The following is a 115343-nucleotide window of genomic DNA, read 5'->3' on the forward strand; positions in this document are numbered from 1 at the left end:
GGTCCGGCTCGTCCCGGGCGACTGCCGCAACGAGATCCCCGTCCAGGCGGACCTGTACATCATCAAGAACATCCTGGAGTGGGACGACGCCAGCACCCGCGCCACCCTGGCCAACATCGTCAAGGCCGCGCGCCCCGGCGCCCGGGTGCTGGTCGTCGAGAACCTGGTCGACGACAGCCCGTCGATGCGGTTCACCACCGCCATGGACCTGCTGCTGCTCCTGAACGTCGGGGGCGCGAAGCACTCCAAGGTCAGCATGGCCGCCCTGATGGAGGAGGCCGGGCTCGCTGTCGGCCAGATCCGCCCGGTCAACCCCTACCTGCACGCGTTCGAGGCCGTCGTCCCCGTCTAGGGGTCGTCACCGTCACCACGCACTGTGCGCCACGCCCCTCAGGGAGCGTGGCGCACAGTGCGTCGTACGGTCCGGTCAGCCGACCGGTGCGGATTCCTTGCTCGTGTCGCCGTCCCGGTCGGACTCCTCGGCGGTCATCGCGCCGACCAGCCCGGTGGTGTGCAGCGCCGCCTGGAACAGCGGGTGCGCCAGCGTCCTGCGCAGGAAGCCGAGCGTGGTGTGCACACCGGGTCCGCTCACCCGGAACTCGCTGAGCGCGCGGTCCATCCTGGCCAGTGCCTGTTCGCGGTCCGGCGCCCACACGGCCGCCTTCGCCAGCAGCGAGTCGTAGTCGGGCCCGACCGGCCAGCCCGGGTAGGCGTGCGTGTCGACCCGTACGAACGGGCCGCCGGGCGGCACGAACTCGGACAGCAGCCCGGGAGTGGGCGAGAACTCGTTGTCGGGGTTCTCGGCGTTGACGCGGCACTCGACGGCCACGCCGCGCAGGGTGATGTCGCTCTGCCGGAACGACAGCGGCAGCCCGGCGGCCACCGTGATCTGTTCGCGGACGATGTCGATTCCGGTGACCAGTTCGGTGACCGGGTGCTCCACCTGGAGACGGCAGTTGATCTCCATCAGATAGAATCGGTCGTCCGGCGTCACGACGAACTCGAACGTGCCGGCCCCGACGAAGCCCACCGCCGTGGCTCCGTGGACGGCGGCCGTCAGCATCGCCTCGCGCAGCTCCTGCGGCAGCCCGGTGGCCGGCGCCTCCTCGATGAGCTTCTGGTGCCGGCGCTGCACCGAGCAGTCGCGCTCGCCCAGGTGGACGGCGTTGCCGTGCCGGTCGCACAGCACCTGCACCTCGATGTGGCGGGCGTCGTCGACGAACCGTTCGAGGTAGAGCCGGTCGTCGCCGAACACCGCCCGGGCGTGGGCGCGGGTCTCGTTGTAGGCGAGGCGGAGGTCGTCGGCGGACCGGACCACGGCCATGCCGCGGCCGCCACCGCCCGCGACGGCCTTGAGGATCACCGGGTAGCCGACCTGCCGGGCGAGCTCCTTCGCCTCGGCCGGCGAGGTCAGCGCGTCCATGCTGCCGGGCAGTACCGGCAGCCCGGCCTGCGCCATCAGGGAGCGGGCCGCCGCCTTGTCGCCGAGCTGCTGCATGACCTGCGGGGGCGGCCCGATGAAGACGATGTCGTGCGCTTCGCAGATCTCGGCGAAGTCGGGGTCCTCCGAGAGGAAGCCGTACCCGGGGTGGATGGCCTGCGCGCCGGTCTGCAGCGCCGCCTCGATGACGGCGGGGACGTTGAGGTAGCTGCCCTTGGCGGGCGGCGCGCCGATGTGCACGGCCTGGTCCGCGAACCGCACGACCGCGGAGTCGCGGTCCGCGGTGGAGTACACCGCGACCGTACGGATGCCCATTTCACGGCAGGTGCGGGCCACCCGCAGGGCGATCTCCCCGCGGTTGGCGATCAGCACGGTGGAGAACACGGGCATCACCTCGACGGCCCGGAGACGGCCGCCGGCTCACGGACCGCGACCGGGTCCGCACCCGCACCCGCTTCGGCGTCCACCGGCTCCAGCGCGATCAGTTGCTGGTCGAACTCAACCGGCTGCCCGTTCGGCGCGAGCACCTCGGTCACCCGGCCCCCGACCTCCGCCGTGATGGTGCTCATCAGCTTCATGGCCTCCAGAACACCTACCGGCTGACCCGGTGCGACCACATCGCCGACGCACACGTACGGCGGCGCGTCCGGGGAGCTCGCGTGGTAGAACGTGCCGACCATGGGCGCCCGGACGTAGTCCAGCGCCTCGCCGTCCCCGGCGGGCGCGGCGTCGGATTCCGGGGCGGCGACCGGAGCGCCGGCGGCCGGCGCGGGACGGCTCAGGGCCGCCGGGTCCGGCCACTCGACCTCGACGGTGATCTGGCCGTCCTGCATCCGGATGCGGGACGGCGGATGGGCGGTGGTCCCGCTCAGCCGCACGACACTGCGGCACACGGCGTCGAGCACCGCTCCGGCCGGCATCGCGGCGTCCGGCATCACGGCGTCGCGCGTCACCGCGTCCGGTACCGGCGGTGCGCCCGGCACCTGGCCGTCCGCCGGCGGGTTTCCGTCACTGCTGTTCCGCTGCTCGTGGTCCGGCTTCACAGCGCACCTCTTTCCACGCTCAGGTTGTGTGCGGTCCCGAAGCGCTGGAATCGGCTGCTGCGGTCGCGCAGCAGCCGCTCCGGCTCCCAGGGGTCCAGTTCGTTCAGCGCCGCGGTCAGCGCGGCGCCCAGCAGGGCGGCGGACTGCGGGTGGTCGGTGTGCGCACCGCCCGGCGGTTCCGGCACGACACCGTCGACGATGCCGAGTTCGAGCAGCTGCCGGGCATCGACGCGCAGGGCCTCGGCGGCGGTCGGCGCCGCCGACGCGTCCTTCCAGAGGATGGCGGCGCAGCCCTCCGGGCTGATCACCGAGTAGATGCCGTTGGCGCTGATGAGCACCCGGTCCGCGACGGCCAGCGCCAGCGCGCCGCCACTGCCGCCCTCGCCGGTGACGACGGCCACGATCGGCACCGGCAGCCGGGCCATCAGCCGCAGGTTCGCCGCGATGGCACCGGCCTGGCCGGTGCGTTCCGCGTCGGGACCCGGGTTGGCGCCGGGGGTGTCGATCAGCGTGATGACGGGCAGTCCGAGCTTCGCGGCCATCCGCATCAGCCGGGCCGCCTTGCGGTATCCGCCCGGATTCGGCATCCCGAACTTGCGGCGCTTGCGCTCCACGAGTCCGGTGCCGCCCTTCTGATGGCCGATCAGCATGACGGGCCGGCCGTTCAGCAGCCCCGGGCCGCCGACCACCGCCGCGCAGTCCTCCGCGATCCGGTCACCGTGCAGCTCGTGGAAGCCGTCCAGCAGGTGCGCGGCGTAGTCCAGCGTCGTGGGGCGGTCCGGGTGGCGGGCGAGTTGCACCGTCGCCCATGGGTCGGCGCCGGCCAGTTCTTCCGGCCGGCGCAGGATGGCTCCGCTGTCAGTGGCCGTCGCGGCGGGAGCCGCGGTCGCCGCCGCATCCGGTTCCGGGTCCGCGGCCGGTTGCAGCGCGAGGAGCTGGCCGAGCGTCGCCCGCAGTGCGGCCCGCGGCACGACGTCGTCGACCAGTCCGTGGCTCAGCAGGAACTCCGCGGTCTGGAAGCCCTCCGGGAGCGTCTCGCCGGTGGTGTGTTCGATCACCCGCGGCCCGGCGAAGCCCAGCCGCGCACCGGGTTCGGCGATGATCACATCCGCGAGCGTCGCGAACGAGGCGGCCACGCCGCCGTAGGTCGGGTCGGTGATGAGCGAGATCACCAGGATCCCGGCCTCGTCCAGCTCGGCCAGGGCGTTGGTGGTCTTCGCCATCTGCATCAACGACAGCACGCCCTCCTGCATCCGCGCGCCGCCGGAGGCGGTGACGAGCAGCAGGGGGACGCGCATCCGCAGACTGGTGTGCGCCGCCGCCGTGATCAGCGCGCCCTCACCGCAGCCGAGGCTGCCGCCGAGAAACCCGAAGTCCATCGCGGCGACCACCACCGGCCGGCCCTCGATGGTGCCGCGGGCGCAGAGCACCGCCGTCCGCTGTCCGGTCGCCGCCCGCGCGTCCACCAGCCGGTCGACGTACGGGCGGGTGTCGGAGAAGCCCAGCGGGTCGGGTACGCACTCGACCGGGTCCAGCGGTACCGCGGTTCCGGGGTCGAGCAGGTGCTCCAGCCGTTGACGGGCGGTGAGCCGGGTATGGGAACCGCAGTCGGGGCACACCTTGAGTGCCCGGGTGAAGCGTTTGGCGTAGATGAGCGTGACGCAGCTGTCGCACCGCACCCACGCCGGGGGCTCGGCGTTGTGGGGAATCTCGACCTCGACCATGGGAGGTGGTGTCCTTCCAGCCTGCCGTGCAGGGCTCGAACGTGCGGGCATCGCAAGTTGCCTGGGGCCGGAGATCCGGCCCCAGGCTGCTCCGAACTAGTCGGCGTCGCTGCGCTCCCAGCGGTAGAACTCGCGGGCCATCGCGTCCTTGGGCTCGCGCCAGGTGGCCGGGTCGTACGCCTGGACGTGCGCGGCGAGCCGGTCGCTGACGTCCCGGAACTCCGGATGGCCCTTGAACCGGGCCACTTCGGGGCCGGGCGGCCGGTCCGCCTCGATCAGGTGCAGGTACAGGTCGCCGAACTGGAACAGACTGCGCCCGGTCACACCGATGAGGCGCGGCAGTTCCCCGCGGTCGGAGGCGGCGAAGGCCTCGGCGATGTCGGGGGCGGCGTCGGTCCGCATACGGGCGACGATGAGCGAACGGTGCATCGGGGTGGTCCCTTCGGGGTCGGAGCGGGGTCGGTCAGACGACCCGGGCGTGCTGCTCGACCTGCTCGCGGATGCGTTCCATCTGGATCAGCGAGTTGCGGTTGATGTGGTCGGTCATGCCCGCGTCGTCGACCGGCGCGGTGGGCTTCATCGCGAAGTCCTGCAGCCAGCGCATGGACGTGCCGTCCGGCACCTCCCGGTACTCCCAGCGGATGTTCATGTGCTCGAAGGGACCGGTCTCCACGCGGCGGGCCTTTACGGTGAACGTCTTCGGGTCGGCCTCCCGCTCCGAGACCCAGCTCCAGACCGTGCCGTTCTCGTCGGGGTGCATCGTCAGCCGGAAGGTGACGGTGTCGCCCTGGCGCTCGAGCACGTCGACGGACGCGTACTCGCTGAACAGCGTCGGCCAGCGTTCGAGGTCGTTGGTGAGCTCCCAGGTGAGGTCCAGGGGCGCGTTGATGACGATCTCGTTGTCGGTGTGTCCGGTCATGTCAGGCTCCGAGGGTGAGTTGGGCGTTGACGCTCTGCAGGAAGGAGTGCGGGGTCTTGCACGAGTCCGCTTCGTCGCCGATCTGCCGGCCGTAGCGGTTCTCCAGCTCGGAGACGATGCCGAGCAGGCCGAGGGAGTCGAGGTTGAACTCCTCGAACGTCGCCTCGGGCCTCTTCTCCATCTCGCCCGGGTCGACGGACAGGCCGGCGCGGCCCTTCATCAGGGACGCGAGCTCATCGAACGTGACAGGTCCGTTCATCACTGGTTTCTCCTTGGCTCGGGGGAACAGCTCCGGGGAACAGCGGTCGGGGGACGCGGGAACGGCGCCCGGTGGGCGCGCCGTTCCCGTCAGCGCCGGTCGTCGGGAACGCGGCGCAGCACCAGGGCCGAGTTGCAGCCCATCAGACCGCGGCTCAGGACGAGGGCCGTGCGCAGTTCGGTGGCGCGGGCCTCGCCGGTGACGAGGTCGAGGTCGTGGCGGACCTCGGTGATGTTGGGGGTGGGGGGCACCACGCCGTGTTCCAGGGCGAGTACCGCGGTGGCGACGTCCAGTGCCGAGGCCGCGGAGTACGCCCGGCCGAAGCCGGTCTTCGGCGCGGTGACGGGGACGTTCGCGGCGTGCGGGCCGAGGGCGTCGGCGATCGCCAGTGCCTCGGCCTGGTCGGCCGCGGGTACGCCGAGGGCGTCGGCGAAGACCACGTCGATGTCCTCGGCGGAGCAGCCCGCCTCGTCCAGCGCGCCCTGGATCGCCCGCGCCAGACCCGGCCGGGAGTGCTCCCAGCCCGCGGTGCCGGTGAACGTGGCGGCATGTCCCGCGACCACGGCCCGGACCGGGGCGCCGCGGCGGCGCGCCGCGGACTCCTCCTCGACCACGAACATCGCGCCGCCTTCGGCGGGCGAGAATCCGCAGGCGTCGTCGGTGAACGGCAGATAGGCCCGGTGCGGGTCCGTGGCGAGACTGAGCTCGGGGTAGCCGAGCTGGCAGACGACCGAGTAGGGGGCCAGCGGCGCCTCGGTGGCGCCGACGACGACCGCGTCGGTGCCCCGCCGGATCGTGCGGCAGGCGTGTCCGAACGCGTCGAGGCCACCGGCCTCGTCGTTGGCGAGCACTCCGCAGGGGCCCTGGAAGCCGCCCCGGATGGAGATCTGGCCGGTGCTCGCGGCGTAGAACCAGGCGATGGACTGGTACGGCCCGACGAAGTGCGGGCCCTGGCCCCACAACTGCTGCAGTTCGCCCTGGCCGAACTCGCCGCCGCCGGAGCCGGCCGCGGTCACCACGCCGATGGCGAAGGGCGACTGCGGGTCGTGCTCCAGCTGGGCGTCGCCGAGGGCGAGATCGGCCGCTGCCATCGCGAAGTGCGTGAAGCGATCGGTCTGGACCAGATAGCGGCCTTCGACCAGGAGGGCCGGGTCGAACCCGGCGACCTCTCCGGCGACCCGCAGCGGCAGCTCGGTGCAGCCCTCGCGGGTGACCGGGCCGAGCACGGACACGCCCTGCTGGACGGCCTTCCAGAAGGCGTCGGTCCCGACGCCGTTCGGCGCGATGACGCCGAGGCCGGTCACCACGGTCTGCCGGCCGGTGGTGCTCCGATCCGGTGACGTTCGCTTCATGACGGGCTCCTCTCCGCGTGCCCGAGCACCACGGCGGACTGGAAGCCGCCGAAGCCGCTGCCGACCGACAGCACGGACCGCAGCGGGGCGGTGCGCGCGGTCCTCGGCACGTAGTCGAGATCGCAGTCGGGGTCGGGGGTGTCGTAGTTCGCGGTCGGCGGCACCACGCCGTGGGTCAGCGCCAGGGCGCAGGCGGCGAGTTCGATCGCCCCGATGGCGCCGAGCGAGTGCCCGACCATCGACTTGATCGAGCTCATCGGTACGGTGTGCGCGTGCGCGCCCAGGGAGCGCTTCACGGCCGCCGTCTCGTGCCGGTCGTTCTGCACGGTGCCGGAGCCGTGCGCGTTCACGTAGTCGATCTCGGTCCGGTCGATACGGGCCTGGTCCAGCGCCTGGTCGATGGCGTGGGACATCTCCAGGCCCTCGGTGGTGAGACCGGTCATGTGGTACGCGTTGCCGAACGTGGCGAAGCCGCGCAGCTCGCAGTAGATCCGGGCGCCGCGCTTCTGCGCGTGCTCCCATTCCTCCAGGAGCAGCACGGCGGCGCCCTCGCCCAGGACGAACCCGTCGCGTTCGGCGTCGAAGGGACGGGAGGCGTGGGCGGGGTCGTCGTTGCGTGTGGAGGTCGCCTTGATCGCGTCGAAGCAGGCCACCGTGATCGGGGAGATCGGTGAGTCCGCGGCTCCGGCGACGATCACGTCGGCCTTGCCGTCCTGGATGGCGTGGAAGGCGTGGCCCACCGCGTCCAGCCCTGACGTGCAGCCCGTCGAGATCGTCTGGACCGGGCCCTTGGCGCCGAGGTCCTCGGCCACTTCGGAGGCGAGCGCGCTGGGCGAGAAGGCCCGGTGCAGATGCGGTCCGGCACCTTCCGGCCGTACGTCCCAGCGCCCACCCGAGTCGCTGACCTTCACGTAGTCGTGTTCGAGCCGGGTGGTACCGCCGACGGCCGACCCGAGGGAGGCCCCGACCCGCCAGGGGTCCTGGGCCTCCATGTCGAGCCCCGAGTCCCGGACCGCTTCGCGGGCGGCGACCAGCGCGAACTGGACGTACCGGTCGGCGCGCTTCTCGAGGTCCGGGCCGAGACCGCAGGCGGCGGCATCGAAGTCGACCTCCGCGGCGATCCTGGAGCGGAAGCCCTCGGGGTCGAACAGCGTGATGCCCCGGGTCGCGGTACGCCCGGCGGTGAGCAGGTCCCAGAAGGCAGGAACCCCCACGCCGCCGGGGGCGACCACGCCCAGTCCGGTGACCGCCACCCGCCGGGTCACGTCCTCGCCCCCGCGGGGTCGGGGGGAGCCATCGTTCCGGCTTGGACGTGCTCGGTCTCCTCGGTGTCCACATGGCCCAGTTCCGGCCGGGGCGCGAGCGGCCCCAGATGGAAGACCATCCGGGCCTCTTCGGTGCCCACGTTGCGGAAGCGGTGCCGGACGTCGAGGGGAACCAGCAGCCCCTGGTCCGGGCGGAGCGAGTGGCTGACGCCGTCCAGGTCCACTTCGAGCGCGCCCGAGACGACGTAGACGAACTCCTCGGAATACGGGTGGTAGTGCTCCGCGATCTGCTCACCGGGCTGGATGATCGCCAGCCCCATGAAGCCGCTCGTGGAGCCCACGGACGTCGGGGTGAGGACGGCGCGGATGTCTCCGCCACGCCGGGTGTTGGGGCTGGTGTCGTCGAGGTGGACGATACGTGCCTGCTGAGGTGTCATGGCCGCTCCTTGGTCGGTGCCGTCCGGTTGCGGAGCCGGACGCGCTGGGGGTTTCAGGCGGCCTGCGCCCGGCGGTCGGTGATGAGGTCCATCGCCGCGACTCCGTACGAGAGTTCACCGGCGGCGGACGGGTCGTGGTGCTTGCCGAGGTCGAGCAGCCGGTTCAGCTCCTCGGGCACGACATCGGCGAGCTCGCCGGCCGGCGAGCGCCGCTGCGGGTCCGCCAGGTCGACGACACGGACGAGGACGTCGTCACGGTGGAAGACCGTGCTGCCCACGAGCCGCTGCCCGGGGTCCGCGGCGGCGGCCGCGTCCAGCTCGGCGAGCAGGCGGGCCGCCTCCTCGCCGCGGCCGGGCTTGACCGGGTAGAAGTACGCCCGGCGGGTGACGCCGTCGTCCGGGGCGGTCGCGGAGCCGGTGACGTGCTCGACGGCGGGGAGCGCCGCGCGGGCGAAGAAGGCGCGGGCGGACGACCCGTCGGTGAGGTCCCGGGCCTCCTCCAGATACGGGTTGATCGCTTCCTCGACGGCCCTGACCTCGGGCTGGGCGGCGACGTGCCGCAGCGCGTTGCCCAGGTCACCCGTCACCTCGACGGCCCGCACGACGCGGTTGCCGTGCATGAAGAGCGACGTGCGGCGCAGCTGCGTGGTGTCGTCGACGCGGGCCTGCGGCGAGCGGTAGCCGGCCAGGATCTTGGCCACGGCCGGTTCGCTGCTGGGCTTGACGGTGAAGGTGATCGCGTGGCGCACGACGCCGCCGGAGCACAGCGGCGGTGCCGGCAGCGGGTCGGTACCGGCGGCGCGCTTGGCGGCGGCCTTCCCCTTGGCGGGGCCCGGCCGGGCCGCACGCCGCTCCGGGCGGGCCGGGGGGTCCAGCGGGTCGGGGGTCTCCCGGGCGATCACGAAGCGCAGGGACGTGGTGTCCCGGACGCAGCCGTGCAGCGGTTCGACCATCTTGCGGTGGGCCGCGCTCTCCACCCAGGCCAGGAAGGGCTCGCTGCCCTCCCATTCGCTGGTGATGAGCCATTGGGACGAATTTCCGAGCGACTGGCAGAGCTGGTCGCTGACGTGGCCCGGTACTCCGGCCACCTGGTGCCTGATCTCCTCGTACGCCTCCAGGAAGCGCTCCTGTCGGCCGTCGAGGACGTCCAGCAGGAGCACGACGCGCAGTCGCGTCGTCTCCAGGGTGGGGTCCGCTATGCGCCGGTCGTCCAGAGTCGTCACCGTGATCGTTCCTCTCTGTCGGGGGACGGGCGTACCGCCCGCCACGGAATGCGGCTTCGATGACGGGTCGGGAAACTCCGACACCCCTGCCGACTGCCGCAGGCCTTGCCCTCTGCATATGCACCAGGCGTGCTCGGCTACGGCCGATGCTCACATAACGGCATGAATCGCGCACGGTACGTGAGGCGGGCGAGTGACTTCCCGGTCAACAGGCTTGCGACAGGGAAAGGAGGAACGCAGCCGAACGGCCGTCACGAATCCGTGGCGGACCCGCTCCCGCACAACCCTCTCTGGAGACCTCATGACGTCGAAGATCGACGATCGCGTGCCCGTCCTGATCGTTGGTGGCTCCCTGGTGGGGCTGTCCGCCTCGCTGTTCCTGGGCCGGCTCGGCATCGAGCACCTGCTCGTGGAACGGCACGCCCAGACCTCGCACCACCCCCGCGGCCGGGGCAACAACGTCCGCACGATGGAACTGTTCCGGACCGCGGGGGTGGAACCGCTGATCCGCGAGGCCGCCTCCGTCCTGGCGGAGAACCACGGCATCCTGCAGGCCGACACACTGACCGGCTCGGAGCAGGAGTGGCTGTTCAAGCAGATCGACCCCGGCGGGGCGCTGGCCAAGTTCAGCCCGTCGGGCTGGTGCCTGTGCAGCCAGAACGACCTGGAGCCGGTGCTGCTGCGCAGCGCCCGCGAGCTCGGCGGCGACATCCGCTTCGGCACCGAGCTGATTTCCGCCGAGCAGGACGCCGAAGGAGTGACGGCGGTGGTCCGGTCCCGTGAGACGGGTGAGGACCGGACGATCCGGGCGGACTACCTCGTCGCCGCGGACGGGCCGCGCAGCCCGGTGCGCGAGCGGCTCGGCATCGGGATGACCGGGGCCGGCGACCTGTTCCACAACGTGAGCATCACGTTCAAGGCCAAGCGGCTGGCCGACGCGGTCGGCGACCGGCGCTTCATCGTCTGCTACCTGACGAACCCCGAGAGCCCCGGCGCGCTGCTGCCCGTCGACAACGACGAGAACTGGGTGTTCCACGCACCCTGGCGCCCGGACGACGGCGAGACCCTGGAGGACTTCACCGACCAGCGGTGCGAGGCACTGATCCGCACCGCGGTCGGGGTGCCCGACCTCGAGGTGGAGGTCACCGGGAAGGCGCCGTGGCATGCCGCCGAGCGGGTGGCCGAGCGCTACGGCACCGGCCGGATCTTCCTGGCCGGGGACTCGGCGCACGAGATGTCCCCGACCGGGGCGTTCGGCTCCAACACCGGCATCCAGGACGCACACAACCTCGCCTGGAAGCTCGCCGCGGTGCTGCGCGGCTGGGCGGGCCCCGGGCTGCTGGAGACGTACGACGCCGAGCGGCGGCCGGTGGCGCTGGCCACCGGCGCCCGCGCCTCGACCCGTTCCGCGGAACACCGTCACCCGGGTTACGACGTCAGCCCCGGCGCCGGCCGGAAGCCCGGGATGCTCGCGGTGGTGCTGGGCTACCGCTACCTCGACGGCGCGGTGGTGGGCGCCCCGCAGGACCAGCCGGCCGTCCCGGAGGAGTTCCGTCCGCTGGCCCAGCCGGGCGGCCGGGCCCCGCACATGTGGCTCAGCCAGGAGGGCCGCCGGCTCTCCACCCTCGACCTGTACGAGCGGACCCCGGTGCTGCTCAGCGGTCCCGACGGCGGCGCCTGGCACCAGGCCGGTCTGAGCGTCGCCGGGCGCACCGGCATCCCGCTGGCCTGCTTCCGGGTGGGCCCGGACGAGAATCACGACCTCGTCCCCGAAGAGGGCGCCGACTGGGCGCAGTTGCACGGGGCGGAGAACGACGGGGCGGTCCTGATCCGCCCCGACGGATTCATCGCCTGGCGGTCGCGGACCGCGGACGCGAACGCGGAGCGGACGCTGACGGACGTGCTGGAGAAGGTACTGGGCGGCGTTCCCGGCAACGGGTGACGGCTGCCACCGGGAGCGGGCCGCGCCGACGCCGCGCGGCCCGCTCCGCCGTGTCACGCCGGGTGACGCCGCATTTCCCCGTGGTCCGGCCCGCGGGCCGGGGGTGCTGATGCCCCGTCGGGGTGAGGCACCGTCAGCCCGGTGCCGCCCCACTCCCCCACGGCCGGCACCACCCGAAGAGAGCACTCCGTCACCCATTGTGCTCTCTCCGGTGGCACAACCTCGGTATATGACTGACGGTGATGACGTCGCTACTGCGCTTCCTATGGCTGATGCCCTGTCAGCCAGCGCACGTCGCGGCGGAAGGAACCTTCCCATGCGCACTGCTCGCACCCTGCTGGCCGGAGCAACCCTCTCCGCTGTCCTCGCCATCGCCGCTCCCGCCGCCCATGCCGCCACGGGTGCCCACAACGCATACGACCCGAGCGGCTCCTCCAGCTCCAGCTCCAGCGACAGCTGGTCGCCGTCCGAGCAGGGCGCCAAGTCCGAGAACGGCTGGAAGGGCGAGGAGTCCAAGAAGGGCGCCAAGTCCGAGGAAGGGTGGAAGGGCCAGGAGGCCAAGAAGCCGCACGGTGGCATGCACACCGGCGGTGGCGGCATGGCCCTCTCGGGCGGTGGCCTGGCCGCCGGTTCCGTTCTGCTGCTCGGTGGCCTCGGCGCCGGCGCCTTCGTCCTGCGCCGCCGCAACACCTCGGCCGGCGCCGGCCTCGCGGCCTGATCCGACGCACGTTCCGCACCACGCGTTCCGTCGTTGCCACCGTCGTCCCACGATGACGGTGGCAGCGCCGGTTCCGGGCCCGGCCCGCCGCCCCGCTCGCGGGCAGCAGAACCACGAACCGCAGAGCTGATGAAAGGCATCACCGAATGGCCCAGCAGTCCGCACAGCACAGCGCCCGAGCGGCGGAGAACGCACCGGGCGGTGACGGCTCGTCCCGAGTCCTGGGCTGGGCCACCGGCGCGGCTCTGCTCGGCGCGTTCCTGATCTACAACTCCGTCGACGCCTCCGAGGCCGCGCCGCCCCCGGCCGCCGTCGTGGCGCAGGCCACAGCGCACGCGGCGGCCCCGCCGCCGGTCAGCGCCGCCCCCGGACTGCCCGCCTCGCGCCCGACCCTGCTGACGATTCCCGACATCGGCGTGAGCGCACCCTTCACCCCGCTGCACATCGGCACGTCGGGCAAACTGGATCCCCCGCCGTCGGACAACAACAACCTCGCCGGCTGGTACGCGGAAGGCCCCACCCCCGGCGAACGCGGCAACTCCATCGTCGCCGGCCATGTCGACACCAAGACCGGCCCCGCGGTGTTCTTCCTGCTCAGCATGGTCAAGCCGGGCGCCACCGCCGAGATCACCCGCGCCGACGGCGTCATCGCGAAGTTCAAGGTCGATTCCGTCGAGACCTTCTCCAAGAACAACTTCCCCGACCAGCGCGTCTACGCCGACACCCCCAACGCCCAGCTGCGCATCATCACCTGCGGCGGCGCGTACGACCACTCGAAGAAGGACTACACGGACAACGTCGTCGTCTTCGCCCATCTGGAATCCTCCCGCCAGGGCTGACCACCCGGCGGCACACACCCGGGGCAGGGCCGGGGGCGGTCACGGTATCGTCCCCCTGCGGGTCCATGAACCGGACACCGGCCCCGCGGTGTTGCCGCTGGTCCTTCACACCCGGTGGTTCCGTCGCGTCGAAACCACCGGAAGAGGGACGAGGTTCCAGAGATGACCGTCTACGAATCGGTCACGGACGCGATCGGCGGGACGCCGCTGTTCCGGCTGGCGCGGCTGGGCGCGGGAATCGTGACTCCGGTCTACGCGAAGGCGGAGTTCCTCAGCATCGGCGGCAGCGTCAAGGACCGTGCCGCGCTGTCGATGGTGCGGGAGGCCGAGCGTACGGGTGAGCTCCGGCCGGGCGGCACCATCATCGAGGCGACGTCGGGGAACACCGGCATCGGGCTGGCCATCGTCGGACGGCAGCGCGGCTACCGGGTCGTGATCGGGGTGTCCGAGCGGGCCGCCCCGGAGAAGAGCGACATCCTGCGGGCCTACGGCGCCGAGGTCGTGCTTGCCCCGACCGCGCTCTCCAAGGACCATCCGGACCACCTCTTCCATGTCGTGCGCCGGCTCGCGGAGGAGATCCCCGGCGCCTGGCTGGCGAACCAGTACGACAACCCGGCCAACCCGGACGCCCATGTGGTGACCACCGGGCCGGAGATCTGGGAGCAGACCGGCGGGCGGGTCACGCACTTCGTGGCGGGCGTCGGCACCGGCGGCACCATCAGCGGCACCGGCGCCTTCCTGAAGAAGGCATCCGACGGACGGGTCACCGTCGTCGGCGCGGACCCGGAGGCGTCGGTGTACGCCGGCGGCGACGGCAGCTCCTACTTCGTGGAGAGCATCGGCCACTTCGTCCATCCGGAGACCTCGGAGGACGTGTGGCCCGAGTCGTACCACCGGAGCGTGGTCGACGTGTTCGAACGGGTGCCGGACCGGGAGTCGTTGCTGACGGCGCGGCGGATGGCCCGTGAGGAAGGACTGCTGGTGGGCCCCTCCTCGGGGACGGCGGTGGCCGCGGCGCTACGGGTGGCACGGCGGCTGGGCCCCGACGACCTGGTCGTCGTCCTGCTGCCCGACTCGGGCCGCTCCTATCTGTCCTCGGCGCTCAGCGACGACTGGCTGCGGCAGCGCGGCTTCCTGGAGGAGCCCCGGCACCGCGATGACACCGAACCGACGGTGCGCACGGTCCTGGGCGACGCCCGGGGCCACGGCGAAAACTTCGTCACCGTCGCTTCCACCGCCTCGCTGGGCGAGGCACTGGCCGTGCTGCGCGCCGCGCGGACCGATGTCGCGCCCGTGGTGCTCGCCCGCGCCGAGCGGCCGTTCGGTATCGCCGCCTCCGAGATCACCGGCTCGGCCGAGGCCGCCGGACTCCAGCGGGCACTCGACTCGGGTGCGGGTCCTGAGGAGCCGCTGCGCGACCACCTCGCCCCGGCGCTGCCCGTCGTCGGCCTCGGCCAGCCGCTCTCCAGTGCGCTCGCCTGCCTCGACACTCCTCAACGCTGCCACGAGGCCGCCGTCGTCCTGCTCGACGGGCGCGCGGTCGGCGTGGTCGACCGGAAGGCGCTGGAGGGCTGAGCGGTCGCCCGGCCGCGGCGTGGCGAACCGGCGGAATCGGGCAGTTGTGGGGGATGTGCCAGGCCGTTCCCGCCACTGGCATGGCGTTTGCGACGCGTGCCGGAACGGGTGCGCGGAGTGTGGCTACGGTGAAGGGACACGACGGGCCAAGCCCGACATTCCACTCACTTTGCGAGGCGCACCTTCATGAGTCTGAGCATCCGCAACCAGATTCCCGGCACCGTCACCGACGTCACCGCCGGCGAGGTCATGGCGACCGTCAAGGTCCGGCTGGACGGCGGCCAGGACATCACCGCGGCCATCACGCTGGAAGCCGTCAAGGAGCTCGGGATCGCCGAGGGTACGGCCGTCCGCACCCTGGTGAAGTCGACGGAGGTCTCCCTGGCCACCGGCCCGGTCGAAGGCCTGAGCATCCGCAACCAGCTCGCCGGCACCATCTCCGAGGTCGCCACCGGCGGCGCGATGGCCAGCGTCAAGGTCACCGTCCCGGGCGGCGAACTGACCGCGGCCATCACCAAGGACGCCGTCACCGACCTCGGCCTGACCGCCGGCACCTCCGTGGTCGCGCTCATCAAGTCGACCGAGATCTCCCTCGCCACCGTCTGATCCGGGCGACAGCCCGCCGCGCGGAGTCCGCGCCGGCGGGCTATTTACCGTTGTCCTCGGCGAGGGTGTGCGCGACCAGGGCGTTCGCATGGCCATGGCCCATGCCGTGCTCGGCCTTGAGCCACCCGACCAGTTCCATGTGCCTGGTCAGCGGCGAGGACCGGATGAGGTCCTTCCATTCGGCGATCGGGCGGCCGTACTTCTGCTCGATCGAGGGGAAATAGGCGGCGGGGCCCTTCACAGTCTCAGTCATGGGAAAAGTGTGGCATCCGGTTCTGACAACTCACCTGGGCCGTAGCGTCTGCGGGGTGGTTGCCGACCAGGTCACCAGGGGCGGCCGCACCCGCCCGCACAGCGGCCGGCCCTCGGCGGTCGTCAGCCGCAGCCGCGCGGTCAGCCGGCCACCGCGCACCGCCTCGTCGAACGTCTCCGACGGGACGTCGGCGAACATCAGCTTCGCCCGGCGCAGCATGTCGGTCACACCCGCCGCGTCCACCGTGACCCAGGACAGGAAGACGAACTGCCCGCCCAGCCGGTTCTGGATGTAAGGGCCTTCGAGTTCCGTCCCGGTGGCGGTCGCCACGGCGACGGCCTCCAGGGTCCAGCTCGCCGACGCGGCGTCACCCGGGTGGAGGCCCGTCCACTCGCCCGGCCGGTCCTTGCGCTGCACGCCGATGTGAACGTTGCCCGCGGCGGGGAAGTCCGGGCCGAGGACGAAGGCACGGCCGGGCAGGTCTGAGGCCTCGATACGGATCTCCACCCGGTCATCATCCCCCGCCGGCCCGGCCATGGGCGTGTCCCGGCACCATGACTCTGCGTCAGGTGCCCCATGGAGACATGACGTCCGGTGGAGCTCCCGCCCTCCCGCGGCGGCCTGCCGTGCCGTGGCCCGGTGCTCGCTGCTCGTTGGTCACGTGTTCACCGATTGCCCCCTTCGCCTCCCTCCCGGTCCCCGCAAAGGTGTTGATGGGTCCACGACCAGGGCTCGCACCGACAGGTCGAGAAGGGATGTTCATGGCCGAGTTGACGCGACGCAGACTCCTCGGATCGGCGGCGGGGGCGATGGGAGGCGCGGCGGCGCTCTCCCTGCTGCCGCCCAGCGTGCAGAAGGCCGTCGCGGCGGGACCACCGCGGCACGGTTCGCTGAACGACATCGAGCATGTCGTCATGCTGATGCAGGAGAACCGCTCCTTCGACCACTACTTCGGCACCCTCTCCGGCGTCCGCGGCTTCAACGATCCGCACGCGCTGAAGCTGGACAACAGGCGCTCGGTCTTCTACCAGCCCGACACCGTCAACCCGGACGGCTATCTGCTGCCGTTCCATCTGGACACCCACAAGTCCAGCGCCCAGGCCATCCCGTCCACCAGCCACGCCTGGGCCGTGCAGCACGCCGCCTGGAACGGCGGCAGGATGGACCAGTGGCTGCCCGCACACCGCAAGGCCGACGGGGTCAACGGCCCGTACGTGATGGGCTACTACACGCGGAAGGACATCCCCTTCCAGTTCGCCCTCGCGGAGACCTTCACCATCTGCGACAACTACTTCTGCTCGGTCTTCGGCCCGACCTGGCCGAACCGCCTGTACTGGATGACCGGCACCATCGACCCCGGCGGCACGATGGGCGGCCCGGTGCTCACCAACAAGGCGCCCACGCCGTACCGGTGGCCGACCTACGCGGAGCGCCTGCAGGCCGCCGGCATCAGCTGGAAGGTGTACCAGCAGGACGACGACTACGGCTGCAACATGCTGGAGCAGTTCAAGACGTTCCGGGACTCCAAGCCGGGCGAGGACCTCTACGAGCGCGGCATGCGCCCGCAGCCCGAGGGCACCTTCGAGGACGACGCGCGCAACGACCGGCTGCCGACGGTCTCCTGGATCATGCCGACGAGCTTCCAGTCCGAGCACCCGGACTACCTGCCGGCGGCCGGCGCCGACTTCGTGGCGCAGAAGATCGAGGCCATCGCGTCCAATCCGAAGGTGTGGGCGAAGACCGCGTTCATCCTCAACTACGACGAGAACGACGGCCTGTTCGACCATGTGGCCCCGCCCACGCCGAAGGCAGGCACGGTCGACGAGTTCGTCCAGGGGCTGCCGATCGGCGGTGGCTTCCGGGTCCCGGCGATCATCGTCTCGCCCTGGACCGTGGGCGGCTGGGTGGCGAGCGAGGCCTTCGACCACACCTCGGCACTGCAGTTCCTGGAGCGGTTCACCGGCGTCGAGGCACCGAACGTCACACAGTGGCGGCGGCGCACCTTCGGCGATCTGACCTCGGCGTTCCGCTTCTCCCACGCCACCGTGCGGCCGCCGCGGCTGCCGCACGACACGGCGAAGCAGCTGGAGGAGGCCAAGAAGGAAGTGGCCACCCTCCCCAAGCCGGTTCTCCCCGGCGCCGACCAGACGTTCCCGAAGCAGGAGAAGGGCCGGCGGCCGCACACCTGAGCCGGCCCCGCACAGCGATCCGTGCCGAGCGCGGGGAACCCGGCCTGTCAGGTTCCCCGCGCTCGGCGCGTGTTCAACCCTCGTTGTCAGCAGGTGGGTTGGGGCGATTATGGAGCTACTTCTTGACGCCGAGGAAACGCGGTTGTAAACATCACCCCACCGGGAGAGCGCTCTCTCGACGTTTCCGGCTCCATCACGGACCCCCACCCGTTCAGGAGATGCCATGTCAGGCGATCGTTCCTTGCTGGTGCGCCATCGGTTGAGCCGCGACAAGCGCCGACCGTATGTCCTCATCGCCCTGCTCACCGCGTTACTTGCGAGCCTGCTCTTCGTCGTGACGCAGCCGCCGGCCCACGCGGCGGGCGCGCTGCTCTCGCAGGGGAAGCCGGCCACCGCGTCCTCCGCCGAGAACGCCGGAACCCTCGCCGGCGCCGCCGTCGACGGCAACACCGGCACCCGCTGGTCCAGCGCCTTCAGCGACCCGCAGTGGATCCAGGTCGACCTCGGGGCCACCGCCTCGGTCAGCCAGATCGGGCTGACCTGGGAGGCGGCGTACGCGAGCGGCTTCCAGATCCAGGTCTCCGACACCGGAACCGGCAACTGGACCACCGTCTACTCCACCACCACCGGAACCGGCGGCACCCAGACCCTCGACGTCAACGGCACCGGCCGTTACGTCCGCATGAACGGCACCACGCGCGCCACCGCCTACGGCTACTCCCTGTGGGAGTTCCAGGTCTACGGCGTCCTCACCCCCGGCGGCTGCGGCTCCGCCAACGCGGCGCTGAACCGTCCGGCCACCGCGTCGTCCACGGAGAACGCCGCGAGTCCGGCGAGCGCCGCGTTCGACGGCAACACCGGCACCCGCTGGTCCAGCGCGTTCAGCGATCCGCAGTGGGTCCAGGTCGACCTCGGCGCGTCGCAGCAGATCTGCCAGGTCGTCCTGCAGTGGGAGGCGGCGTACGCGAAGGGCTTCCAGATCCAGGTCTCCGACAGCGGAACGGGCAACTGGACCACGGTCTACTCCGCCACCACCGGAACCGGTGGCACCCAGACCCTCGACGTCAACGGCACCGGCCGCTACGTCCGCATGAACGGCACCACGCGCGCCACCGCCTACGGCTACTCCCTGTGGGAGTTCCAGGTGCGCTCCGGTTCACCGGGCACCCCGCCCACCACTCCCCCGACGGACCCCGGTTCGTTCTGGGGCGACACCAGCACCATCCCGCCCGCGCAGAACGTCGTCATGCTCAAGATCCTCAACCGGACCAACGGCAAGTACCCGGACAGCCAGGTCTACTGGAGCTACAACGGGCAGGTCCACTCGATCGCCGATCAGCCGTACTTCGACATGCCCGTCAACTCCGCCGGGCGGATGTACTTCTACGTCGGCACGCCGAACGGCCAGTACTTCGACTTCATCGAGTTCACCGTCGGAGCGAACGTCTTCAACGGCAACACCACACGGGTCGACGCGTTCGGCCTGAAGCTCGCGATGCGGCTGCACACCCGCGACGGTTACGACGTGTCCGTGGGTGAGGACCAGGCCACCTTCGCCGAGGACCGGTCGGTCACCTTCCAGAAGTTCATCAACGAGGTGCCGGCGCAGTTCAAGGTGCTGGCGCAGTCCCAGGCCCCGTACCGGATCATCGCGCCGGGCAGCGACCCGACGTTCCGGGCCGGCGGGGTGAACGCCAACTACTACACCGCCTACGCGAACTCGGTCGGTGTCAACGCTCCCACGTCCGATGTCTTCGGCTGCGCGGGCACCCTGTCCGAGAGCCCGGGGATGTGCTCGGCGCTCAACCGGCATGTCGCCACGCTGCCGCAGTCGCAGTGGTCGGACCCCAGCCTGTACTACCAGGCGGGCCCGGCGAACTACTACGCGAAGTTCTGGCACGACCACGGCATCAGCAAGCTGGCGTACGGGTTCCCGTACGACGACTACGCCGGCCAGTCCTCGTTCGTCTCCCACGCGAATCCGCAGTACCTGCTGGTCGCGGTGGGCTGGTAAGCACGCTCCGTGTCCGGGTGCGGTGGTCACCGCACCCGGAGGACGAGGTGGGACCTACAGTCCTTCCTCGGCGGCCAGCGCCCGCACGGTGGACACCGTGTCCGCCTCGGCCGCGGTCTTGTCGTCGCGGTAGCGCAGCACGCGCGCGAAGCGCAGGGCGAGGCCCGCCGGGTAGCGGGGGCTGCGCTGGAGGCCGTCGAAGGCGACCTCGACGACCAACTCCGGCCGGACGTGGACGACATACCGGTCGCGGGTCTCCTCCCGCTCCAGCAGTTCGGTGGTCTGCCAGGTCAGCAGCTCGTCGGTGAGCCCCTTGAAGGTCTTGCCGAGCATCACCCAGGGGGCGGGGTCGGATTCCTCGCCGCGTGCCGCGAGATGCAGATTGCTCAGCCACCCCTGGCGCCTGCCATGACCCCATTCGGCGGCCGTCACCACCAGGTCCAGGGTGTGCCGCGGCTTCACCTTGATCCACCCGGCGCCGCGGCGGCCCGCCGCGTACGGCGCGGCCGGGTCCTTGGCCACCACGCCTTCGTGGCCGCGGGCGAGTGCCTCCTGGAAGAAGCGCGCGGCGTCGTCGGCGTCCGCGGTGACGGTGCGCGGCACGCGCAGTTCCGCCGGCACCACGTCGTCGAGTTCCGCCCAGCGGCGTTCCGCGGGCAGGTCGAGCAGATCGGCGCCGTCGCGGTGCAGCAGGTCGAAGAAGAAGACGCTCAGCGGCACCTCGGCCCGCAGCTGTTCCGGGTCCTGCCGCGAGGCGGTGCGGGCGGCGGTCACCTGGAACGGGCGGGGCCGGCCGTCCGGGCCGAGGGTGATGGCCTCGCCGTCGAGCACGGCCGTCCGCACGGGCAGTGAGCGTACGGCTTCCACCACTTCCGGTACGCGGGAGGTGATGTCGTCCAGGCTCCGGGTGAACACGGAGACGTCGTCCCCGTCCCGGTGCGCCTGGACCCGGATCCCGTCGAGTTTCCACTCCAGCGCGGCGGGGCTCACCCGCTCCAGGGCGGCGGCGACGTCCGGGGCCGCCGCGGCGAGCATCGGCCGTACCGGGCGCCCGACCTCCAGCCCGAACGCGCGCAGCGCCTCCTTCCCGCCCGACATGGCGGCCGCCGCGACGGCGCGGGCGGAGCCGCGGAACATCAGCGCCCGGCGGACGTCCGCCGCCGGCACACCGGCCGCCTTGGCGACGGCGTCCGCCACCACCGCGTCCAGTGCGCCCTGCCGCAGTTCGCCGACCAGCACCGCGCTCAGGAACGTCTGCTCCTGCGCGGTGGCCCTGGCGAACAGCTCCTCCAGCAGCCGGCGCCGTTCGCCCTGCGCGCCGGATCCGTGCACGGCGGCGAGCGCGGCCAGTACGTCCTGGGTCTCCCGCACGCCGAGCTCCGGTTCGCCGGCGGGTGGCGGCAGTTCGCGCAGGCCGGCGGGGCCGACCCCGATCCGCATCCGCCGGGACTCACCGGACAGCAGGGCCACGGCCGCGGGCAGCTCGTCGGGCCCCAGGCTCCGGAGGTATCCGGCCAGCAGGGCGATCTTCGCGTTGCGGGCCGGCTCGGCGCCGACGGCCTGGGAGGTGACGGCCAGTTCGTGAAGCAGCATGGGCGGGGAACTCCAGGGCTGGGGCGGTGAAGGCTGCGCGTGGCCCATGCGTACCCGCTTTCCCGTTCCGTCTCCCGGGGCGAAGCGGCCCGGCCCCCGCCCGGACCCGACCCGATCCCGTCCGCTACCGGTTCAGCGCACCCCGCGCGGCCGGAACTGCACACTGATCCGGGGTCCCACCGGCCGCGCCGTCTTGGGAATCGCGTGTTCCCAGGAGCGCTGGCAGCTGCCGCCCATGACGATGAGGTCACCGTGTCCGAGCGGCATGCGCACGGCGGCCGGACCGCCGGAGCGCGGCCGCAGCACCAGGTTCCGCGGCGCCCCCAGGGAGACGATCGCGACCATGGTGTCCTCGGTGCCGCCGCGGCCGATGGTGTCGCCGTGCCAGGCGACACCATCGCGTCCGTCGCGGTAGAAGCAGAGCCCGGCCGTGGTGAACGGCTCACCGAGCTCGGCGGCGTAGTGCCCGCTCAGCGCCGAGCGGGCCGTGTCGAGCGCCGGGTGCGGCAGGGCGTCGCGGTCGCCGAAGAACGACAGCAGCCGCGGCACGTCCACCGTGCGCTCGTACATGACGCGCTGCTCGGCACGCCACTCGACGTCCCGCGCCAGCGCCTCGAAGAGCGCGTCCGCCCCGACGAGCCACTGCGGCAGCACGTCGATCCAGGCGCCGAGCCCGATGTCGGTACGGCGCAGCCCGTCGAGCGGGCGCGGTGCGATCTCGTCCTCCTGGTCGAAGAGCGAGTTCTGCAGATGTACGGCCATGGGACCAGCCTATACGCATTCGTACATCTGTGCGATTAACGTGGCGGGCATGATGGCGGTGGCCTGGTACTGGAGATCCACGTACCGGCGCGGGACGAGGCCGGGCGTCTGATGGACCATGCGGCCGATGCTGACAGAGCGGTTTCCGGGCACCCCGCTGGGCACCGCCCGCGGGAGACCGGTCAGACGACGCCCTGGGAGAGCATCGCGGAGGCCACGCGCTCGAAGCCGGCGATGTTGGCGCCGGTGACGTAGTCGCCCGGGGCACCGAAGCGCTCGGCGGTGTCGTAGCAGGTGTCGTGGATGCCGCGCATGATGGTCGCGAGCTCCTCCGCCGTGCGCTCGAAGGACCACGACTCACGGCTGGAGTTCTGCCGCATCTCCAGTGCGCTGGTGGCGACACCGCCCGCGTTGGCCGCCTTGCCGGGCCCGAAGGAGACCCCGGCGGTTTGCAGCAGCTTGACCGCGTCCGGGGTGGTGGGCATGTTGGCGCCCTCGGAAACGGCCTTCACACCGTTGCGGACGAGAACGGCGGCGGCGTCCGCGTCGAGCTCGTTCTGGGTCGCCGACGGCAGGGCGACGTCGGCGGGCACGTCCCACACCCGGCCGCCTGCCACGTACCGGGCCGAGGCGCCGCGCCGCTCCGCGTAGTCACTGACCCGGCCGCGCTCGACCTCCTTGATCTGCTGCAGCAGTTCGAGGTCGATGCCCTTCTCGTCGACGACATAGCCGCCGGAGTCGGAGCAGGTCAGGACGTTGGCGCCGAGGGACTGGGCCTTCTCGATGGTGTAGATCGCGACATTGCCCGATCCGGAGACCGTGACCTGCTGGCCGTCGAAGTCCTCGCCGCGCTTCTTCAGCATCTCGGCGGTGAACAGGACGTTGCCGTAGCCGGTGGCCTGCGTACGCGCCTGGGAGCCGCCCCATTCCAGGCCCTTGCCGGTGAGGACGCCCGCTTCCCACCGGTTGGTGATGCGCTTGTACTGGCCGAAGAGGTAGCCGATCTCGCGGCCGCCGACGCCGATGTCGCCCGCCGGGACGTCCGTGTGCTCGCCGAGGTGGCGGTGGAGTTCGGTCATGAACGACTGACAGAAGCGCATCACTTCGGAGTCCGACCTGCCGTGCGGGTCGAAGTCGCTGCCGCCCTTGCCGCCACCGATGTTCAGTCCGGTGAGGGCGTTCTTGAAGATCTGCTCGAACCCGAGGAACTTCACGATGCCCAGGTTCACCGACGGGTGGAAGCGCAGACCGCCCTTGAACGGACCCAGCGCGCTGTTGAACTCCACCCGGAATCCCCGGTTGACGTGGATCTCGCCCGAGTCGTCCTGCCACGGGACCCGGAACATCAGCTGGCGCTCCGGTTCACAGATGCGCTCGACCAGCTTCGCCTCGGCGAACTCGGGACGCGCCGCGAGCAGCGGCGCGAGGGTCTCCAGCACCTCCTGTGTCGCCTGGTGGAACTCGGGCTCGCCCGGGTTCCGCTCTATCAGCTGGGCACGGAAGGAAGGCTTCATATCGAGTCCATTCAGGAGCGGCTGCCGGGCGGAAAACACTGTGCGGTGTTCTACGGGCGCGGCGGGCCCGGCGTTCAGGGCGGTCCCGCCGGCTCCGTAGCGGTCGATGTTCACACCGAGCCCCGGACGTCCACAAGTACCGCAGAACAGATCAGGGGTTACCTCCTGGTAAGTGTGGAGGGGGCATCAACGACGGCCGCTCGAGACCGCGTCGAGCGGCCCGGAAACCGCCGCAGCGGTGCCGCACCGGGTGCGTCCCCCATCCCGCAGCCGCCTCCCCCTACCGCCGGGTAGCACCGCGGCGAATACTGACTGCCATGACGACGGTGGCCCACTGGGGCGGAACCAGCCGCTACGCGGACCTCGGCGGGCGCGTCCACTGGGTCGACTTCGGGGGGCCGCCCGGCGCACCCCGGGTGGTCCTGGTGCACGGGCTCGGCGGGTCCCACCTCAACTGGTGTCTGCTCGCCCCGCTGCTGACCGCCCGGCTGCGGGTGACCGCCGTGGACCTGGCCGGATTCGGGCTGACGGAGCCGGCGGGCCGGGGCACGGCGGTACGGGACAACGTCGCGCTGCTCGACCGCTTCCTGCGGGAGGTCGTCGGGGAGCCGGCGCTGCTGGTGGGCAACTCGATGGGCGGGATGATCTCGATCCTGCAGGCGGCGGCCCGTCCGGGGACGGCCACCGGACTCGTGCTGGTGGACCCCGCCCTTCCACTGCCGTTCGGGGCCCGGCCCGATCCGCTGGTCCTGTCGGCGTTCCTGCTCTACGCCGTGCCGGGGGTGGGGGAACGGGTGCTCGCGCGGTCGCGGGCCGGGAGCACGGCCCGGCAGCAGGTACGGCGGCTGCTCAGTCTCGTGTGCGCCGACCCGTCGGCGGTTCCCGAGGAGCTGGTCAGCGCCTCGGTCGAGCTGGCGGAACGGCGGGCGGGGGTGCCGGGGCTCGACGCGGCCTTCCTGGCCGCAGCGCGCTCACTGGTGCTGGTGAACGCGCGGCGGACCACGTACTGGTCCGCCATGCGGTCGCTGCGGGTGCCGGTCTTCCTCATGAGCGGGGAGCGGGACCGGCTGGTGCCGGTGCGGTCGGCCCGCGCGGCGGCGGCGCGCAATCCCGGCTGGCGCTTCGAGACCTTCCCCGGCGTCGGCCATGTGCCGCAGCTGGAGATACCGGACGTCGTCGCCGCGCGGATGCTGGACTGGCTGGACGACGTCCGGCTCGCCGGCTAGCCCTGGAGCGGCTGCTCGCTCCAGATGACCTTGCCGTCGGCGGTGTAGCGGGTGCCCCAGCGCTCGGCGAACTGGGCGACGAGGAAGAGTCCCCGGCCGCCTTCGTCCATCGTGGCGGCGTAGCGCAGGTGCGGTGAGGTGTCGCTGGTGTCGGACACCTCGCAGATCAGGGTGCGGTCGAGCAGCAGCCGGACCTTGATCGGCTCCGCCCCGTAGCGGATGGCGTTGGTGACGAGCTCGCTGAGGATCAGCTCGGTCACGAAGGCCGTCTCGTCCAGGCCCCAGCTCGCCAGCTTCCGGCTGACCGCGGCACGGACCTCGGACACGGCCGCGGGGTCGGACGGTACCTCCCACTCCGCCATCCGGTCGGCCGGCAGCACGTGGGTGCGGGCGACGAGCAGGGCGATGTCGTCCTTCGGGTGGGCGGGGAGGAGGGCCTCCAGGACCGCCTCACACGTCTCCTCCGGGGTCCGGTCGGTGTCCTTGAGGGCACTGCGCAGCCGTTCGAGGCCGTCGTCGATGTCCCGCTCACGGTCCTCGACGAGCCCGTCGGTGTAGAGCACCAGCCGGCTGCCCTCGGGCAGCCTGATCTCCGCCGTCGCGAACGGCAGACCGCCGACGCCGAGCGGCGGGCCGGCGGGCAGGTCGGGGAATTCCACCGTCCCGTCCGGGTGGACCAGCGCGGGCGGCGGATGGCCCGCCCTGGCCATGGTGCACAGCCGCGAGACCGGGTCGTAGATCGCGTACAGGCAGGTCGCGCCCGTGACGTCGTCGCCGGAGCCGGCGGCCGTCTGGTCCTGGTCGATCCGGCCGACCAGCTCGTCGAGATGCCCGAGGACCTCGTCCGGCGGCAGGTCCAGCGTGGAGAAGTTGTGGACCGCGGTGCGCAGCCGCCCCATGGTGGCGGCGGCGTGCAGGCCGTGGCCGACGACATCACCCACCACCAGCGCGACCCGGGCGCCCGGCAGGGGGATGACGTCGAACCAGTCCCCGCCGACGCCGGCCTGCGCGGGCAGATAGCGGTAGGCGGCCTCGACGGCGTTCTGCTCGGGCAGGCCGTGCGGCAGCAGGCTGTGCTGGAGGGTGACGGCCATGGCGTGCTCGCGTGTGTAGCGGCGGGCGTTGTCGATGCACACCGCCGCGCGGGTGACCAGTTCCTCGGCGAAGGAGAGATCGTCCTCGTCGAAGCGCTCCGGCCGCTCGGAGCGCCAGAACTTGGCGATGCCCAGCAGCACGCCACGGGCCAGCAGCGGGACCCTGACGACCGAGTGGACCCCGTACGCGAGCATCGCGTCGGCGCGCTCGGGATCCTGCACCTTCCAGTCGGTGGACGACGCGAGGTCGGGGTCGAACACGCCCTGTCCGGTGTCGAGACTCCAGGCCTGCGGAGTGGACGGGATGATGGTGATCGGCTCGCCCACCGGATACAGCGGGGCATCGTCCCTGATGGCGCTGACGGCCACCCGCTGCATCTGGGTGCCGGAGCTCCCCGAGGGCTCCTCACCGCGCAGCACGGGCACCGCGAGGTCGACGGAGACGAAGTCGGCGAACCGGGGGACGGCCACCCGGGCGAGTTCCTGGGCGGTCTGCACCACGTCCAGGGTGGTGCCGATGGCCACGCTGGCCTCGTAGAGCAGTCGCAGGCGTCTGCGGCCCGCCTCGGCCTTGTCCGACAGCGCGTGCAGCTCCGTGGAGTCCCGCAGGGTCGCGACCATGCCAGGGGGCCCGCCGTTACGGTCCGTGGGCCGGACGTTCACCACCAGCAACCGGTCACCGGCCGGCAGGACTTCGTCGCTCATGGCCTGTTCCGAGGCCAGCAGCTCGACTGCCCGGCTGCTGAGTCCCAGGCCGGCCACGGGGCGCCCCTCGGCGTCCGCCGGCAGTCCGAGGAGCCGGCGCGCCTCATCGTTGGCGAGCAGCAGCCTGCCGTCCCCGCCAACGATGACCACGCCCTCCCGGACCGCGTGCAGCACCGCGTCGTGGTGCTCGTACATCCGGGTCATCTCGGTCGGCCCCAGACCGTGGGTCTGGCGCAGTAGCCGTTTGCTGGTGAGTGCCGCCCCGACCGTGGCCAGCGAGAGCGCGACGGTCGCGGCGCCGAGGATGAGCGGCAGCTGTCGGTCGACGACCCCGCTGACCTTGGTGATCGTGATCCCGGCGGAGACCACGCCGACGACCTTGCCGTTGGTGTCGTAGACGGGGACCGTGGCCTGGACGAGCGGCCCGATGGTTCCGACGATCTTCTCGGTGATCACCTGGCCCTGCAGGGCCGACTCGTAGTTGCCGACGAACTTCTTGCCGATGCGGTCCGGCTTGGGGTGCGTGTAGCGGATGCCGTCGGTGTTGAGCACGACGATGAAGTCCACCCCGGACGCCATCCGGGCGGCCTCGGCCTTCGGCTGGAGGATCGCGGTCGGGTGCGGGGCCTTCAGCGCCGCCACGATTCCCGGCGAGTTCGCGAAGGTCTGCGCGACGGCGACCGAGCGGTTGCGGGCCTCCTGGGTGCTGTCGTGCTCCGATTCCAGGACGAGCGCCAACACCGCCGCCAGGACGAGCAGCAGCACCACGACCACCTGCAGCGCGAAGACCTGGCCGGCGACGCTGCGTATCCCCCTGATCCACCTGCGTCGGCCGGCCGGCAGGGCGCCCGAGGATCGGACCGTCAACCGGGCCATGGCCTATGTGTACCCCGGTTGACCCCGGTAAGCGAGTGGTCGGAGTGCACGAGCCCGGCGCTCAGCCGGGCGGAGGGGGAACATCGCGCGGGTCCGGCACTCGCGGCGACGCCTCGGAAGCCGTCTCGCCCACCTCTGCGGGCACGAGCGGAACAGCGCCGCCACCCTGGAGACGCTCCAGGTCGGAGGGGCGTACCTGGATGACCAGCAGGGCGATCAGTGCGCCGACGACAGCGAAGACGGCGGCGGCGACGAATGCGGTCGAGATGCCCGAAGTCAGCACCTGGTCGCCCCAGGGCGACGGGAGCTGTCCGGTCCTGCGGAACTCCAGTTGCTGGGCCGGGGTCGCCTGCGCCAGGAACCGGGGGACCTGGTCGGTGGCCTCGTTGCGACTGGCCGTGCCGAAGACGGTGACCAGCACGGACAGGCCGAGCGACCCGCCCACCTGCTGGGTGGCGTTGAGGATCCCGGAGGCCGCACCCGTCTCCTTCGCCTCGACGCCCGATACCGCCATCAGCGTCAGGGACACGAACTGCAGACCCATGCCGGTGCCGAAGACCAGGATGGGGCCGAGGATGCTGCCCAGGTACGAACTGTCGACATCGGTCATCGTCAGCCAGCCGAGTCCCACCGCGGCCAGCACCGCCCCCACCACCATGAAGGGCTTGGGTCCCCACTTGGGCAGCAGTTGCGAGGTGAACCCCGCGGCCACCGCGATGATCGCGCTCACCGGCAGGAAGGCGAGACCGGCCCGCAGCGGACTGAATCCCAGAATGTTCTGCACGAAGAGCGTCAGGAAGAAGAACATCCCGAAAATCGCGGCGGACAGACTCAGCATCATTCCGTACACACCGGCGCGATTGCGGTCACGGAACATCCACAGTGGGGTGATGGGCTGCCGCGACCGGCGCTCGATGGTGATGAACAGGTACAGGAACACCACGGCCGCCACGAAGGCCCCGATGGTGACGCTGTCGCTCCAGCCGTCCTTGGAGGCCCGGATGAATCCGTAGACGAGCAGCACCATGCCCAGCGTGGACGTGAGCGCGCCCATGATGTCGAAGTGGCCGGCATGGCGCTCGGACTCCCGGATGAACCGGGGGGTCGCGAGCACGATCAGCAGGCCGATGGGCACGTTCACGAAGAAGACCCAGCGCCAGTCGAGCCACTCCACGAGCAGTCCGCCGGCGAGCAGTCCGATCGCGCTGCCGCCCGCCGAGACGGCGGCGAACACACCGAACGCCCTGTTCCGCTCGGGTCCTTCGCGGAAGGTCGTGGTGATGAGCGCGAGGGCGGTGGGAGAGGCGACGGCGCCGCCGACGCCCTGCAGCGAGCGGGCCGCGAGCAACTGCCAGGATTCCTGGGAGAGTCCGCCGAGCAGCGAGGCGAGCACGAAGAGCAGCACGCCGAAGATGAAGACCCGGCGACGGCCGAGGATGTCGCCCAGCCGCCCGCCGAGCAGCAGCAGTCCGCCGAAGGTCAGCGTGTAGGCGTTGATGACCCAGGACAGGTTCTCGGTCGAGAAACCGAGCGAGGTCTGGATGTGCGGAAGGGCGATGTTCACGATGGTGATGTCGAGGACCACCATCAGCTGGCACGAACAGATGACGAGGAGTGCGATACCGCTGCCGTGGCCCCGCTCCGGGGATGCGGCAGACTCCGGGGATGCCGTCTGAGAGTCCGTCATGGGAGTGCCTGCGCGATTGCCTGCGCCTCAGGTCGGAAGTGAACGAATTCGGTCACTCCTTCGAGGCTAAGCCTGCCCGCACGGCCCCGCCAATCGATCACCGGGGCCGCGACGGAGCGCGTGTCAGGTCAGCGCGAGCAGTTCGTCGAAGCCCTCGCGGATGCCGTCCGCGAGCACCTGGATGTCGGGTACGCCGTCGAAGTCGGCGTTGATGCCGAAGGTGATCTGGCCCAGGTAGGAGAAGATCCCGACGCTGATCCGCATGGTGCTGGCGATCGGCACGTACGGGTAGATCTCGGCCAGCCGCCGGCCCAGCATGTACAGCGGCACCCGCGGGCCCGGCACGTTGGTGGTGACGGTCTGCAGGAACTGCTGCGGGAAGCGCATGGCGGTGCGCGAGCCCAGCGCGAGCAGGGTGGGCGCCGCGAAGTTCGCCATACCCGTGATCGCGTCGGCGCCCGCCGCCTGGCGGCTGCTCTTGAGGTCGTCCATCTGCTCGCGCACCGCGGCCAGCCGCGCCTGCGGATCCGGCTCGCTCACCGGCAGGTTCAGCAGGACGGCGCTCACCCGGTTGTCCAGCTTGTTGCGCTGGTCCCGCGAGCGCACGGAGACCGGCACCATCGTGCGGACCACCATGCCCTCGGACAGCTCACCGCGGCTCTCCAGCAGATCGCGGAAACCGCGGGTGATCGCGGCGAGGATGACGTCGTTGACCGTTCCGCCGGTCACCTTGCGGATCTGCTTGGTCTCCGTCAGATCCGCCTTCGCCCACACCCAGCGGCGGTGCGGACCGAGGGACCCGTTGAGGGAGCCGGCCGCGCGGGTGGTGAGCCGGCGGGCCGTGTTCGGCAGGCTGCCGGCCAGGGCGCGGGCGATGCCGAGCAGTTCGGAACCGCTGCGCAACCGCCGGGCGAGCGCGGGGACGGCGGACAGGTGTTCCAGCGGCGTCAGGACCGCGTCGCGCACTCCGTCGGCGACGAGGTCGAGCGTGGACGGGCTCGGCTCCGGCGTCCAGGGCCGGGGTTCCGACAGCTCGCTGTCCTTACGCCAGTCCAGCACCAGCTGCATCATGTCGGTGCCGGCTATTCCGTCGATCATGCAGTGGTGGACCTTGGAGATGAGCGCCCAACGGCCGCCCTCCAGCCCTTCCACGAGCCAGATCTCCCACAGCGGCTTCGTGAGGTCCAGACGCTGGGCGAAGAGCCGGCCGGCGAGGTTGCGCAGCTGGTCGTCGCCGCCCGGTGCGGGCACCGCGGTGTGGCGTACGTGGTAGAGGATCTGGAAGTGCTCGTCGTCGACCCAGACGGGACGGCCCAGATGCATCGGCAGGCTCTTGACCCGCTGCCGGTACCGGGGCACGTCGGGGAGCTTGGACACCAGAAGTCTGATGACATCGCCGTACGACGGCACCGGCCCCTCGAACACCAGGACCGATCCCACGTGCATCGGCACGTTCTCGTCCTCGATGAAGTAGAAACCCGCATCCAAGGCGCTCATCCGGTCCACGGACGCAACCGTAGAGGGGAGCACCGGCTCCGTCCAGGGCGCCTGGGATCGGATACCGGCCGCCGGCCGAACGTATCCGGCCTCCTGACCGGCGAAGGCGCGCCAATTCTTGACGGGCCCCTGCCAAGGATCCTGTCCGTACCGTCATGCTTCGTCCCGGCGCCCACCCGGCGCCCCAAGAGCGAGGCGCCACCGCGCCCGCGCCGGCGACAGGAAGGCAGTCAGATGCGACGGAGACTCACCGCCGGGGCCGTTCTCGCGGCCGCGGCGCTGCTGGCGTCGGTCATGGGTGCGGGCACCGGGACGGCCGCCGCCGACTCCCCCGCCCTCGGTACGGGCTACGGGGTGCATGACGGCCAGGTGCCGCTGACCACCACGAAGACGATCTCGTCCTATCTGCTCCAGGACCCGACGCGTGGCAACACCGTCACCGTCGACGGCCGTACCAACACCATCCTCACGGACGCGGACAACATCTGGGGCAACGGGCTGCCGACCAATCTCCAGTCCGCGGGCGTCGACGCCCAGTTCGCCGCCGTCTCCGTGTGGGACTACTTCAAGTACTCGTTCAACCGGCTCGGGGTCAGGAACGACGGCAAGGGCGTCCGCAGCGTCGTCCACTACGGCAGCCACTACACCAACGTCTTCTGGAGCGATGCCTGCGGCTGTGTCAACTACGGCGACGGATCGGACAACGCCCATCCGCTGACCACCATCGACATCGGCGCGCACGAGATCACCCACGGCATCACCTCCGCCACCGCCGGGCTCACCTACAGCGGCGAGGCGGGCGCGCTCAACGAGAGCACCTCCGACATCTTCGCCACCATGGTGGAGTTCTCCGCGAACATCCCGGCCGACGTGCCGGACTACCTCATCGGCGAGAAGGCGAACCTCAACGGGAACGGCACCCCGCTGCGCTACATGGACCGGCCGTCCAGGGACGGTGTCTCACCCGACTACTGGTCGACGTCGGTCCCGAACCTCGACCCGCACGTGGCCTCGGGGATCGGCAACCACTTCTTCTTCCTGCTCGCCGAGGGCAGCGGCCCGCGGGTCATCAACGGGATCTCCTACAACAGCCCGACCGTCAACGGCTCGGTGCTGACCGGGATCGGGCAGAACACCGCGGCGGCGATCTGGTACCGGGCGCTGACCGTGTACATGACGTCCACCACCAACTACCACGCCGCGCGGACCGCGACCCTCGCGGCGGCGCGCGACCTCTACGGGGCAGCCAGCAGCCAGTACGCCGCGGTCGGCGCCGCGTGGACCGCCGTCAACGTGGTCGGCCGCGCCGTGCCGTCGCCGGCTCACGACGGCACGGCACGGACCGGCCACGTCGGCGAGGTCAGGACCGGCTGACGGTCCACACGAAGCCGGCCGTGTCGGTCGCGCCGGTGGGGCCGGTCGCGGTGACCGAGACCGTGCTGGTGCCCGGGGCCGTCGCGGTACCGGAGATCAGCCCGGCCGGGCTGATCGACAGACCCTCGGGCAGCCCGGTCGCGGTGAACACCGGGCCGGTCCCGGCGGATCCGGTGGTGCGGGCCGCGATGGCCAGCCGCACCGGGGTGCCGGCACGGCTGCTCATACCGTGCGGGTTGGTCACGGTGACGCTGCCCGTGCTGGTAACGGTGCTGGTCACCGTCCTGGCCGAGAGCGGTGTGCCGACCGTCAGGGTCCCGGTCAACGGCAGCTCACGGGACGAGTCGCCGACCTGGATCCGGTAGTCGCCCGGGGTGGTCGTCCAGCCGGCCGTGGTGTCCGACCAGTGCGCCAGATCGTGCGCGGTGACGGTGAACTGCACCCGCCGGCTCGCCCCCGGCTGCAGTTCCACCCGCTGGAACCCCTTGAGCTGCCGGGCCGGTTCACCCGTCGCGGCGGGAGCGCCGACGTAGAGCTGGGCGATCTCCGCGCCGGCGCGGCTGCCGGTGTTGGTGACGGTCGCGGAGACGGTGGTGTTGCCGCTCGCGTCCGGCGTCCCGACCTGGAGTCCGGAGAAGGCGAACGTCGTGTACGACAGCCCGAACCCGAACGGGAAGAGCGGGGTGACGTCGCCGGCGTCGTACCACCGGTAGCCGACCTTCAGGCCCTCCGAGTACTGCACCTTGCCGTCGGTGCCCGGCCACTGGGCCGCGGTGTGCGCGGGCACGTCGGCCAGGCTCGCCGGGAAGGTGACGGGCAGCTTCCCCGACGGGTTGGCGTCGCCGAACAGCAGCCGGGCGACGGAGTTGCCGACCTCCTGCCCGGCGTACCACTCCTCCAGCACGCCCTGCACCTGGCCCAGCCACGGCATGGTGACCGCGGAGCCGGTGTTGAGCACCACCACAGTCCTCGGGTTGGCGGCCGCGACCTGCGCCACCAGCTCGTTCTGCTGGGCGGGCAGATCGATGCCCGTCAGGTCGGTGCCCTCCTTCTCCCCGTACCCGACGAAGACGACCGCCACCTCGGAGGCGCGGGCCAGGGCGACCGCGGCGGCGATGTCCGTGCCGTCGTTGTACTGGACGGTGGTGCCGGTGCCCGCGACCCGGTTCTGGATCCCGGCCAGCGGCGAGACGGTGCCGGAGCTGGTGACGACGGCACTGCCGCCGCCCACGCTGCGCACGCCCGCGCCGGCGTCGGGGCCGAGCAGCGCGATCGAGTGCGTCGACGCCGTCGACAGCGGCAGCACACCGGTGTTCTTCAGCAGGACGCTGCCCTGTTCGGCGATCCGACGGGCGGTCGCCTGATGGGCGGCGGAGGTCACCAGGGCCGTGGTCGACCCGGTGTGCTTCCGGTCGAAGAGGCCGAAGGCGAACATCTGCGTGAGTACCCGGCTCACCATGGTGTCCAGCGTGGCCTGGCTCACCTGGCCGTTGGCGACCGCCTGGGCGAGGTAGTTGGAGTAGTAGTACCCGCCGGGCATCTCCATCGTCATCCCGCTGTTCGCGGACTCCACGGTGGAGTGGGTCGCGCCCCAGTCGCTGGTGACGAACCCGCCGAAGTCCGCCTGCTGGTAGAGGGCGGTGTTCAGCAGGTACGGGTGCTGGCAGTCGTAGGCGCCGTTGACGGTGCTGTAGCCGCACATCACCGACGCCGCCGCGCCCTTGCTGACCGCGGTCTGGAACCCGGGCAGATAGATCTCCTGCAGGGTGCGGGTGTCGATGACCGCGTTGTCCTTCGGCCCGTTGCGGTTGGTCTCCTGGTTGTAGACCGCCACATGCTTGGCCTGAGCCATGACGCCCTGGCTCTGGATGCCCTGGATGTTGGCGACGGCCATCTCGCCGGACAGGTACGGGTCCTCGCTGTAGCTCTCGAAGGCCCGGCCCCAGCGCGGGTCCCGCACGATGTTGAGCGTCGGGCCGAGTGCCACATCGGCGCCCTTGCCCGCGAACTCGTTCCCGGCGACGGCGCCGTACTGGTGCTGCAGTGCCGTGTCCCAGCTGGCCGCGGCCGACACGGGCGCGGGCAGCTGGGTCACACCGGAGAAAGCGTCGCCCACCCCGCCGGGGCCGTCGTGGAAGCCCACCGAGGGGATGCACAGGGACGGGATCGCGGCGAGGTTCCCGACGTACGGCGAGGTGTTGCCGGTGCCGTGCACCATCTGGATCTTCTGGGCCTGCGTCATCTGCGCCATGACCTGCGTGACACGCTCGGCCACGGGCGCGCTGGACCCCGACCAGGGGCAGCTGCCGTCGCCGCCGCCGGGCGGGCTGCTGGTGCCGCCGGGGGTGAGGACGCTGAACTCCCAGAGCGAATAGCCCCACGAGGTGGCTCGCTGGATGCCGGCCAGCCGCACATAGCGGCCGGTTCCGTTCAGCGCCACCGTCTCGATGCCGCCCTGGCCCGCGGTGGTGGAGTAGACGGTGGTCCAGTCGGTGCCGTCGTCGGAGACCTGGATCCGGTACGCCCTCGCGTACGCGTTCTCCCAGGCCAGTTGCACTCCGCAGACCGGCCGGCTGGATCCGAGGTCGACCTGCAGCCACTGCGGATCGGCGGCGGCGCTGGACCAGCGGGTGCCCGCGTTGCCGTCGAACGCCGCTTCCGCCGGGGTGTCGGACTTCTCGGTCGACGAGGCGGTGGCTGGCCGGTTCAGCGCAGCCGTCGTGATGCCGCAGGGGACGACGGGGTCGGAGCCCGGCGCCGCCTGCGCCGCCGATCCCGCCACCGCGGGCGTCAGACTCGCCGACAGGGCCGCCACGAGCAGGACGGCGAGGTGCCTCGGGCGTCCGCGACGGGTTCGGGGACGGTTTCCGCGGCGAGGAGCGCCGCGCCGTAGGGAGAAGTGGGGAGTGCCTGGCACGGGCGTCTCCTAGTCGGTGATCACCGCAGCTGTGAGAGGGCGAACCGATGACGGACCTTCACTTCTCGGCCTGCAGAGCCTCGATGATGATAGGAGTTGACCGATTTAGCCCATATTGCGACGCCGAGCCTATACATCTTGTATGACATATCCCGGCATCCAGGGCTGTTCCGGGTGTGTCGGCATGCCGGAACGCCGGATGTCGTGATGCGGGAGTGCGGGATGTCGTGGTGCCGGACTGCCGTGGTGCCGGATGCCGAGTGCGGTCAGTCGCCGGCCCGCGGCAGTGCCGGGAGCCGGGGCTCGCGCAGCCACGCCGTGAACAGGGCGTCCAGCGGGCGCGGGGTGTACTGCTGCGCGAGGGCGGTGAACTGCTCGGTGGTGACGGTGCGGTGGCGGTGCTGCGACGTCCAGGTGCGCAGCAGCGCGAAGAAGGCCGTGTCGCCCATCGTCGTCCGCAGCGCGTGCAGCGTGAGCGCGCCGCGCTTGTAGAGCCGGTCGTCGAACATTCGCCGTACGCCCGGGTCGGCGAGCCGCAGATCCTGCGGCAGTCCGGCGAGCCGGGTGTGCGCACGGGTGGCCAGGACGGTGGCGGGGGCGCCGCCCGCGGCCTCCGACCACAGCCACTCGGCGTAGCAGGCGAAGCCCTCGTTCAGCCATATGTGGCGCCAGTCGGCGAGGGTGAGGCTGTTGCCGAACCACTGGTGGGCCAGTTCATGGGCTACCAGGCGCTCGAAGCCGCGCCGTCCGTCGATGTGGTTGGCACCGAAGACCGACAGGGCCTGCGCCTCGACCGGAACCTCCAGCTCCTCGTCGACCACGACCACCGCGTAGTCGTCGAAGGGGTACGGGCCGAAGAGCTCCTGGAACAGCTCCATCATCTCCGGCTGGCGGCCGAAGTCATGGGCGAACGGGGCGAGCAGGGCGGCCGGGACGGCCGCGGGCTGCGCGATCGGGCCGCCGAGGTGCTCCACCAGCTCGTAGGGGCCGATCTGGACGCTGGCCAGATAGCTGGCCATCGGCGCCCGCTGCTCGTAGACCCAGGTCGTGGTGGAACCGCCGATGGTGCACGACTCCAGGGTGCCGTTGGCGAGCACCGTGCACACCGACGGCGCCGTCACCGCGATGCGGTAGACGGCCTTGTCCGACGGATGGTCGTTGCAGGGGAACCAGGAGGGCGCGCCGATCGGCTGGGCGGCCACCAGCGCGCCGTACTCCAGCGGCTCCCAGCCCAGGTCACCCCAGTAGCGGCTGCGGATCGGCCGCGGGGTGCCGACGTAGCGCACCTCGACGGCGAAGGGCGTTCCCGCGGGCAGTTCACGGGCGGGGCGCACCCGCAGCTTCCCGGCGCGGTGGGTGTAGCGGGCGGGCCGTTTGCCGTCCACCAGGACCCGGTCGATCCGGAACGCTCCGAGGTCGAGGCTGAACTCGGAGAGCGCGTGCTCGGTGACCGCGGAGATCCGGGCCCGGCCGGACAGCCGGTCGGCGCTCGGCCGGAAGTCCAGTTCCAGGTCGTAGCGCACCGTACGGTAGCCGCCGTTGCCGTGCTCGGGCAGGTACGAATCGGTGGAGACGGCCGCCCCGGGCCTGGCCGGGGCGGCCGCACGGCCGCCCCCCGGTGCCTTGTTCACTAACTGCGGGTCCCCTCTGCGTGCCGGTCGGTGTGCCAGGCGGCGATCGGGTTGCCGAGCCAGCGGGTGCCCTCGGGCACCGATTCGCCGCGCATGACGAGCGAGGCGGGACCGATGGTGGTGCGCGGCCCGACGGTCGCGCCGGGGAGCACGATGCCATGCGGACCCAGGGTTGATCCATCCCCCAGCGTCACCGTGTCCATGCGCATGATCCGGTCGTGGAACAGATGGGTCTGCACCACGCAGCCCCGGTTGACGGTGGCCCCGGCGCCGACCCGCACGAGGTCGGCCTCCGGCAGCCAGTACGTCTCGCACCAGGCGCCGCGGCCGATCCGCGCGCCCAGCGTCCGCAGCCACAGGTTCATCAGCGGGGTGCCGGGGACCGATCCCACCAGCCACGGCACGGCGAGCACCTCGACGAAGGTGTCCGCGAGCTCGTTGCGCCACACGAACGAGCTCCACAGCGGATGCTCGACCGTCCGGAACCTGCCGACCAGCAGCCACTTGGCCGCGGCGGCGACCACGCACGCCAGCAGACCCGCGGCCGCCATCAACAGGCCGCCGCACAGGGCGGCGACGGCGAGTCCCGCCGTGCTCACCAGGGCCTCGAACGCGCCCACGAACAGGACCGCGAGGGCGACGGTGCACATGACCGGGACGACCCGGCACACCTCGACGGCGGCGCGCGCCACCATCAGGGCGCGGGGCGGGTCGTAGGTGCGGCTCTGGTCGCCGGCCTCGGCGGCCCGGGGCAGTTTCATCGGCGGCATGCCCAGCCAGGAGCTGCCCGCCTTGGCGCCCTTCGGCGTCGAGGACAGGACACCGACCAGGCCGTTCTTCGGTACCGAGCGGCCGGGCGCGGTCATCCCGGAGTTGCCCAGGAACGCCCGCTTGCCGACCCGGGCGGCGGCGATACGCATCCACCCGCCGCCCAGTTCGTAGGTGGCGACCATCGTGTCGTCGGCGAGGAAGGCGCCGTCGCCGACCGTGGTCATCGCGGGCAGCGCCAGGACGGTCGACGCCTCGACGCGCCGCCCGACCTTCATGCCGAGGGCGCGCAGCCATACCGGGGTGAAGAGGCTCGCGTACAGCGGGAAGAGCACGACGCGGGCGGTGTTCATCAGCCGCTCGGTGGCCCAGGCCCGCCAGGCGACGCCGCTGTGCACGGCGTGATACCCCTCGCGCAGTCCGGTGCCCAGCGCCCTGACCAGGACCAGGACGAGCAGCGCGTAAGTGGCCAGCGACACCACCGTGGCGAGCGGTACGGCGATCAGCGCGGCGGCGAGCGCGGCGCCGGGCGCGGACTCGCCGCGGACGAAGAACAGCAGCGTCAGCAGTCCGGGCAGCGCCGCCAGCGCGGGCAGCAGGCCCAGCGCGGTGGAGGTGAGGCCGTAGACCAGGGACCACCCACGGGTGCGCGGCGGGCGGCTGCCGGGCCAGCGGTGGGCGGCCTTGCCGGAGCGGGCCGCCGGAACGCCCGACCAGCGCTGGCCGGCCGGCACCGCCCCGGTCACACCGGAGCCCGGCGCGATCTCGGCGCGCTTGCCGACGCGGGCGCCGGGGAAAAGGGTGCTGCGCGCGCCGACCGTGGCCGCCGCGCCGATCCGGATCTTGCCGATGTGCAGCAGGTCCCCGTCGAGCCAGTGGCCCGACAGGTCCACCTCGGGTTCGACGGCGCAGCCCTTGCCGAGCCGCAGCATCCCGGTGACGGGCGGCAGCGAGTGCAGATCGGCGTCCGCGCCGATCCGCGCGCCGAGCGCACGGGCGTAGTGGGTGATCCAGGTGCCGGTCAGCCGGTTCGCGCCGACGCGCTCGGCGAGGCGTTCCGCGGTCCACAGCCGCAGGTGGACGCTGCCACCGCGCGGATAGGTACCAGGGCGGACGCCGCGCAGCAGCAGCCGCGCGCCGCCGGCCGCGACGGCGACCCGGCCGGCCGAGCTGACGCACAGCACCCAGCCCAGTGCCACCCACCACCAGGACACGGCGGGCGCCCACGGGAAGTCCCCGTACCGGGCGAGCACGTTGTTCAGCGCGGCGACGCCCACGGCCCAGCGCAGCCCCGAGATCGTCAGCAGCGGAAGCATCAGCGCCACCTGTACGGCACCGGCGCGGCGCGGGGTGGGCTGTACGGTCCGCACGGCGCTCTCACGGGCGTCCGACGCCTCCAGGACGCGGGCCAGCGCGCCCAGCGACGGGTTCTGGTAGATGTCGCTGACGGAGACGTTGGGGAAGCGCGCCCGGATGAGGGCGACCAGGCGGGCGGCGCCGAGGCTGCTGCCGCCGATCGCGAAGAACTCGGCGTCGGCGGTGCCGACGGAGGTGCCGAGGATCTCGGCCCACTGTTCCGCGAGCCACCCCTCGGTGCCTTCCAGCGGGCCCTCCTGCCCGGAGGTGTCCACGGTGGGCAGCGGCCAGGGCAGCGCGGCCCGGTCGACCTTGCCGGAGGTCCGGGTGGGCAGGGTGTCGACCACCGCGATGAGCGGCACGAGCGAGGCGGGCAGCGCCTCGCGCAGCCGGCGCAGCGCGTCGACGGGGTCGAACACCCCGCTGACGGCGCCCACTTCAGCCTCACCGGCCTGGGCCTCGTCGGTCTGGGCCTGGTCTGTCTGGGTTTCGTCGGCTCGGGTTTCGTCGGTTTCGGACGGCTCGCCGGCCTGCGCCGCGCCGTCGGGGGCCTTGTCGTCGCCGACCGGGGTGTCACCGGCCGTGTCCTGCGCCGCGCTCACCACATAACCGACGAGGATCTGGTTGCCGCCCCGGGTGGTGCGGACGGCGGCCGCGGCACCGGCGACGTTCGGCAGCGCCTGCAGCGCCGCGTCGACCTCGCCGAGTTCGATCCGGCGGCCGCCCAGTTTGATCTGCTCGTCCGCCCTGCCGACGAACAGCAGCCCTTCGGCGTCGGCACGGACCAGGTCACCGCTGCGGTAGGCGCGCTCCCAGCCCAGCGAGGGCAGCGGCGCGTACTTCTCGGCGTCCTTGTCCGCGTCGAGGTAACGGGCCAGCCCGACCCCGCCGATGACGAGTTCGCCGACCTCGCCCATGGGCACGAGCTCGCCCCGCGCGTCCACGACCGCCAGGTCCCAGCCATCGAGCGGCAGCCCGATCCTGACCGGGCCCTCGCCGGTGAGCTGAGCGGCGCAGGCGACCACGGTGGCCTCGGTGGGCCCGTAGGTGTTCCACACCTCGCGGCCCTCGACGGCCATCCGCTCGGCGAGTTCGGGCGGGCACGCCTCGCCGCCGAAGATCAGCAGCCGGACGTCGTCGAGCGCTTCCGACGGCCACAGCGCCGCCAGGGTGGGCACCGTCGACACGACGGTGATGCGCTGTTCGACCAGCCACGGGCCCAGGTCGAGCCCGGTGCGGACCAGTGACCGCGGCGCGGCGACGAGGCAGGCGCCGTACCGCCAGGCCAGCCACATCTCCTCGCAGGAGGCGTCGAAGGCGACCGACAGCCCGGCCAGCACCCGGTCGCCGGGGCCGATGGGCTCCTCGGTGAGGAAGAGCCCGGCCTCGGCGTCGACGAACGCCGCGGCGCTGCGGTGGGTGACGGCAACGCCCTTGGGCTTGCCGGTCGACCCTGAGGTGAAGATGATCCAGGCGTCGTCGTCGGGTCCGGGCCGCCGGCCCACGACGCCGTGCGGGGTACCGCAGGGACGGAACTCGCGGTGCGCGCCGATGACGGCGCTCACTCCCGCTTCGGAGAAGACCAACTCGGCGCGTTCGTCGGGGTCTTCGGCGTCCACCGGCACATAGGCGGCGCCTGCCGCCAGCACCGCGAGGATCGAGACGTACAGGTCGTTGGTGCCGGACGGCACCCGGATGCCGACCCGGTCGCCGGCGCCGATGCCGGCCGCCGCGAGCCGCAGCCGCATCGCCTCGGTCTCGGCCGCCAGGGCGCGGTAGTTCAGCGCCGTGGAACCGTCGTCGACGGCTGGGCCATTCGGGTGTCTTCGGGTGGTCTCCGCGAGGATGTCGAGCAGGGTCCGCTCGGGCGCGGGACCCTTCCCGGAGAAGACCGCGCGCGGTGGTGCCAGCAGCTCGGCCGGGTCGATCAGGGTGTCGAGCGTCAGCTCGGGTGCCTCTGCCAGCGTCATACAGCGCTCCCGTTCCCGGCCGGGGTGAAGGACGGCGGCGCACAGCGCGCGTCGATCCGATCAGTGCCGGCCAGGAACGGACGCATGTCTTACCCTCCGAGGTACGTGGACTGCTTGCCGGGTGCCGCGGGCGCGCTCCGAGGACGGACCGTCCCGGCCCTCCGGGTGAGCGCCGTATCCGGGTTTTCCACCGGGGCCGCGCTGCGCTCGGGCTCCGCGGCAACCGCGCCGTGGCAAGGGGGTCGAAGGGCACGTTACCGGTGCAAGGTGAACACGGCCTGTCGGGTTTGACCCGAGTGGCCGGTATCACAACAGCCGTGACCCGCCTCGGTGCAGTCGTTCAGCTCCGGCTCAGAAGCCGAAAACCGCCCCGGTACCCCCTGCCTTGATGCAGGAGTTCGCGTAGGTGTGGGAGTACGAGACGCGTTGCCCCTGCCACACTCCGTCCGCGGTGACCACCACCGGATCCCAGATCTTGGGGCAGATCCGGTTGGGGTCGGAGGCTAACAGCGCGTCGAAGTTCCCGCCCGCCAGGGTCAGTTCCGTGCATGCGGCCTGTGCGTCCGGGTGGTCGCCTCCGGCGGTGGGGCGACAGCGCAGCAGCACGGCCCGCTGGACAGCGGCGGTCGCGGCGTCCTCGCCCTTGCCGATGGTCAGCACCATCGACGAGGGCGCGTACAGACTGTGCGGCTGGGCGGATTCGGCTCGGGCGGTCCCACTGGTGCCCGCCACGCAGCTGAGAGCCAGGGCGGCCCCCACTCCGATCGCACCTAGGGTGTATCGCATTCCGAACACTCCTTCTCCGTTGGTTGCAGATAACGGACAGGAGTATTACGGAGGTGTTTCGTGGCCGCACTTCGAACGACCACTTCCGGTCGCGTTGTGTGATCGGACGATGGCTCATTGTTCGATACGGGCAGCTCAGTGGCCGCCCCGAACGCACTCGGCGAACCGTCCAGCATGCGGACACCCGCGCGTGGCGCGGCCACTGAGATGTCCGTGAGCTGGGAGAACGTCGGGCCCTGAGTGTTCCCGGCCCACCGCTCTCGACCTGAAACCACCGCTTTTCGCGTTCGAAAGGGGGGTCGGCGGTACGCCAGGCGTCGCAGACAGGGACGGGTCAGGTGGCCGAGCCGGCGGCGGCACCGGTCTTCAGGTCCGGACCCCAGCGGTCGAGCGACTCCTGGAGATCCAGCGCCCGCAGCTTCGGCTCGTCCCCGGCCGGCCAGTCCTCGCGCGGCACCCGCCACATGATCTCGAACTCGTTGCCGTCGGGGTCCTTGGCGTACAGGGACTTCGACACTCCGTGGTTGGTCGCGCCGACCAGCGAACCGCGCTCCGTCAGCTTGGCGGCGGTGTCGGCGAGTTCGCCGAGCGTGCCGACCTCCCAGGCCAGGTGGTAGAGGCCGACCCGGCCCTGCTCGGGGCCGGGGGCGTCCGCACCGATCGCGAAGAGGCCGAGGTCGTGGTCGTTGAGGGTGTCCTGGGCGCTGAGGAAGGCGGCCCGTCCGGGGATCTCCACATCGATCTTGAAGCCGAAGACATCGGTGTAGAACTCGACGGCGCGCGCGACATCGCGGATGTAGAGCACGGCGTGGTTGAGGCGGCGTACAGGCATGGTGGCGCTCCTGGTCGGACATCGGTCGGCCCCGTGGTCGGCGGGCCTGTTCCGACGGTACGCCGACTCAGTTGAAACTTCAAGCAATCTGCACTTGAAGGTTCAAGTACTCAGTGATGAGCTTACCGGGTGCGCCGTCCGCGACGCCTCAGTGCACGGCGTCGGAGAGCCGGACGAACCGGTGGCCGGCCGCGAGCAGCGCGGGCAGGGCACGGGCCATGCCCTCGGCCGTACCGCCCGCGGGGTGGTTCATATGGCCGATGACGACCGATCCGGCGGTGGCCGTGAGGGCGGCGCGGCGCACCTGGGCAGGGGTGAACGTGGCCCCCGCGTCGGCGTTGACGCTGAATCCGGCGAACCGCTCCCCCAGTTCGGCGACGATGCGCGCCGCGATGTCGTCGCAGTACGCGGTGCCGGAGCGGAAGAAGCGCGGCGGATGTCCGAGCAGGGCGGTGAGCTTGTCCTGGTTCCCCGCGACCTCGTCGAAGACCTCCCCGGCGTCGCGTGTCCCGGCGATGCCGTACGCGGAGCGGCCCGATACCGACAGCGGCCGGTGACGCGTCCCGTGGTTGGCGATCTCGAACAGCGGATCGCTCGCGAGCTGCTCGAAGTGCGCGCGGTTGGCGTCGATCCAGCGCGCGTTGAGGAAGAGCGTCGCGGGCACCTTGCGGGCTCGCAGCAGGTCGATCAGCTCCCGGTCGTAGCCGCCGCCACCCGGTCCCCCGCAGGCGTCGAAGGTCAGCGCTATCGCCCGTCCCGCGGCGGGCGGCAGCTTGGTGACCACCCCGGGAGCGGTGAAACCCCAGCCGGTGGGGGTCATCCGGCCGTAGCGGGCGACGGTCGCGGCCCGGGTCACCCGGGGAGCCGGCTTGGGCGACGGGGTTGCGGGGGACGGTGGCGCGACGGACGGCGTGGGGACCGTGCCGGGGCCGGATCCGGGCGGGGACGACGGGTCCTGCGACCGCTCGGCGGGGCCGGGAGCCGACGTGCATCCCGTCAGGAATCCGCCCGCCACGGCTGTGAGTACCCATCGGCGACCCAGCGACATCCGTTCCCCCGTACATGATCCACAACGCACTCGCCCGGCCGCTACCAGCCAATTCCGATGACCATACGATATGACCGGTCGAGTGACGGCAGAAGATCGCGGAGCCGGAGTGTCGGCACGGCCTCCGGACACCCGGCGCCCGGTTTACGGAACTTTCGTCCCCGGCAGCGCGTCCAGTAGACCGGAGGAGACGATCTCCGCGGCAGGACACAGTGGTACGGGAACGGAGCTCTTGGTGTACATCGGCCTTCTGACAGCCGTCGCGGCATCGGCCTGCTACGGCACGGGGTCGGTCCTACAGGCCGTGGGATCACGTAAGTCGGCCCGACGCGAAGCGGCCGCCGCCTCCACCACCGGCACCACCGAGCACGGCGGCCCGAGCCTCTCCTCCACCGCCAAAGCCGCCGTGACCTGGGAATTCATGCTCGGCACGGTGCTGGACTTCATCGGCTTCGGGCTCGGGGCGCTGGCCGCCCGGCTGCTGCCGCTGTTCCTCTCCCAGACGGTGATCAGCGCCAACCTGGTGATCACCGCGGTGCTGAGCATCAGGATGCTCGGCATCCGGCTGAGCAGGCCCGAGTGGATCTCCATCGGCGTCGTCTGCTCCGCCCTGGTGCTGCTGGCCACGGCGGCGGGTCCCGAGGGCAGCGGTCACACCGCACGCGCCACCCACTGGTGGCTGCTCGTCGCCGCCGTGACGATCATCGGGGCCGGCAGCCTGCTGGTGCGACGCCTCGGCGCACGCGGCGCGATCCTGGCCGGTCTGCTGTCCGGGCTGGGCTTCGGCGCCCTGGGCGTCGGCGTGCGAGTGCTGGACGGCGTGGACCCGTTCGACCTCCCGACGCTGCTGGCGGACCCCGCCCTGTACGCGATCCTGGTCGCCGGCATCGGCGGCATGTACCTGCACACGGTGGCCCTGCAGATCGGTTCGATCAACGGCGCCACGGCCGCCCTGGTGGTCGGCGAGACCGTGGTCCCGGGCATCCTCGGGGTCCTCTGGCTCGGTGACACCTCCCGCGACGGCTTCGGCTGGGTGGCGATCGCCGGCTTCGTCCTGGCCGTGACGGGCGCGGTGGCCGTCGCCTGGTACGGGCAGCCGGAGAGCGCCGACGCCGCGGAACCGGCGGCCGAGCTCGCCCCCGCCGGAAGCTGACACGGCCGCGGAGGGGGGTGCGCGGTCGCGCGCGGCCACTGGGCGTAGCGTCGCGGGGGTTGAGCACGAAAGAGAAGAGGGACCCGCCATGGGTGAACTGATCCTGGTCCGGCACGGCGAGACCGAGTGGAGCGCGTCGGGGCAGCACACCAGCTACACCGACCTCCCGCTCACTCCCCGGGGCGAGGAGCAGGCCCGCGGTCTGGCACCCCTGCTGGCGGAATTCCGCATCGCGCTCGTCCTGACCAGCCCGTTCGGACGCGCGGTGCACACGGCCGAGCTGGCGGGCCTCGGGCACACCACCGTGGATCCCGATATGCACGAGTGGGACTACGGCGGCTACGAGGGCATCACCACGAACGAGATCCACCGGACGCGGCCGGACTGGGACCTGTGGACCGACGGTGTACCCCCCGGTATCCCGGGACACCCCGGTGAGCTGCCGGCGGAGGTCGGCGCGCGCGCCGACCGGGTCCTCGCCCGGGTGGACGCCGCGTTCCGCGACCTCGGGGACGACGGGGACATCGTCCTGGTGGCCCACGCCCACTTCCTGCGGGTGCTGACCGCCCGCCGGCTGGGACTCCCGCCGGCGGACGGCGCCCTGTTCCAGCTGGCCACCGGGACCGTCAGCCGGATCGGCACCGAGCACGGCCGTCCGGTCCTCGTGTCCTGGAACCGCATGCCCTGAGCCGCACCGGGCAGTCGCACCGTGCGGGCCGGACGATTCGGGGACACGCCGGGTCACCCGGAATGTCGCCCTCTGTGCACGAGGCGTCCGCACCCCCGACACTGAGGCGAAACACCCACTAGGGAGCGGGTATGACGGTGACAGCCGACCGGCAGGTATCCCGCCTCACCTCGCCCTGGACGCGCGGCCTCGCCGCGGCCGCTGCGGGCGCGCTGCCGGCGCTGGCCTTCCCCGCGATGTCGCTGTGGTGGCTGGCCTACGTGGCGCTGGTGCCGTGGATCCTGCTCGCGCGCTCCGCGCCGACGGGCCGCCGCGCCGCGCTCGACGGCTGGCTGGGCGGGGCCGGCTTCATGCTGGCCGTGCACCACTGGCTGTTCCCGAGCCTCAACGTCTTCATCGTCGTGCTGGCCCTGCTGCTGGGGACCCTGTGGGCGCCGTGGGGCTGGCTGCTGCGGCGGACGCTGGGCGGGCATCCCGGACCGCGGCGGGTGGCCGCCGCCCTGGTGCTGGCGCCGTGCGGATGGCTGATGGTCGAGCTGGTGCGCTCCTGGCAGTACCTGGGCGGACCGTGGGGGCTGCTGGGGGCCAGCCAGTGGCAGGTCGCCCCCGCGCTGCGGCTGGCGTCGGTCGGCGGGGTCTGGCTGATCAGCGCGCTGGTCGTGACGGTGAACACGGCGGTGGCGGCGCTCATCGCGGCGCCCTCCGTCCGCGCCCCGGCCGGCGCCGCGCTGGCCGCGGTGGCGGTCGGCACGACCGCCGTGTGGCTGGGCGCGCCGGTGCCCGACCGGACCAGGACGGTACGGATCGCGGTGGTGCAGCCGGGCGTGATCGAGGGGGCGGAGGCCCGGTTCGACCGCGAGGAGCAGCTGACCCGCACACTGGCCGGGCAGCGGGTGGACCTGGTGGTGTGGGGCGAGAGCAGCGTCGGCTTCGACCTGTCGTCCCGGCCGGACCTCGCCGACCGGCTCGCCGCGCTCGCCCGGGAGGCCGACGCGGACGTCCTGGTGAACGTGGACGCCCAGCGGGCGGACGGGCGCGGGATCTCCAAGACGTCGGTGCTGGTGGGAGCGGACGGCATCACCGGCCCGAGCTACGACAAGATGCGTCTGGTGCCGTTCGGCGAGTACATCCCGTTCCGCTCGGTGCTGGGCTGGGCCACGTCGGTCGGCAAGGCGGCCGGCGAGGACCGCAGGCGCGGCGACCGCCAGGTGGTCATGACCGCGGGGAACCTGCGCTTCGGGCCGCTGGTGTGCTTCGAGGCCGCCTTCCCCGACATGAGCCGGAAGCTGGCCGACGACGGGGCGCAGCTGCTGGTGGCGCAGTCGTCCACCTCGTCGTTCCAGGGCAGTTGGGCGCCGCCCCAGCACGCCTCGCTCGCCGCGCTGCGGGCCGCGGAGACCTGGCGTCCGATGGTGCACGCCACCCTGACCGGGGTGAGCGCGGTCTACGACGGTCAGGGGCGCCAGGTGGGCTCGTGGCTGGGCACCAGCGCGAGCACGGCGGCGGTCTACCAGGTGCCGCTGTCGGAGGGCCGCAGCCCGTACGTCCGGTTCGGCGACTGGGTGCCGCACCTCGCGCTGCTGGTCGTCCTGCTGGCCGCGGGGTACGAGGTCTCGCTGCGGGTCAGGCGGACTGCTCGCGAATCGCGGTGACGATCCGCTCGCACAGCTCATGGGTGCGCAGCGCGTCCTGGGCATCGAGCAGCTTGCCGCTGCGCACCGCGTCCAGGAAGACCAGGATGATCTGCTCGATGCCGCGCTGGCGGGCGACCGGAACCCAGTCGCCGCGGCGGCGCAGGGTCGGCTGGCCCTTGTGGTCGATGACGTCGGCGAGGTTGACGACCTGGCGCTTGGTGTCGTCGCCGCTCACCTCGAGGATCTCCTCGGTGGAGCCGCTCATCCGGTTCATCGTGCCGATGGCGGTGAACCCGTCACCGGACAGCTGCAGGACGACATGGTGCAGCAGACCGTCGCGGACCTTGGCGCGGACATCGGTGTGCTCGATGGGCCCGGGCGCGAGATAGCGCAGCGTGTCGACGACATGGATGAAGTCGTCGAACACCACGGAGCGGGGCTCCTCGGCGAGCCCGACCCGGTTCTTCTGCATCAGGATCAGATCGCGCGGGTGGTCCGCGCACTGGGTGTAGCCCGGCGCGTAGCGGCGGTTGAAGCCTGCCATCAGGCTGACCCGGCGCTGCTCGGCGAGGTTCACCAGGTGCCGCGCCCCGTCGAGGTCGGGCGCGAACGGCTTGTCGACGTAGGCCGGGACGCCGGCTTCGATCAGTGCCTCGGTGATCTCGACGTGCCGGTCGGTGGGCGCGTGCACGAAGGCGGCGTCGAGCCCCTGCCCGATCAGCGCCTCCAGGCTGGTGTGCCGGTGCGGCAGCCGCAGGGCGTCACCGACCCGGTCCAGGGTGGCGGGGGTACGGGTGTGCAGATGCACTTCGATCCCCGGCTGGGCGGCGAGCACCGGCAGATATGCCTTCTGGGCGATGTCACCGAGGCCGATCACCCCGATTTTCAGGGGGGCGTTGCCGGATCCCATGTGCCTCTCCCGTTCTGCCGCTACCGCTTCGACCGCGCCCGCCGCCGCTGCCGCGCGCGTCTCCGCCCGCGTCACCGTGGCAACAGGTCTGATGTGTTCTGGCAGCATACGGGGCCTGCCGGAGCCGTCCTCCGGCGGTGTCACTCCGCGTCACTCCTGCGGGGAATACCCAACGGTGCCGCCGACCGGCAGAGTTGTCCGAATGCGTCATTTAGCAGCAGTAGTGCTCATTGCGGCGGCCTCGGCCGTCACCGGGTGTACGACGGTGCCCTCGCAGCCCGCCCCCGGCCCCTCGTCGGCGCCGGCGCTGCCCGTCCTCCCGCTCCCCCAGGACCGGACGGTCGTCCGGCAGCCCGACCAGCAGTCGCTCGCGACCGTTCCGGTGGAACCGGAGCCCGGTCCGCGGACCTCCGCCGCGGCCCCAGCACCGCCGCGGCACGTGCGGCGCCATCACCGGGCGCGGACCCCGGTGGAGCCCGCCGAACGGGATCCGGTGCCCGCCGCCAAGGCCGCTCCGCACCCCCGCCCGGCGGCGTCACTGCCCGGCGGGGCGGGGGTCTGCGCGCTGGGCGAGACCTACGGCGGCTGGGCCAAGGACAGCGACGCGGCGCGGATCTGCCACGAGTCCTACGGACGGTGACCGGAGCCGTCCAGCCTCAGCTCCATCCGCCCGATCGCGGCCCGCAGGCCGTCGCCGTAGTCGTCGTCACCGAGCGCGCCCGCAGCGCTCCTCGCCCGGACGAGGTGGTTGCGCGCCAGCTCCCGCTCGCCGACCTTCAGGTAGTCGGCGGCGAGGTTCAGGTGCAGTGACGGATAGAAGCCCCGCACGGCGAGCGACTCGTGGTGCCGGCCGGTGCGTTCGTCGGAGAGACCGTCGGCCGCCCGCAGGGCTCTGAGGTCCCACTCCAGTTCGTCCTCGGGATCGTCCTGGGTGTCGGCCATGAAGTGCGCCAGCGTGCAGCGGTGGAGGGGATCGCCGTCCTCGCCGATCTCCTCCCACAGACGGCCGAACCGGGTCCTGGCCTCTTCACGGTCGCCGCCGTGCAGCAGCATCATGACCTGGCCGATCCGCGTCATGACCGTGTCCTGGCCGACACCCCAGCTCTGTTCCTGATCCGTCACTGCCGCCTCCTGCGCCCCGCGGGCGTCCCGTTCCCGCTGATCCTGCTGACGCTAGCCGCAGGGTCCGGAAAACCCGGTCAGGCGCGGACACCGAGGTCGGGCACCCGCCAGTCGATCGGGTCGTGGCCCTGGGCCTTGACCGCGTCGTCGATCTGCGTGAAGGGGCGGCTGCCGAGGAAGAGCTTCGCGGACAGCGGTGAGGGGTGCGCGCCCTGGATCACCGTGTGCCGCTCCGTGTCGATCAGCGGGAGCTTCTTCTTGGCGTAGTTCCCCCACAGCACGAACACCGCCGGGTCCGAGCGGTCGGAGACGGCCTTGATCACCGCGTCAGTGACCTTCTCCCAGCCCTTGCTCTTGTGCGAGTTCGCCTCGCCCTCCCGCACCGTCAGCACCGCGTTGAGCAGCAGGACGCCCTGCTCGGCCCACGGCATCAAGTAGCCGTTGTCCGGCACCGGGTGGCCGAGCTCCTCCTTCATCTCCTTGAAGATGTTGCGCAGCGACGGCGGGGTCCTGACGCCAGGGCGCACCGAGAAGCACAGCCCGTGCCCCTGTCCCTCACCGTGGTACGGGTCCTGGCCGAGGATCAGCACCTTCACCCGGTCGAAAGGCGTGGCCTCCAGAGCCGCGAAGACCTCGTCCCGGGGCGGGAAGATCTTGTGCGTGGCCCGCTCGGTCTCCACGAACTCGGTGAGCTGCTGGAAGTACGGCTTGTCCAACTCCTCGCCGAGGACGTCCTGCCAGGAGTCGGGCAGCATGCTGGGCACGTCAGGAACCTCCGGTACACGATCCGTTGCTGGTACTCAGAACGTACCGGGAGGCACTGACAACGCGCTCCGCGGGTGCGTACGCGACGCCCGGCGGCACACGGGGAAACAGCTGAGCCGGGCCCGGGCCGAAGCCCGGACCCGGCCCGGACAGCGGACTCAGGCGACGCCCGCGTGCAGGAACAACCCGCCGTCGACGACGAGGGTCTGGCCGGTGATCCACCCGGCCTGCTCGGAGAGCAGGAAGGCGGCGGCGCCGCCGATGTCCTCCGGGACGCCCAGCCGCTTGAGCGGGTAGCCCGCGGCGGCCTCCTCCTCGCGGCCCTCGTACAGCGCCGCGGCGAACTTCGTCTTGACCACCGCCGGGGCGATGGCGTTCACCCGCACGCCCGGCGCCATTTCGGCGGCGAGCTGGATCGTCAGGTTGACCATGGCGGCCTTGCTGATGCCGTAGGCGCCGATGAAGGGCGACGGGGCGAGACCGGCGACCGAGGCGATGTTGACGATCGCCCCGCCGTTCTCCTTCTGCCAGGCCTTCCAGGTCTGCTGCGCGAAGCCGAGCGCCGAGATCACATTGGTCTCGAAGACCTTGCGCGCGACGTTCAGGTCGAGTTCGGCGATCGGGCCGAAGACCGGGTTGGTGCCCGCGTTGTTCGCCAGGAAGTCGACGCGGCCGAACGCCTCCATGGTGCGTTCGACGGCGACGGCCTGGTGAGCCTCGTCGTGCGCCTTGCCGGCCACGCCGATCACCCGGTCGGCGCCGAGCTTCTCGACGGCCTCCTTGAGCGCGTCCTCGTTCCGGCCGGTGATGCAGACGCGGTCGCCACGGGCCACCAGGGCCTCGGCGATGCCGTAGCCGATACCGCGGCTGGCGCCGGTGACGAGCGCGACCTTGCCGCTGTCGGTGGGAATCTCACGTGTCATGGTGCTCAGATCTCCGATGCGCGTCAGTTGAGCGGGCCGCCGGCCACGTACAGGACCTGGCCGGAGACGAAGCCGGCCTGCTCACCGGTGAAGAAGGCGATCGCGTTGGCGATGTCGTCCGGGTTGCCGACCCGCTGGACGGGGATCTGGGTCGCGGCGGCGGCCTGGAACTCCTCGAAGCCCATACCGATCCGGGCGGCCGTGGCGGCGGTCATGTCGGTGACGATGAAGCCGGGCGCCACGGCGTTGGCGGTGACGCCGAACTTGCCGAGCTCGAAGGCCAGCGTCTTGGTGAAGCCCTGCAGACCCGCCTTGGCGGCCGAGTAGTTGACCTGGCCGCGGTTGCCGAGCGCGGAGCTCGACGACAGGTTGACGATCCGGCCGAAATTGGCCGCCACCATGTGCTTCTGCACCGCGCGGGACATCAGGAAGGCACCCCGGAGGTGCACGTTCATGACGGTGTCCCAGTCGGTCGCGCTCATCTTGAACAGCAGGTTGTCGCGGAGCACACCCGCGTTGTTCACCAGGATGGTCGGCGCGCCCAGCTCCTCCGCGACCCGGGCCACCGCCGCCTCGACCTGCGCCTCGTCCGATACGTCACAGCCGACCGCGAGCGCCCTGCCGCCGTCCGCCGTGATCTGCTCGACGGTCTCCTTGCAGGCACCCTCGTCGAGGTCGAGTACGGCGACGGCGCGGCCCTCGGCCGCCAGCCGCTTGGCGGTGGCGGCGCCGATGCCGCGCGCGGCCCCGGTCACGATCGCGACGCGCTGCTCGGTCGTGGACATGCAGTCTCCTTGCCCTCAGATACGGCGCCGCGCGGAATCCCGCACGGACTCCGCACATGAGCAACCGCTTAGTAGGTTAGTTGTCGAAACCGTAGGAGCCCTGTGACCCGCTGTCAACGGAACCCCTCGCGAGTGTGTTTCAGCGCACCAGGAGACCGAGCAGCCGGTCCACCTCGGCCTCCGGGTCCGCGGTCAGCCCGGTGTGGATCGGACCCGGCTGCACCACCGTGCTGCGCGGCGCCGTGAGCCAGCGGAAACGCCGTCCCGGGTCGTCGCCGGCCGCCTGCCCGGCCCGTTCCCCGCCCTCGCACACACCCTCGTACCCGCGCAGCGCGGCGCGCACCCCCTCGACGTCCACCCGCTCGTCCAGACAGCGCAGCCGCGCCTCGTCCAGATGGATCCGCGCGCCGACGAACGACCGCGCGCGGCAGTAGACCAGCACCCCCGCGTTGATCATCTCGCCGCGCTCGATCCGCGGGACGACGCGCACCAGCGCGTACTCGAACACATCCCGGCCACTGCCCCGGTACCCGCTCACTTCGCGGCCTTCCCGTCCACCCAGGTGCGCAGCCAGTCCGGCGCGTCCTGCTTCGGCTTCTGCCCCGCCACGAGGACGATCCGCTCGTGCACGGAACCCGCGCGGGCGAGCAGCACCCGCTCGTACGCCCTGCGCACCTCGTCGGGACCGTCGAAACCGGGCTCCCCGTCCAGCCACTCGTCGGGCACCAGCGCGGTGACCTCGCGCAGCAGCTCCTCGGTGACCTTGGGCGCGAGCTCGGCCGCGGCGGCGGCCGGGTCGGGCGAGAACCGGGACAGCGCGTGGTCGGCGGCGTCGAAGGGCTTCGCCGACGCCTGCTCGGCCGTCTTCCAGTTGTGGTGCCAGATCAGTGAGGCGCCGTGGTCGATGAGCCAGAGGTCCTTGTGCCAGATCAGCAGATTGGGGTTGCGCCAGGACCGGTCCACATTGCCGATCAGGGCGTCGAACCAGACGATGCGGCCGGCTTCGGCCGGCTCGATCTCGAAGACCAGCGGATCGAACCCGAGCGAGCCCGGCAGGAAGTCCATCCCCAGATTGAGGCCACCGCTGGACTTGAGCAGATCCTGGATCTCGGCGTCGGGCTCGCCGAGCCCGATCACCGGGTCGAACTGGAACCGGACGAGTTCGGGGACGCGCAGTCCCAGCCGGCGGGCCAGCTCGCCCGCCACGATCTCGGCGACCAGCGCCTTGCGGCCCTGCGCGGCGCCGGTGAACTTCACGACGTACGTGCCGAGGTCGTCGGCCTCGACCACCCCCGGCACCGAGCCGCCCTCGCGCAGGGGGGTCACATAACGGATTCCCGTTACCTCATTCAGCATATTCCCAGGCCGCCAGACTCGTTTGCCTTACAATCCATGCCAAGCTCTCACCGCTCATACCTGGGGGTTTTCTCCGCAATCAGCCTTGGGGAGAATCTGGGGAGTTTCGGCTGCCAGGCCGCTCCCCCGCCCCTCAAGCAGTTCGTCGATCGCTGTGCGCCCCTTGCTCCCGGCCTCTGGCATGAAGTGAGCATAGTAACCAAGCGTGACAGCTGGCGAGGAGTGCCCGAGCCACCGTGCCAACGTCACGACGGACTCTCCTGCTTCCAACATGATCGAGGCGTACGTGTGACGTAGCACATGGAAGCCGTCCTTCGGCGCCGCCTCCCACTGCCACGGCTTCGCGCCCTGGGGCCGCGGAGGAATGATTCCGGCCCTGGCCAGCGCGGGCTTCCAGCTGTAGGTGTTCCAGGTGTTCACCGCCACGGCGTTGCCGAATCGCGTGGTGAGCAGAAGGGAGAACTTCCTCATGGTTCGGTCCGCCCCCGGCTTCTCCCACGGAAGCTCCACCTCCGCCGGCGGGAACGACGCAACGTGAACCCTCAGTTCCTCGGCCACCGAGGAGGGCAGGTCGACGGTGCGCGTCTTCTTACCCTTTGGCAGGGCGAAGTACAACTTCCCGTTGATCGCCTGGACTTGGCGGCGGACATGAACTACACCTCGCGCGTAATCAATGTCCTCCGGGCTCAACCCGAATACCTCACCCTGACGTAGTCCGCACCCCAAACCGAGTACGACGGATATCCTGTTTCGCTGGCTAATCCCGTCCCGAACGCGGCGCGCCGTCTCCAGCGACCAAACCTCGCGTCGCTCCCTCGGCGCCTTGGGCCACCGCACAGACTTCGCATGCATGGGGTTTCTAGCAAGCCGCTTGTCATCGACGGCCGCCTCCAGAACACTGGACAGCTCGGACAAGATGCCACGTCGGTAGTCGACTGAGGCGACGGTGGCCTCCAACTTTGCGATGTAGGCGCGCAGCTCTGTCGCCGTGATGTTTTTCAGCGGTAGCTGGCCGAGATGCGGGACGATGTGAAGCCGCGCTCTCCGCTCTTGGTTCTGCTGGGTCTTCGGGGCTCCTCCTCTGCCCGGTGCCCAGTGCATCGCGATGTAGTCGACCAGGGTGATGGATCCGTCGCGCGGGTCCACGAACTCCCCGCGTTCCTCATCGGTAGCTGACCGGCGGAGCCACGCCTTGGCGTCCTCCAGGGTGTCGAAGGATCTATCCCGGATCCCAGCAATGCCAGCGACCTTGTATCGCTTGCCCTTGCCGTAGCGAGCGGTTCTTTCCCTTCTACCGCTTATCGGGTCCTTCTTCTTCTTGATCCAACGGTCCTCTACATAGCCGGCCAGGAGAGTCTCCTTGTTGAGGCGGGTGGAAGCGGCGCTCTACGATGTGCGCGCGTCAGGCATTGCAGGTGTGACTGAACCGATGCTGCGGAGCAGCGATCAGGGGGTTCAGGGATGTGTTGGAGCGGGAGTCCGCCTGCTCCTGTTCGCAGATCCAGGCGTTGAGGGACTCCCGCCGATACATGACGCGGCCTCGCGGCCCCATGCGGAAGCTCGGCGGTCCCTGCCGCCGATGACGCCAGACATAGAGGGTGTGCGGTGAGAGGCCGAGATACTCCGCGGCCTCCTTCACGCTCAGGAAGGCCGCGTGTGCTGCGGCCTGGGGAGTGGGGGCAGCAAATGTCGTGGGCAACGATCGCGCAGGCATCGGTGGTTTTCTGTGAGGTACGGAACGGCAGGGGGCGGTGGGCAGCCCCGAATATCTCCAATGGTCTGCGGGAACGCCGGTTTGGCTAACCGGCGATCGTCGGCTATGTTGCGCGCCACATCCCCGGGTTCTGACGCCCTTCGGACTCCTGGGTCAGGAAGCCAGCCGGTACGAACGCAAGGCCGGAGTCACGCCGTCCGTGACGAGCACCAGAAACCCGTCGTGAATGAGGCGGTCAAGATTTCGCTCCACCACGCGCACAGGAGCACCAACAGCGTCGGCCACATGCGGAGTTGAAGTTCCGGGATGGACAGCGATGTGCGCCAGCGCTGCTCGGTCACGGCGATACTCGCGTTGTAGGAGATCTTCCCCGAGCAAGCCGGCCGCGCAGACGCACAGGCACAGCGCGGTGGACACGGCGCCGTAGTCCCCCACCTTCGGGCCGCTCCAGGCATTCAGCACGCCGAGCGCGAAGAGGATGGGGGAGGTGAAACGAGCGGATCGAAGGATGGGGTCCGACAGTGGTGCTTCCTTGAGCAGGGAGCACGCCCGCGCGGTAAGCCCGGTGGGACATCTGGGTCCCGCCGTAGGAGCCCGCCTGGCCTGGCTGCCCTTGTATTTTCGGTACGTTGGATGTTGACATGCCACTGGCGGGAGGTTCCAGTCCTTTGGAGTTGTTTCTTGTCTGCCGTGGGCGAATCTCTCAGCCCCCTGCCCCGATTTCACATACCGCGGGCCTACGAAGTCACGCGAATCGTCGAAAGCTCTACCAGAAACCCCTTAGCAGCCTTATCGAAAAGGGCTGGTATTTGCAACCGGGCGGATGAATACAGGACCCGTCCGCAATCTGATGCCGACGGCGATTGAGCAGCGGAGAGCCGCGCCGGGACGCGAAGGTCGAGATACTTGTCCTACACCGGGCAGGGTGTGGCTGTCTGAGGTCGAGACCTGGCACAAGGACCGGCCACGGTGTCGGGTGAGCCGTATGATTTCAGGCCATGGCGCCGACGGTGGTACGTCGATTGGCAGGCCCTGGCATTGCGACCTCTGGGAACCCAGCGCCATTTGTTGCGGCATTGGGGGAACACTCGCCTCGGCTGCGGTCGCCGTCCGCGGTTGGTGACCGTCGTAGCGAGCCAACAGGCGACGGCCCGAGGGCCAAGACAGTCACACGCCGGTGCACGCCAGCGGTGCAGCAAGGTTCGACGACCTCAGTGGGCGTTTACAGAGGGTTATTCCGATGTAAGTCTTTTGCGTGTGTCATGGTTTGACGCTGTTCATAGCTGTAAGAGATGAACAGCCTCGCCCGAGCCGTGGAGGTAGGGCGCCCGTATCGCTCGCTTCCGTGCCCGGAAGTCCGTCTGGTTTGAAGATGCCACAGAATCGCCTGATCACCAGCGGAACTAAGCTCTCCGCGTCGCACATGATCACGCTACGCCGTGAGCGAGCGCAAGCCGTACCCCAGCGACCTGTCCGAAGCCCGATGGGCCTTGATCGGGCCGACGTTGACGGCCTGGAGAAAAGCCAGGCTCGACCGGAGGCCCACCGGACAGCCGGCCAAAGTCGAACTGCGTGACGTCTTCAATGCGATCCTCTACGTCAATCGAACGGGAATCCCCTGGAAATACCTCCCGCACGACTTCCCGAACCACGGCACCGTCTACTCCTACTACGCCGCCTGGCGCGACGAGGGAATCCTCGCCCAGCTCAACTACGACCTCACCGGCCTGGCCCGCGTGAAGGAGGGGAGCAAGCCCGAGCCGACCGCCTCCGTGATCGACACCCAAAGCGTGAAGACCTCCCACAACGTGCCCCTGACCAGCCAGGGAATGGACGCCGCGAAGAAGATCGTCGGCCGGAAGCGAGGCATCCTCACCGACACGATCGGACTGATCCTCGCCGTGACCGTCACCGCCGCCAGCCTGTCGGAAAACGCCGTGGGATTACGCCTGCTCGACCAGGCCAAGAAGACATACCCGACCATCTCCAAGAGCTGGGTCGACACCGGCTTCAAGAACGCCGTCGTCGAACACGGCGCCAACCTTGGAATCGACGTCGAAGTCGTCAACAGAAAATCCGGAGTTCGAGGTTTCCACGTCGTCAAAAGGCGCTGGGTGGTTGAACGAAGTTTGGGTTGGATCATGATGCACCGACGTCTCGCCCGCGACTACGAGACCCTCACCTCCAGCTCAGAAGCCATGATCCACATCGCCTCGATCGACAACCTCGCCAAGCGCATAACGGACGAGACCACACCAACCTGGCGAGGTACCTACTAGGACATAAACGGCAATCTTCCTAGATCAAATGCCCTCTGAGATCGGGGCGCCTGCGATGCCCCGCAGAAGGTCCGGCATCGGACTGCCCGGGAGGTCACGTTATCGGCTGCCTCTGGCACCGATCCTGCACACATGCGTGTTGATGAAGGGGCCGGCGGCCTACGGTCGGCAAGGATCCGCAGGTGCGCGGGGCCCTGCACTGTGCCCGGTCCGGGCACAGTGCAGGGCGTGTGGCACGGCTCGCTATGGGTTCCTCAGAGTTCGCGCCTCGGTCGGAAGGAGGCGCGGCTCAGCAGGTGCAGTTGCGGATGTTGTGGGAGCCGGCGATGCCGTCGGCACCTGTGGGTGACGTCCGCGACGTCTGGTGTGCTGTTAGCAGGGCAGGGTGGTGTGTCCGGCGGCGCCGGTGGCGCCCGTGATGCCGTCCGCGGTCAACGTGGCAGCGGTGCCGTTGCCACCGTCGTTGCCGGGACACACCGGGCTTGCGGCGCCGCCGGCGCCACCGGTCCCGCCCTTGTGGGTACCGCCGGCTGTGGACGCGCCGCCCTTGCCGCCCTTGCCGCCTCCGATGCCGGTGCCGGCGTCGCCTACACCGCCCACACCGCCTTTGCCGCCGGTGCCGCCCTGGTTGGCAGCGCCCCCCGCGCCACCTGTGCCGCCGTTGCCGTTGGCACCGCCGGCTCCGCCCGCTCCACCGGCGCCACCGGTGCTTCCGAGGCCGTCGCCGTTTCCGCCGCCGCCGCCGTTACCGCCGTTGCCGTTCGCACCGGCCGCTCCACCAGTGCCACCCAGACCGCCGAGACCGCCGTTGCTCCCCACTCCGTTGGCGCCGTTAGCACCGGGGACGCCCTGGGCGCCCAGGTTGCTGTGGGTCCGGGAACCGTTCGCGTCGGAGTGGGCCGACGCGGACGCCAGGGTGGGGGTGGCGAGGCCGGCCACGGCGATCGCACTGATCAGGAGCGTCCGGGCAAGAGCGTTGGTGCGCAAGATGCGCATGAGGTACGCCTTTCGGTTTGTGCGCTCGGAGATACTCCCCGACCGGCACACCCACAACGTAGGCGGCAATGGCCCCACCTGCGCAGCACTAGATGATCAAATGTCTTGAAATAGAGAGATTCAGTGATGTCTGGCTGTAATTGCCCGCACCGAGAGGGTCGCCGCTGGGCCGATGGAGCACGCTCCGCTACCGGCAAGCGGTTGTCGGCTGGACTCTGGCCGCTGCTCTGCAGGGGAGGACTGCCGGGAGATGCCGACCGATGCGTCGTCGTGCGGCCGCATCTGCGACCTGGGAAGAGAAACGTGCCCAGCGCCGAGGCCGGTCGGTCGAACGTGTGTAGGCTGTTCGCTTTTTGAGTCCTCGTCATAAGGCCGAAACTCATTCGGCCTGCTTGAGAGTGCGGAGGGGGTGGGAGCGTGGTCGGCTCTGGTGGGGCCGCCCGTGGCCTGCCGTAGGACAAGTAGCCATCGCCTGCCGCGTGGTGGTGGGCCCGCCCTACGAGGCTCTGATCCGGCTCTGGTTCTGCCCTGTGTGGGTGCGTCCCCTTATGTGTGAGGAGTTCATTGCATGAAGCTTCGTCGTTCAGTCGCTACGTCCCTGGCCGCTTCGTTCCTGGTGGTCAGCGGTGGGTTGTTGACCGCGCCGTCAGCCGCCGCCGCTCCCGTTCCCCCCGATGCCGCAGCCTGCGTGGGTCTGCTCCAGGACGCGGCCACCAAGGCCGCATCCTTCGCGGCCGCCAACGTCACGGCGGCGGCCAGCATGGCCGCCGCCCTGGTCATCGCTGCCAACCCGGCCGCCGCCCAAGCCACGGCAGCGGAAGCCCTCAAGGCCCAGGAGACGGCAAACGCCGCAGCGGCGGAGGCCCTCAAGACCGCAGCCGCCGCAGCCGGCTGCGTAGTGCCAGCTCCTGTCCCGCCGCTCCCCACCCCCTGACGCTCCCCCCCAGGAGCACCACGCCGCCCATCAGGCGACGCTCCGTAGGAGACCGGCCTTGCGCGTGCGCTCGGATGCGCTGCGAGGTGGCTCTCGACGCTCATGCGTTCCCGCAGCCGGCAACGCATCGCCCCTCGCTGTGCCGCGGATGCCGGCCGGGGCACACCGCCGCCATGAGAGTCGGCTCGGTGAGCCGACTCTCATGGCGGGAAGCTGGGCGGTTTCGTCACGCCCCGGAGTGTGAGTGCACCAGGTGTCCTTGCGGCGCGATGTCGGGGGGCACCTGGGTGTGGCAGGTCACGGTGTGCCGTTGGCCCCGTTCGCGCAGGGGCTGCCGCCGCCGAAGGTTCCGCCGGTGCCGCCGGTGCCGCCGTGGAAGAGCAGGCCCCCGGTGGCGTTGCCGCCGGCGCCGCCGATACCGCAGGCGCCATCTGCGCTGGCACCGGACTTGGCGCCGCCGTTGCCTCCGTTGCCTCCGTTGCCGCCGGAGTTGAGGAGGCCTCCGGAGCTCAGGCCCCCGGCCCCGCCGATGCCTGCGGCGCCGCCCGGGTAAGCGCCGCCGGTGCTGCCGTTGCCGCCGTTTCCGGCCTTTCCGCCCTTGCCTCCGTTGCCGGAGCTGTTGATCCCGCCGGCGCCGCCGTTGCCGCCCGCGCCGCCGCCGTGGCCGATGCCACCGTTGCCGGCGTTACCGCCCGCACCACCTGTCGATCCCCCGGCGCCACCGATGCCACCGCGTCCACCTGCGCCGGCGTTGGCGCCGGAGTTACCGCCCGAACCACCCGTGCCGCCCGCACCACCCTTGGTGCCCGCGCCGCCTGCTCCACCCGCGCCGCCCGCGCAGTCCCCGGTTCCGGTCGCGGGACCGCCCGCGGTGCCGGGATAGCCGGCGGGGTGGGCGGCGTTGCCGTTGGCGCCGGCGACACCCGCGGTGCCGGCGGTGCAGGCCAGCGCGGACGCTTCGGCGGGAGTGCCGAGGAAGAGCGCTGCGCCGGCGAAGAAGGTGGGGAGGGCAAGGAGAGCGGCGGTCTGTTTCCTGTTCACAGGGTTCCTCTAGGTCAGGGGGTGGAGCCGAGGCGCGACATCAGGCCGACACGGCACCGAGAAGGGAATAGATGTTCCCCAAATGGTTTTCCGTGCCGCATGCCGCCGGGGCAGTGCGCAAATTCCAGGCTCTTCCCATAAGACACGCATGACCAAATATTTGTAATGGTATGAGGAGTGCGATCTCCATCGATATTTGCCCGGTGGGGCAGCACTTCATCTGCGGTAGAAGAACTCCCCCGAATCACATGTTTTCCCTAGGCTCGTTGGTTTGACTGCCAAACGCCGATGAGCGGTTACGACGTCCCAAATTTTGAGACTTGCAGCACGCTGAACTGCGGTTTCCGTCAGGTTGCGGCAGCCGAAAGGCGATCCTGGCCACCCGGCGCCCGGCGCCCCATGAGCGCGCCGGCGCAGCGCCAGGGCAGGTAGAGCCGGGCCGCGCTGACACCCTGCGCCGACCGCTCACCTTTTCTTTGTTTGAGCCGAGATGGCCGAATACACGGCATCGCCAAACTGACAGCACCCAGGCCGGAATGTCACAGGACAGAACGGCTAGAACCCTCCGGCTCGACGCCGAACCGAGGGCGCTGGAGGCCTACGAACGGGCCGTCATCAGCGTCAAACTGACCGAAATCCGGTAGCTGATCATCGGAACGGTCGCCGCCCCGCCGCCAGGTGCGGGTGATCTACGCACCGGAGTCAGCACCGGAACCAGTCGAGTGGACGATCCCAGCGAAGTAGACCAAGCACACCGACGCACCGACGAGGACCTCGGAGGATGGAGGCTGCGAGCGGGGCGGCGGGATGCCGGGGGGAAGGCCGGCACCGCGCCCGTGACTACAGGCCCAGGTGGGGCACCGCGGTAACCAGATCGGCCCACTCACGGTCGTGCTGACCCGGAATCGACCGCCCGCTCTGCCGCCACCGGGCAGCCAGCTCCGCATAGATCGGCGGTTCGTCCACGCGCAGGACCGTTTCCCCGCCGTCGCCGGTTGTCCTGCGCCGCCGACCGGTCGGGATCACGGGCCCCTGCATGACTGTCACTCCCAGCCAACGACCGCGCGCCCGAACAGCAACCCTCTCCGGCCGCCCACCACCCCACTGGGGGCCCACGACGTCACGACGTTCACGCGCGTCACCGCAGCAGTCCCACCAGCCCCGAGCCGCCGGAAGTCAGATCATCGTGGAGCCGGCTGCGAAGCAAGAGCAGAGCGGCGTGGTCGGCGACCTGGGCAAGGTCATCAAGCAGGGCCCGCAGCCGAGGGTGGCCTTCGGCCCGGACAGCCTCGACAATGTCGTCGATGATCTCGCGGACAACGGCGGGAACATGCTCAGGATCAGTGCGCATACCTCGGCCTATCAGACAGCACAACAGGTGCGGGATCGCCTGATGGGGTGACGCATCCCCCCTCCGGCCCAGGCCCGCCGACCATCCCCGCGTTCTTGCGCACCCGCCTGTACCAGCCGGAATCGCCGGCCTGGCGGGAGGGCTACCACGGTGCGGCATGACCTGTGGGTGATCCTCACGCAAGCCGGCCACGCGGTGCAGGCTGATCGCGCGCGTGGCGACGTCCCCGTGCGGCGGCCCGAACAGCGCACGTGAGCACGAGTGCGGCCACCGGCCAGGCGGGGCGCGGGACACTGTGCACACGGCGGCGCCAACCGGGCACCAGGACCGGGCCGGGCTGCACCAGGTCGGCCCACACCTGCTTACCGACGCCCCGCCAGGTCACACCCCAGCCCCCGGCCAGTTCCGCCACGATCCGCAGCCCATGACCACCGACCCTGCCGGCCTCGGCGGGCTGCTGAACCGGCACACGCAGAGACCCGTCACGCACCATGATCCGCAACCGGCCCGCGTCCAATTCCAGGGACAGGCCGATCCGACCGCCCACATGCCGCTGCGCATTGGTCACCAGTTCCGAGACCACCAACGCCACCGCCGCCGGATCCGGGCGCCAGGAGGGATCCCAGCCGAAGCTCTCCACCTGCTCCAGCGCCCAACGACGCGCCGCGCCGACATCGCCGGCCACCCTCAACGCCCGGTACCGCTCACCCATCACCGATCACTGCCTCAGCCGTTCCGTTCCTTCAGGGCCGATCCTCACCACACCAGGTCGGCGTAGCCGGCACGCGCCCTACACCGTGCCTGCCCACTCCTCCACATCCATAAATCGAACCAGAATCGAAAAATGCGGGCAGGGTAAAGCACCGCGGCGCCTCGGACACAGCCGTCGGCGGCCATCCAGCCCGCGTAGACCCACGCACCGGGTGCCACCTGACGCGCCGCCCATCCGCGGTCAGATCGCCGGGATTCCCCGGCCCGGTGTGTCGGCGTCCGCATCACCCGCGGCGCGCAGGGCCTCGTCGACGGTGTCGGCGAGGCCGAAGACCGGCAGGGCTCCGGTGAGTTCCAGGACATGCCGCACCGGTGTGCTGATCGCGGCCAGGACCAGTGCGGCACCGCCGCGCTCGGCTTCCCTGCGCAGTTTCAGGAAGCGGTTGAGGCCCTGGGAGTCGCAGAACGTCACCCCGGCGCACTCCAGGACCAGCCGCCGGCACCCGCCGGCCAACGCCCGGCTCCCCGCATCGCCCAGGAGCTGCTCGGTGCCGAAGTCCAGTGCGCCGGACACCGCCAGGACAACCACGCCCGGCCGGGCAGGGCCGATCGCCCGCACCTGAAACTGCTCCACCGTGACCACCCCAGATCCTTCTCTTCGTCGCCCCGCTTGCCAGGACCACGCCCACCTCAACGATCGGCGTGCACAAGGCGGATTCAATCGGTCGTCGCAACACCGGCTTGCGCTGATCGTAGATGATCGTTGAGGGCTTCCGCTGGTGTCTTCCAGCCGAGAGTCTTGCGGGGGCGGGAGTTGAGGACCGTGGCGATGGCGGCCAGTTCGTTGCCGCTCCATCGGGACAGGTCAGTGCCCTTGGGAAAATACTGGCGCAACAACCCGTTGGTGTTCTCGTTCGTGGCCCGCTGCCACGGGGCGTGCGGGTCCGCGAAGTAGACCGGCAGCCCGGTTCTCAACCGTGAGCTGGGCGTGAGCGGACAGCTCCTTGCCGCGGTCCCAGGTCAGTGAGCGGCGAAGCTGGTCGGGCATGGTGGCCATCGTGGTGGCCAGTGCATCCTTCATGGCCACGGCCCCGTAGCCGCCCAGCGCGGGGCCGTTCTTGGTCGGTGGGACGGTGCCGTAGCCCTCGGCCCGCGGCAGGTGAACGAGCAGTGTGTAGCGGGTTGTTCGTTCCACGACAGTTCCGATCGCCGATCGGTTCAGCCCGATGATCAGTCGGGTAGCGGGGACGCATTACTGCGTCCCCGCCCCCTCAGAACCGTGCAAGCAGCTTTCACCGCACACGGCTCAAGCAAGCCCCGAAGGCTCGCCGGCAGGTACAAATGCTGGGCTTGTCATCGCGGCGGCTTCATTCCGCCGTTGACAATGGGCGTGGAGGAGACGGAGTCGTTGACCGTCCGGTGTGCCCCCACCTGGGAACGCGATGTATTGCTTGGAGATCGCCTTCCGTATGACGACCCGCCACGCTTCCCATTCTTGTGGGCTTCGTGGCGGGTGGTCGGCGTGCAGCAAGAGCCCTCCGCAAATCGAGCAACGGCCGTGCTGTTCCCGTAGAAGGCGCACGGTCATAGCGTCAACTGGCAAAGGAGTTCCCTTGCGGCGCCGCTGAGCCCAATAGGATTCCAGGGCAGGGTCGTCCGGAGACGCCTTCCCCTTGACCAACTGGTGCCGGACTATCTTCGTCCAGGAGAACTTGAGCAGGTAGGCGCCGCTGTCGCGGTCACCGAAAACCCACCGGTCCATCCTGGCTTTGTTGAACCGGCCGAAGTACTTGGCGGATATCCAGTGCTTCGGCTTGTTCGGGTGGCTGTGCTTGGCCCACTTGTAAGCGAGCTTCCACATGTGATTGTCCAGCGCCGTGAAGATCTCACTGGACACCACCGTCCGGTAGTAGGCCGACCAACCCCGAACGACCGGGTTGATCTTCTTAAGTACCGCACCGGCGTTGGCCCCTCGCAAAGCCACCATTTCGGTGCTGAGCCGTTCCTGGATCCGTCGTTGAGCCGCTGTGCTCGGCTTGATCAGCAACTTGCCGTGATAGCGGCGGACATTGAACCCCAGGAAGTCGAATCCGCTCTCCGCGTGGACGATGCGTGTCTTGTCCTCGTGAAAAGCGAGCCCCCTGGGCGTCAGCCATGCAACCAGCCGCTCTTTGACCTGCTCGGCCTGTTCACGACTGGTGCACATCGCGACAAAATCATCTGCATATCGCACCAGCACGGGGCTGCCGCTTTGCGCACTCCCTGCATCTCTGCCGGTGGTGTAATAGCGGACCCCTGCGGCTTCCTCCATCCCGTGCAGAGCCACGTTGAAAAGCAACGGACTGATCACCCCACCCTGCGGAGTTCCCTCCTCGGTCGGGCGAACCGACCGCGATCCACGACCCCGGCCTTCAGCCACTGCCGGACCAGTCCCCGGGCGGGGAAGGTACCGAGTGCGGCCATGAGCCGGGCGTGGTCGATGCGGTCGAACGCCGCCGTCAGGTCTGCGTCGAGCACCCACGCACGCTGCGGGTTCTTCCCGTTGAGCGTGGAGTAGATGGCCCCGATCGCGTCGTGACAGCCGCGGCCGGGCCGAAAGCCGTACGACTTCGGCTCGAACCGCGCTTCCCACGCGGGTTCCAGTGCTCCCAGTGCCACAGCTTGCAGGCACCGGTCAACAATCACGGGAATCCCGAGTCCGCGCTTCTTCGTGGTCCCCGGTTTGGGGATGAACACCCGCTTGACGGGCTTGGGAATCCACGGTCGGGCGCGATGCTGGACCTAGTCAGCCAACGCGGCCTTGGACTGGGACAACAGCACGACCTTTCCGTCGACTCCCGCCGTCGCGCGTCCAGCATTGATCTCCGTGACCCGCCGCACGCTCAGGAGCGTGTTTGAGCGGGAACGGAGCATCAGCTTCTGTAAATTGCGGACCTTCTTGCGATCCCCTGCCTGCGATGCCGTGAAGATTCTCTGCCGCAGACGCCGTACGTCTTCCTCGACCCGACGCCAGTCAATCGACGCCCAGTCCAAGTCTTCGCCCTCGGGTTCGTTCACCGGCGCGGAAGCAGCCGGAAGGGCCGAGGCCGGTCCGTCCGCCATCAACATGGTGTCCAACTTGCCCCTCGGTTCCGTCATCTTTATCCAGTGATTCTGTACAGGCTCACTCGGCCCACGTCAGCACCCTTTCGGGTCCGGGCAGTGCACCCGTATCCGGACGGTTATGTGAGGCGGCCGGCGGAGGGGCCGATCATGATGTATCACTTTCCCGTTTCCTTTCGGCTTCCGGCGTTGGCTTGTTGGGCCGTCCTGTTCCCGCTGGGGAGTTGAGCCTTCCTTGCGGTCGGCTGACCGGGCCAGAGCCGCCCGGACCCCAACGGGGTTTCCACGTTCCACACGAATGAGATACGACCGGGGTGGGTTCTCCCTTTACCCCGAGGCGGCGGTGTCCACCTGACCGGAGTGACCTCTACCGGCCAGCGCCTGCCGCTTCTCAACGGCTAGCCATACACCCCACTCACGCATTCCATCGGCGGGGCTTGGGACAATGCCACGAAGCTTAAGTTGATCTTGATCTTGATCTGGTGGGAGGTGAGCCGAGCAGGGCGAACCTGAGGATGGGTGGGCCCGCATGGTGGGTGCCGGCGTCTGTTGCCCTCTTCACCGGATAGGAGTTGTGGCGGGCGCGTTTGACGACCCGTGGGTAACTGCGTTGGCGCCGTTCGGGGTTGCAGTTTCGGCGTGCTGCGAGCGCTGTAAGGATCTCGGCTGCCACGGCGTCCCACCGCTCAGGGGGGAAAGGCCGCCGTCCCCGTGGCGGTGCGGCGGACGATATTGACGGTCCTCAGGAAGCTGATCCGGTCCGGGTCGATGTCGGCGCCGGTTGCGGCTTGGCAGATCAGGGAGTTGATCGCGTAGTGGACCAGCAGGTAGGCCCAAATCTCCTGGTGGACCAGGTCCGGACTCTTGGACCGCAACACCTTCCCCGGCCCGCGCAGGATGCTCTTGAGCTGCCCGTTTGCGGTCTCCTCCTCCCATCTTTGCTGGTAGGCGCCGGCGAGTTCTCCGGCCGTCAAGGCGTCGTGGTCAGTGATATTGGTGATCAGGCAGATCAGTTCCTGCCCGTCGCGGTCGGGAACGTCGTACTCCACGACCCGCACCACGTGGGCCGCGGCAGGGTCCGGCTTCGCCCCCGACCTCGCTTCGTCCAGCAGTTCCTCACGCTCACGGCCGCGGATCGCTGGGTCGACCAGCGCCGAGAGATATGAGCCGTCGGACAGGACCTCCAGGACCGGCAGCCGCAGCTGCGTCGGCGCCCGCCAGCACAACGCCGCCCCGGTCTGTGTGGCGGCACTGAACGCGGCGAAACTGTAGAAGCCGCGATCGGCCAACAGCAGCCAGTCGCTGGAGATCGAGATCAACAGCGAGGCGGCCATCGCCTTCTCGCTGCGGTTCCACGGGCCGACCTCGGCGTCCATGAACGCGTGAGACCCGCACTCGACCACAGCCACCACCCGGGCCTTGGGGAACGCCGAGCGGGACTGATCGTTGCCCGCGTAGCCGAACTCGGCTGCGTTCTCGGCCGTGTCGGGCAGGTCCAGGTCGAAACCGTCGATGGCCATCAGCCGCCACTGCCGCAGCCAAGCGCCCCGGCTCTCACCGGCAGCCACCGGCTCGGCGACCCGGTAGAACGTCTCACGCAACACATCACGGCCCAGCCGCTTGCGGGCCTGGGTGATCCCCGAAGACGTCGGCGGCTCCCACGCTGCGTCCCAGACGCCGAACTCCGACAGCGACCCGGTGACCTTCTGCGCGACCTCCTCAGCGCCGTCATCGGCGAACAGGCACAGTGCCATCGTCAGGTACGCGGTCACATGTGGAGGAAGCTTCCCACCACGACGTTGCTCAGCCACCCCACACACTGCAGCGGCCTCGTCGACCTTGAACCGCGGTACCGCAGCGACCAAGACCCCCAGCGACACCTGGTCCGGTCGCGCAACCGGCCTACCCGCTTCAACTGCCCCCTGATCCATGCGACAACCGTAGCCGTCCGCCCGAAACGAGCTTCAACGACGCACGAGTCCACCCAACGGCGAGCCGCCATTGAAACCTTGATCAACTTAAGCTTCGTGGCATTGCGCCCTGCCCGACCGTTGAAAGGAGCCACCCGACTAAGGCTTGTCCCGTAAATGATCTTGGGGTGGCTGTGGGCGTGGTCGGTGGTCGGTCTGGCTGTTCGCCTATCCGGCGAGGTTGAGGTTGTGCAGGCGGGCGATGCCGAGCATGGCGTGGTGGACTCCGTCGCCTTTGAGGCGGCAGTCGCGGAGGATCTTCCAGGTCTTCATGCGGGCGAAGGCGTGCTCGACGCGGGCGCGGACTTGTTTGTGGGACGTGTTGTGGGCCTTTTTCCAGTCCGGTAGTTCTTCGCCTTTGCGGCGGCGGTGGGGCATCACGAGCCCGGTGCCCGGGTAGCCGCCGTCGGCGATCGTCATGGTCCTGCCGACGGCGGCCTTCGCGCCGGATTCCTCCCACGCCTTGCAGTCGTTGCGGTTGCCGGGCAGCGGCCGGCCGACCGCTACGACAAGACGGGTGTCGGCGTCGATGACGACCTGGTGGTTGGTGGAGTACCGGTAGTTCTTGGACTGCGCGGCGATGGTGTGGTCGCGGGTCGGAACCAGGGTGCCGTCCACGATGAGCACGGTGTCCTTGCGGAACCGCTTGCGTGGCTGGAGCGCGAGCGAGGGGCCGAGATGGTCGATGATCCGGTCGGCCGCGGACTTCGAGATACCGAAGAGCGGAGCGAGCTGGCGCATGGTCAAGTTTGTTCGCCAGTACGCCGCCACCAGCAGAACGCGGTCTTCCAGCGGGAGGCCCCACGGTCGGCCCTTACGGACCGGATCCGCCCCTTCGCGGCGCAGTGCCGTCACCAACTTGCCGAAGGAACGCGGACTCAGCCCGGTGAACGGGGCTATCCAAGACGGCTCCGACGCCGTGATCACAGCAGACACCGCAAGATCATCTCACCCATGACCGGCAGTTACGGGACAGGTCTTAGGGCTTGCAGATCATTAACACGTCGTCTTGATCTTGGTTGCGGGCTCGCCGGTCAGGGTGAGGACGCGGGCTTGGAGAACGGCGAGGGTCGCGGGTGGGGCTGCTGCGGGCGGGATGGTGATCCTGTGCGCCTTGATCAGTTTCCTGTTCTTGAGGAGGGTGCGGTGCATGGCCGTGCGGCTGCTGCCGAACAGTACGGCCAGGGGTTCCGCGGCTAGCGCGACCCGCAGGTGAAGCACGGTGGCCAGGACTTGTTCGGGGAAGGTGAGCCGGGGTGGACGGCCGGTTTGGGTATCACCGTCAGGAGCCAACGTTGTGGTGAGTTCGTCCAGTTGGGGGCGGGTCATCCCGGTCAGGGCGGGATCAGAGAGCAGGGCCTGGTCCCACTTCGAGGCGGGTTCTTGCGGGGTTCGCGCCGCTGGGACGGTGGGGGCAGGGCTGGGGGTGGAGGTCATAGTTCCAGTCACCGTGGAACGTGTGCCGGACCAGCGGCAGGGCGGCCATCTCCGCGTCGCCGATCTTCACGCCGGTGGGGTAGCTGTTGGTGTCGAGGGCGGCCTTCACGCGTAACCCGGTGGGGGTGGTGGTCGCCGCGATGCTGTTCACGATGACTTCGTGGCTGGTCAGCGGGCGGCCACGCCAGTTCATGGTGATGTGCGAGAAGAGTCGGTGCTCGATCTTGTTCCACTTCGATGTGCCGGGACAATGCCGTTGCTTGAACTCGTTAAGCAGTTCGCAGTGACGCTGCAGGGGCGGGGTCGTTGGACCAAGCATGCATCCTTGGGTGGGGTTGTCAGATCATGTGCGGCTGGGGGTGGTGACGCGGTGGGTGACGCCGGAACTGGTTGCCGGGGTGCTGGAGAAGTGCCGGGTCCGGGACAAGAAGCCCGGCGCGCTGCCCGCTGGGTTCATGGTCTATTTCACCCTTGCGCTGGCACTGTTCCAGCAGGACTCATACGACGATGTAGCTGAACAACTGGTCGGCAGTGTGCCAGAGTTGAGTGCGTGCATTCCGAACAAGTCGTCGTCGTTTACCCGGGCGCGCGGGCGTCTGGGGCCCCTGGTGCTGGAGGCCGTGTTCCAGGAGCTGGTAAGCCCGTTGGCGCCGGTCGGGCTGGAGGGCTCCTTCTACCACGGTATGCGGCTGGCGGCGGTGGACGGGTTTGTGCTGGACGCGCCGGACACAAAGGTGAATCGGGCTGCGTTCGGCGGACCGACCAAGAACGGCCAGTCGGCGGGGTTTCCCCAGGTGAGGGTGGTGACACTGACCGAGTGTGGCACCCACGCGCAGATCGACGCGGCGGTGGGCGGCTTCAACGGCGGCGAGCGGGAACTCGCGATCACTCTGGTAGGCTCGGCAGCCGGGATGCTCGTGGTCATGGACCGCAACTTTCCCGGAGTCGCCTTGTGGAAGGCGTATCTGGAAGCCGGGTCACATCTCCTGCTCCGGGCCCGTTCACCAGTGGCCCACCGTCCGGTCGAGCATCTGGCTGACGGCACCTACTTGGCGAGGATGAACCTGGCCGGGCAGAAGGGCGCGCACCCCGGCGGTGTACTGGTCCGGGTGATCGAGTACCGCATCGACGGCGGTGAGATGGTCAGGCTACTGACCGACCTGCTGGACCCGGTGGAGTACCCGGCGGCGGAGCTGGCAGCTCTGTACCGGGAAAGATGGGAGGCGGAGTCGGCATTTCGGCAGATCAAGACGTTCCAGCGCGGACCGGCCGAAGTTCTGCGCTCTGGCGACCCCGCCCTTGTCCGGCAGGAGGTCTGGGCTCATCTGACGGTGCACCACTGCCTGACCCGGGTCGTCATGCAGCTGGCTGACGACAACGGTATCGACCCGGACCGGGTGTCGTTCGTCAAAGTCCTCAAGCACACACGCCGTAGCGTGGTCCGCCAGTGCGCGGACACGCCGACGAAGATCAAGAAGTTCCTGGCCGTGATGGCGGCAAAGGTCCACCGCAAGCTTGACAACGGCACCCGGCGTCTACGGGAGGCGGACCGGCACCTGAAGCGCCCGGACTCGAAGTACTCCTCCAAGCTTTCCTACCGAATCAACACCCGGGACCGGCAACCCACACGGAGGGTCGAGCCCAAGGTCATCACTCTGCATCCCGGGATAGTTCACTAATCAAGCAACGGCATTGTGTGCCGGGAGGCAGGTGGCAGACGGTGATGGTGAGGCCGGTTTCGTTTGCGAGGCGGGCTAGTTCGAGTTTGAAGGCCCGGGTGCGGTAGCCGTTGGAGCCGCCCGCGTCGGCGGTGATCAGAAGTCGTGTTGCCCGCGGATAGGCGGGTCGGCCTTGCCCGTGCCACCAGCGGCGGATCGACTCCACGGCGAACGCGGCGGTGTCATGGTCAGTGCCGACGTTGACCCAGCCGGTGTTGGCCGCCAGGTCGTAGATCCCGTAGGGGACGGCTTTGCCCAGTTGCGGGTCGGCGAAGTCGTGAACACCCACCAGCACCGGGTCGCCTGCCGGCCGCCACTGGCGGCCGCTGTTCTTGAACTCTCCGACGAGTTCCTTCTTCTTGGTGTCCACGCTGATCACCGGCTGGCCGGTATCCCGGTGTTCACGGGCCTGCTCGTTGAGATAGCGGAACTGGGCATCCCGGTCGATGTGCTGGCCTCCCTCCAGGGTCTTGACGCCCGCCTGCAGGCTGAAGCCTTCCTCCCGCAGCAGGTCGGCGACGGTGTCGGCACTGATCTGGTGCCCGGCTCGGGTGAGCTCCCGGGCCAGGGTTCGAGTGGACTTCACCGTCCATCGCAGGGGCGACATCGGATCTCCCCGCTCGTCCGGCTCGACCAGCGCCAGCAGGGCCGGACGCAGCCCCGGGTCGAGATCCGCGACCCGCTTGCGTCCCCCGCCTGGCCGCCGCACCCGGTCCAGGGGCCTCTCGCCGGCCTCAAGCTCGAAGACGCCCTTGCGGACCGTCGTCTCACTCACCACCGCGGCCTGCGCAACGGCCCGGACGCCCCCATGCCCCAGCATCCTGGCCTCCGCAGCCAACAGCAGCCGCCGCTGCCGTTCGTCCAGGTGCGGAAGCAACACCGCAAACTTCACGGCAAGTTGGGCACGAGTCTCATCGGGGATGCGCATACCACAACAACGATCCCCGATACGAGAAGCAACACCTTGATTGCCTGCAAGCCCTTAGCAGAGACCGACCGCGAAGCACTCAAGGCTAAATTACCGGCACGCGATCAAGCCGCTGCGTAGCTCGCCCGGAAAAGACCCTGCGCTCGCTCCACGTCTCGCAGCGTACGAAGCTGCACCTCCAAATCGCCCGTCCCGTGATGCCCGAGCCCGGACACGTCCCGGGTGAACCCAGGAACGGAGTCAATATCCCTGGGGTCGACCTTCAGGTACACCAGGAGCTTGCTCCGCTGGGGCGGACAGACGCAGGCGAAGTTCCGCAGGCGCTGATACGCCCGGTACTGCTTACGCTCTACGCGGTTCACGCCGTCCCCGAGACCGAGCAACGCCTCGTCGACCGCGCTCGCCAGCTCGACCATCGACGCACCTTGGACATCGGCCGCCGTCCGTGCGACCGCATGCCGACGCACACGCCGGTGTGCCTGGGTCCCACCGCTCACCGACGCCACGGTCTCCAGCCCGATCAGGTCGCTGCCGAAGAGCCGGTAGCGAACCGATCGACCTGCGGTGCTCGCGTACGGCGTGCACGTCGTAGCGCGTGAAGTCGCCGGCGATGCAGATCAGCCTTGGCGCGCTCCAGAGCACCTGGGCTGCGGCCGTTGCCCCGAGCTGGTCGCGGACCAGGTGCTCGAACTCGCGGCGGTGGTCCATCAACCAGGCCATGTAGAAGAGCCCTTGATGGATCGCCCCTGCGTCGACCCCGCGCTTGAATTCCACTTTACCGACCGCAGGAGCTCGGATACCGGCTCTGAACTGCGACGATTTATAGACTACATGTCCGTGACGATGCATCACTACTTTCTGAGGTCGCCCGATGGGGTGGTGCTCGGCTTGGTCGTCTGAGATGACTCTGAAGCCTGTGCTGTTCCAAGCTGCTGACAGATTTCGGGCAGGTCACGGGCTTGGCGACAGGTCAACGGCTCCGGCTGAGCGGAGCGCGTGTCCGAGGTCGCCGACGAGAATCCGCGGGTAGCGCCGCCACCACCACATAGCGTCGGGATCGAACCGACCGATCCGATGAAACTGGGACAGTGCCTGGCCGTCGTCGAAGGCGGTTGCGTCCCGGAAGCAGTCGTCGAGTTCCTGGATCCGCTGGTTCCAGGTCACGAGCACGTGCCCGGGCAGGAGAACCCACGCCTCGTGGAGCCAGTTCCGGCTGTAGAGGTCGTTGGTGTACTCGTCAATGAGGTCCTCGTAGCCGTTCTCAACGGTCCTGACGAGCGAGGCCCACTGGTCGACCATCTCGGTAACGGTGAATGCCTTGCGCCAGCCGCGCCCGTGCAGCACCTCGCCTGCCGCTTGGTCGTCCTGGGGCTCCATGCTGGGGATGTTCGCATGACCCCGGCTGGTGCGGCTACTGGCTTTCCCCGGCTTCGAGACCGAGGGGCGTTCAGGTATCGCGCCCGATTCGACGTGTCCAGACCGGGAACGGCGGCGGCATGACGTCTGCCCGGTCCTGGCCGTCGGACTCGATTGGTGTGAGGTCGGTCCACGGCACCGAGCCGGGATCACTGTCGTCGAGGAAGCTAGTGATGATCGGCTCGAGCGTCTCGGTCAGCACGTAGTGACCACCGAACGGGAGCGATTCCGGAGGCTGTGAGGAGGTCGAACAGCGAAGTTGTCCGGCTTGCTCGTCGTGCCAGACGTAGAACGTGGCGGTTCCATCCAGACCGAGGGTCCGGATGCGGTCACGCAATGCCCTCGCGGTGCTCTCGAAGGCGGCAGCCACCTCCTTCACGGACAGCGTCGCCCGCTCATCGGCGTCGGTGCCGAGATGCCAGGTGTTGGTCTGCGACTCGGTCGCCTGGCTGCCCGGGTCCAGGACCAGGGGCTCGTCCGCGACTTCTGCGATGAACGTCAACAGCATCGGCCAAGTGTGCACTACGGCCGGTGGCCGCCCCACCAGGGATGCGGCGGTCACCGGTCACGTCGGATCAGCCCGCTGGAGCCGCGAGCTGGGCTTGGAGGTCGGCGACGCGGCGGTCCTGGAAGCGGAGGTTGGAGCGGGCGGCCTGGAGGCGTTCGTCGAAGGATCGGTTGTCGGCGGTGAGCTGGCGGACGCGCTGCTTGAGGGCGGTGTTCTCGGTGGCAATCCGCTGGATGGCCTCTTGGTGTCAGCGGTCACGCAATTCCCCAACGAAGGTGCCTTCCGCGTCACGTAATTCGGCTCTGTCGCTGATCTTGTGATCGGTAGGTGTTGACGGCTGGCATCCTGTCCCGCGTGTTCTTCGCCGAGTTTCGAGGCGCTTCTGCCTCATCTGTCCGGTGTCGTGGTGGAGTTGGTCGAGCGGTCGGCTGGCGGGATCACGATGCATGCCCGTGTCCGTGCGGTCGAGGCGCCGTGTCCGCACTGTCGGAGCCCATCGGGACGTGTGCACGGGCGTTACTTGCGACGCCTGTCCGACGCGGCGATCAGCGGCACCCGGGTAGTCATCGAGCTGCTGATACGCCGGTTCCGGTGCCTCAATGCCGCCTGCGCGGCCGTGACGTTCGCCGAGCAGGTCACCGGTTTGACCAGCCCGCATGCCCGCTACACTCCGCTGATGCGCGGGACGCTGACCTCGATCGCGCTGGCGTTGGCCGGGCGGGGTAGGCGGCCGACTCGCGGTCGCGCTGGGGGTCCCGGTGGCGAAGGACACCCTGTTACGCCTGCTCAGGGCCTTCCCCGAGGAGCCTGTCGGGCAGGTCAGGGTGCTGGGCGTCGACGATTTCGCGCTACGGAGGGCGACTCGTACGCGACCGTCCTGGTCGACCTGGAGCGGCGACGCCCCGTCGACGTGCTGCCGGGACGCGAGGCAGAACCGCTGGCAGCCTGGCTCCGTGACCACCCCCGAGGTGGAGGTGATCTGCCGGGACCGGGTGGCTCCTACGCGGAAGGTGCCCGCGCAAACGCCCTCAAGCGGTGCAGGTAGCCGACGCGTGGCACTTGTGGAAGAACGTCGGCGAGGCGGTGGAGAAGACGGTCGGTGCCCATTTCGTCTGCGTGCGGGCCGTGTTCGAGGAGATGCCGCGCGCACCCACCGACGCGCCCGCTGATGACGAAGGCCCGGTGGCGGCACCGGTGGGGGACCCTGGACGTCTGCGGGCGCGAGCGCCGCCTGGTGGTCCGGACCCGGGAACGCTTCACCCTGGTCCAGGACCTGCTGGGCCAGGGGCGCCTCGCTGGAGTCGATCTGCCACCGGCTCCAGCTGGACCGTTCCACCGTCCGCCGCTTCGCCCGCGCGACCAGCATCGACGAGCTCCTGGTCAAGGCGGTCAACCGGTCGACGATCCTGGACAAGTACCGGCCCTACCTCCACCAGCGGTGGAACGAGGGGCTGCCACGACCCCGCCCAACTGCACCGCGACATTACCGCCCTCGGTTTCACCGGCAGCATCCAGGCCGTCCGCCGCTACCTGCGAACCTTCACGCCCTCAGCTCCCGCACCGGCGCCCAGGCCCGCGCCACGGCCCCGCCGCGTCGTCCGGTGGATCATGACCAACCCGGGCAACCTCACCGACGAGGACGCCCCAACCCTCAAGGAAATCCGCGCCGGCTGCCCCGAACTCGACGCCGTCACCGACCACGTCCGCGACTTCGCCGAGATGATGCGCGACCTGCGCGGCGACCAGCTGCCCGACTGGATGGAGCGCGTCGAGCAAGACCCCCTGCCCGCGCTGCACTCCCTGATCACCGGGCTCCGCCGGGACCAGGACGCCGTCATCGCCGGACTGTCCACTCCCTGGAGCTCCGGCCAGGTCGAGGGACAGAACACGAGAGTCAAGCTCATCAAGCGGGCCGGATACGGGCGTGCGAACTTCGACCTTCTACGCAAGCGGATCTTGCACCGGACCTGACCACCAAGCACAAGATCAGCGACAGAGCCGAAATCAGTGACCGTCCACACTTGGGTCCATTCGGCTTCCAAGTCGCGGACCTGTCCCAGGAGTTCACCGATGCGGGTGCGTTGGGCGAGGATCTCGGCGTGGGCGGCTTTGAGGGCATTCTCGGCGTTCAGGGCCCGCTCGCGCCAGGTCGCCTCGCGTGCCTCGTCCTGGTCGGTGACCATCTGGGTCCGTCGTTCGCCCGCTTCGGCCATCGCGGCGGCGACCGCGGCCCTGGCGTCGGGGTGGCCGTAGAGGAAGGTGCGGGAAACGTTCGCGCGGCGGGCGACCGCGGAGACGCTGACCTGGGTCTTCTCGCGGCGGAGCCGGGCGATGGCGTCGCGGACCCGTCCGAGGGCGGCGTCGGTGCTGCGGCGACGGGCGGTCAGGGCGGCGGCCGTGCGTGGATCGGGGACGGTGGTGGTCACGCGCATTGCTCCTGTTCGTCACCGGCGGCCTCGGCGAGGTCGGCGGCGCGGAAGGCGGTGGACCAAACGCGGTGGAAGTAGTCCTGGGGTTTGCGCAGGTCCAGGGCGAGGGCGTCGTCAAGGAGGCCAAGGCCGGCCAGGGCGCTCTCCAGGCCGTCGATGGCGCGGGCGGTGGGTTCGAAGTAGCGGTGGAGGTAGTCGGCGGTGGCGTCGTCGGGGGCGCCCTCGGCCAGCAGCCGCCACTGCTCGCGCTTGCGCCGCCAATAGAGGAGGTCGGCGCCGGACAGGACGAACTTGTCGCAGTTGTGGCAGTTCAGGTTCCAGGGGCAGGCGCCGCCCTCGACGACGGGCTGGAAGGTGCAGAACCCGCCCTCGGCCGGGGTGCTGCGGCGCGACAGGTCGATCGCCAGGGCCTGGGCCTGCTCGCGGGTGAGTGGAGCGGCGCCCTCGGTGATGAGTTCACCGGGGTTGGCGGTGCCGGGGCCGGCGACCCAGACACGTTGGAGGACGTCGTCGAGGTCGGACTGGGTCAGGTGGACATAATGCTCCGCCATTCGGTCACTGACCTGCCCCATATACCGGCGGATGTGCGTCAGGCTCGCCCCGGCCCGCAGCAGCCGGGTTGCCAGGGTATGCCGGGCTTGGTGGGCGACGTAGTGACCGCCCAGGTCGAGGTCGGTGATCCAGTTGCGCAGGCCGGTATGGAACCAGGTGTAGGACAGGGCGCGACGGCCGTCCGAGTTGAGCATGTCGGTGGGGAACAGGGCCAGGTGGACGCGCTCGGCGGGGGTGGGCGCGCGGCCGGCGTGGCGGTCGGCGAAGTGGGCCAGGGTCTTGCGGCGGCGTTCCTCAAGCCGGTCCATGAGCCGGTCGGGGATGCGGATGGCCGCGTTCAGGTTGCCGACCTTGGTCTGGTCGTGCCAGAGCACGGGCAGCCCGCCGTAGCGGCCGATGCAGTCCAGGTGGAGCTGGATGACCTCGTTGGCGCGTCGGCCGGTGATGATGATGGCCTCCCACATATCCCGCAGGCCGCGGTCGTGCGGGTCGTGGTCTTCGGCGAGTTGCAGCAGGTTGCTCTCGTCCGCGAGAGCGCGGGCGACCTCGTCGGGGAAGGGGTTGCGGCGGCGGGGCGTGCCCGGGCCGCCGACCGGCACGGCGGTAATGAAGGCGCGGTTCAATCCGATCTGCTCGGCGCTGCCGTTGTCCAGGGCGCCGCGCAGCACGGCCCGGCCGTAGTTGAGCATCATCCGGCGCATGTTCTCGGTGACCCTCGACTTCTTGCCGTCCAGGCGGGCCTGGCCGCGGAAGGCAAGGCCGAGACGTTCACGGTTGCGCAGGTCCGCGACGAAGCGGTGGGCATGCTCTTCGCGCAGCGCCCTCGGATCGTGGCCGCCGTCTGGGGCTTCGGCCTCCAGGAACGCGCTCAGCTCAGCGCCCGCGCGGCGTTGGTAGTCCACCGGCTGGGCGCTGCGCGGGCATGACGGCGAGCGCAGCACATCGGCGATGTGGTCCCACAGCAGGTCGCGCAGCCACCGCTGGGAGACGCAGGTCAGGTCGACGTAGCTGGAGCGGTGGGGGAAGCGCACTCCGAAGTGCTCGGTCTCGATGTAGCCGGCATCCCGGGTGTCGCCCGGGCTGAAGTAGACCTTCCGCAGGGCTTCTTGCATCTCACTGACCATGCGCTGGTGGTAGTCGCGGTGGAAGACGGACGGGTCCAGGCCGGCCAGGGACGCCACGTCGCGACGCTGGCACTCGTCCGCGAGCGACTGCACCCACGTCAAGTTCCACACGGCGGTGGGCTGCAGGCCGTGGACATACATGCCCCACTGGAACTCGGCCCGCAGCAAGGGCCGCAGGCCGCGCAGGTAGATCTGCCCCGTGCGGTGCACCGGCAACTGCGCGCGGCACCAGGCGCGGAAGGCGATCTGGTCATCGCAGGAGATGGGGACGGGTAGCTCGTGCCGCTCGAAGGTGGCGAAGAAGTTCTTCGGCAGCCGGGCCCCGCCCGGGCGCCCGGCCCGGATGTAGCCGCGCTCGTGCGCGCCGCACAACCCCAGCGGCGAGGCGGCCAGTTCGTCGCACACCTCCGCGCGGCACTCGCCGTAGCCCGGGCAGGGCTGCTGATCGGCCAGCCACCTCTCGAACTCCCCGTTGTCGGGGTACACGTGAACGTCCCCAGCCTCGTACGGATGAAAAGGGACAGTTGCTGATGCGGTGAGACATGCTGCTCGGCACTCTGATGCTTGGTCGATTCGGGCGGCGGAGGGGGCTGGCAGTGGTCTTGGATCCGCAGCGTTGGCTGGAGCTCCGGCGCTTTCGGGGCCTGCTGGAGTCCGGGGCGATGAGCCTGTCGGAGATCGCCAGGGAGACCGGGCTGGACCGCAAAACGGTCCGTAAGTACCTGTCGGCGCCGGGTCCGGCGACGCCTCCGCGGCGGTCGCCGAGTGGGCGGTCGCGGGCGAGGGTGATCGACGAGTTCGGGCCATTGATCGACTCGATGCTTCGGGCCGAGGTCCTGATGAAGGCCGCGGTCATTCATGAGCGGTTGGCCCAGGAGTACGGCTTCACTGGCAACTACCAGCGAGTCAAGCTCTACGTCCAGACCTCCCGGCCCAGAATCGCCGAGGAACTCGGCATCACGCCCAAGGAACTGGCGGGGATGCACCGCCGGTTCGAGGTGATTCCGGGGGCCCAGGCCCAGGTTGACTGGGGTGATGAGGGCAAGATCCTCGCTCACATGGGCATCGCGAAGGTCTACTCCTTCCATATGACGTTGTCGTATTCGCGGGACCCGTTCTGCTGCTTCACCACGAGCCAGGACCTGCAGACCTTCTTCGACTGCCACCGCCGGGCCTTCGCCCACTTCGGCGGGGCTCCGATGACGATCGTCTACGACCGGACCAAGACCGTCGTCCGCCGCCACGTTGCTCCTGGTGAGGCGGTCCCGCTGCATCCGGAAGCGGTCGGCTTCGCCGGCCACTACGACTTCGACATCGACGTGCTGGCCGCCTACCGGCCGCAGGGCAAGGGCCGGGTCGAGCGGCAAGTTCTGATCGTCCGCGATCACGTTCTGTCCGGCCGGTCGTTCTCCTCCGTCGAGGAGATGGACGCCGCGTTCACCGCGTGGGTGCCGCTGCGGCGGGCCCAGATCCACAAGACGCACCGGGAGGTCATCGCGGAGCGGGCGGCGAGAGATCACGCGGCGCTCAAGCCGCTGCCGTCGGTTCCGTACTTGGTGGCCGAGCGGCAGCTGCGGCACGTCGGCAAGGACTGCCTGGTCGCCTTCGACGGGAACCTCTACTCCGTGCCGGCCCGGCGAGTCCGTGCTCGTCAGCTGGTCGAGGTCCGAGCCACGAAGTCCCAGGTCATGCTGCATGGCACCCTTGCTGACATCCATGGCAGCACGCTGCTTGCCGCCCACCCCCGGGCGATCGGCCGCGGTGCCCGTGTCGTCGATGAGTCGCACTGGGACGGTCTGCCCACCGGTAAGAACCGTCGGACCACCACCGGCGACATCCCCATCCAGCCTCGGCAAGAGCGGCCGCGGGGCGAGGAGACCGGCCCGCTGCAGGCCCTGCTGAACCGGGCCGCGGCCACCCGGATCGAGGTCGGGCGCCGACCGTTGTCGGTCTATGACGAGCTGACTGGCACCCGTCCCTTCACCACCCATCGAGCGACGAAGGAATCCTCTTGAGCGAGCTGACCGGCAACCGTATCCGCACCACGGCCGGCAAGCTCGGCCTGCCCCACCTCGCGGAAACCATCAACGAGTTCACCCGCCGGGCGGACGAGGCGAAGATGGGCTATCTCGACTTCCTCGACCTGGTCCTCTCCGAGGAGCTGGCTGTCCGCGACGACCGCCGGTTCCGGCAGGGTCTGCGACTCTCCCGGCTGCCGCACCACAAGACGCTCGATGAGTACGACTTCTCGTTCCAGCCCGACCTCGACCCGCGCAAGGTCAAGGACCTCGCCACGCTCTCGTTCGTCGAGGCCAAGGCCAACGCGGCTCTCCTGGGCCCGCCGGGGGTGGGTAAAACACACATCGCCGTCGCTCTCGCGGTCGCGGCTTGCCGGGCCGGCTACTCGGTCTACTTCACCAGCCTCGACGACATGGTCCGCAACCTCAAAGCCGCCGAAGCCGCCGGCCGCCTGGCCAACAAGCTCGGCACCTACCTACGGCCGGGTGTCCTCGTAGTCGACGAGGTGGGCTACGAGATCCTCGAACGCGGAGAAGCCAACCTGGTCTTCCAGGTCATCTCCAAGCGGTATGAAAAGGGCTCGATCATCCTGACCTCGAACAAGACCTTCAGCGAATGGGGACAGGTGTTCGGTGACGAGGTCCTGGCCACCGCCATCCTCGACCGCCTCCTGCACCATTGCGACGTGATCTCCATCAACGGCCCCAGCTACCGGCTCAAGAACCGACTCAAGGCCATCGAGCGGGACACAGACGTGGCCTGACAGGCCACGTCGCGAACCGGCCGGCGGGGCGGCCCCTTTTAGGGTGGCATCAGGAAAGTCTGCTGATCAGCTCGGAGATGCCATGCCCTTGAAGATGAAGTTGAGCGCGATAACACTAGATTGCCCTGATCCACTGGCTCTGGCGGTGTTCTATCAACAGGCCACCGGCCTTGAGCCGCACCCGAAGTCGGACGCTGACTTTGCCGGTCTCAACCGTGAGGATGGACTCCTCATAGGCTTTCAACGGGTCGACGACTACCGGGCGCCGAGCTGGCCTGATCAGGCCGTTCCCCAACAATTTCACCTTTGCTTCGACGTCGCGGACCTGGACGAGGCGGAGGCTCGGTTGCTGGAGCTGGGAGCAGGCAAGGCTCATCACCAGCCGCATGAGGACAGGTGGCGGGTCCTCACTGATCCGGCCGGGCATCCCTTCTGCATCGTCAGGGGCTGACGCAGCCGTGCTCCCGCACACGACATAGCTGGGGACGTTCATCCGTACGCGGTTGGGGAGGTTAGGTAGTACGCCGACACCCGTCGTCCTCGTCGGCGCCGGGGTGCCGCTTCAGGTGGCTCAGCCACCGGTTGCGGTGCCGGAAGCACACTGCCAGGCGCAGGCTGAAGGCCGGTCGCTGCGGGCAGATCCGGCACATCATCTCCTCCGGGGCCTCCCACGCCGCCAATGGCTCCGCCCCGCGCAGGAACTGGGTCCGGGTCATCCCGCCGGCCTCTGCCTCCTGCCACTGATCGGCGTGCACCGAGCACATCGCGTACCGCCGCCAGCGCGACCGCGCGCAGTCGGGGACCGTGCAGTTCCACGGATAGACCGGGTGAGACGGCGGGATCTTCAGTACCCCGCCACGCAGCACCGGGTCGAACTCGGGTCCGTTGATCAGCACGGTGAGCACCTCCAGCCGGTCCCGTTGCGTGCGGGCGTCCTGCCGCGGCAGCAGGGAGGGCACGGTCACTGGGCCCCACCCCAGACCGTACGCAGGGCGGTGTCGAAGGCCAGGTCGTGGATGTCGACGTGCCCGTAGACCTCGTCGACCATCGCGGCTGAGGCCCAGCCTCCGGCGTCCCGGGCGATCAGCAGGTTGCCCCCGGCCGCGTCGAGTACCGCGGAGGTGAAGTTGTGGCTTGTCTCCGCAGAGGCCGTGTGCAGAGATGTCGGTGTCGCTATTCGCTGGGTGGGCTCGCGGGTGCGTTTGCGACCCGGGTGTTGAGCCTGTGTAGCGATTCGATGGCCATGGAGTGACTGGCATCACATTCAAGCGGTGGGTGGGCCAGCCGTCTCGGATGGCGAGGAAGACGCCAGGATCGAGACGGCTGACCCGACATCAGTCGGTCGGCTTCCATGCGGTGAGCTGGAAGATCCGGGCGGTGTGCATGTAGGGATGCCGTGCGGTGGTGGCGAGTTCGAGGCGTTCGAGGTCGGCGTAGAAGGCAGGGTCGTGCTTGCGTGCGTCGTCGGTGATGTAGTCACAGAAGCTGCGGATGCCGTAGTGGCTGACGTCTCGGCAGCCCAGGTTCTGCAGGATGGGGATGATCTCTTCGGCTGCGTGAAGTGTCAGTGCGGAGTTGAACATCTCGGTTCGGGCTTGGTCGGTTTCGAGCGCGGCGTGTGCGGCCATGGGGTCCATCTGCCGGATGGCGATGTTCAAGGGCGCCGAATGCCGGTTGATCGCCATCACGGAGACCAGGCCCCCGGGCTTGAGCGGGGCGAGAACTGCGGCGAGGACTCCGGGGATGTCGTCCATGTATTGGAGGAGGTTGTGGCAGAGCACGATGTCGAACTCCCCGCCGGCGAGATCCGCGGGGAGATCGGTCACGTCGGCCTCGACACAGGTGATCAGCTCTGTTAGGCCGCTTGCGGCGGCCCGCTCGGTTGCCGAGGCGAGCATGGCGGGAGCGTAGTCGGCGATGGTGACGTGGTGCCCGCGGGCGGCCAGGCGGATGGCGTCGCCGCCGTCGCCGCCGGCGAGGTCGAGTATTCGCAGCGGCCCGCCGTCCAGGCTGTCGAGATGGCGGAGAAGGTTCGCCTCGGCGATCGAGTAGCGCAGTCGGCCCCATGGGGCGTCCTGCCATTCCTGCCAGGTGGTCATCGCGGTGTCGAACTTCTCGGGGGCTTCAGGCATCTGGCGACGATAGCGGCCTGGCTGTGGCGGTGGCGCGGGTGGGTGATCGCCGTGGTCAACTGCAGGATCCGATGATGGTTGTCCGCGCTCCAGGGAGGCGGGTCACGCGGCTGGCTGTGGTGGCGGTTGCCCGCAGATGGACGATCTCTTCATGCTGGGCGGCGAGGCGGGCGAGGGCCTGGGCCCGGAAGTCGGTGAGGTTGTTGGCGATGCTCTCCGACTGGGTGAGTCGCTCCTTCAGCTTGGTGATCTCTGCTTTGAGCCGGGCGATCCGGGCGTCTCGCGGGTCGGGGGTCTCGCCGGCCTGTTGCAGTGAGGCAAGGCGGTGTTCGAACTCTTCGCGCAGGTGGGCATAGGGGCGGGTGCCGTAGAAGGCGGTGCGGTCGACGGCCGCTTCGCGGGCGAGGGTCTTGATGTCGCAGGTGCCGCCGGGTGGGATTTCGCCGCGCAGGAGGCGGTCCATGGCGGCTCGGATACGGTTCTCGTTCTCGGTCCGTTGTGCTGCGGTGATCCTCATGCGGAGTCCTTGTCGGATGGGTCGGTGGAGGCTGCGTCGATCTCGGCGACGACCCGAAGGGCCCGGGTGTAGTCGTGCTGCAGGCGGGCGTGTTCGGTCCGGCGGGTCTTGCCCAGGTCGCCGAGGAACGTCTTCGTCCGTTCGGCGTGGTCGGCCCAGACGGGCCGGTGGCAGGGGTGGTGGGTGGCCTGCGGGCAGCGGGCGGAGTCACACATCCCGATCAGTGGCCGGTCGGCGGTGGGGGTGCCGGCGAGTTTGAGGCAGAGCGCGCGGGAGGGGTCGGTGAACCAGCAGAAGTTCGCCGGTCCGATGTGCAGGGTCATGGCGCGCTTGGTCAGCAGGTTCAGCACGTCCCGGTCACTGCGCTGGGTCCGGGGTGCCGACGCTGCTGCGGGTTCGAGTTTCTCGTCGACGCTGGCGAAGAACTCGGTGAGGCTTCGGGCTCCGGGACCGGCGGGCAGGATGCCCTGCTGGTAGTTGCGGAACTCGGCCAGGACCAGGTCCAGGTTGCGGTCGCTCTCGTGCTTGTTGACCTCGGCCAGGAGTTCGGCCTGGGCCCCGCCGGGGCGCGAGGCATATCCTTCCGTTGTGGCGACAGCAATATGCTTCATGTGGATCTTGGAGGCCAGTACTCCGCCGGGCCGGTAAGCCATTTCCAGGGCCAAAGTCCGCCTGAGCATCCGCAAGTTGACCTGTCCTTCGGGGATCGCGGTCAGGCCCAGTCGCTGTCCTGCTGGGGAGTTCACCCAGTTCCTGAACCACCGGTATCGGATCGTGAAGGCGAACCGGCCGAAGAGCAGTGCCCCGTCGTCCGGTCCGTCGTGGAGGCTCTCGGCGAGTTCGACAGCGCGATAGACCGGCTCGATGACGACCCATTCGTCGGCGGTGCCGCCGAGCGGCTGGCCTTTGACCACCTTGCTGGCGAGCCGGTAGCGGTGCAGGCCAGAAGCCGGTTCCTCGGACATTCGTCGGCACCCGATCCGCAGCTCCATCAGCTCGCTTGCTCGCATTCCTGAGACCGTGGCCAGGACGATGACCGTGGCGGTGCGGACGATCCCGACCAGGGCCACGGCCTGAAGCCGGTGCAGCGGCATGGTCCAGGCCAGCGTGGACGAGGCGTTCGCTGTGGTGATCTCGGCGGCGTCCCGGCCGAAGACCTCTTTCACCCCGACCTCAGCGACCGCGTCCTCCAGCACCCCGCGCAGGGAGCGCATCCACTGTGGCCAGAACTGTCGGGCTCCGGCCTGGCGGGCAAGCACTCCGGTGGCCACCGGTAGGAGCGGATCATCAGCAGACCAGCCGTTGGCGAGGCGGTCGGCGACGTGGTGTTCGGCCAGCATCGGCAGGGGTCTGCACGTTCTCCTGTACTCGGCCAGCAACTCGGTGAACTCGGCCAAGGGGATGAGTGTGTCGTGCCGCAGTCCTCCCGCCTTGTTGGACGTGGTTCGGTCCGCCTCGCGCACCTGTCCGGCGAGTTCGACGGCATGCGGGCCGAGCGTGGAGACCAGGTAGAGCGCCGCGGCGAGCATCGGTTGCAGGATGGTGTCCTCGACGGGCCGGGTCTTGTTCTCCGTCCGGCCGCTGGGCATCTCAGCGACCGCGGTGGCGGTGGCTCCACCCCACGGCCGCAGATCTGCGGGAACGCGGTCGGCGGTGAACAGCTCGCGGTAGCTGACCAGGTCGACGACGGCCTGCGCGGCCCGGCGCCGGGTTCCTGGGCTCTGCTCGCCGATCACGGCTCCGCGCTCATCCGTCACGTAGCGGCGATGGCTGAGGTATGCCTCGCAGATCCGGGTGTCGATCACGGCGAGGCTGGTCACGCCTTGGCCGCCCAACCAGGCCAGGAACTTGATGAGTTCGTCTAGCCGGCCTGCGCAACTGGTGAGATGCAGCGCGGTCCGGTAGGCGCGGGGCAGCAGGGCGACCGCCGGCTGCCGAGGGGCAAGCAGGGCCAGGATCAACTCCTTGGCGACCATCCGCCAGTGGATGTTGGTGATGGTCGCGAAGTCGAAGCGTCGCAGGGACAGGGTCATGTGGACCGGCAGGCCGACGACCTCGGTGAAATCCCACACGTCGTCCTCGAAGAGCGGGCGGCGAACGGTATCGGGCAGGCAGAGACCGGCCTCCCGGCAGACGTCGGCGCCGGCGAAGACGGCGGACCGTCCGTCGAAGGCATAGGAAACGGCGGTGGTCACGCGGTCATCTCCTCAGGCCGCAAGGGAAGTTCGTCATCGCGGTCAGCGACGTGAACGGTCGCCGCCGCCAGGACGGCCGGATCGAAGCGGTCCAGGATCTGCTGGATCCGGGCCGTATAAGGGCCGAAGACGGCCATGAACTGGGCAGCGGGCATCTGCTGCCACTGCCGGGAGAAGAACGCCTTGAGCCGCAGGAGGTTCGCCGCGTGCCGCGGGGCGAACACCGCGAGCGGGCAGAGCAGGCAGACCCAGGGACGGGCCGGGCAAGGCCTGCCCTTCGGGCCATGCAGTCCGGACAGCTGGTCCCCGCAGGCGGCGGTGAACACGTCCCGTTGTCCGCCGACGAGTTCGGCGATCGCCGCGTCGTCCAGGTCCAGGGCCGCCATCAGTTGCGGGTAGCCGCAGGCCAGCGCGACCGCGTCCTCCTGTGTGATTACCGCCGGTGGATGGGACCGCCGCAGCATGTCGTGCTGTGCGTCTTCGATGACCGCCTCGACGGCGCGCTGCTGGGCCGGTGTCACGGAGGTCAGGTAGTGGTCGCCTTCGACCGCCGGGGTGTGGTTGGGGTCGATGGTGGCCCGCCCGCTGCCCGTCCAGGTGTTCTTGTCGCGCATCGCATGGTGCGTGGTGCGGATCCGGGATCGGTGGATCTTCAACGGGCTGCCGTCCTGCGCGAGTATCTGGTGGCGAACCACCCACCGCTGGATGGCCGCCCGTGCACCGGAGCCCGTGACGACGGTGAACTGCCCCGGGCGGCTGAGAGCCACCCACAGCTGTCGCCGGTCCCGAGGACCGGTGAAACTCCGCAGCAGAGCCGAGTGCGCCAGCCACTGCTCCAGCAGGCGCACGGCCCGGCGAGGCAGGGTCAGGCTCTCCGTCGCCGTGCGGCCCTTGATATAAGAGAGAAGGACTGTCGAGTCCCCTGCCCAGTCGATGTCGTCGGTGACCAGGTCGTCAATGCCGTCGGGGACGATGCCGGAGTAGATGCCGAACAGCAGCCGGTAGGCGATCAGAGCGTCATGGGTGGGGAAGAGACCGGCGTTGGCCTGCAGGAATCCTCCCCGCTGCCAGATCGCTCCCTCGGTGCAGCCGAGTTCCTTGCCGAACCGCGCGGTGGTCACCGGGCCGAGGCGGGCCAGCAGCCACCGCACATTCTCGGCTGTCCAGCCGCCCGAGCCCGGGTGCTTGCCGCGAGCGGCCGCGGCAAGGGCCTGCCGGTGGACAGCGTACGACTCGTCGACCAGCGTGCGGCAGACCTCGGCCAGCCGCTGCCATTCTTCCTCCGGATAGGGAGGCAAGGCATGACGGTAGGGCTGGATGTTGAAGTGCCGGCCGGATGCGAGGTCCAGTACCCCCTCGCCGAGCGTGCCACCTGTCTGGGCGAAGCCCTCCAGCATGCCGCGGGTCAGGGCTTCCAGCCTGGTCGGGCTGGTCATCCAGAACTCGGCCAGTTGGCCCCGCCGCAGCTGTGCGGCGCCACCGGTGAAGCCTTGCGCGGCAAGGGTGCGGACCATGTTCCGCAGGGCCTGGACGTAGAAGTTGACCGTGCCGTCCGAGTCGGCAGTGCCGTGTGGGTGGATCAGGTCCACGAGACCGGTCGCCAGGTCACGGGCCAGGAGCGGGTTGGGGAGCCCGTCCAGACAGTAGTCGGACCGGCGGCCGTTGCTGAACACGCAGGTGATGCTGAGCGGTTCCTCGATAAGCTGAGTCGGCATCAGACGTCCTTCTCGCTGAGATCACCGTTGAACTCGGCGGCGGCTTCCTGCTCGGCCTCCGCATTGTTGGTCAGCCCGGCTGCTGTCCCAGCGCCCTCGTATGCCTCCCGGTAGATGCGGGTGGTGTCCAGGCGGCGGAGGTACTTTTCCGTGACGAGTACGGTGCTATGCCCCAAAAGGTCCCGCAGGATCAGCAGCGGGTCTGCCTTGGAGAGGTAGAAGACCAGCGCCGCATCCGCGTCGGTGTCTCTCACAAGCTTTGCTGCTTGCCGGTAGTGGCCGGTGACCAGGTATTCGAGCGTCCTGATCGAGAACGAGTGGCGGAGTCGGTTGGCGTGAACGTGCGGGAACCGGGGCTCGAATCGGGCCCGGATCCGGTCCGATGTGCGCTCGAAGACCGCGGCCCAGGCAGTGAACGGACCGCCGCCGTTCTTCACCGCCAGCAGGCACGATCCTCCCTCGGGGGCGACCAGGCGGCGGCGTTCGGCCGGGATCAGGGAGTCCCACGAGCGGCGCACCCCGTTGACCCGCCCGCCGCGGGGACTGGGCTCGGCGACCACGAGTGGTTCTCCCCACCGGCGCGGCGGGCGCCACGCAGAGTCCTCGGTGGTGGCCGCGCGGTCCAGCTCCATGTAGTCGTGCACTGCGGCGAGGGCCTGGTAGGAGATCCAGGTAGTGCGAAACTTCTTCCCCTTGGTGATCCCGGCCGGAACCGGGAACGGGATCGGCGCTGTCGTCGGCGCCAGCGGCAGCGGGGGGATCTCCCACGGCAGGAGATGGGTGAACTCCTGCAGCCGCAGGCCGGTGGCCAGCGCGAGGTCACCGATCGCGGCGTTGCGGGCCAGCTCCCGGCCGTGGAAGCCGGTGTCCTGCGAGCCGTCCGGCGCCAGCCCGCGAAGGCCCTTGCGGAACAGCTCGGTGAAGTCCGGCTCCAGGTACTTGATCGTCACGTGCGGCTTCGGAGTGCGGCGGACCGCCAGGTTCACCCGCACCTCCCGGCCGGTCCCGGCGAACAGCGCCCGCGCGGACCCGTAGGTGAACGGCTCCGCCGCCGCGTAGTCCTCGGCCATCGCCCACCGGTAGAACAACGACAGGATGCTCATGTGCTGGCCCCACGTCGTCGCCGCGAACCGCGCCTCGGCCGGCCCGGCGGCCCGGTGCTCGGCATACCGGCTCAACCCCGCCTTCAACCGCTCACGCGAGTCGAACAGCCCCACCCCGTGCTCGGCCAGGAACTCCGTCCACGCCTTGAGCACCCTCGCGTAGTTCTCCCACGAGCTCGGCGCCGGGGCCCCGCTCGCCGGTAGCTCGCGTAACCAGCGGTTCACCACCGCCGCCGGGCGGGGTGCGGCCGGGCCGTCCTCGAAGCGCAGGTCGTCGTCGACGAGCACGGGCATCCCCTCGGGGATCAACGGCCGGTGCTTGATGTCCCAAGACCGCCAGCCGTGGGACGAGAAGAAAGTCAGGATCACGAGCACTGACAGTAGAAACACCACACGACCCAGGGCAACTCACAAACCCCAAGGCCACATGCCTACTTGGAGCCAATCGCCACACGGGAACTAAGCAGAGACAATGTGCCGGAAGGCATGGGGTTTCACGACGCCGAGCCCGGCGCGCTTCCCGGCCCGGCCGAGCATCCGGCGGGCCCCGACCGGCGCCCATGGCTGCCCCGAGTTCTTGCCGTGGAGCTGGACCAGGAGCATGCCGTGCCCGGCGGTGCCGCGCGGGTACTCGCCGCCGGTGAGGTACTCGAAGTAGGTGTGCACCATCGCCGGGCTGACCCGCTTGATCAGCCCGCCGGTCACCGTGCCGCCCTCGATGCGCCAGGGGAGCTTGGTCTTCGCCTCGGCCCGGTTCGGGTTGCCGGGCCGGTGGCAGACGTGGACGTGCGGGGCGCGGCACTCCCCGCAGGCCGCGTTCTCCCGTAGGTGCAAGTCCACCAGGTGCAGCCCGCAGAGCTCACCGATCCGCAGGCCGCCATCGGCCAGCCAGGTCACCACCAGCCTGTCGCGGGCGGCGTTCACCACCGCCAGGAGCTTGTCCCGCGCCCCGTCGGGGAGCATCTTCGGGTGCCGACGGCGCGGCCGCGCCGTCGCGAGCGGGTTGGTGGGCAGGGAGGTCTTCACATGCCCCAGGAACGCGCGGCGCCGGTCCGCCCGCGTGGGCAGCCGCGAGACGTCGAGCTTCTTGCCGAGCTCGCCATTCACGCCCAGGGACGACTGATGCAGGTAGAAGCCCTTCAGACAGGCCGCCGCGGTCGACAGCGCGGAGCGTCCGTAGGGGCGCTTGCCGATCCGCCACGGCTCGCCGAGCGGCATGCGGACCTCCGCACCGACGATACCCATGTAGCGCTCAAGGTCTCGCAGCACGACCTTCTCGAAGGCCAGGCACTCGCGCTCCAGCCACCGCAGATGGTCCACCAGGTAGTACGCGTAGGTCCTCTGCGTTCCCGACCCGTCGTGCACGCGCAGGAACCGGTCCGCCTCCGCATGAAGACGGCCCTCCGGCCACACGATCGTCCACGACCGCCGCCCGTCCTTCCGGTCGATCCGCTGAACCCTCAGGTCCCCGACCACCACTCGCCGTGCCACTCGTCCTCCGTACCGACTCCGGAACATGAGGGGCGCTCCGGACACGGTCGGTAAACGAGCCCGCGACGCCCAAGTCACAGGCCCAGAAGGACATCACGGGCAGCACTACCCGCGGTCGGTAAATTCCACGATGACCGGCGACCCGTTCTCATCCAAGCCGAGCGAGTCAATCCGGCCCCCGTGCACCGGCCCCGTGGCGTACTCGCTCGCCAGGAACCGGACGCCCAGCAGCGTCTCTATGTGCGCCTCGACCAGACCCTGCACATCGGCCTCGACCTCAGCAAGGTGCGGCATGACCTCGGTCATGCCGCCATTTGTCGTATCCGCGCGAAACAGTTTCAGGCCCGACACCTTCCTCCTCGGCTCGGAGATCAACGCCGAGTCGGGGCAGGATTGTTTCCGCAAGGGGCCTCGGGAATGTGAAGGTGGCGTGAGAGGCTACCTACGGTCGCCGCGAGGAGCCCGACGTCCCACGGCTCCCAGGGATATCGAAATCCCACATACGTCCCACAAGATCGCGGGACGAGCGCTCAGAGGACTGCGTTTCGGCAGGTCAGACCCCACTGCTCGATGGATAGGGCGAGTGCCTTCTAAGCACCTGCACCATCCCAAGTCAGCAGCCCGCCCTTTTTGGGCGGACTATGACAAGACGCTGTCTCACCCCCCAATTGCCATGCAAGTGGAATTCGGGATTGGGAGGGGTATCGGCTAGCCCGATCCTCCGCACATATTGATCTGAAACGCTTTGGGTTCGGGCTCGTTGACGGTGTGTGAGTGATCTGGTGGGGGATGCGCGGACCTGGTCGCCGGATGCACAGGAGGCTGTGCGGTTGCTGGCGGTGTCCGCGCTGGTGGAGGGCCGGGATCGGGGAGAAGTTGCAGCCCTGTTCAAGGTGTCGGCCAGGGCCGTGGACAACTGGTGGGCGAAGTGGCAGGGCAGCGGGCGGGACGCACTGCTGTCCCGCCCCCGAGGCCGTCGTGTGGGTGAGCACCAGGCCCTGTCCGAGGCCGAGCAGGCCGCCGTTCGGCAGGCCGTCCTCGATCACACTCGTCCGGCCTGGGGCTTTGCGGTTAGTTGTGGACGCGGGGGCAGATAGGCAGGCTGATCTTCAAGCTGTGCGGGGTCCGCTTCACCGAGCCCGGGGTGGGTCGGTGGGGGTGACCTTCCAGCGGGCGGTCGAGCAGGATCCGGAAACGGTCCGGACCTGGCGCGAGGAGACCCGGCCGACGATCCGGGCCAGGGCGAAGGCGGAGAACGGCGAGATCCTGTTCGCTGATCAGGTCGGGATCCGCTCGGACCAGGTCACCGGCCGCACCTGGGGCGCCAAGGGGCGGACTCCCGTCGTCCGCCGCACCGGGAACCGGTTCTCCGTCAAAGCGATGTCCGCGATCAGCACCCGTGGCCGGATGCCCTTCATGGTCTTCACCGAGTCCTTCGACGCGAAGGTCATGTGCCGCTTCCTCACCCGGGTCGTCGGACACTTCGACCCCAAGGTCCATCTGGTCGTCAACCGGCACTCGGCCCACCGCTCGAAGGCCATCCGCGCCTGGCTCGCCGACCCCAAGGACGGGATCGAGCTGCACTTCCTGCCTTCGTACTCACGCAAACTGAACCCGGACGAGCTGGTCAACGCCGACCTCAAACGCAGCCTGCCCCACACCCACCAGGCCCGGAACCAGGCCGAACTCGCCGCCGAAGCCCGCAGGTTCTTCCGCCACCGGCAACGCCAGCCCCACATCACCGGCTACTTCGAAGCCGCGCACGTCCGCTTATACCACGGCTCCGAGATTAGATTAGGATGATCCCAATAGCGTCTCGGCCTCCGAATTACGGCCGGACAAGCGCCCAGCCTCCACTATCTGTTCCGGGGTCATTGATGGCACCAATTTGATGGCTTCATGGATTCCGTCACCGCTTCCCCGGTCGAGCATGGCCAGATACCACCTGACCGCCTGCACCAGATCGGGCTCACAGCCAATTCCGTCACGATATCTACCGGCCGCGGCAAACATGGCCGGAGCATGCCCTGACCTGGCGGCCCGCACATACCAGTCAAGAGACTCGTCTTCGCGACCTTTCTTAGCCAACTGGTCACCCAAAACCGCGCACGCCTCCGGAATTCCCAAATCGGCAGCCAGCTGCAACCAACGAGAGAATTCCCGGAAATTCCGCGCAACGCCGACGCCATGATAGTAATTAACCGAAAGGTTAAACGCGGAATATCCATCACCAGCATCCGCCGCTTGCCGAAATAGGACATTCGCGCGTGCAGCGTCCCGATCCAGTCCGATGCCTTTGGTTAACATGAAGCCCAATTCGCGCATTCCCTCCAAAACACCCGCATCAGAGGCTTCGCCGAACAGGCACGCAGCACGGCCCAGGTCATTTCGTTGGTCCAGCAGGACAGCAGCCAGTAGCGCCTTCGCATCCGCGCTTCCCTGACCGACAGCCAGTTCCAATGCTGGAACAAGAGATGCAATCTTCACTCCAACATTCATCGCTCCGCGGCGCTTCGCATGAAAGTACCAATTTCCGGCGCCAATCAAATCGCCTCGATCACAAGCATCCTCGGCGCGCTTAACCAGTTCCTCCACAGAAATCCCCACAGGAAAAAGACGCCAATTCAACATACCCTCAATCATGCACGCCTCTAATTCGAATGATCTCGACAGGAGTACCTGTCCACTGCCGTTGCCGTGTAAATGCTAAGAGGGCTCATCAGATCAAGATCTGGTGAGCCCTCTTAGCATTTACACGGCAACGGCACGAGCCACAACCGGAAGCTTACGAATTCCGTCAGGTCAACGCTCGAATACGTGGCCTACCAAGCGAAGACGCCATGAAGGAACTTTCAACTGCGTCAACTCCTTCTGGACCACTCGCCGGCCGATGCAAGGTCGCCGATGAGATGACCGACTCACTGCTCAAGGTCAATTGAACCTTGACGGGATGCTAGCACCGAAGTGAAATAGCGACCATCCTCGTCATTTTCATCATCTGGTACAACGTTACGCGAAAGTACAATCCCAAGCTGGGGCGCCACCATCTTGAATCCATATTCGTCAACGCTAATGTCATCAATGCGCGAAAGGAAGTTAATTACCTCATCGGCCGGAGTCGATAGGAGGTCAAGACCCCGAAAGCGCACGACGAAACTTTCGCCCGATCCTGATCCCGATACTTGGATTGATTCGACAGATCCTTGGCGGTCCAGTCGAGCTTTGACGATCATATGAAACGTATAGCTCGCAAATCCCCGAGGGCGCGCCTGGAATGCATCTGGCTCCCGGTATCCATCGATAGCCCGAAACGCACTATGCAGTTCTGACTCCGTCAGTCCGAGCGCAAACGGGCCGATTCCTTCAGCGGGTGTGACTTCCAGTTCGAGCACAGAGCAAACCTTTCATTTGGAGCCATCAACCGGAGAACTTCGGGATCAGAACAAAGCCATTTGGAAGCTGATGGAAGATGGAACGATCCTCAGATTCTGATATTGCGCATTTCCCGACAAGGAATCCAGAAGTTGATTGATCGCGCTATCGTACTTTCCGGGAAAGCGCGTAACTACGTCGTTGATATCATTCTGCAATGCCTCATCAATTCTCCCTTGCGAAACGAGATGTCGCTGCATCATTTGCCACGCCGTGGACTCTCGAAATGAATCAGTGCTCCAAAGCTGAGTATGGTCAGCCTCTTCCATACGGATCGACGGACCGGAGTAGGCCGTCATTCCCTGACCCTTAAAGGAAGACTGAGGAGGCATGTGATTGACCTCATTTCCGGTCCCCGAAGGCTTAACGCGCCCGTATTTACCTCCGTCCGGACGGGTTCTTGGGCATGCATTGTGCACGAGGACCGGCGTGGTACCTGCGAGTACATAGTACGTGTGCTACGCGGCCCCTCTCTATCTGCGTATTCGCAGATCAGCGGCGGTTTCGGGTTCCGCTGGTGTCCGTGGTTGTGCGGGGGAATCCGTGAGTGTTGCCGTCGCTACTGCCGTCAGGGGTACGGGAGTTGCGTCGCGCTGTTGCTGGGGCGGCTGTGACGCACGTGGACCTTACTGCCATGCGCCGGGTTCCGCACGGAGTATGGCGCGTGTGGTCTGCTCGTACAGCTCGTGGCCGGTGGTGGCGCAGTGTTCGGCGATCCAGCGGGTCAGCTCGCCCGGGGTGTGCAGGGTGCCGGATGCGGCGGCGCAGTCGTGTTCTTCGCCAGTGACGCAGACCGCTTCGTAGCCGGGCAGCGTCATGGGGTCGGGGACAGCGGCCACGCGGTATTCACGGAATCGGTAGCGCCCTCGCGTGGCGCTGCGGGCCGGTGTGGCGGGGTTCGCGGCGTCAGGCATCCTCGTCCACCTCTTCCTCCTCCGGATCCGGGAGACGCAGCCCGCGCGAGTCCGCCACCCGGAGCGCGTCGGCCAGGGCTTCGGTCAACCGGCAGGCCAGCCAGCGGTATTCGGTGGCCGACAGGCTCTTCGCGCCGGGGGCCGTAGTGTCGCGGGCGCACTCCAGCAGTTCCTTGCCCATGCCCAGCTGTACCGACTCGATGCTGTCGGCGAGGGTGGAGAGGTAGCCGCGACCGTCGGTGCTGAGGTAGCAGGGCTTCCCCTCGGGGGTGGTCCATGGCAGCAGGCGCGGGCCTGTCAGTCCTGCTGCCGCGTCGTGGAGATCCCTGCGGCGCATGCGGTCCGCGTCGCTCCTGGGCTGATTCACCGTGTACCCCCGGGCCTGGGTCGCTGATAGAGACACAAGGACCGTAGGTACTGACGGACCGTCACCCCAGGTCTGCGTCAAGGCAGTTGGTGACACATGGTGCGGAAAGTGTTGCGCTGCGTGGCAGTTAGCCGATGACGCCCAGGTGGTCGGCCATCTCACGCATGTCGGCGGTGAGGGTGCGCTTGCGCTTCTTGAGGATCTCCTGCATCGTCTCGGCGGCCATCCGCTGGTGCCGCAGCCATTCGGGGGAGGCATGGCGGACGCCTGCCAGCTCATCCATCGCGCCGGTCAGGTCGCCGGTGCGGGCGAGGGCGCGGGCCACATCGAGGCGGTGGCGGTTCCAGTTGTCGTCGCTCGGCCTGCCGGTGTACTTCCACACCTTGGGCGACATGGCGTCCTCGCTGGACTTGCGTACGACAGTGCGGGCGTCGCCCACGACCATGGCGTCCTCGACACCCTTCATCCCGACGGTGAGCGGTCCGAAGGTTGTCCAGTGCCGGAAGAACGATCCGGTGTGCTCCCGGCCCACGGCGGCTGCGGCGGTGGTGGCCACCCGGTGGTATTGGCGGGCTTCCTGGGGGCGGTTGTTGCGGCCCGCGGCTGCGGCGGCGCGCAGGGCGAGCCATCCCCAGGCCGCGCATTCGTCCGGTGTCGCGCGCGAGAGCCTCGGTTCGATCACGTCGGCGGTCTGGGCGGCGAGTTGTTCGGCTTCGTCCAGGCGGCCCTGGCGCAGCAGGAGCCAGCACATGCCGATGACGCCGGAGGCCGCGGTGAGGGTGTCACCGGTGCGGCGGGCGTCGGTGATCGCGTGGGACAGGGCGGCAGTACGCGAGGTCGTACTGCCGCACCTGGGTCAGATAGCGGCCGGCCAACTGCATCGCCTCGGCACGGGCCAGGAGGGCCTGGTGGTGTTCTTCGCCATGGTCGAAGTGGGCCACTGCGGTGTTGGCGTCGCGCAGGAGGGCGGGCAGTTGGGAGGCGACGCTCGTGTAGCTGTCGGAGTGGTAGAGCACAGCCCCGTCGTGGACGGGGCGGCGAAAGCGCCGCAGGTTCGGCTCCTCCTGGGCGCCCTCGCCGTCGGTGTCGGCCAGTCCCACGGGCGGGGTGAGGGCGGCGCGAAGCTGGATCAGGTTGACCCGGTTCGGGTCCTCTCCCCGCCCGACGGGCTGGGGAGCGTCCGGGGCCAACAGGGTCGCCGTCGTTACGCGCAGTGCGCGGGCCAGGGTGTGCAGAGTCTCCATGCGGACGGTGCCGCCCTGTTCGACCTTGCGTACGGTTCCTGACGATACGCCTGCACTGTGGGCCAGTTCCTCCTGGCTCATCCCCGCGCGGCGCCGGTACTTGCGGACGTTGTCGGCCAGCTCGGTCGTCATCAACTCACCACCTCCCACCCCACGGTACGCCCGACGAGCAGGCGATGGGCCGGCCTCCGGCAGGATCACGGCCTGAGTGGGAGGGGGTCCCTCGTCGGTCGGGCAGCTTCGCCGTGCCAGGGTTCCCCGGGGGCCGCCAAGGCTCACCTCGTGACGCGTGCGCTCGGCCTTGGCGGCCCCCGGGGGTTCCTGGTACGCCTCCGGTGACCGGGCGACGAGGGACCCCCTCCCGCGACCGCGAACCCCACACCACGACGAAACCGCACCCGACCCACATGCCCCATGCCCCTCGGAGGGAGGGCCGGGGTCTGGGGCGGAGCCCCTGGAAAGGATTCGCTGTGTGGGTTGTAGCGCGCCCGGACCGGCGGGGCCGGCGGCGAGCGGGGCGGAGACAGGAGCGGGCAGCGGCCCCGCAGGGCCGGGCGCGCGCGGGCCGCGCCAGCGGGCCGCCTCGATCAAGTAAAGAAACTCTGAACAGCTCGCTCACTGCGGTGGCTGGATCTGGCTGCCTGGCGGGGCGTGGGCCGCTTGTCAGGGGCGCTTCTTCGCCTGGGAGGGCTTGTCTTCGAGTTCCTTGCGGGCTGCTGCGGGGTCGTCGTGGAGCGGTGGCGCGAGTTGGCCTCGGCGGGCTAGTTCTCTGGTGATCTTTCGCCCCTTCTCGACTGCCGCCTGATGAGCCTCGCGGGTCCGGTTGAGCTCGTCGTGGAGCTGGCTGGCGAGCGCCTTGAGCTCGGCGTCGGAAAGGTGCGAGAACTCGCCAGCCACACTCCGGACCTGGCGTTCGAGCTCCTCGCGCTGGAGGTGCTGGACGACTTTGGACCTGGGGTGCTTGCCCGGCGTGGGGGCGGTGCGGACGAAGACGCCGCGTCCCTTGACTGCGTAGATCAGTCCCTCGCTCTTCAGGAGGCGGAGGGCGTTCTGCGCGGTGGAGTTGGCGATGCCGAACCGCTCTTGCAGCTCACGCGCCGAGGGAAGTTGGCTGCCTGGAGGGAAGACCCCTTCTTCGATCTCTTCGCGCAGGGTGTCCGCTGTCCGGACGAAGGGAGGACGGTTGTCCTCGGCTCGGGCCGAGCGCCACCCGGGCGGGAAAGGGCCGTCCTCGTCCGCCTCCCCGTCGGTTTCCCGTCCCTCGGTGCCCTTCTCGTCGAGAGGCAAGCTGACGTAACTGCCCCGGCCGAGCACGGAGTAGACCAGCCCCTCCTGCCGCAGGACGCGCAGGGCGTTCTGGACGGTGGAGCTGGCGACGCCGAACCGCTCTTGCAGGTCACGTGCCGACGGCAGTCGCTCACCGGGCTGGAGTTCGCCGCTGAGGATGGCGGCCCGCAGCACTTCGGCGGCCTGAAGGTAGGGGGGCCGCGAGTCCTCGTCCAAGGGCAGTGTCATGAGCCAACCGTAGCGGCCGTAGCGCCCACGACGCATGCCCACGTGGCCGACCTGATCGACCGTCCCACCTAAGCGAGCGTTGCGTCCGTATCGCCGTAGCGCTATGGTCGTGGCGAGTCGATCAAGCGGCTCCATTGAACGAGGATGTGATGGCATGGCCATGACTCGAATCCGTGTTGCTCTGCTGCCGTCGGCTGTGTGCATCGCGGGCACCGAGCCGGTGCTGAAGATCAAGGACCAGCAGACCGGGGAGGTCGCCACCGACCGGGAGACCGGCGCGTCGCTGCACACGGTGATGGTGATGCTGATGGAGGAGGGCCGGGCCGAGGTTCTGAAGATCACCGTTCCGGAGACCGGTCTCGCGGCTGGGCTGAAGCCGGGGGTGATGGTGCGGCCGGTGGAGCTGTTCGCGACCCCGTGGGCGCGCATCTTCAACGGACAGCTCTCCGACGGCGTCGCCTACCGCGCTGCCCGTCTGGAGCTGGTGACGGTGGAGGCGGCCCAGTGATCCCCTTCGAAAGCCCCAGGCCGGAGCGGGAGTTGCATCCGCTCCGGCCCCTGCCGGGGAAGCACATGCTTCGCCTGATACTCGAAGAGGGGGCGTGAACGTGGAAGCCGTGACGGGATATGCGCCGGTCGCGCTGCTGACCGTGGTCGTGCTGGTCAGTGTGTGGCTGCTGGTGACGGTGGTGCGCTACCTGCGGGCCGACCGGGGGACGCGGGTGAGCATGCGGCAGGCCGTGCGGGTCCGCTGGGGCTGGGTACGCCTCGCGCGGATGGCCGGGCTGACGGTCACCGACAAGACCCCGAGCCTGCTCGCGCAGATCACCGCGCAGAAGGACGGTGCCACCCCCGCGCCCCGGGTACTGACGCCGAAGATCAAGGTGAAGCCCGACCAGTTCGGGGTGATCGTGCGGGCGCGGACGCTGCCGCAGGTCGGGCTGGAGGAGTACCAGAAGTCGGCGCGGTTCCTGGCGGACGCCTGGCGGTGCACGCGGGTATCCGTGCTGCCGGACGGCCCCGGCAAGGTGGTGATCCGGGGCGTGCGCTCCGATCCCCTGACCACGACCACTGAACACCGGCCCACCGGCCGGCCCCCCGTGGACCTGACGCGCTGGGAGCTGGGAGTGGACGAGTACGCCGCGCAGGTGTGCGTGTCCCTGGCCAATGTGCCCGGGGTGACCGTGGCCGGCGTTCCCGGCGCGGGCAAGACATCGGGGGTCAACAAGTTCGTCTGCGACTTCGCGCCGTCGGCGGCCGTGCAGATCGCGACGGCGGACGGGAAGGTGTCGCAGGCTTCGGAGGGCGACTACGCCGACCTGGTCAAGCGGATGTTCGCGTTCTGCGGGGATGACCTGGATGAGGCGAACGCGCTGTTCAAGCGGCTGGTGGAGCTGCGTAAGCGACGCTCGGCGACCATCCGGGACGTGCTGGGTGTGAAGAACATGTGGCACGTCGGCCCCTCTCCCGAGTGGCCGCTCACGGTCCTGATCATCGATGAGGCGCATACGTACTTCCGCGAGTACAAGAGCAGCGACGTGACCACCAAGCGACTGGCCGCGTTGACGGCGGAGAACGCCCGGCTGGTGGAGGACCTGGTCAAGAAGGGCCGCAGCGTCGGCATCCTGGTGATCCTGATCAGCCAGAAGACCACCGGCGACGCCATCCCCACCTTCATCCGCGACGTGTGCCCCATCGGGCTGTCCTTCGCACAGAAGACCGTGGAAGCCGCGGTCGCCGCGCTGGGGGACGACATCCGCAACTGGCCCGACGCCAGCCCGGTCACCTTGCAAGACCCCGCCTACGTCGGCGTCGCGGTGATGGCCATGCAGGGCCGCCCCGGCTACACCCGCATCCGCACCCCCTACGTCTCGGATGCCGACGCGGCCCGCGTCACCGAGGACACCTCGCACCTGACCGCCGACCCGGACCTGTGCCTGGACGCTCTTCTCCGCTCGACCGGCAGGACGGCACCGCCCCCGCCTCCGCTCGCCAAGTGATCCCGAAACACCCACACCGGAAAGGAGGTTGAGGACATGGCGGAGGAACGGTTCACCCGGCGCATCGTGACCATGGTCATGGCGGTCATCGCGGCCCTGGCCTTCGTCTTCTCCTTCGGCAACGTCTGGGCACTCGCCCTGCGGCTCGGCGTCCCCCACCCGATCGCCCCACTGATCGCCCCCATGGTGGACCTGTCCGTCGTCGGGCTCCTCGTCGCACTGCGCTTCCTCGCCCTGCGCGGCGTCCCCAAGGGCGAGTTGCGGGCCGGTACCCGGCTGCTGCACCTGTGCGGCCTGCTCACCCTCGCCCTGAACACCGCCGAACCACTGCTGGCCGGACGCTACGGACGGGCCTGCCTGGACACCGTCGCCCCGCTTCTGCTCCTGGGCTGGGGCCACGTCGGCCCCGCCTTCCTCGCCCAGTTCCACACCCTCACCCACCCCACCCGGCACCTGGAGGCAGCCGCCATCTCCGGACCGGCGCCCGGCGAAGCACCCGCACCCAAGCCCCCGACGCCCGCCCCGGTCGTCGTCACCTCCCCGGCCGAGGAACTGGACCCGGCTCCAACTCCGGTCGCCGTCACGAAGGCAACTCGGCCCGCCTCCGGCCCGGCCCTGCCGACCGCCCTGCTGGACGCGGCCCGGCGCATCGCGGACACCCACCGCGCCGAGCACGGAACACCGATCACCGCCGCCCACCTGGGCACACGCATGGGCATCGCCCTGCCGGTGGCCACCACCGCACTCGCTCAACTCTGAACCCCGGCCCGCATCGGCCACATCCCCCTCGCTGAAACCCACGCCCGCCCCCTGGGCCTGGTTCGTCATGCCCCGAGCAGCACCAACACCACTCCCTGACGGGCTGGTTGCTGCTCGGGGCTACCCACCCGAACAGAAGGGACACGCCCCGAATGGTCACCCTGGACCTGCGCCACGTGGCAAGCCCCGCCGTACGGGACCTGCTCCACCTCGTTAACCACCCCGACTTCGACCGCGCACAGCAGCAGATCGAACACCTCGGCGGCTGCACCGAGCCCGTGCGCCTGACCGGCCACACCACCACCGTCGACACCACGACCGGCGAGGTACTGCGCACCTACACATCCTCCACCGAGCCCACGGGCAGCCTGCTCACCGCATGCGGCAACCGCCGCGCCTCCCGCTGCCCGGCCTGCTCCCGCCTCTACGCCGCCGACACCTACCACCTCATCCGCGCCGGCCTCTCCGGCGGCAAGACCGTACCCGACACCGTCCGCACCCACCCCCGCGTCTTCGTCACCCTCACCCCACCGTCCTTCGGCCCCGTCCACAACCGCCTCACCACCCCCGGCGGCGACATCCGGCCCTGCCGCTGCCGCAAGCTCCACGAACTTAACGACGCCCTGATCGGGACGCCGCTCAACCCCACGACGTACGACTACGAAGGCGCGGTCCTGTTCAACGCCCACGCCTCCGCCCTGTGGGCCCGCTTCACCACCTACCTGCGCCGCGAGATCGCCGCCCGACTCGGCATGACCCAGAAGGCCGCCCACGCGGTCCTGCGGATCTCCTTCGCCAAGGTCGCCGAGTACCAGCAGCGCGGCCTGGTCCACTTCCACGCCGTCATCCGACTCGACGGCCCGGACGGCAACACCGCGCCCCCGCCGCCGTACGCCACCGTCGCCGTACTCACCAAGGCCGCCCGCGCCGCCGCCAAGCGGGTTCACGTCACGGTGAAGTCGGATGTGGTCGGGGAGCGTGAACTCGGCTGGGGCGAGCAGTTCGACGTGCGCGAGATCGCCTCCTTCGGCACTGACGCCGAATTCACCGATCAGGCCGTGGCCGCCTACGTGGCGAAGTACGCCACCAAGTCCGCTGACGCCTCCGGCACCCTCGACCACACCCTGCTCTGCCGCCCCTGCCAGGGACGCGGCGCCACCCTCCTGCCCCACGGAACGCCGCTCCCATGCACTGCCTGCGACGGCACCGGGCAGGCCCGCCCGCTGACCCGGCTCCCCGTCGCCCGGCATGTGCGACGGATGATCCGCACCTGCTGGGAACTGGGCAGGCTGCCGGAGTTCGCCCACCTCAAGCTCCGGAAGTGGGCGCACATGCTCGGCTTCCGGGGCCACTTCTCCACCAAATCCCGCAGCTACTCCACCACTCTCGGCGCGCTGCGCGACGCCCGCCGCGCCTGGCGCACCGAACAGTCCCGCGCCCACTCTGGCCTGCCCGAGCCCGACCCGACGACCACCCTCGTCGTCGGCCACTGGAACTACCTCGGCTCGGGTTACAGCCCCGGCGCAGCCCTCCTCGCCGCCCACGTCTGGCACCGCAAGCAACTGGAACGGCAGTTCACGGCCGAAGGCGGCAGCTGATGATCTCGCCCCCGCCCACCGCCCTCCGTCCGGAGGCGGCATCCGCGCTGGAGCTGCTGACGGTGCCCCAGGTCATGGCCCGCCTCCAGCTCGGCCGCTCCGCTGTCTACGACCTGCTCCGCTCCGGCCAACTCGCCTCAATCACCCTCGGACGCGCCCGCCGCATCCCATCCCACGCGCTCACCGACTTCATCCACGCCCGCCTCGAACAGGAAGCCGCCTGATGACCACGCCCCGCGACACCCCCGCCTCCCGCCGCGTCCGCGCCAACGGTGACGGAACCGTCTACCAGCGCAAGGACAGCCGCTGGGAGGCCGCCGGCTACGTCCTCGCCCCCGGCAACACCCGCAAGCGCGTCCGCGTCTACGGGACCACCCGCAAGGAAGCCCTGGCCAAGCTCACCGAGAAGATCGCCGCCAGCAACCGCGGCCTCCCCGCACCCTCCGCGCAGGGCGGCCTGACTGCATACCTGACGTACTGGCTTCAGAACGTCGCCGTCCACCAACTCCGCGAGAACACCCACACCCGCTACACCACCGTCACCCGGCTCTACCTCATCCCCGGCCTGGGCAAGAAGAAGCTCGCCAAACTCACCGCCAAGGACGTCCGCACCTGGCTCAACCAGCTCCGCACCACCTGCCAGTGCTGCGCACGCGGCCTCGACACCGCCCGCGACCGCCCCCTCTGCTGCGCCGCCGGAACGTGCTGCTCCAAGCGGCTCTCACCGCTAACCCTGGCCTACGTGCACTCCGTCCTCAAGTCCGCCCTGGAGCACGCGGTACGCGAGGAGGAGATACCGCGCAACGTCGCCCGCAACGTCCGCACCGGCACACCCCGACCCCGCCGCTTCGAACCCCTCACCGCCGACGAAGCCCGCCAGTTCCTTGCCGCCGCGCGCGGACACCGGCTCCACGCCCTGTTCGAACTTGCCCTCCACACCGGGCTCCGCAAGGGCGAACTCCTCGGGGTGCGCTGGGAAGACCTCGACCTGGCCGGCGGAACCGCCAGCATCCGCCGCACCCTCCAGCGCACCAACTCCAGCGGCCTGACCGCCCTCCCGACGAAGACCCAGAGCTCGGAGCGGCGGATCGCACTGCCCACCGAGTGCCTGCACTCCCTCGAACAGCACCGCGAACGGCAGCGCCAGGAACGCGAAGCGGCCGGGACCGGCTGGAAGGCGAGCGGCTACGTCTTCACCCGGCCCGACGGTTCCCCGATCGAAGGCGCCACCCTCACCCGACACTTCAACACCCTGCTCCACCGCGCCAGGCTCCGTCGCATCCGGTTCCACGACCTCCGACACTCAGCGGCGACCCTCCTCCTGGAGCAGGGCGTCGAACTCGTCGTGATCAAGGAACTGTTGGGGCACGCCCACATCGGCGTCACCGCCACCGTCTACGCCCATGTCCGGCTCCGCCTCCAACGCGACGCCATCGACCTCCTCGGCCACGCCCTCCGCAACACCGCCGAGATCACTGGCAAGCCCGACGACGGCAACGAACCACCCCTCTGCGCAACGCCCGTCCGCTGACGTTGCCGTCAACTACTGCCGTCAGACCCTCGCAGTACGCCGAAGCGGCCCCGCCGGAGATACTTCCGGTGGGGCCGCTTCCGTCATACCAAGGCGGATCGAATCGGATCAGTTGGGTCCCATCCAGAGTTCCATGCCATTTCAGCTCCGTGGGCGTGGAAGAAATTCCTCTCCGATGGATAGATCGGATACGCCCCCACGAGTTCTACAAAATCATCGACGTCTCGGCCCGGCGGGAATCCAAGATCAATTCGGTGATCCATCGTTAGCCTGGCCTCAGGCGCCCCCAGTAGAAGACTACTCAAACCAGAACCGTCAACATATGGCTTCTTGTAGCCAATCACCATCCCGGGCTCAAAAGGACACAAGCCGCGCAAGGCGGCCACGGTGATCGCTGGAACCATAGCCCACTCCAGATCATCCGAGTGCATAGAGATGCAAAGCTCTCGCCTCGAAGCCGGCGAATCGACCAACGACGAGAGACCATAGGTAATCCCGGTCACAAACCCCAACTTCGGCCGATTCGCAAATATTAGCGAATAGACTCGCCCGTCGGCCGGGACGCGCGGCACAACCTCACGAACCTCTGCAGTAGCACCAAGCGCCAAGCTCAAGCGCTCTACGAAGCGAGCGAATCGCTCGGAACCACCAGACTCAGTCACCTTAAGCTCCAACTTTTCTTGCAGCGAGTGGGACAACCCTCCTCAGGATCATCCCACTCCAGCAGCATCACGGAGAATGTATCGATCCCGGCGGCGGGAAGAAGTGGCCGTCGGCCGCATCCCACCATTCGGTCAAATTATGATCGATGTAGGAGTTGAACTCATCGAACCGTCCCGCCGGGATCCTCCATTCGGTCAACCCCTCAGTCAACCCCATAGAATTCTCCAGCGGGAATTCCAGGTCACCGAATGCCTCTCGGAATCCCGGCTTCATGCCAAACACGTGCATTCCTAGATCGTGGCCATTTCCCGCATAGTGCGCCGCACCCTCCGGCAAATTAGAAAGATACGCCGTCGGATGGTCACCGCCATGATTGGCCGCATTCAGGCCATTAGACTCGCTGGCCTTCTTGCCCGTCCCAGGAGATCGATAAAGGACCGCAGGATCGTCACCGCACGTATTGTGCACCAGGACCGGCGTCTGGCCAGCAAGTACATAGTACGTGTGGAGTTCGGCGACGGTGAGGTTGTAGCGGTCGGCTTCTCCTGGGGTGGTGCGGACCGCAGTAACGCGGACTTCGTGCGCTGTGTTTGTGGTCAGGGTGTGACCGGGGATTAGCTTGCCGGCGGGGACCCAGGTGTGTGTGGTGGCATCCCAGATCGGGTGTTCGGAGGTGGTGTGGAGGGTGGAGATGACGCCGTCGGGGCCGAGGATGTCGACGTCGACGAGGTCCTTGTCGTGATTGACGATGGTGGCGGTGACGGTGTGGGGGCCGTCGAGCTTGCCACTGGCTGGGTCGGCTGCTTCAACCTGGTCGCCGGACTTGATATCGGCGATGGGCTTGGTGTTGCCGTCGCTCATGAGGACGGGTGTGTCCGGGGCGAAGCTGCATCCACCAGTCGATTTGGTTCCTCCGGCGCCCTTGCTGGGTGCGGCGGGTTCAGCGGCCTTGGCGGCGGGTGCGGAAGTGGTGGGGTCGTGGGTGGCTGTGCTGGTGTCACTGCCGGCGGCGGGGGGTGCCTCGTCACGGACAGGTCCGTCACCAGTGTTTCGTGGCCGGGCTCCTCCCCCTCCTGGTGCGTCGTGGGCGGCTCCGCTACTCCCTCGGGGTTCGTCGCGGGCGGCTTCGCTGGAGGGGCTTTCCCCAGCGCCGGGGCCGCAGTCGCCCATCAGGGCACCGCATGTCGTGACCACGGCGGTGGCTCCGGCCTCCAGGCAGACGGGGCTGGCGATCCCGGCGGTCTCACCGACGCAGACCGCGACAGCCGACACGACAACGACTGTGACTATGACCACGACTACGACCGGGGCGGCCTTTTCGATGAGCCTTCCGGCACAGTTCCAGAAGCCACTGCACCCGTCGTCGTCCCCACCGTCGTCTCCACCCGAATCGGCGGGCGGGTCGGGAGTCGTGTATCCAGGGTCGTCGCCGTATCCGCCGCCGGCCGCTCCCCATTCCTCTCTCAGGCCGCTGGGATCGCTGCCATTGACCGGGTCGTTGCCGGAGTAGGTGTAGCCGCCCATTTGGTTGGGGTCGCCGGCTTCGAAGACGGGGTCCACGGTGAGGAAGCGGCCCAGGACGGGGTCGTAGTTGCGGGCGCCGAGGAGGTTTAGGCCGGTGGTGGTGTCGGCTGGCTGCCCGAGATAGCCGTGGTTGTCAGCCCAAGCCGCGGGAGCGGTACCGCGGGGTGCGCCGTAGGGGTCGTAGGCGCGGCGAGTGACAGCCAGTGAGGCGGCGTTGATCTGGAGTTGGGCAGTGTGTTGCGGGTTGGTGGGCTGGTAGGTGACGGTGCCAGTGGAGGACCGAACGATGCAGGTGCCGTCGGGGTTGGTGTAGTAACGCTGGCCCGTGACGGTCTTCTTGGCATTGTCGAGCGTGAGTTGCTCGGCCCCGCCGAAGAGGTAGAGGACATTGCTGGCGGTGCTCTTCTGGATGAGCAGGCCGCCATCGGCGTCATAGATGTAGCCGGCATCGCCTGTGCCGCCGGCCTTGGCGGTGACGGTGTCGGTACGGCCCTCGGCGTTGTACTTGAGGGTCTGAGTGGTTGTCGCGGCTGTGCCGACCTTGGTGTCACGGCTGGTGGTGTTGCCGGCCGCGTCGTAGTGCGGGGTCAGCGTGGTGGTTCCGCCCGGCCCGGCGGTGGTGATGGTGGCGGCGGTGTTCGGCTGTGCTGCAGTGGTGGTGCCGTTACCGGGGTACGCGCTGCTCTGGGTGATGTTCTTCAGCGCGTTGCCGGCAGGGTCGTGGTTGACCTGTTGGGTGCGGTCGCCGAGCAGGTTGTAGGTGAACGACTGCCAGTACGGGGCGGGGCCGCCGACGGTGGCCGCGCTCGGTGTCGCGGTGGTGCACTGGCCGAGCTGACCCAGGACCGTGGGGGTGGTGGTGCCTTTGGTGTCGGTCCAGGCTTCGGCGAGGCGGCCCTGGCCGTTGTAGCTGAAGCACTGGGTGTCGGTGCCGGTGATCGTGGTGCCGTTGGACTGCGTGTCGGAGACAGCGTTGAGCTGGCCGGCCTGGTTGTAGCCGTAGGTGCTGGAGTCGATCGGGCCGAAGGTGTTGGGCTGCAGGCTGACGGTGTTGGTCGCCAGGCGCCCGGTGGCCGCGTCGTAGGTCTGGGCGGTGCGTATCTGCTTGCCGTAGTCGCCGTAGGTGGACCGTTGAATCTGTCCCAGCGGGCTGTAGAGGGCGGTGTCGAGGTAGGCGGTGTCCGGTGAGCCGGTCTCGAGCAGCAGGCCCTGCAGGTCGTAGCCGTACCCGACGGTCTCTGCCGGGAGCCCTCCATGAGCACCGTAGGTGGTCGAGGCCAGCAGGCCGACGGTGGGTGTGTAGGCGGCGCTGGCGGTGTAGGTGTTGGCGAGGTTGCCTTCAGCAGGCGGGATCACCGTAGTGATGCTGGTGGGCTGGTAGGTGGGGGTGTACCCGTTGATCTGTTTGACGTAGGCGCTGCCGCTGGCGCTTCTCCCGCCGACGTAACGGGTGGAGGCGACGGGCTGTCCCTTGACGACGGTGTTGTCGGGAAGGGTGTCGTAGGTCCAACCCGCCAGCTGCTTGGCGGGGTCGTGGGTGCCCGTGGCGGCCTCGTTGAATTCACCGGTCTTGCGGCCCAGCGCGTCGTAGGCGAGCGACAGGATCTGGCCACGGGCGTCCGTGGTCTGGTTGAGACGGCCGAGCTGGTCGTAACCGTAGAAGCTGGTGCCGGCGTCCGGGTCGGTCTGGGAGACCTTCTGGCCCAGCAGGTTGTACTGATAGGTCCAGGTGTTGCCGACGGTGTCGGCGACCGAGGCGCTCTGCCCTGCAGGGGTGTAGGTGTAGCGGGTAGTGATGTCGGCGGCGAGGGCCTTGCCGGTCGTGCCGGTGCTCCAGAGGCTCTGGCCTCCGGTGTTGTACATTTGCAGACTGCCATCGTCGCGGACGTAGGCGTGCCCGCCGGTGCTCCCGGTCGTGCCGGACTTCGAGGACCAGAGCATTGTTCCGGTGATGCTGGTGACTACGAGGTTGCCGTCGGTTCTGACCGTAGCGCTCGCCCCGGCGTTGCCCGGAGTACCGGACGACCACAAGACAGTTCCGCTGTTTATCCCGGTCAGCACCAGGTTGCCGTCCGCCTGCATCGTCAATCGCACGCTGTTGGATGCCACGGAACTGCCGGACGCGATGACCGCATTCGGGGCCAACCGTTGATTGGGGGTGGTGTCCTTGACGCGGGTAGCGATCGTCTGGCCGAGCGCATTGGTGAACGCAGCCGTCGACTGGCCCCCGGTGGGCGGGGTCGTGTCCACCTCATCTGCGCCGGGATAGGCGGTGGTGGACTGCCACAGCAGTGTGGCCTTGGACCACAGTTGGCTGGCAGTCGGGCGGCCGAGCCCGTCGTAGACCGTCTTGGCCTCCGAGGGAACGGTGGTCTCCAGTTCCGACCACATGGTTGTGCTGGGGGCGTTGTTGGGGTCGGAGTATGCATTGATGGTGGCGAGTGGCCAGCCATGACTGTCGTAGGTGCTGGAGGTGATGAGCCGGCCGGCGGAATTGTTGGCGGTCGTCGACTGTTGCTGACGGGCCTGCAGCATTCCGTCGTACAGCGTGATCGCGGTGTTGTAGCTTTCGTCTTCGCGCAGTGTCTGGGTGGTCACCGTGGATGGGTCCGGATGGTCGCCGGCGCCGTGCACCGCGTAGGCGAACTTCTTGTCCGGGGCATTGGGATGAGCGGACTTGTCCCGGCCGGGCAGCCAGGATGCGGTCCGTCGGCCGAGCGCGTCAAAGGTGCTGTCGGTGACCCGTCCATTGACGTCGACGACTTCGGTGACCAGGCCGCGAGCCGGGTCAACGGTCCCGCTGGAGGTCCAGCCCCACGGGTTGGTGGTGGTCAGCTTCGTGGGCAGAACGCCGGTGGCCGGCGAGATCCCGGTGGTGACAGCCGTTCCCGAGGCATCCACCATCCGGGTAGTGCGCCCGTAGTCGTCGAACGTCGTCGCCTGCACCGTTTGATAAACCGGCTGGCCTGTGCCGTCGTAGGACTTCACGGTCTGGGTCGCGGTGGCATAGCCCAGGGAGTGGGTCTTACCGTCCGAAGCCCAGGTCTGGCCGAGCTGTCCCAGGGGGCCCAGGTTGCCGGTGGTGCCGTCTCCGTCGTAGAAAATCCGCCGGTCACTGATGGTGGTGGACGTACCCGGGGTGGTACCGCATGCCCCTGAGACGGTGAGGGTCTGGCTGGGGTAGGCGAGCATCATCGGATTCGCGGACGGGGCGGCGGCGTAACTGGTGGTGGTGCAGCGCTCTTGCTTGGGGTCGGCGATATCGCCCTTGTTGTCGACCTGGCTGACACGGGCGGAGGCGTCATAGGTGGTACTGGTCTTCGTGGTCCGCCAGGTGCCGTTGGCCAGCAGAGCCAGTGCGCGGGACGAGGCGGTCTGGGGACGGTGTGCGGCCAGGTCCGGAAGAGTCGACAAACTCGCAGGCGCGGGGTCTTCGGAGGTCCAAGCACTACGCGTGCGATGGGCCGTGCTGGTCATGCCTGGGGCGTCGTGGACCGACTTACTGATGATGCTCTGCCCGGATCCGGCGCCGCTATAGGTATCGGATTCCAGGACACTGCCGGCCAGCCAATTGCTGTCGGCAGTGCTCTCGCCGAGCGTGTTAGCGACGTCGACTGCGCGGGTACTGCCGTCCGCCCTGCGGTCGCCATCCATCCCCTGCAGGTAGGTGGTGACGGTCTTGGTGATCGGATCCGGGTCCGCCCCGGTCGTGACGGTGACGCTACGGAAGCCGCGGAAATCATTCCAGGTGCGGTATCGATCGTCGGTGAGATCCGAGTCGTCGCGGTGCCATGCCGCGCCGCTGTAGGCATAGTTGGTGACCTTCGCCGGTGATCCGGCCTTGGTCAGGTCGCTGGTGGTGACCTGCGTGACCAAGGACTTGTTGAACCAGTCGGCGATCGGGTCGGCCGCGCCGGGCGGGGACCAGTTGACCGGGTAGCAGGCCATGCTGTTGCTGTCGGCCGAAGCCGGCATGGTGTGGTTGACGCGCGAACACGCGGGCGGTTTGTAGGTGACGGCAATCGACTCACCGGTCTCGGTATGGACGCTGGAAATCCGCGGGTGGTACAGCGGAGGGGCGCCCGGGGTGAGACCGTCGACGCGGTTGTCGGTCTCGATACCTGTGAAGGTGATCGGGTCCAGCGCAACACTGCCGCTACCGCCGGCAGCGGTGTCCAGGCCGGTGTGCTGGATTGACTGCAGCCACATGATCGATTGCAGTTGGCCGGCGTTCTCGGGGTGCTCCTCGTTCCCGGTGACCGGGTCGATGACCCCGCCGGCGTCGGAGAACACGTGGCCGAGGCTGTAGGAGTCGACATCCTGGTAGCCGGATCCGGACTTCACCTGCGTGGTGATCGACTTGAGCCGGTAAGTGGACCAGAACGTCGGCGCGCCGACCCGGCACACCCCGTCGCCCTCACCCGACGTCTTGTCGGTGGAGGGACAGTTGAGGTCGTACGGGACATCCGGCCAATTGGTGGCCGTCGATGCCGACAAGTTCGAGTACTTGCAGACCGTATCGGAGGTGGTGCAGCGCTGCGCTGTGTCGAACGTGACCCGCGCGGCCGGATCACGACCAGCTTGGGCATCGGCGAGTTTGTAGCCGTAGGAGATCGTGGTGAGGTACCCCGCGCGTGTGTACGGGGTCATGGTGCCACCGGCGCCGGATGCAGCGACCTGCCCGACGCCCATGTTGTAGTAGTTGGTCTCGGTCGCGTAGTCGTAGCGCTGGACGTTGCCATGCGGGTCGACAGAGAAGTCGACATTGAAGCGGTAGCCGACCGGTTTGTCACATTGCGATGTGTTGCCCTTGGCCGAGTCGTAGCACGGGTCGCCGGACTTGGGGTGGTAGACCGGCACACTCCAGGCACTATTGGTGGCGCTGTCTGAAGTGATACCCGGCGCATGATTCAGGCCCAGGTAGTAGGCCGTGCCATCCGTCGTGGTGACCTTGAAGTACTCCCCGCTCCACAGCCCGTTGCTCGCGCCGGTCAGCCGCTCGACCTTGGTGCCGTCGTCGGACTGTGGGTGATAGCCGCCGCTGCTGTCGCGGACCAGTTCCCCTGTGTGTGAACCCAGCGACAAAGTGGCGTTGTATCCGCCCCAGCACTCATCGCCCGAGTCCTTGATCCCATCCGTCTTGCACGCCTTGTAGGAGCGCTCGATGAAGCCGGGCGAGTACGACCAGCCGTCCCCGATCCACGAGGACTGCGAGTTGCGGGCCGAGGTCTCCCCGTCGATGCTCTGGGAGTTGTACGACAACGCCACCGACGGGGCGCTGCCGCCCAGCGCTGGCGGCACAGCGATCGGATAGTTGTAGGTGAACGCACCGGTGGCGGACTGCGACCAGGTACCGGAGGACGACAGCGAGGTCGCCGCATAGTTTCCCTGCGAACCTCCCGATCCGGATACGGCAGCAACAGCCACACTCAACGGTGCGACCGCAGCGCCCGCAGTAGCGCTCCGGGTTGTCGTCGCAGCAGGCACTACGACGCTGGACGACAGCTTGCGGCCTGTGGTGTCGTTGGTCGTGGGCAGCGGCGTCTGGACACGACAGGCCGGGACCTTCGGCGTGCTCAGAGCGCAGCCGGGCATGGATACGAGGTGGAGGCGGGAAGCCCACCCGCCCCCGTATGCCTGGGCGATGGTGCTGTAGTTCAAGGAGACCGACACGTTGCCGGCGGCGTTCTTGCCGTCCGCGCGGGTCAGGCCCACCAGCAGTCCGTCGACGTTGGCGGACTGCGCCTGGGTGCGATCGGCGGTCCGGACCGTGACTGCGGCGGGGGCGATCTGCGGCGTGGTGGCGCCTTGCGTACTGCGGGCGGTGGGGGAAGTTGCGGGGGCCGGTCCGACCCAGACCGGGGAGAAGCCCGCGCGCACCGGCGTCAGTACCGGGGCCGCGCCGATGGTGGGCGACGGCACGGCCTTGGAGCTGTTCGGTCCGCTCGCGGGTGTCGTCAGCATCGTCGGGTGGGTCAGGGCAACCGTCGAGGTGCTCGCAGTCGGCCAGACTGCGGCCGCCGGCTTGTGGGCCCGCAGTTCCCGAGCACCTTTGGGTGGGGCTGACTGTCTGGCTTTGCCCGGGGTGGTCACCGGGTGGCCGTCGACGACGGGTTGGGCGGGCAGTTGGCCGTCGGCCCACATCTTGCCGGTGTAGTGGTAGCCGCCGATCACGTCCGCCTGTGCCAGCGGGACGATCAGTGCCATCGCGGCGAGCGTGGATGTGGCCACGATCCCGCCACGCAGCCGTGCCCGTGTCCGGACATCAGTGAACAAGCGCACGTTGGAACGCACTTCGCAGACCCCCCAGCCCACCCCGACAGCCCGCAATGGACTGCCCACTCGCGAGGCAGATGTGCCCCAACGATCCGTCGGAACCGTATTGCCACGTCTGTGCGAACCGCAATAGCCTTCCTCGGCATCCTCAAGAGCCACACCAGTCACGACAGACCCGTAAAAGGGCAGTTACCGGGACACAAGAGGGTGCTGGGGGTTTCAAAAAATGCGTCACCAACGCGGCAGTTCCGGCGTGAGCCCATCACGCCCTATTCGCGATTTGGTCAATTCTTTGCCCTGGAAAGGGGAAATCGTGGGGGGTTCCATCCGCGCGCGCCGAAGTAGGCGCCGCAACCCGATCCGACTGGTGGCAGTGTCCGCGGTCAGTGGTCTCGTCCTGTCACTGGCAGGTCCGGCCCTGGCCGACGATGTACCGCCATCCGTCCCAGCCGACAGCTCCACCGCTCCGCCACTGACACCCGGCGGTCCCATGCAGACGGCTTTGCTGCAGGCCAAGGCCACCGGCAAGCCGGTCGTCGTGGACTCACTGACCACGCAAACCGAGCAGACCATCGCCAACCCCGATGGCACCCTGGAAAGCGCCACCAACCTGCAGGCCGTCCGGGTGAAGAAGAACAACACCTGGGCCGCAGTGGACGCGACGCTGGGCAGGAACAGCGACGGCACCTACTCCCCCGCCGCCACCCCGGCAGGCGTGGCGCTGTCCGGGGGAGGTAACGGGCCGCTGGCCACCCTCACCGACGCCGCCGGACACCGCCTGGCCCTGTCCTTCCCCACCGCCCTGCCCACACCCACCGTCACCGGTGACACCGCCCGGTACGCGAATGTGCTGCCCGGGGTGGACCTGGAAGCGTCCGTCAGCGACCAGGGTGCGTTCAGCGAGGTGCTGATCGTCCACAACGCGACCGCCGCCGCGAACCCGGCGCTGAAATCCCTGCGCCTGGCGACCGCCACCCAGGGGCTGAACCTGGCCGCCGACGCCCATGGCCGCCTGTCCGCCACCACCGCTGACGGCGCTGTGGCCTACTCCAGCCCCACACCCACGATGTGGGACTCCTCGACCACCACAGCCGCGCCGACCGGCACCCAGTCAACCAAATCCGCACGCGCCACCACCGCGGCACAGGGCGACCCCGCGCAGCCTTCAACCACCGACGGCCCCGGCACGGGCGCCCAGGTCCAGCCGGTCGCGCTGACCGCTACCCCGGGCGCGGTCACCCTCACCCCGGACGCGGGACTGCTCACCGGGACCACCACCACATACCCGGTGTTCATCGACCCCATCGTCAACCCAGCTACCGGCACCACCAACCACTACGCCGAGGCACAGGAGGGCTGCCCGGACTCACCGCAGTGGGACACCCCGCAGAAGTACGGCGGCGAAGGCATCGGCTACCAGCACTTCTCCTCGACCTGCTACGGGCTGGAGCGCTCGTTCTTCGAGCTCAACACCAGCAACCTGCACACGAACATGACCATCGTCAAGTCCACCCTCTCCCTGGCCGAAGTAGACGGCGCCGACGCGGGCTGCTCCAACACCTGGCCCGTCTTCCTCTACCCGACAGCCGACATCAACAGCACCACCAACTTCCCGGGCAACCTGGACTGGAATTTCCAGCCCAGCGTCGGCGCGGTCATCGGGTCACAAAGCGTCGCCAGTGCCAGCGTCAATGCCGGCTGTGGCACCAGATACGTCAACTTCGACGTCACCGCCGGTATCAAGGGCAATGCCCATATCGACAAGGACACCTGGGCGTTCTCCCTTCGTGGGAATGAGTCCAAGTACGCCACGAACTACGGGTTCATGCGTTTCAGCAGCAACCCGTCCATCAAAACGGTCTTCGACCTTCCCCCAGACGCGCCGAGCGGAATGAAGACCGATCCCCCCAGCCTGAACCCCGCAAGCGCCGCGTGCGGCGGCGTCGCTGACGGCTGGATCGGCAAGACCACCCTGGCCGGCACCAACAGCAACATCACCCTCAGCGCCACTCTCACCACCACCATGCCCGGGGAGAACCTGCAGGCCCAGTACTCCATGTGGGACAACATGCTCCCTCAACCCAACGGCAACGCCACCGTCCTCAACCCCGCGCTCACCGCCGGCGTCGCCTCCGGCACCGAAGTCCACCACAATCTCGGCTTCGCCGCCCAGGACGGCCACCAGTACGGCTGGGGCGTCCGCGCCTGGGATGGAATCCAGTACGGCCCTTGGACCACCAGCTGCCACTTCAAGGCCGACCTCACCCCACCGACGCAAGCCGCATTCACCGACTCCACCGACTTCCCGCCCCTGGGCAGCAGCACCGCACCGACCAAGCACGCCGGTGATCCCGGACTCACCATCCACGTCACCAGCACTGATCCACCCCCCGCTGACCCCTGCGCGCCTCTGGCCTGCGTCCGCAGCGGCATTCGCAAGTTCGAATACTCCATGGACAAGCCGATCGGGCCCACCGGTATGGACGCTGCCCACACCATCAACGTGCCCACGGATGCCACCGGCCTCGCCCAAGCCGACATCCCGATCAGCGTCAACGCGGAACAGTGGGGCACTCACACCCTGTACGTCCAGGCCGTCGACGGCGCCGACAACGCCGACCCCGCCGCCTACAGCTTCTATGCCCCCTGGAACCCCGCAACTCCCGTCGCGCCGGGAGACCTCACCGCTAACGGCATTCCCGATCTCCTGACGCCCTCCACCGACGGCAACCTCCTGCTCATCCCCGGCAACACCGACGCCGCCGCCACGCCCGAGATCGCCTCCACTCCCAGCAGGAGCCCCGACCACATCGGGTGGAACAACTACCTCATCACCCACCGTGGTGCCATCGTCAACGCGGGTGTGGACGACCTGTTCGTCTACAACAAAACATCAAAGAAGCTGTACATCTACCGCAACGACTCCGAGAGCACTACCGATGGCATCGCCGGCCACTTCACCGCGACTGAGGGCATCACGCCCATCACCGGCAAGCCGATCTGCAATCCCAATTCCGTCTGCACGGAGTACAAGAGCTCCTGGGACTACGTCAGCCAGATCATCGCCCCCGGCGGCTCCGGCTCGGGCTCCGGTCCTACCGACCTCATCACCGTTGAGGACGGCAAGCTCTGGTACTACCGCGGTAACCGCCAGGCAGATCTGCACCTGGATCCCGGAGTCCTCCTCAGCAGCGACGACTGGTCGAACACCACTCTCATCGCCCCCGGAACCATCGGTGGCACACGCACCTTGTGGGCCCGGGACAACATCACCGGCACCCTGCACACCTACCCGCTGACGTTCAACCCCACCGGCCTGCCCAACTCGCTCCTGTCCGCGCCCGCCCACCACCCGCTGGTGTCCGCGATCACGGTCCCCGGCGGAGGCACCGTGTGCGCCGACGTCGCCCAGGGATCCACAGCGAACAACACGAAAATCCAGGTCGCCGCCTGCAACGGCTCGGACGCCCAGCAGATGACCCTCGGCACCGACAACACCATCCGGGTCTTGGGCAAATGCCTGGATGCCTCCAACGCCGGGACCACCTCCGGCAGCCTCATCCAGCTCTACACCTGCAACGGCACCGGCGCCCAACAGTGGAAGCCCGGCCTCGGCGGGTCCCTGGTCAACCCGCAGTCCAACCTCTGCCTCGCCGACCCGGGCAGCAGCACCACCGCCGGCACCCAGCTCATCCTCTACGGCTGCCACCCCGGATACGTCGACCAGAACTGGACCGGCAGTTCCAACGGCACCCTGCCCGCCCAGGCACCCATCCTGCCCATCGGCCTGGACGACATCACCTACCCCACCATCGCCTCACCCGGTGACACCAACAACATCGTCCCTGGCGCCTCTGGCGGCCCGGACGGCAACCCCGACCTCTACGTAACGAATACCACCGGCCAGATCCTCGAATTCCCCGGAGTCACCGCCACCGCAGGCATCGCGCAATTCGCCGCACCCATCACGGTGGGCTACCTCCTCCAGCCCACCGACTGGTGGAAACTCAACAACACCGACAACAGCGTGCGGCCCGCCAACAGCCTCACCGCCAACAGCGGAGCCACCTTCACCACCGACCCCGCCCGCGGCACCGTCCTCCACCTCAACGGCACCACCGGCGACGCCACCACCACCGCCCCGGTCCTGGACACCAGCGCCGGCTACACCGTCTCGGCGTGGGTCAACATGACCAAGGCGGACACCTACAACACCGCCGTCGGACAGGCCAGCAGCACCGGCACCGGCGTCGACGCCTTCTACCTCCAGTACTCCAAGGCATACAACGCCTGGGCCTTCATCTCACCCGCCAGCGACAGCACCACCCCCGGCACCTATCCCGGCGCCATCGCCTCCACCCCACCCGCCCTCAACACCTGGACCCACCTCGTCGGCGTCTACAACGCCACCACCCACACCATGAACCTCTACATCAACGGAACCCTCGCCGGAACCGGAACCAACACCACCGCCTGGAACGCCACCGGCCCCCTCCACATCGGCAGCGCCGGCACCAGCAACTACTTCCCCGGCAACATCAGCAACGTCCAAACCTTCAACACCGCACTCACCCCCGCCGCCGTAGCCGCCCTCAACCACGACC

Annotated in this window: 91 protein-coding genes and 10 pseudogenes (2 of these 101 running past the window's edge); 32 read left to right on the top strand and 69 right to left on the bottom strand. The window is 69.2% G+C overall.

Annotated features, from left to right (window positions below; translation table 11 throughout):
* Nucleotides 1–352, top strand: partial view of a methyltransferase gene (locus tag C8250_RS07430; protein ID WP_232485651.1) — the 3' end only. 644 nt of this gene lie to the left of the window's left edge; only the last 352 of its 996 coding nucleotides appear in the window; its start codon lies beyond the left edge, outside the window; its stop codon occupies nt 350–352.
* Between the two features lie 75 nt (nt 353–427).
* Here C8250_RS07430 and C8250_RS07435 read toward each other — a convergent pair whose 3' ends face one another.
* From C8250_RS07435 to C8250_RS07480, 10 genes are all read right to left on the bottom strand, one after another.
* Nucleotides 428–1825 (bottom strand): acetyl-CoA carboxylase biotin carboxylase subunit, encoded by a 1398-nt coding sequence (locus C8250_RS07435; protein WP_138356905.1) that lies wholly within the window; start codon nt 1823–1825, stop codon nt 428–430.
* 5 nt (nt 1826–1830) lie between these two features.
* Nucleotides 1831–2484: a biotin/lipoyl-containing protein gene (locus C8250_RS07440; protein WP_244809014.1), complete on the bottom strand. Its 654-nt coding sequence runs from the start codon at nt 2482–2484 to the stop codon at nt 1831–1833.
* Nucleotides 2481–4208 (bottom strand): acetyl-CoA carboxylase carboxyltransferase subunit alpha, encoded by a 1728-nt coding sequence (locus tag C8250_RS07445; protein ID WP_138356904.1) that lies wholly within the window; start codon nt 4206–4208, stop codon nt 2481–2483. Before C8250_RS07445 ends, C8250_RS07440 begins: the two co-directional genes overlap by 4 nt.
* Nucleotides 4209–4304: 96 nt before the next feature.
* Nucleotides 4305–4637 (bottom strand): TcmI family type II polyketide cyclase, encoded by a 333-nt coding sequence (locus C8250_RS07450; RefSeq protein WP_138356903.1) that lies wholly within the window; start codon nt 4635–4637, stop codon nt 4305–4307.
* Nucleotides 4638–4671: 34 nt separating this feature from the next.
* Complete coding sequence (locus C8250_RS07455) at nt 4672–5127, bottom strand: SRPBCC family protein (protein WP_138356902.1); 456 nt, start codon at nt 5125–5127, stop codon at nt 4672–4674.
* Between the two features lies 1 nt (nt 5128).
* Nucleotides 5129–5386, bottom strand: a complete 258-nt coding sequence (locus tag C8250_RS07460; protein ID WP_138356901.1) for an acyl carrier protein — start codon at nt 5384–5386, stop codon at nt 5129–5131.
* A gap of 89 nt (nt 5387–5475) precedes the next feature.
* Nucleotides 5476–6738 (bottom strand): beta-ketoacyl synthase N-terminal-like domain-containing protein, encoded by a 1263-nt coding sequence (locus tag C8250_RS07465; protein WP_138356900.1) that lies wholly within the window; start codon nt 6736–6738, stop codon nt 5476–5478.
* On the bottom strand, nt 6735–8003 hold the full coding sequence (locus tag C8250_RS07470; RefSeq protein ID WP_138356899.1) for a beta-ketoacyl-[acyl-carrier-protein] synthase family protein: 1269 nt from the start codon (nt 8001–8003) through the stop codon (nt 6735–6737). Before C8250_RS07470 ends, C8250_RS07465 begins: the two co-directional genes overlap by 4 nt.
* Nucleotides 8000–8440, bottom strand: coding sequence for a cupin domain-containing protein (locus C8250_RS07475; protein ID WP_138356898.1), 441 nt, complete (start codon nt 8438–8440; stop codon nt 8000–8002). The genes C8250_RS07470 and C8250_RS07475 overlap by 4 nt, the downstream gene beginning before the upstream one ends.
* Before the next feature lie 53 nt (nt 8441–8493).
* Complete coding sequence (locus C8250_RS07480) at nt 8494–9663, bottom strand: SchA/CurD-like domain-containing protein (RefSeq protein WP_138356897.1); 1170 nt, start codon at nt 9661–9663, stop codon at nt 8494–8496.
* 301 nt (nt 9664–9964) lie between these two features.
* Here C8250_RS07480 and C8250_RS07485 point away from each other — a divergent pair, with 301 nt between their 5' ends.
* The 5 genes from C8250_RS07485 to C8250_RS07505 all read left to right on the top strand — a co-directional run bounded on the left by C8250_RS07485 (nt 9965) and on the right by C8250_RS07505 (nt 15343).
* On the top strand, nt 9965–11605 hold the full coding sequence (locus tag C8250_RS07485; protein WP_138356896.1) for an FAD-dependent monooxygenase: 1641 nt from the start codon (nt 9965–9967) through the stop codon (nt 11603–11605).
* Nucleotides 11606–11921: 316 nt separating this feature from the next.
* Complete coding sequence (locus C8250_RS07490; protein WP_138356895.1) at nt 11922–12323, top strand: hypothetical protein; 402 nt, start codon at nt 11922–11924, stop codon at nt 12321–12323.
* 146 nt (nt 12324–12469) lie between these two features.
* Nucleotides 12470–13162, top strand: a complete 693-nt coding sequence (locus tag C8250_RS07495; RefSeq protein ID WP_138356894.1) for a class F sortase — start codon at nt 12470–12472, stop codon at nt 13160–13162.
* A 162-nt stretch (nt 13163–13324) separates the two neighbouring features.
* Nucleotides 13325–14737, top strand: a complete 1413-nt coding sequence (locus tag C8250_RS07500) for a pyridoxal-phosphate dependent enzyme (protein ID WP_138356893.1) — start codon at nt 13325–13327, stop codon at nt 14735–14737.
* Nucleotides 14738–14923: 186 nt separating this feature from the next.
* The gene (locus tag C8250_RS07505; RefSeq protein ID WP_138356892.1) at nt 14924–15343 is read left to right on the top strand and encodes a TOBE domain-containing protein; all 420 of its coding nucleotides are present in this window, start codon (nt 14924–14926) and stop codon (nt 15341–15343) included.
* A 40-nt stretch (nt 15344–15383) separates the two neighbouring features.
* Here C8250_RS07505 and C8250_RS07510 read toward each other — a convergent pair whose 3' ends face one another.
* Both C8250_RS07510 and C8250_RS07515 read right to left on the bottom strand, forming a co-directional pair.
* Entirely contained in the window at nt 15384–15596 is a 213-nt protein-coding gene (locus C8250_RS07510) for a DUF4287 domain-containing protein (protein ID WP_138356891.1), read from the bottom strand.
* A gap of 30 nt (nt 15597–15626) precedes the next feature.
* Complete coding sequence (locus tag C8250_RS07515; RefSeq protein WP_244809015.1) at nt 15627–16103, bottom strand: DUF5990 family protein; 477 nt, start codon at nt 16101–16103, stop codon at nt 15627–15629.
* A 254-nt stretch (nt 16104–16357) separates the two neighbouring features.
* On the opposite strand from C8250_RS07515, the gene C8250_RS07520 reads away from it, so the two are divergent.
* The 3 genes and pseudogenes from C8250_RS07520 to C8250_RS44760 form a co-directional block, all read left to right on the top strand.
* Complete coding sequence (locus tag C8250_RS07520) at nt 16358–17785, top strand: alkaline phosphatase family protein (protein WP_138356889.1); 1428 nt, start codon at nt 16358–16360, stop codon at nt 17783–17785.
* Between the two features lie 223 nt (nt 17786–18008).
* Nucleotides 18009–18959: pseudogene (locus tag C8250_RS44755) on the top strand (discoidin domain-containing protein); the annotation flags it as partial.
* A 246-nt stretch (nt 18960–19205) separates the two neighbouring features.
* A pseudogene (locus C8250_RS44760) lies at nt 19206–19799 on the top strand (glycoside hydrolase family 64 protein); the annotation flags it as partial.
* Between the two features lie 54 nt (nt 19800–19853).
* Here the strand turns inward: C8250_RS44760 and C8250_RS07530 are convergent.
* The 3 genes from C8250_RS07530 to gdhA all read right to left on the bottom strand — a co-directional run bounded on the left by C8250_RS07530 (nt 19854) and on the right by gdhA (nt 23668).
* Entirely contained in the window at nt 19854–21392 is a 1539-nt protein-coding gene (locus tag C8250_RS07530) for an ATP-dependent DNA ligase (protein ID WP_138356887.1), read from the bottom strand.
* Nucleotides 21393–21524: 132 nt separating this feature from the next.
* Nucleotides 21525–22154, bottom strand: coding sequence for an alpha-ketoglutarate-dependent dioxygenase AlkB (locus tag C8250_RS07535; protein WP_138356886.1), 630 nt, complete (start codon nt 22152–22154; stop codon nt 21525–21527).
* Between the two features lie 182 nt (nt 22155–22336).
* Nucleotides 22337–23668 (bottom strand): NADP-specific glutamate dehydrogenase, encoded by a 1332-nt coding sequence (gene gdhA, locus C8250_RS07540; RefSeq protein ID WP_138356885.1) that lies wholly within the window; start codon nt 23666–23668, stop codon nt 22337–22339.
* Between the two features lie 317 nt (nt 23669–23985).
* Here gdhA and C8250_RS07545 point away from each other — a divergent pair, with 317 nt between their 5' ends.
* Nucleotides 23986–24894 carry an alpha/beta hydrolase gene (locus C8250_RS07545; RefSeq protein WP_138356884.1) on the top strand — a complete coding sequence of 303 codons (909 nt, stop codon included), beginning with the start codon at nt 23986–23988 and terminating at the stop codon, nt 24892–24894.
* On the opposite strand, the gene C8250_RS07550 is transcribed toward C8250_RS07545, so the two are convergent.
* The 3 genes from C8250_RS07550 to C8250_RS07560 all read right to left on the bottom strand — a co-directional run bounded on the left by C8250_RS07550 (nt 24891) and on the right by C8250_RS07560 (nt 30753).
* On the bottom strand, nt 24891–27569 hold the full coding sequence (locus tag C8250_RS07550; protein ID WP_138356883.1) for a SpoIIE family protein phosphatase/ATP-binding protein: 2679 nt from the start codon (nt 27567–27569) through the stop codon (nt 24891–24893). The two genes, C8250_RS07545 and C8250_RS07550, sit on opposite strands and share 4 nt — an antisense overlap.
* Before the next feature lie 61 nt (nt 27570–27630).
* Nucleotides 27631–29256 (bottom strand): MFS transporter, encoded by a 1626-nt coding sequence (locus tag C8250_RS07555; protein WP_138356882.1) that lies wholly within the window; start codon nt 29254–29256, stop codon nt 27631–27633.
* A gap of 123 nt (nt 29257–29379) precedes the next feature.
* Nucleotides 29380–30753, bottom strand: coding sequence for a wax ester/triacylglycerol synthase family O-acyltransferase (locus C8250_RS07560; protein WP_198358292.1), 1374 nt, complete (start codon nt 30751–30753; stop codon nt 29380–29382).
* Between the two features lie 234 nt (nt 30754–30987).
* Here C8250_RS07560 and C8250_RS07565 point away from each other — a divergent pair, with 234 nt between their 5' ends.
* Nucleotides 30988–32127, top strand: coding sequence for a M4 family metallopeptidase (locus tag C8250_RS07565; RefSeq protein WP_138356880.1), 1140 nt, complete (start codon nt 30988–30990; stop codon nt 32125–32127).
* Here C8250_RS07565 and C8250_RS07570 read toward each other — a convergent pair.
* From C8250_RS07570 to C8250_RS07595, 6 genes are all read right to left on the bottom strand, one after another.
* Nucleotides 32114–34942, bottom strand: coding sequence for a glycoside hydrolase family 3 C-terminal domain-containing protein (locus tag C8250_RS07570; protein ID WP_198358293.1), 2829 nt, complete (start codon nt 34940–34942; stop codon nt 32114–32116). The two genes, C8250_RS07565 and C8250_RS07570, sit on opposite strands and share 14 nt — an antisense overlap.
* A gap of 368 nt (nt 34943–35310) precedes the next feature.
* Complete coding sequence (locus tag C8250_RS07575) at nt 35311–36675, bottom strand: M1 family metallopeptidase (RefSeq protein WP_138356878.1); 1365 nt, start codon at nt 36673–36675, stop codon at nt 35311–35313.
* A complete protein-coding gene (locus C8250_RS07580) occupies nt 36675–40769 on the bottom strand; it encodes a Pls/PosA family non-ribosomal peptide synthetase (RefSeq protein WP_232485639.1) in 4095 nt (1364 codons plus the stop codon). Before C8250_RS07580 ends, C8250_RS07575 begins: the two co-directional genes overlap by 1 nt.
* Before the next feature lie 351 nt (nt 40770–41120).
* Nucleotides 41121–41555: a subtilase-type protease inhibitor gene (locus C8250_RS07585; RefSeq protein WP_138356877.1), complete on the bottom strand. Its 435-nt coding sequence runs from the start codon at nt 41553–41555 to the stop codon at nt 41121–41123.
* 334 nt (nt 41556–41889) lie between these two features.
* Nucleotides 41890–42387 (bottom strand): VOC family protein, encoded by a 498-nt coding sequence (locus C8250_RS07590; protein ID WP_138356876.1) that lies wholly within the window; start codon nt 42385–42387, stop codon nt 41890–41892.
* Between the two features lie 148 nt (nt 42388–42535).
* Nucleotides 42536–43402, bottom strand: coding sequence for a polysaccharide deacetylase family protein (locus C8250_RS07595; RefSeq protein WP_244809016.1), 867 nt, complete (start codon nt 43400–43402; stop codon nt 42536–42538).
* A 268-nt stretch (nt 43403–43670) separates the two neighbouring features.
* Here C8250_RS07595 and C8250_RS07600 point away from each other — a divergent pair, with 268 nt between their 5' ends.
* The 3 genes from C8250_RS07600 to lnt all read left to right on the top strand — a co-directional run bounded on the left by C8250_RS07600 (nt 43671) and on the right by lnt (nt 46928).
* Entirely contained in the window at nt 43671–44588 is a 918-nt protein-coding gene (locus C8250_RS07600; protein WP_138356874.1) for a hypothetical protein, read from the top strand.
* Between the two features lie 88 nt (nt 44589–44676).
* Nucleotides 44677–45276, top strand: coding sequence for a histidine phosphatase family protein (locus C8250_RS07605; protein ID WP_138356873.1), 600 nt, complete (start codon nt 44677–44679; stop codon nt 45274–45276).
* 131 nt (nt 45277–45407) lie between these two features.
* The gene (gene lnt / locus C8250_RS07610; protein WP_138356872.1) at nt 45408–46928 is read left to right on the top strand and encodes an apolipoprotein N-acyltransferase; all 1521 of its coding nucleotides are present in this window, start codon (nt 45408–45410) and stop codon (nt 46926–46928) included.
* On the opposite strand, the gene C8250_RS07615 is transcribed toward lnt, so the two are convergent.
* On the bottom strand, nt 46900–47799 hold the full coding sequence (locus C8250_RS07615) for a Gfo/Idh/MocA family oxidoreductase (protein ID WP_138356911.1): 900 nt from the start codon (nt 47797–47799) through the stop codon (nt 46900–46902). The genes lnt and C8250_RS07615 overlap by 29 nt on opposite strands.
* Before the next feature lie 286 nt (nt 47800–48085).
* Here C8250_RS07615 and C8250_RS07620 point away from each other — a divergent pair, with 286 nt between their 5' ends.
* Nucleotides 48086–48460, top strand: coding sequence for a hypothetical protein (locus tag C8250_RS07620; protein WP_187144768.1), 375 nt, complete (start codon nt 48086–48088; stop codon nt 48458–48460).
* Here the strand turns inward: C8250_RS07620 and C8250_RS07625 are convergent.
* From C8250_RS07625 to C8250_RS07665, 9 genes are all read right to left on the bottom strand, one after another.
* Nucleotides 48448–48942 carry a hypothetical protein gene (locus C8250_RS07625; RefSeq protein WP_138356870.1) on the bottom strand — a complete coding sequence of 165 codons (495 nt, stop codon included), beginning with the start codon at nt 48940–48942 and terminating at the stop codon, nt 48448–48450. The genes C8250_RS07620 and C8250_RS07625 overlap by 13 nt on opposite strands.
* Before the next feature lie 77 nt (nt 48943–49019).
* Complete coding sequence (gene ung / locus C8250_RS07630; protein ID WP_138356910.1) at nt 49020–49697, bottom strand: uracil-DNA glycosylase; 678 nt, start codon at nt 49695–49697, stop codon at nt 49020–49022.
* Between the two features lie 168 nt (nt 49698–49865).
* Entirely contained in the window at nt 49866–50630 is a 765-nt protein-coding gene (locus C8250_RS07635) for an SDR family oxidoreductase (protein ID WP_138356869.1), read from the bottom strand.
* Between the two features lie 23 nt (nt 50631–50653).
* Complete coding sequence (fabG, locus tag C8250_RS07640; protein WP_138356868.1) at nt 50654–51415, bottom strand: 3-oxoacyl-ACP reductase FabG; 762 nt, start codon at nt 51413–51415, stop codon at nt 50654–50656.
* Nucleotides 51416–51554: 139 nt separating this feature from the next.
* On the bottom strand, nt 51555–51953 hold the full coding sequence (locus tag C8250_RS07645; protein ID WP_138356867.1) for a DUF3037 domain-containing protein: 399 nt from the start codon (nt 51951–51953) through the stop codon (nt 51555–51557).
* On the bottom strand, nt 51950–52771 hold the full coding sequence (locus C8250_RS07650) for a HipA family kinase (protein WP_138356866.1): 822 nt from the start codon (nt 52769–52771) through the stop codon (nt 51950–51952). Before C8250_RS07650 ends, C8250_RS07645 begins: the two co-directional genes overlap by 4 nt.
* 54 nt (nt 52772–52825) lie before the next feature.
* On the bottom strand, nt 52826–53917 hold the full coding sequence (locus tag C8250_RS07655; protein ID WP_244809017.1) for a tyrosine-type recombinase/integrase: 1092 nt from the start codon (nt 53915–53917) through the stop codon (nt 52826–52828).
* A gap of 256 nt (nt 53918–54173) precedes the next feature.
* A complete protein-coding gene (locus tag C8250_RS07660) occupies nt 54174–54485 on the bottom strand; it encodes a helix-turn-helix domain-containing protein (protein ID WP_138356864.1) in 312 nt (103 codons plus the stop codon).
* A 153-nt stretch (nt 54486–54638) separates the two neighbouring features.
* A complete protein-coding gene (locus tag C8250_RS07665) occupies nt 54639–54947 on the bottom strand; it encodes a MarR family transcriptional regulator (RefSeq protein WP_244809018.1) in 309 nt (102 codons plus the stop codon).
* A gap of 977 nt (nt 54948–55924) precedes the next feature.
* Here C8250_RS07665 and C8250_RS07670 point away from each other — a divergent pair.
* On the top strand, nt 55925–56764 hold the full coding sequence (locus C8250_RS07670) for an IS5 family transposase (RefSeq protein ID WP_138356863.1): 840 nt from the start codon (nt 55925–55927) through the stop codon (nt 56762–56764).
* A gap of 372 nt (nt 56765–57136) precedes the next feature.
* On the opposite strand, the gene C8250_RS07675 is transcribed toward C8250_RS07670, so the two are convergent.
* A complete protein-coding gene (locus C8250_RS07675; RefSeq protein ID WP_138359681.1) occupies nt 57137–57760 on the bottom strand; it encodes a hypothetical protein in 624 nt (207 codons plus the stop codon).
* Between the two features lie 568 nt (nt 57761–58328).
* On the opposite strand from C8250_RS07675, the gene C8250_RS07680 reads away from it, so the two are divergent.
* A complete protein-coding gene (locus tag C8250_RS07680) occupies nt 58329–58694 on the top strand; it encodes a hypothetical protein (protein ID WP_138359325.1) in 366 nt (121 codons plus the stop codon).
* Between the two features lie 297 nt (nt 58695–58991).
* On the opposite strand, the gene C8250_RS07685 is transcribed toward C8250_RS07680, so the two are convergent.
* Nucleotides 58992–59735, bottom strand: a complete 744-nt coding sequence (locus C8250_RS07685; RefSeq protein WP_187144769.1) for a hypothetical protein — start codon at nt 59733–59735, stop codon at nt 58992–58994.
* Between the two features lie 1186 nt (nt 59736–60921).
* On the opposite strand from C8250_RS07685, the gene C8250_RS07690 reads away from it, so the two are divergent.
* The gene (locus C8250_RS07690; protein ID WP_187144770.1) at nt 60922–61137 is read left to right on the top strand and encodes a hypothetical protein; all 216 of its coding nucleotides are present in this window, start codon (nt 60922–60924) and stop codon (nt 61135–61137) included.
* A gap of 124 nt (nt 61138–61261) precedes the next feature.
* Here the strand turns inward: C8250_RS07690 and C8250_RS07695 are convergent, their stop codons facing one another.
* From C8250_RS07695 to C8250_RS43400, 10 genes and pseudogenes are all read right to left on the bottom strand, one after another.
* On the bottom strand, nt 61262–61771 hold the full coding sequence (locus tag C8250_RS07695) for an ATP-binding protein (protein ID WP_138359331.1): 510 nt from the start codon (nt 61769–61771) through the stop codon (nt 61262–61264).
* A 267-nt stretch (nt 61772–62038) separates the two neighbouring features.
* Complete coding sequence (locus C8250_RS07700) at nt 62039–62431, bottom strand: STAS domain-containing protein (RefSeq protein ID WP_187144771.1); 393 nt, start codon at nt 62429–62431, stop codon at nt 62039–62041.
* An 83-nt stretch (nt 62432–62514) separates the two neighbouring features.
* A pseudogene (locus C8250_RS07705) lies at nt 62515–63031 on the bottom strand (IS30 family transposase); the annotation flags it as partial.
* A gap of 72 nt (nt 63032–63103) precedes the next feature.
* On the bottom strand, nt 63104–63784 hold the full coding sequence (locus C8250_RS44765; protein ID WP_306665078.1) for a group II intron maturase-specific domain-containing protein: 681 nt from the start codon (nt 63782–63784) through the stop codon (nt 63104–63106).
* A 138-nt stretch (nt 63785–63922) separates the two neighbouring features.
* Nucleotides 63923–64533, bottom strand: a pseudogene (locus C8250_RS44770) (reverse transcriptase domain-containing protein); the annotation flags it as partial.
* A gap of 45 nt (nt 64534–64578) precedes the next feature.
* Nucleotides 64579–64905 carry a reverse transcriptase N-terminal domain-containing protein gene (locus tag C8250_RS44775; protein WP_306665079.1) on the bottom strand — a complete coding sequence of 109 codons (327 nt, stop codon included), beginning with the start codon at nt 64903–64905 and terminating at the stop codon, nt 64579–64581.
* 680 nt (nt 64906–65585) lie between these two features.
* Entirely contained in the window at nt 65586–66830 is a 1245-nt protein-coding gene (locus C8250_RS07715) for an IS4 family transposase (protein ID WP_138359339.1), read from the bottom strand.
* 207 nt (nt 66831–67037) lie between these two features.
* The gene (locus C8250_RS07720; RefSeq protein ID WP_187144772.1) at nt 67038–67805 is read right to left on the bottom strand and encodes a transposase; all 768 of its coding nucleotides are present in this window, start codon (nt 67803–67805) and stop codon (nt 67038–67040) included.
* Between the two features lie 60 nt (nt 67806–67865).
* Nucleotides 67866–68198 (bottom strand): hypothetical protein, encoded by a 333-nt coding sequence (locus C8250_RS43395; protein WP_244809019.1) that lies wholly within the window; start codon nt 68196–68198, stop codon nt 67866–67868.
* Between the two features lie 91 nt (nt 68199–68289).
* A pseudogene (locus tag C8250_RS43400) lies at nt 68290–68553 on the bottom strand (ISAzo13 family transposase); the annotation flags it as partial.
* 82 nt (nt 68554–68635) lie between these two features.
* On the opposite strand from C8250_RS43400, the gene C8250_RS07730 reads away from it, so the two are divergent.
* Nucleotides 68636–69985: an IS4 family transposase gene (locus tag C8250_RS07730; protein ID WP_187144773.1), complete on the top strand. Its 1350-nt coding sequence runs from the start codon at nt 68636–68638 to the stop codon at nt 69983–69985.
* A gap of 16 nt (nt 69986–70001) precedes the next feature.
* On the opposite strand, the pseudogene C8250_RS07735 reads toward C8250_RS07730, so the two are convergent.
* From C8250_RS07735 to C8250_RS07750, 4 genes and pseudogenes are all read right to left on the bottom strand, one after another.
* Nucleotides 70002–70952: pseudogene (locus C8250_RS07735) on the bottom strand (ISAzo13 family transposase); the annotation flags it as partial.
* A gap of 104 nt (nt 70953–71056) precedes the next feature.
* Nucleotides 71057–71801: pseudogene (locus C8250_RS07740) on the bottom strand (DUF5655 domain-containing protein).
* Between the two features lie 102 nt (nt 71802–71903).
* A complete protein-coding gene (locus C8250_RS07745) occupies nt 71904–72329 on the bottom strand; it encodes a hypothetical protein (RefSeq protein ID WP_138359581.1) in 426 nt (141 codons plus the stop codon).
* Between the two features lie 70 nt (nt 72330–72399).
* On the bottom strand, nt 72400–72876 hold the full coding sequence (locus tag C8250_RS07750) for a hypothetical protein (protein WP_187144774.1): 477 nt from the start codon (nt 72874–72876) through the stop codon (nt 72400–72402).
* Between C8250_RS07750 and C8250_RS07755 the strand changes: the two genes are divergently transcribed.
* On the top strand, nt 72860–73171 hold the full coding sequence (locus tag C8250_RS07755) for a hypothetical protein (protein WP_187144775.1): 312 nt from the start codon (nt 72860–72862) through the stop codon (nt 73169–73171). The genes C8250_RS07750 and C8250_RS07755 overlap by 17 nt on opposite strands.
* Before the next feature lie 842 nt (nt 73172–74013).
* Entirely contained in the window at nt 74014–74847 is an 834-nt protein-coding gene (locus C8250_RS44450) for a transposase (protein WP_274599424.1), read from the top strand.
* A gap of 131 nt (nt 74848–74978) precedes the next feature.
* Here C8250_RS44450 and C8250_RS43405 read toward each other — a convergent pair.
* Both C8250_RS43405 and C8250_RS43410 read right to left on the bottom strand, forming a co-directional pair.
* A pseudogene (locus C8250_RS43405) lies at nt 74979–75308 on the bottom strand (DUF6262 family protein); the annotation flags it as partial.
* Complete coding sequence (locus C8250_RS43410; protein WP_244809020.1) at nt 75299–77467, bottom strand: site-specific integrase; 2169 nt, start codon at nt 77465–77467, stop codon at nt 75299–75301. The pseudogene C8250_RS43405 and the gene C8250_RS43410, both read right to left, overlap by 10 nt.
* Before the next feature lie 74 nt (nt 77468–77541).
* On the opposite strand from C8250_RS43410, the gene istA reads away from it, so the two are divergent.
* The 3 genes from istA to C8250_RS07785 all read left to right on the top strand — a co-directional run bounded on the left by istA (nt 77542) and on the right by C8250_RS07785 (nt 80214).
* Nucleotides 77542–78996, top strand: coding sequence for an IS21 family transposase (istA, locus tag C8250_RS07775; protein WP_164299683.1), 1455 nt, complete (start codon nt 77542–77544; stop codon nt 78994–78996).
* The gene (istB, locus tag C8250_RS07780) at nt 78993–79763 is read left to right on the top strand and encodes an IS21-like element helper ATPase IstB (RefSeq protein WP_138359593.1); all 771 of its coding nucleotides are present in this window, start codon (nt 78993–78995) and stop codon (nt 79761–79763) included. Before istA ends, istB begins: the two co-directional genes overlap by 4 nt.
* Before the next feature lie 82 nt (nt 79764–79845).
* Nucleotides 79846–80214, top strand: a complete 369-nt coding sequence (locus tag C8250_RS07785; RefSeq protein ID WP_138359591.1) for a VOC family protein — start codon at nt 79846–79848, stop codon at nt 80212–80214.
* Between the two features lie 61 nt (nt 80215–80275).
* Here the strand turns inward: C8250_RS07785 and C8250_RS07790 are convergent, their stop codons facing one another.
* The 8 genes and pseudogenes from C8250_RS07790 to C8250_RS07825 form a co-directional block, all read right to left on the bottom strand.
* Nucleotides 80276–80728 (bottom strand): hypothetical protein, encoded by a 453-nt coding sequence (locus tag C8250_RS07790; RefSeq protein WP_187144778.1) that lies wholly within the window; start codon nt 80726–80728, stop codon nt 80276–80278.
* Between the two features lie 369 nt (nt 80729–81097).
* Entirely contained in the window at nt 81098–81895 is a 798-nt protein-coding gene (locus tag C8250_RS07795; RefSeq protein ID WP_138357953.1) for a methyltransferase domain-containing protein, read from the bottom strand.
* A gap of 55 nt (nt 81896–81950) precedes the next feature.
* Nucleotides 81951–82412, bottom strand: a complete 462-nt coding sequence (locus C8250_RS07800) for a hypothetical protein (protein ID WP_138357951.1) — start codon at nt 82410–82412, stop codon at nt 81951–81953.
* Nucleotides 82409–84607 (bottom strand): site-specific integrase, encoded by a 2199-nt coding sequence (locus C8250_RS07805; protein ID WP_138357950.1) that lies wholly within the window; start codon nt 84605–84607, stop codon nt 82409–82411. The genes C8250_RS07800 and C8250_RS07805 overlap by 4 nt, the downstream gene beginning before the upstream one ends.
* Nucleotides 84604–86322, bottom strand: coding sequence for a hypothetical protein (locus tag C8250_RS07810; RefSeq protein WP_138357948.1), 1719 nt, complete (start codon nt 86320–86322; stop codon nt 84604–84606). Before C8250_RS07810 ends, C8250_RS07805 begins: the two co-directional genes overlap by 4 nt.
* Entirely contained in the window at nt 86322–87794 is a 1473-nt protein-coding gene (locus tag C8250_RS07815; protein WP_203218428.1) for a site-specific integrase, read from the bottom strand. Before C8250_RS07815 ends, C8250_RS07810 begins: the two co-directional genes overlap by 1 nt.
* A gap of 90 nt (nt 87795–87884) precedes the next feature.
* Nucleotides 87885–88916, bottom strand: coding sequence for an integrase (locus C8250_RS07820; RefSeq protein ID WP_203218429.1), 1032 nt, complete (start codon nt 88914–88916; stop codon nt 87885–87887).
* 120 nt (nt 88917–89036) lie between these two features.
* Nucleotides 89037–89267 (bottom strand): annotated as a pseudogene (locus tag C8250_RS07825) (transporter); the annotation flags it as partial.
* A gap of 479 nt (nt 89268–89746) precedes the next feature.
* Between C8250_RS07825 and C8250_RS07835 the strand changes: the two are divergent.
* Nucleotides 89747–90719 (top strand): annotated as a pseudogene (locus C8250_RS07835) (IS630 family transposase).
* Here C8250_RS07835 and C8250_RS07840 read toward each other — a convergent pair.
* The 8 genes from C8250_RS07840 to C8250_RS07870 all read right to left on the bottom strand — a co-directional run bounded on the left by C8250_RS07840 (nt 90711) and on the right by C8250_RS07870 (nt 96388).
* Nucleotides 90711–91547 carry a tetratricopeptide repeat protein gene (locus C8250_RS07840; protein ID WP_187144780.1) on the bottom strand — a complete coding sequence of 279 codons (837 nt, stop codon included), beginning with the start codon at nt 91545–91547 and terminating at the stop codon, nt 90711–90713. The pseudogene C8250_RS07835 and the gene C8250_RS07840 overlap by 9 nt on opposite strands.
* 287 nt (nt 91548–91834) lie before the next feature.
* Nucleotides 91835–92308 (bottom strand): hypothetical protein, encoded by a 474-nt coding sequence (locus C8250_RS07845; protein WP_138357939.1) that lies wholly within the window; start codon nt 92306–92308, stop codon nt 91835–91837.
* A 45-nt stretch (nt 92309–92353) separates the two neighbouring features.
* On the bottom strand, nt 92354–92647 hold the full coding sequence (locus C8250_RS07850; RefSeq protein ID WP_138357938.1) for a hypothetical protein: 294 nt from the start codon (nt 92645–92647) through the stop codon (nt 92354–92356).
* 327 nt (nt 92648–92974) lie between these two features.
* Entirely contained in the window at nt 92975–93262 is a 288-nt protein-coding gene (locus C8250_RS07855; RefSeq protein WP_138357937.1) for a hypothetical protein, read from the bottom strand.
* Nucleotides 93255–93599, bottom strand: a complete 345-nt coding sequence (locus C8250_RS07860) for a hypothetical protein (RefSeq protein ID WP_138357935.1) — start codon at nt 93597–93599, stop codon at nt 93255–93257. Before C8250_RS07860 ends, C8250_RS07855 begins: the two co-directional genes overlap by 8 nt.
* A 157-nt stretch (nt 93600–93756) precedes the next feature.
* Nucleotides 93757–94380: a hypothetical protein gene (locus C8250_RS44780; protein WP_346268721.1), complete on the bottom strand. Its 624-nt coding sequence runs from the start codon at nt 94378–94380 to the stop codon at nt 93757–93759.
* Nucleotides 94381–94411: 31 nt separating this feature from the next.
* Nucleotides 94412–95005, bottom strand: coding sequence for a helix-turn-helix transcriptional regulator (locus C8250_RS44785; RefSeq protein ID WP_346268722.1), 594 nt, complete (start codon nt 95003–95005; stop codon nt 94412–94414).
* 531 nt (nt 95006–95536) lie between these two features.
* Complete coding sequence (locus C8250_RS07870; RefSeq protein ID WP_138357934.1) at nt 95537–96388, bottom strand: GntR family transcriptional regulator; 852 nt, start codon at nt 96386–96388, stop codon at nt 95537–95539.
* A gap of 154 nt (nt 96389–96542) precedes the next feature.
* On the opposite strand from C8250_RS07870, the gene C8250_RS07875 reads away from it, so the two are divergent.
* The 6 genes from C8250_RS07875 (at nt 96543) to C8250_RS07900 (ending at nt 102276) form a co-directional block, all read left to right on the top strand.
* Nucleotides 96543–96896 carry a hypothetical protein gene (locus tag C8250_RS07875; RefSeq protein WP_138357932.1) on the top strand — a complete coding sequence of 118 codons (354 nt, stop codon included), beginning with the start codon at nt 96543–96545 and terminating at the stop codon, nt 96894–96896.
* 94 nt (nt 96897–96990) lie between these two features.
* Nucleotides 96991–98388 (top strand): cell division protein FtsK, encoded by a 1398-nt coding sequence (locus C8250_RS07880; RefSeq protein WP_346268723.1) that lies wholly within the window; start codon nt 96991–96993, stop codon nt 98386–98388.
* Nucleotides 98389–98424: 36 nt separating this feature from the next.
* Nucleotides 98425–99147, top strand: a complete 723-nt coding sequence (locus C8250_RS07885; RefSeq protein WP_138357931.1) for a DUF2637 domain-containing protein — start codon at nt 98425–98427, stop codon at nt 99145–99147.
* 152 nt (nt 99148–99299) lie between these two features.
* Nucleotides 99300–100745, top strand: a complete 1446-nt coding sequence (locus C8250_RS07890; RefSeq protein ID WP_138357929.1) for a replication initiator — start codon at nt 99300–99302, stop codon at nt 100743–100745.
* A complete protein-coding gene (locus C8250_RS07895; RefSeq protein ID WP_138357928.1) occupies nt 100745–100969 on the top strand; it encodes a helix-turn-helix domain-containing protein in 225 nt (74 codons plus the stop codon). The genes C8250_RS07890 and C8250_RS07895 overlap by 1 nt, the downstream gene beginning before the upstream one ends.
* Nucleotides 100969–102276, top strand: coding sequence for a site-specific integrase (locus C8250_RS07900; RefSeq protein WP_138357926.1), 1308 nt, complete (start codon nt 100969–100971; stop codon nt 102274–102276). Before C8250_RS07895 ends, C8250_RS07900 begins: the two co-directional genes overlap by 1 nt.
* Before the next feature lie 729 nt (nt 102277–103005).
* Here C8250_RS07900 and C8250_RS07910 read toward each other — a convergent pair.
* Nucleotides 103006–110694, bottom strand: coding sequence for a polymorphic toxin-type HINT domain-containing protein (locus tag C8250_RS07910; RefSeq protein ID WP_138357922.1), 7689 nt, complete (start codon nt 110692–110694; stop codon nt 103006–103008).
* A gap of 535 nt (nt 110695–111229) precedes the next feature.
* Here C8250_RS07910 and C8250_RS07915 point away from each other — a divergent pair.
* Nucleotides 111230–115343, top strand: partial view of a LamG domain-containing protein gene (locus C8250_RS07915; RefSeq protein WP_187144781.1) — the 5' portion only. It continues 26 nt past the right edge of the window; the window shows 4114 of its 4140 coding nt (coding positions 1–4114); it begins with the start codon at nt 111230–111232; the stop codon falls past the right edge of the window.

It is taken from the genome of Streptomyces sp. So13.3 (genome assembly GCF_005860785.2).
GTDB classification, from domain to species: Bacteria; Actinomycetota; Actinomycetes; order Streptomycetales; family Streptomycetaceae; genus Actinacidiphila; species Actinacidiphila fildesensis.

Coding starts and splice junctions, on each gene's coding strand:
- C8250_RS07500 (WP_138356893.1), top strand. CDS start 13,325: ATGACCGTCTACGAATCGGTCACGGACGCGATCGGCGGGACGCCGCTG.
- C8250_RS07530 (WP_138356887.1), bottom strand. CDS start 21,392: ATGCTGCTTCACGAACTGGCCGTCACCTCCCAGGCCGTCGGCGCCGAG.
- C8250_RS07455 (WP_138356902.1), bottom strand. CDS start 5,127: ATGACCGGACACACCGACAACGAGATCGTCATCAACGCGCCCCTGGAC.
- C8250_RS07465 (WP_138356900.1), bottom strand. CDS start 6,738: ATGAAGCGAACGTCACCGGATCGGAGCACCACCGGCCGGCAGACCGTG.
- C8250_RS07840 (WP_187144780.1), bottom strand. CDS start 91,547: ATGTTGAATTGGCGTCTTTTTCCTGTGGGGATTTCTGTGGAGGAACTG.
- C8250_RS07510 (WP_138356891.1), bottom strand. CDS start 15,596: ATGACTGAGACTGTGAAGGGCCCCGCCGCCTATTTCCCCTCGATCGAG.
- C8250_RS07495 (WP_138356894.1), top strand. CDS start 12,470: ATGGCCCAGCAGTCCGCACAGCACAGCGCCCGAGCGGCGGAGAACGCA.
- C8250_RS07890 (WP_138357929.1), top strand. CDS start 99,300: ATGGTCACCCTGGACCTGCGCCACGTGGCAAGCCCCGCCGTACGGGAC.
- C8250_RS07520 (WP_138356889.1), top strand. CDS start 16,358: ATGGCCGAGTTGACGCGACGCAGACTCCTCGGATCGGCGGCGGGGGCG.
- C8250_RS07850 (WP_138357938.1), bottom strand. CDS start 92,647: ATGACGGCCTACTCCGGTCCGTCGATCCGTATGGAAGAGGCTGACCAT.
- C8250_RS44450 (WP_274599424.1), top strand. CDS start 74,014: ATGCCGCGCGCACCCACCGACGCGCCCGCTGATGACGAAGGCCCGGTG.
- C8250_RS07795 (WP_138357953.1), bottom strand. CDS start 81,895: ATGCCTGAAGCCCCCGAGAAGTTCGACACCGCGATGACCACCTGGCAG.
- C8250_RS07450 (WP_138356903.1), bottom strand. CDS start 4,637: ATGCACCGTTCGCTCATCGTCGCCCGTATGCGGACCGACGCCGCCCCC.
- C8250_RS44775 (WP_306665079.1), bottom strand. CDS start 64,905: ATGTTGATGGCGGACGGACCGGCCTCGGCCCTTCCGGCTGCTTCCGCG.
- C8250_RS07535 (WP_138356886.1), bottom strand. CDS start 22,154: ATGGCCGTACATCTGCAGAACTCGCTCTTCGACCAGGAGGACGAGATC.
- C8250_RS07555 (WP_138356882.1), bottom strand. CDS start 29,256: ATGACGGACTCTCAGACGGCATCCCCGGAGTCTGCCGCATCCCCGGAG.
- C8250_RS07900 (WP_138357926.1), top strand. CDS start 100,969: ATGACCACGCCCCGCGACACCCCCGCCTCCCGCCGCGTCCGCGCCAAC.
- C8250_RS07675 (WP_138359681.1), bottom strand. CDS start 57,760: ATGCGCATCTTGCGCACCAACGCTCTTGCCCGGACGCTCCTGATCAGT.
- C8250_RS07860 (WP_138357935.1), bottom strand. CDS start 93,599: ATGCGCCGCAGGGATCTCCACGACGCGGCAGCAGGACTGACAGGCCCG.
- C8250_RS07490 (WP_138356895.1), top strand. CDS start 11,922: ATGCGCACTGCTCGCACCCTGCTGGCCGGAGCAACCCTCTCCGCTGTC.
- C8250_RS07445 (WP_138356904.1), bottom strand. CDS start 4,208: ATGGTCGAGGTCGAGATTCCCCACAACGCCGAGCCCCCGGCGTGGGTG.
- lnt (WP_138356872.1), top strand. CDS start 45,408: ATGACGGTGACAGCCGACCGGCAGGTATCCCGCCTCACCTCGCCCTGG.
- C8250_RS07585 (WP_138356877.1), bottom strand. CDS start 41,555: ATGCGATACACCCTAGGTGCGATCGGAGTGGGGGCCGCCCTGGCTCTC.
- ung (WP_138356910.1), bottom strand. CDS start 49,697: ATGCTGCCCGACTCCTGGCAGGACGTCCTCGGCGAGGAGTTGGACAAG.
- C8250_RS07885 (WP_138357931.1), top strand. CDS start 98,425: ATGGCGGAGGAACGGTTCACCCGGCGCATCGTGACCATGGTCATGGCG.
- C8250_RS07485 (WP_138356896.1), top strand. CDS start 9,965: ATGACGTCGAAGATCGACGATCGCGTGCCCGTCCTGATCGTTGGTGGC.
- C8250_RS44765 (WP_306665078.1), bottom strand. CDS start 63,784: ATGGTGGCTTTGCGAGGGGCCAACGCCGGTGCGGTACTTAAGAAGATC.
- C8250_RS07565 (WP_138356880.1), top strand. CDS start 30,988: ATGCGACGGAGACTCACCGCCGGGGCCGTTCTCGCGGCCGCGGCGCTG.
- C8250_RS07715 (WP_138359339.1), bottom strand. CDS start 66,830: ATGGATCAGGGGGCAGTTGAAGCGGGTAGGCCGGTTGCGCGACCGGAC.
- C8250_RS07460 (WP_138356901.1), bottom strand. CDS start 5,386: ATGAACGGACCTGTCACGTTCGATGAGCTCGCGTCCCTGATGAAGGGC.
- C8250_RS07875 (WP_138357932.1), top strand. CDS start 96,543: ATGGCCATGACTCGAATCCGTGTTGCTCTGCTGCCGTCGGCTGTGTGC.
- C8250_RS07785 (WP_138359591.1), top strand. CDS start 79,846: ATGCCCTTGAAGATGAAGTTGAGCGCGATAACACTAGATTGCCCTGAT.
- gdhA (WP_138356885.1), bottom strand. CDS start 23,668: ATGAAGCCTTCCTTCCGTGCCCAGCTGATAGAGCGGAACCCGGGCGAG.
- C8250_RS07895 (WP_138357928.1), top strand. CDS start 100,745: ATGATCTCGCCCCCGCCCACCGCCCTCCGTCCGGAGGCGGCATCCGCG.
- C8250_RS07475 (WP_138356898.1), bottom strand. CDS start 8,440: ATGACACCTCAGCAGGCACGTATCGTCCACCTCGACGACACCAGCCCC.
- C8250_RS44785 (WP_346268722.1), bottom strand. CDS start 95,005: ATGACGACCGAGCTGGCCGACAACGTCCGCAAGTACCGGCGCCGCGCG.
- C8250_RS07810 (WP_138357948.1), bottom strand. CDS start 86,322: ATGCCGACTCAGCTTATCGAGGAACCGCTCAGCATCACCTGCGTGTTC.
- fabG (WP_138356868.1), bottom strand. CDS start 51,415: ATGTCCACGACCGAGCAGCGCGTCGCGATCGTGACCGGGGCCGCGCGC.
- C8250_RS43395 (WP_244809019.1), bottom strand. CDS start 68,198: ATGACCCGCCCCCAACTGGACGAACTCACCACAACGTTGGCTCCTGAC.
- C8250_RS07545 (WP_138356884.1), top strand. CDS start 23,986: ATGACGACGGTGGCCCACTGGGGCGGAACCAGCCGCTACGCGGACCTC.
- C8250_RS07605 (WP_138356873.1), top strand. CDS start 44,677: ATGGGTGAACTGATCCTGGTCCGGCACGGCGAGACCGAGTGGAGCGCG.
- C8250_RS07870 (WP_138357934.1), bottom strand. CDS start 96,388: ATGACACTGCCCTTGGACGAGGACTCGCGGCCCCCCTACCTTCAGGCC.
- C8250_RS07650 (WP_138356866.1), bottom strand. CDS start 52,771: ATGCTGAATGAGGTAACGGGAATCCGTTATGTGACCCCCCTGCGCGAG.
- C8250_RS07750 (WP_187144774.1), bottom strand. CDS start 72,876: ATGCTGTTGACGTTCATCGCAGAAGTCGCGGACGAGCCCCTGGTCCTG.
- C8250_RS07755 (WP_187144775.1), top strand. CDS start 72,860: ATGAACGTCAACAGCATCGGCCAAGTGTGCACTACGGCCGGTGGCCGC.
- C8250_RS07660 (WP_138356864.1), bottom strand. CDS start 54,485: ATGCCTGCGCGATCGTTGCCCACGACATTTGCTGCCCCCACTCCCCAG.
- C8250_RS07745 (WP_138359581.1), bottom strand. CDS start 72,329: ATGGAGCCCCAGGACGACCAAGCGGCAGGCGAGGTGCTGCACGGGCGC.
- C8250_RS07550 (WP_138356883.1), bottom strand. CDS start 27,569: ATGGCCCGGTTGACGGTCCGATCCTCGGGCGCCCTGCCGGCCGGCCGA.
- istA (WP_164299683.1), top strand. CDS start 77,542: ATGCTTGGTCGATTCGGGCGGCGGAGGGGGCTGGCAGTGGTCTTGGAT.
- C8250_RS07560 (WP_198358292.1), bottom strand. CDS start 30,753: ATGAGCGCCTTGGATGCGGGTTTCTACTTCATCGAGGACGAGAACGTG.
- C8250_RS44780 (WP_346268721.1), bottom strand. CDS start 94,380: ATGTGCTGGCTCCTGCTGCGCCAGGGCCGCCTGGACGAAGCCGAACAA.
- C8250_RS07635 (WP_138356869.1), bottom strand. CDS start 50,630: ATGACACGTGAGATTCCCACCGACAGCGGCAAGGTCGCGCTCGTCACC.
- C8250_RS07680 (WP_138359325.1), top strand. CDS start 58,329: ATGAAGCTTCGTCGTTCAGTCGCTACGTCCCTGGCCGCTTCGTTCCTG.
- C8250_RS07505 (WP_138356892.1), top strand. CDS start 14,924: ATGAGTCTGAGCATCCGCAACCAGATTCCCGGCACCGTCACCGACGTC.
- C8250_RS07590 (WP_138356876.1), bottom strand. CDS start 42,387: ATGCCTGTACGCCGCCTCAACCACGCCGTGCTCTACATCCGCGATGTC.
- C8250_RS07580 (WP_232485639.1), bottom strand. CDS start 40,769: ATGACGCTGGCAGAGGCACCCGAGCTGACGCTCGACACCCTGATCGAC.
- C8250_RS07855 (WP_138357937.1), bottom strand. CDS start 93,262: ATGCCTGACGCCGCGAACCCCGCCACACCGGCCCGCAGCGCCACGCGA.
- C8250_RS07800 (WP_138357951.1), bottom strand. CDS start 82,412: ATGAGGATCACCGCAGCACAACGGACCGAGAACGAGAACCGTATCCGA.